Source organism: Streptomyces sp. NPDC001507 (assembly GCF_042894765.1).
Classification (GTDB): Bacteria; Actinomycetota; Actinomycetes; order Streptomycetales; family Streptomycetaceae; genus Streptomyces.
The window spans coordinates 764,585-876,852 of record NZ_JBIAVV010000001.1; the positions used below are offsets into that span (position 1 = coordinate 764,585).

Genomic DNA, 112,268 nt, shown 5'->3' on the forward strand with positions numbered 1-112,268 from the left:
CCGCCGCCGAACGTCGAGACGTAGTCGACCAGCGGTTCCCCGGCCAGCCGCTTCTGCACGGTCTCGAACTGCCGGGCCAGGTCCTGCTGGTAGCAGCAGAACAGCAGCCCCATGTCGAGGTTGCCGTTGCCGTCCATGCCCCGGTCGTAGTTGTACGCACGGCGCAGCGGCCGCTGGTCGGCGGTGGCGGCGGTACGCGGGTTGGCCAGCCGGATGTGCGCGTCCAGCGGGATGACGTCACCCTTGGGGTCGTCGGCGTAACCAGGCGTGTCGTGCTCGGCGTTGCCGTCCAGGGGCGCCCCGGACTCGCGCGACCGGCCGAACATCCGCTCCTGCTCGCCGAGCGAGACCCGGTCCCAGAACTCCACCAGCATCCGGATCAGCCGCACCACCTGGTAGCTGCCGCCCACCGCCCACTCCGGTTCGCCGGAGTCCTTGCCGACCCACACCAGCCGGTCCATCTCCCGGGCGCTGCCGGTCTCCGGGTTGGCGGTGCCGTCCTTGAAGCCCAGCAGGTTGCGCGGGGTGCCGGACGGGCGGGGCGGGCTGGTGAAGCCGTCCAGCCGCCAGCGGACCTGCATCCCGCCGCGGGTGTGCCGGGCCATGTCGCGCAGCGCGTGCAGCACGGTGTCCGGGTCGTCCGCGTGCAACTGCACACTCAGGTCGCCGTGGCACCACTCGGGCCGCAGGTCGTCGTCCGGGAACGCCGGCATCGTGGTCAGCCGACGCGGTCTCAGCTTCCCGAGCCCGTACCGGTCGTCGAAGAGCGAGGCGCCGACGCCGACGGTCACCGCCAGCGCACCGGAGGGGAGTTGCTCACCGAGGACGCCCGAGTCGGCGGGCGGGGCGGTGATCCCGGCCGGGTCCGGGGTGCCGCCCGAGGTGAGGAAGCGGGCGCGGTCGGTGAGCGTGTGCAGCAGCTCGGTGAGCTCGGCGCGGCTCCCGGCGGTGACGTCGAAGGAGGCGAACACGGTCGTCCGGCGGGGCGCGGCGATCGCCGACTGCTGGCGGGCGCCGTGGAAGGGCGCGACCGTGCCCGGGGCGGTGCTGTCCGCGGCGGGGGCGGCCGCGCCGCCGGCGGCCAGCCCGGCCCCCGCGAGGGCCGCGCCGCGCAGGAACCCGCGGCGGCCCACGCCGCCCTTGCCGGCCGTCTCGTTCGCGCTCATACCGTCCTCCGCGGATCGCACAGGGTCGCCACCGACGCGAGCCGCTCCACCAGGTCGCCGAGGACCGCGTCGACGTCCTCGCGCTGCCGGTGACCCAGCTTCGCCAACGGCGTCCAGGCGCCGCCGTGCCCGAAGCGGTCGAGCACCGTCCCGGCCCGCTTCAACTCGCTCTCCAGCGCAGGCAGATCCGGGTACCGGGTGGCGAGCAGCGGGTGCAGCCGGGACATGACCTCCACGGTGCCGTCCAGGTTGGCGCGGGCGGTGGCGAGGCTGCTGCCGCTGCCGTAGTCGGTACGGCCGGTCAGCTCGAACTGCACCGTGTTCTCCAGGATCTCGTGCGCCCGCAGCCCCAGCTGGGCGGGGTCCATCCGGGCCTGCGCCCACTCGTCGCGCAGCGCGGTGACCGCCTTCAGCAGGGCCGCGGCCGGGCCGCGCAGACCGGCCGCGGACTCGCCGTGCCACAGGCCGTACTCGATCCGGTGGAAGCCGGTGAAGTCCTTGTCGTGCACCCCGCCGGGCAGTCCCGCGTCCGTGCCGTTGATCGCGCCGTCGGCGTCGCCGAAGGCGTCGTACGCCGCGCCCAGCCGCTCGTACTCCAGGTGCGCGGGCAGCCAGGCGGTGCGGGCGGCGGCCAGATCGCCGCGGTCGACCGCGGCGCGCAGGGCGGTCGTCAGCCGTACGACGTCGGACAGGCCGCTGCCGACCCACTTCTGGTAGGCGAGCGCCGGCGGGATCAGGTCGTGCTCGGTGACCGGGGCGGCTGCCGGGCCGCTGCTGCCCCTGGCGATCCGGACGGTGGGCCCGGTGACGGCGTCGGCGTCGTCGGGCACGCACTTGAACGCGTACGCGCCCTTGCCGAGCCGGACGGTCAGCTCCCGGGTCGTACCCGGCCCGATGCCCTCGACCTCGCCGTACACGGCCTGGCTCCCGGGGTCCTCCAGGAGGACCTCGGCGGCTCCGTCGGTCGGGTTGTGCAGGTCGAAGACCTGGACGCCGGACACCGGTGCGCTCCACCCACGGCCGCAGCCGCTGGCGGACACCTCGACGGTGGTGTGCGGCAGCGCGGTCGGGTCGGCGTGCGCGGGGCGTGAGTGGCGCGTGAACGTCAGTACTCCGGCGACCAGGCACACGACGGCGACACCGACGACCGTCCAGGGACGCGACGACCTCCAGTCGAGGCCGGACAACACCATCCCGAGCTCCCGGGGTTCGTACCGTTCGTGATCGCCTCATGTTAGGCAGCCCTTGGTACTCGAACGGCCGTCGCAGGGAAACCCGTGACCAAGAGTTCCACGCCGGTTCACCGGGCAGCCGGCGCGGCCGCTCAGTCGGTACCGGGCTGGACCAGCCGGAAGACGGCGCGGGCCGCGGCGCGCCGCACGGACTGCCGCAGCCGGGACGGGAACGGGCGTGCGGCGGGAGCCGGGGCGGGGGTGCCCGCCAGGCGGGGGAAGAGCGCCTCGGCGTTGCCGCGGTTCACGGCCGCGAGCGTGCCGGGGTCGACACCGCTGTCCAGTCCGGTGGCGAAGTACTGGCCCGCCGCGGCCGGTGCGAACGGCCAGTCGCTGCCGAACAGGACGTGGCCGGGCCGGGCGAAGGCGAGCAGCGTGGGCAGCGCCGCCGGGCTGGAGGAGAGCGCGGTGTCGAAGTAGAAGCCGCGGAGGTCCTCCAGGATGTCCAGCGGGCTGCGCCCGGTGTCGGCCGCGAGGGCGACGGCCATGCGGTGCGAGGCGTACGGCACGAAACCGCCCGCGTGGCTGAGGACGAACCGGATGCGCGGGTAGCGGCGCACGACACCGGCCCGCACCAGGAGATAGGCCGCGCGGGTGGTGTCGAGGAGGAAGTCGGCGGCGAACGGCGGGATCCCCGCCACGGCGGGGCCGGGCAGCTCCGCCGGGTGCACGAACGCGACCGCGCGGTGCTCGTCGAGCACCCGCCACAGGGCGTCCTGGCCGTCGGCCCCGAGATAGTCGCCCGCGGTGTTGGCGAGCAGGGTGACGCCGTCGGCGCCGAGCCCGGCCAGCGACCGTTCGGCCTCCCGGGCCGCCGCGGCGGCGTCCGGCAGCGGCACGGTGGCGAACCACCCGAAGCGGGTCGGGTGCCCGGCGGCGAGCGCGGCGGAGAAGTCGTTCAGCCGCCCGGCCATGGCGGCGGCCTCGCCGGAGTCGGCGAGGAATCCGGTGCCCGGCGTGGAGACGGACAGGATCGCCGTCTCGGTGCCGAGCAGATCCATCTGCTCCAGCGCCGCCTCGGGGCTCCAGGCGGGCAGTGCGCGACCGCCCGCCTCCGCGATCCCGTGTCCGGCCAGGGCGTCCCGGTAGAAGGGCGGGATCAGGTGCTGGTGGACGTCGATGCGGCGGGATGCGCTGTTCATGGGAGTGCCTTTCCCCTCGTGACGGCACTTGACCGCCCTTCGACGGCCTGCTTACCGTAGTGGACATTCCAATTGGAACAAACGCTACAGCAAAGAGCCGCGACAGGAACGACATGAGGTGGCCGGGTGAGCAGTGAGGCGAGAGCCGTGAACGGAGCCGACGACGACGCCTACGACGTGGCGGTGATCGGCTTCGGACCCACGGGGGTGACCGCGGCCAACCTGCTGGGCGGGACGGGCCTCAGGGTCGTGGTGGTGGAGCGGGAGGCCGACGTCTACTCCCGGGCACGGGCGATCTCCACGGACGAGGAGGTCATCCGGATCTGGCAGCGCATCGGCCTGGCCGAGCGGCTGAAGCTGGACATGCTCGCCGAGCGGCCGCTGGACTTCGTCGACGCGCGGGGCCGCACCTTCCTCAGCGCCTGCCCGGCCCCGCGCGGCCACGGCCATCCGCCGCAGATGTTCCTCTACCAGCCCGCACTGGAGCAGGTCCTGCGCGAGGGCGTCGACCGCTATCCGAACGTGTCGGTGCTGCTCCGCCACGAGTGCCTGCGGCTGCGTCAGGACGCGGACGGCGTCGAACTGACGGTGGCCGGTGCCGACGACTCGCTACGACGGCTGCGCGCGCGGTACGTCATCGCGGCCGACGGCGGCTCCAGCCTCACCCGGGCCCAGCTGAACGTGGGGTACGAGGGGCGGACGTACGAGGACCGCTGGGTGGTCGTCGACACGGAGATGCTCAGGCCGTGGCCGGACCACGACCGGCTGCGGTTCCGCTGCGACCCGGCGCGCCCGGCGGTGGACTGCCCGACACCGCTGGGCCACCACCGCTGGGAGTTCCCGGTCCTGCCCGGCGACGACGAGAAGCGGATGAGCGGCGACGACGCGATCTACGCGATGGTGTCCCGGTACGGCATCGGCCGGGACCAGATCAAGATCCTCCGGGCCACCGTGTACAGCCATCACGTCCGCTTCGCCGCCCGGTTCCGGGTGGGCCGGGTCTTCCTGGCCGGGGACGCCGCGCACGCGATGCCGCCGTGGATCGGGCAGGGCATGGCGGCGGGGGTACGGGACGCGGCCAACCTGTGCTGGAAGCTGGCCGCCGTGCTGCGGGGCGAGCTGCCGGAGAGCCTGCTCGACTCCTACGAGGCAGAGCGCAAGCCGCACGTGAAGGAGGTGACCCGGCGGGCGGTCTTCGTCGGCCGGCTCATCACCGAACGCCGGCTTCCCGTGGCCCGGGCCCGCAACGGCGTGCTGCGGTCGATCCGCCGGGTGCCGGGTCTTGCTTCCCGGCTGGTGGACTCCAACTGGATACCGGTCGCGTCCTACGCGCAGGGCTTCCAGGCCCGCCCCCGCACCAAGGCCTCCGGGCACCAGATCCCGCAGCCCTGGGTGACCGGCCCCGACGGGGAACGGGTCCGGCTGGACGACGTGCTCGGCGGCCGCTGGCTGCTGCTGCACCTCGGCGTGCCCCGGGCGCAGCCCGAGTGGGAGGGTGTGCCCTCGCTGGCCGTCCTGCCCCCGGGCTCGCGTCCGGCCGAGGGTGCGGTCGTCGACAGCGACGGCGTGCTGCTGCCCTGGCTGGCCGGGCGCGCCGTGGCCACGCTCGCCCTGCGCCCCGACGCCTACGTCTACGCCGCCGCACCTGCCGGCACCCGGCTCCCGCCGCCACCGGCCGGGTTCGCGCCCGCGCCGCCGCCCGCCGCCGTCTCCGCCCAGTGAGGACCGCCCCATGACCCCACAGACCGCGCTGCCGCCGATGCACGAGTCCCTGCTCGACGTCGCAGGCAAGAAGATCTTCGTCGCGGAGACCGGCGACGGCCCGCCCGTGCTGCTGCTGCACGGCGGCGGCCCCGGCGCCTCGGGAGTCTCCAACTACAGCCGCAACATCGCCGAACTGGCCAAGGAGTACCGGGTCGTCGTCCCCGACCTGCCCGGCTACGGCCGCAGCACCAAGGGCGTCGACGGCACGGACCCGTTCGGCCACCTCGCCGACCACATCCGGGGGGTACTGGACCGACTGGGCCTGGAAAAGGCCCACCTGGTCGGCAACTCCTACGGCGGCGCCTGCGCGCTGCGCCTCGCCCTGGACACCCCCGACCGGGTCGACCGCATGGTTCTGATGGGTCCCGGCGGCATCGGCACCACCCGCACCCTGCCCACCCCCGGCCTCACCAGCCTCCTCAACTACTACACGGGGGAGGGCCCTTCGCGGCCGAAGCTGGAGAAGTTCATCCGCAACCACCTCGTCTTCAACGCGGCCGAGGTGCCCGACTCGGTCATCGACTCCCGCTATCAGGACAGCATCGACCCCGAGGTCGTCGCGAACCCGCCGCTGACCCGTCCCAGGTCCCTGCGCACCCTGTGGCAGACGGACTTCACCCGCGACCGGCGCCTGGCGCGGCTGCCCGTGCCGACCCTGGTGCTGTGGGGTGCCGCGGACAAGGTCAACCGGCCCTCCGGGGGCCGGATGCTGGCCGGCCGGCTGCCCAACTGCGACCTGTACCTGGTGGCGAACACCGGGCACTGGGTGCAGTGGGAGCGTGCCGAACTGTTCAACAGGCTGTGCGCGGACTTCCTGGCAGGCCGGCGATGAACCCGCGGCCCGACGTCTTCGGCTCCGTCCGCCTCGGCTACGTCGTCATCGAGACGAACCGGTTCGCCGACTGGCGCCGCTTCGGCACCGACGCCATCGGCATGCACCACGACGACCTCGACACCGGTCTGATGCGGTTCCGCCTCGACGGCCACGAGTGCCGCTTCCTGCTGCGGCGAGGGCCCGCCGAGGACGTGGTCGCGGTCGGCTGGCACCTCGACGACCACACCACCTTCGAACAGATCGAGTCCCGGGTCCGCGCCCACGGCGTCCCCGTGGTCCAGGGCACCGCCGAGGAGGCGAAGCAGCGGGGCGTCGAACGACTCCTCCGCTTCCCCGGACCCAAGGGCATCACCCAGGAGATCCACACCACCCCGGTCACCACTGCGGAGCCCCTGCGCATGCTCGCGTCCGGCTGGGTCACCGGCGCCTTCGGGATGGGCCACGTCGCCATCACCTCGGCCAGACCCGCCGTGATGCGCGGCTACTTCAGCACCGTCTTCGACGCCCGCCTCACCGACTACATCGACGAGACCATCAGCGGCGTCAAACTCAGGATCCGCTTCCTGCGCGTCAACGAACGCCACCACTCCATCGCCGTCGCCGCCGTCCGCGGCCTGCCGATCGACCCCGTCCGCACCCGCGTCCAGCACCTCAACATCCAGTGCGCAAGCCTGGACGACCTCGCCCGCAGCTACCAGCGCGTCCACGAACTCGGCTTCGACATGGCCCTGTCCGTCGGGCAGCACACCAACGACAAGGAACTCTCCTACTACGCCCGCACCCCGTCCGGCTTCGAGTGGGAGGTCGGCTGGAAGCCGATCGTCATCGACGAGTCCACCTGGGAACCCAGCACCCACCAGGGCATCAGCATCTGGGGCCACACCCCGGTCGGCCGGACCGTCCTCGACAGGCTCGACCAGTTCCGCTTCGGAGCCCGCTCCCTGCTCCACCCGGAGAGGACCGTCCCCGCACTCGGCGGAACCGGCATCCCCGACGACTGACACCGGCCGCCGGCACCTGACGGACCTGGGACCGGGTCGGCGTGCTCCGGACGCGGCGGACACGAGAAGATCGTCCATGACCCACGCGTCCACTCGATCCCGGAAGGAACCGACGAGATCATGCGCCTCATCGCGGCCGACGGCCCGGCGGAGGTGTCCGGATGACCGGCGCCGACGAACACGTCCTGCTGCACGTCGACGGACGGGCCGCGCACCTCACGCTCAACCGGCCGAAGGCCATCAACGCACTGTCCCACGCCATGGTGCGCCGCATCGACGAGGCGCTCACGGAGTGCGAACAGGACCCCGCCGTCCAGACCGTCGTCATCACCGGCGCGGGGGAGCGCGGCCTGTGCGCGGGCGGGGACATCCGCGCCGTCCACGACGACGCCCGGGACGGCGACGGCTCGGCCGCGGCCGCGTTCTGGCGGGACGAGTACCGTCTCAACGCCCGCATCGCCAGGTTCCCCAAGCCGTACGTCGCGCTCATGGACGGCATCGTGATGGGCGGCGGGGTCGGCGTCTCGGCGCACGGCAGTGTCCGGATCGCCACCGAGCGGTCGCGGATCGCCATGCCGGAGACCGGGATCGGCTTCGTGCCCGACGTCGGCGGCACGTATCTGCTCGGCCGCGCCCCCGGCGAACTCGGTACCCATCTCGCCCTGACCGGCGCCTCGATCGGCGCCGCCGACGCCGTGCTCTGCGGACTCGCCGACCACTCCATGCCGTCCGGCGCGATCCCCGCGTTCGTCGCCGACCTCGCCACCCTGCCCGTGCCCGAGGCGCTCGCCCGGCGGGTACGGCAGGCACCCGACGGCGAGTTGGCCGGGCACCGCGCGTGGATCGACGCCTGCTACGCGGCCGGCACCGTCGAGGAGATCGTCCAACGGCTGCTCGCGCACGGCGACCCGGCGGCCAAGGAGGCGGCGGACACCCTGCTCACCAGGTCGCCCACCGCCCTGAAGGTCACGCTGGCCGCGCTGCGCCGGGCCCGCGGACTCGGCACCCTGGAACGGGTCCTGGACCAGGAGTACCGCGTCTCCTGCGCGACCCTCGCCACCCATGACCTGGTGGAGGGCATCCGCGCCCAGGTCGTCGACAAGGACCGCACCCCGCACTGGTCCCCGGCCACCCTCACCGAGGTCACCGACGCCGACGTCGACCGCTTCTTCGCCCCGCTCGGCGACCGCGAACTGGGCCTCGCCCCACCCCCCTGACCCGCTCGACCACCCGCCCATCAGGTGCGAGACGAAGATCACGCCTGATGGTGCGGTCTTGGCCGTGCTCCTGACACGCGGTACGGTCTGTCCGATATCGACGACGGCGAGACGGAAGCCGGTGGGAATCCGGAACGGTCGCGCCACTGTATGCGAGAGCCCCGCAGCTGCTCGTGAGTCAGACCCGTGGCCGTCGTCCTGTGCACCACCGAGTTGGGACGCGAACTCCCAGAGGAGGTCCTGCCATGGCGCAGACCGTCGCTCCGCCGACCGCCAACACCCCCGCCGTTCCCGCCAAGCTGCCGCTGTCCGCGATAGCTCCCTGGGCGGTCTTCTTCGGCATCCTGATGCTGGTCCTGCTCTACTTCGTCGGCGCCGAACAGGGCGCCACCTCCGTGTTCAGCGGCACGGACGTCCACGAGTGGGTGCACGACGCCCGCCACCTGCTCGGCTTCCCCTGCCACTGACGCGAGGGGCGCCGTACCACCCATGAACTCCGCAACGGTCCGGAACCTCCTGGTGCGGGGCATGCTCGCCGGCCTGGCCGCCGGCCTGCTCGCCCTCGTCGCCGCCTACCTGCTCGGCGAGCCGAACGTCGACAAGGCGATCGGCTTCGAGGACGCCCACGCGCACGAGCACGAGATGGAGGTCGTCTCCCGCTCCCTGCAGTCCACCGCCGGCCTCGCCACCGGCGTCCTCGTCTACGGCGTCGCCTTCGGCGGCATCGCCGCCCTGGCCTACTGCTTCGCCCTCGGCCGCGTCGGCAGATTCTCGCCGCGGGCGACGGCGATGCTGCTGTCCGGCTGCGCCCTGGCCGCCGTGTACGTCGTGCCGTTCCTGAAGTACCCGGCCAACCCGCCGTCGGTGGGCGACCCGGACACCATCGGCAAGCGGACCACGCTGTACTTCCTGATGATGCTCCTCAGCGTGCTGCTCGCGGTCGCCGCCACCATCCTCGGCAAACGGCTCCAGCCGCGGCTGGGCACCTGGTGGGCGACCGTCCTCGCGGTGGCCGCGTTCGCCGTCGTCATCGGGCTGGCCTACCAGTTCCTGCCGGTCGTGAACGAGGTGCCGGCGGACTTCCCGGCCACCCTGCTGTGGCGGTTCCGGCTCTCGGCACTCGCCATCCAGCTGGTGCTCTGGGGCGGATTCGGCCTGCTCTTCGGCGAGCTGGCCGAGCGCGTCCTCAACCCGAAGCCCGCGAAGGCCCCGGCCGCCGCGCGCACGGTGCCCGCTCCGCACTGACCGCCACCACACCACACCGACACGAGAGGGCCCGCCGGAACCGTCCGGGGGGCCCTTGGCGGTACGTCCGCTGTGAACCGGCCCTGAACCCGCCGTGTCTTCGGTGCGCGGCCGGTGCCGCACTCGCGTTCGTGACCGCTGACAGGGAAAGATGGACGGCGAGCGATCGATCAACGACTGCGGAGGAAGTGGACTCATGCCGCATGAGCGAGCGGGCCGGCCGGCGGCTCCGGAGGACCTCGTCGACGTGGCCCGGCTGGTCACGGCCTACTACGCGCTGCACCCCGACCCGTCCGACCCGGGCCAGCGGGTGGCCTTCGGCACCTCGGGACACCGCGGATCGTCGCTGACGACCGCGTTCAACGAGGACCACATCGCCGCCACCAGCCAGGCCATCTGCGAGTACCGGAGCGGCCAGGGCACCGACGGCCCGCTCTTCCTGGGCGCCGACACCCACGCCCTCTCCGAGCCCGCCAAGGTCACCGCCCTTGAGGTGTTCGCCGCCAACGACGTGACCGTCCTCGTCGACAGCGCCGACGGCTACACCCCCACCCCCGCCGTCTCGCACGCCATCCTCACCCACAACCGCGGCCGCACCACCGGCCTCGCGGACGGCGTCGTGGTCACCCCCTCGCACAACCCGCCCGCCGACGGCGGCTTCAAGTACAACCCGCCCAGCGGCGGCCCCGCCGCCTCCGACGCCACCTCCTGGATCCAGGACCGCGCCAACCAGATCATCGCCGGCGGCATGAAGGACGTACAGCGCATCCCCTACGAGCGTGCGCTCGCCGCGCCGGCCACCGGCCGCTACGACTTCATGGGCGTGTACGTCGACGACCTGCCCAGCGTCCTCGACCTCGACGCCGTCCGGGCCTCCGGGCTGCGCATCGGCGCCGACCCGCTCGGCGGCGCCTCCGTCGCCTACTGGGGCCGGATCGCCGAACGGCACGGCCTCGACCTCACCGTGGTCAACCCGTACACCGACCCCACCTGGCGGTTCATGACGCTGGACTGGGACGGCAAGATCCGCATGGACTGCTCGTCGCCGTACGCCATGGCCTCGCTGATCGAGAAGCGGGACGAGTTCCGCGTCGCCACCGGCAACGACGCCGACGCCGACCGGCACGGCATCGTCACCCGCGACGCCGGCCTGATGAACCCCAACCACTACCTCGCCGTGGCCATCTCCTACCTCTACCGCCACCGCGAGCAGTGGGCGGCGGACGCGGGTGTAGGCAAGACCCTCGTCTCCTCCTCGATGATCGACCGGGTCGCCGCCGACCTCGGCCGTCAACTGGTCGAGGTGCCGGTCGGGTTCAAGTGGTTCGTCGACGGACTGGTCAGCGGTGCCATCGGGTTCGGCGGCGAGGAGTCCGCGGGCGCCTCCTTCCTGCGCCGCGACGGCTCGGTCTGGACCACCGACAAGGACGGCATCCTGCTCGCCCTGCTCGCCTCCGAGATCACGGCCGTGACGGACAAGACGCCGTCCGAGCACTACGCCGGCCTCACCGCCCGCTTCGGCGAACCCGCCTACGCCCGCATCGACGCCCCTGCCACCCGCGAGGAGAAGGCCCTCCTCGCCAAGCTCTCCCCGGCCCAGGTCACCGCCGAGACCCTGGCGGGCGAGCCGGTCACCGCCGTCCTCACCGAGGCCCCGGGCAACGGCGCGGCGATCGGCGGCATCAAGGTGACCACCGAGAACGCCTGGTTCGCCGCCCGGCCGTCCGGCACCGAGGACGTCTACAAGATCTACGCCGAGTCCTTCCAGGGCCCCGATCACCTGGCCCGGGTGCAGGAGGAGGCGAAGGCGGTGGTGAACGCCGCGCTCGGCGGCTGACGACGCGGGCGGCCCGCTGCCGGGCCGTCAGGTCGCGAACGTGCGGCGGCGGGCCCGGGCCTCGGCCAGGTCCGCCGCGGCCCGCCGGGCGTCCGCCGTGAGGTGCGCCGAACCCCAGGCGAGCGCGGTGCGTTCGGCCAGCGCGTAGCCCTCGGCCGCCGCCCGGTCCTCGCCGAGCAGCCGGTGCAGGTCGGCCAGCGCGTGCGCCAGCGGGCGGCTCGCGTACGCCGCGCCCGCCGCCCCGGCCAGCTGCTCCCGCAGCGGCCGCAGGTGCCCGACGAGGGCGGCTGCCGTGTCATGGTCCCGGTGGAGCACCGCGAGCTCGGCGCGGAAGTCGAGTTCCAGGCCGTAGAGATGATCCTTCGGTGGGTCTGCCGAGACGGGTACGGCAAGCGCCTCGTCGAGCCTGCCCAACCGTGTCAGGACCAGCGACCACGCCACCGCGACCTGGCCGGGCGCCGCCTCGTACACGGCCCGGACCAGCGGCTCGACGTCGGCCGCACGGTCCTGGACGAGCCGCATGGCGATCAGCCCGAGGGTGCGCAGACCGGTGGCGTGGTGGGCGCCCACCCGCTGCAGCAGGGCGTCCGCCTCGGTGTAGGCGGCCTCCGCGGCCTCGAAACGCCCGGTCACGCAGGCCAGCATGGCGGTGGTCGCGGCACTGAGCCCCTGTGCCCACACCAGCCGGTAGCGGCGGGCGAGGACCAGACCCTCCGCCGTGTGCCGGTGCACGGCCGCCGGGTCGTTGCGGGCGGCCGCGGTCATCGCGTCCAGGTTCTCGCAGACCCAGCGATACGCCGGCAGGTCGTGGGCCCGGGCGAGGTCGCGCAGCTCGGCCGTGAGCGGCGGCCGGGTCCTGGCCCGGGTCTCGTGCGGCAGCAACCGTGCCGAGGTCATCAACGCGGCAGCCATCAGGCGCGGTGCGCCGTCGGCACGGGCGAGCGCCAGCTGGGCGTCGGCCGCCTCCAGGGCCCGGGGCGGGTCCTCGGCGGCCACCGCGTCGACGAGCACCTGGAGGACCCGGGCACGTGTCGGCCCGTCGAGGCCCGGATCGGCGGCGAGCTGTTCGAGGCGAGCCAGCGCGGTCCGGTCGTAGGGCCCTTCGAGCCGGCTGCGCCAGGGCGCGGGCTCGGTCCAGGCCCCGTACACGGCCGCGACCAGGTCGCCGCGGTCGGCCTGCTCGGCGAGTTCCACCGCGCGCTGCCGGGTGCGCCGGGCCGCGTCGGTGGCGCCGGTGCGCACCTGCGCGCCCAGCAGCCGTACCAGCAGCTCGATCTGCCGGTCGGGCGGGGCGTCGTCGCCCGAGGTCGCGGTGCAGGTGTCGATCGCCTGCTGGATCAGGGTGACGGCCACGTCATGGGCGTAGCGCCGCTCGGCGGCCTCGGCGGCGCGCAGCGCGTAGTCGACGGCGAGCGGGGCGTCGGCCGTACTGCCAGACCGCGCGAAGTGATGGGCCAGGGCGGCGAGTTCGCCGGGCCGGTGGTGGCGCAGCAGGCGCGCGACGCGGGCGTGCAGCCGGGACCGCCGGGCGCCGGAGAGGTCCGCGTAGACGGTGTCGCGGACCAGGGCGTGCACGAACCGGACGCGGCCGGGCCCGGGCTCGCCGAGCAGGTCGGCGGCGAGCGCCGCGTCGAGACCCTCCAGCACCTGCTCCTCGTCCGCCTCGGCGGCATCGACGAGCAGGGCGACCTCGGTCTCCAGCCCCAGCACGGCGGTGAGCTGTACGACGGACCGGGCGGCGGCGGGGAGCAGCGCGAGGCGCCTGCGCAGCACGTCCCGCACCCCCTGGGGGACCTCGGAGACCGCGACCAGGGCACCCTCGTCGGCCAGCAGACGGGCGCTCTCCAGGACGTAGAAGGGATTGCCGCCGGTACGTTCGGCGAGCGCCGCCACGGTCGCCGGGTCCACGGGCGTGCCGCAGACTGCGTCCACCAGGGTGGCGGTGTCCCGGAGCGGCAGCCCGTCCAGCGCGATCCGGTACGGGGCGGCCGGGGCGAGGTGGGCCAGGGTCTTGAGGAGGTGCTCGCCGACCTCCGTGGGCCGGTAACCGGCGACGGTGAGCAGGGGCACGCCGGTGACCGCGGCCGCCGTCTCGACCAGGGCGAGGGTCTCGGCGTCCGCCCGGTGCAGGTCTTCGAGGAGGACGGCGAGGGGCGCCCGGGAGGTTGCGGCACGCAGCCAGGCGGCGAAGGCGCGGTGCATGCGGAAGCGGCCGGCGCTGGCCTCGCCGTCCGGAGCGGGGGCCGCCGTGCTCTCCGGCTCCCGCAGCAGCACCGTCAGCTCCTCCGGCCTGGCAGGCGGCACCTCGCGGGCGAGCGCGCCCAGCGCCTCCACCCAGGCCCAGGCGGGCGGAGCGCCCTCGTACTCGGGGCAGCGCCCGACCACCACTCGCCAGCCGGTCTCGCGCAGCCGCGCCGCGGCCCGGTCGAGGAACGCGGACTTCCCGGCCCCGGCCGCGCCCGTGACCAGCGCCAGTCCGCCGCCGTCGCGTGCGGCGCGGGCCGCCCCGGCCAGGGTCCGCAACTCCTGGCTCCGGCCGACGAACAGACCGGGGCCGGAGCGCGCGGGGAGTTCGGCGGCGGGCTCGGGCACGGCCGCGCGCAGCACCTCGAACCGCCCGTCGAGCACGGCGTGTTCCACCTCCCGCAGGGCCGGCCCGGGATCGCAGCCCAGCTCGGCGCGCAGGACCGCGCCGGCACGGCGTACCGCGGCGAGGGCGTCGGCCTGCCGGTCGCAGGCCCAGTGGGCGAGCGCGAGCAGCCGCCAGCCTTCCTCGCGCAGGGGAGCGTCCCGGACCAGCGACTCGGCGTCGGCCGCGGCCTGTGCCGCCCGGCCGGTGCGCAGGTCCGCGGCCACGGCCAGCTCCCGGGCCTCCGCGTACAGCCCGGTGAGCCGGGCCACCTCGGCGGCGGCCCACTCCTCGTCCGCGTGCTCGGCGAAGGCCGGTCCGTGCCACCAGCCCAGCGCCTCGGCGAGCAGCCGCCGGGCCTCCTCGGCCGGGGCGGTGCGGGCTTGTCCGACCCAGGTCTCGAACCGCCAGGCGTCCACCGCGTCCCCGGCCAACCGCAGCGCGTACCCCGGTGCCACGGTGACCAGGACGGTGGCCGGGGCCCGCGGTGGGCGTCCCGGCTCCAGCGACCGGCGCAGGTTGGACAGATAGGCGTGCAGCGACACACCGGCCTTGGCCGGCGGCTCACCCCGCCACAGCGCGTCCGTCATCCGGTCCACCGGGACGACACTGCCCCGGGCCGCGATCAGCAGCGCCAGCACGGCGCGCTGCCGCGGGGCGCCCAACTCGACCGGCGTCCCCGCGACGTCGGCACCCAGCGGACCCAGGACTCGCAAACGCAGCACGCCGCGGGAATCTACCCGAGCGCTGCGTCGATCCTGTCAACAGACGTTGAACGCGCACTGGACGGGGCCGCCGAGCCGGACGCCAAGCGGACGCCAAGAGGAGTGCGCGACCGTGGCAACTCATCGCACACATCGCATCGTTGGAGCAAGCAAGCGTGTCCCTCAACAGCAGCCACGGCGCCTCCGCCACCACAGAGCGTCCGCACACCCACGAGATGGTCGTGGTCCACCGGGTCTTCCGCCGCGAGTCGGCCCTGCTGCCCCGGCTGGTGCGTGCCGTGCCCGACGGCGACCGGGCCGCTGCGGCGCGGGTCGCCGCCGCCCTGCGCGACTACACCCTCGGCCTGCACCACCATCACCACGCCGAGGACGAACTGATCTGGCCGCTGCTGCGGGACCGGGCCGCGCACGACGAGGCGCTGGTGGGCCGGATGACCGAGCAGCACGAGGCGATCGACCGCACCCTGGCGGCGGTCGACGAGTGGCTGCTCCTGTGGGAGCGGTCCGGAGACCGGATACCCGGCGAGGAACTGGCGCTGGCCCTGGACGCACACCGGATCGCGCTGCTCGAGCACCTCTACGAGGAGGAGCGCTCGCTGCTCCCGCTGGTCGCCGAGCATCTCACCGTCCCGGAATGGGAACTGGTCGGACAGCGCGGCATGGAAGGGCTGCCGAAGAACAAGCGCCTGCTGGCCCTCGGCGCGATCCTGGAGGAGGCCACCCCCGAGGAGACCGCCTTCTTCCTGGGCAAGGCACCGCTGATCGGCCGGCTGCTGTGGCGGGCCGTCGGCCGTCGCCAGTACGCCGCCTACTGCCGGAGCATGCGTGCCCCGCTGGACGGGGAGTAGACCATGGCCCTCCTCGACTCCGCCCCGCTCGACGTCCTCGACGCCTACCGGACCTGCGAGTTCGCCACCCTGGGCCGGGACGGCACCCCGCTCGCCTGGCCGACGGCCGTGCGCCGCCGCCCGGACGGGACGCTGCTGCTCAGCACCTCCCTGGCGTTCGCGCAGAAGGCGCTGAACATCCGGCGGGACGGCCGGGTCGCCCTGCTCTTCTCCGACCCCACCGGCAGCGGTCTGGAGAACCCCCCGCAGATCTTCGTCGGCGGCCACGCCGAGTGCCCCGACGAGATCATGACCGGCCCGCAGGGCGCCGAGGACTACTGGCGGATGCTGTTCGAACGGCAGCCGCACAGCAGGTCGTACGTCACGGCACCGATGCGGCTGGTGATGGACTGGTACTACCTGCGCCTGCTGATCACCGTCACGCCGCAACAGGTCGTCGTGCGCTCCCCGTTGCCGCTGTCCGGCACGCCCGCCGCGCCGCCCGGTGAACTGGTCGGCGCCGCGCAGCTCGCCCGCTTCCCGACCGCGGTGCTCGCCGCGCGCGATGCCGCCGGCGCGCCGGTACTGGCCCGCACCCGGCCGGTGCCCACGGGCGAGGGTTTCGCCGTGGACGTACCGGCCGACTGCCCGGCCGCCGAGGGCCCCGCCGCCCTCCTGGTGCACCGGCACGACGAACGCCTCAACCACATGCATAACGCCCTCGTACGCGGCGAACTGCGGGCGGACGGTGCCCGGTGGGTGCTGGTACCGGCCAAGGTGGTGGAGCCCATGGGCTCGGGCCGCGTGAGCGACGCGGTGAGCGTGCTGCGCAGCACGAGGCAGGCCACCGACCGCTATCTGCGCCGGCGGGGCCTGCCCCGGCCGCGCGTGCGGTGGGCGCAGTTCAGGGCGCTGGCACAGGACGCGCGGCGCAGCGGCGCCCGCGGCGAACCCCTGGGTGCCTGAGCGCTCCGCTGCCGTCTGCCGTCTGCCGTCTGCCGTCCGCGGCGCTATCGTGGCTGGTCGCGCAGTCCCTCCGCCAGCGCCTCTTCGGGTGCCGCCGAAGCGCAGTGGATGTCGCCGAACCTGCTCAGGCCGACCGGCACTCCGCGAGGCGCTTCGTCAGGAACCTGCGCTCCGCCGCGTTCTCCGCCAGCTCCAGCGCCCGCGCGTACGACTCCGCCGCCTCCCGGAGCCGCCCCGTGCGGCGCAGCAGGTCGGCTCTGGTCGCGGGCAGCAGGTGGTAGCCGGTCAGGTCGTCCTCCGCCTCCAGCTCCGCGACCAGGGCGAGCCCCGCCTCCCCGCCCTCGGCCATGCCCACGGCGACCGCGCGGTTCAGCCGGACCACGGCCGAGGGGACGTAGCGCTGGAGTTCGCCGTAGAGGCCGGCGATGTCGGCCCAGTCGGTGTCGGCTGCGGCCCGCGCGGTCGCGTGGCAGGCGGCGATGGCGGCCTGGATCTGGTACGGGCCGGGGCGGCCCCGGCGCAGCGCGCCGTCCAGGAGCGCGGTGCCCTCGTCGATCTCGGCGCGGTCCCAGGCCGCGCGGTCCTGGTCCTCCAGGGTGACCAGGTCGCCGGCCGCGTCCACCCGGGCGTCCCGGCGGGCGTCGTGCAGGAGCAGCAGTGCGAGCAGCCCGACGACCTCCGGCTCGTCGGGCATCAGGCGGGCGAGCAGCCGCGCCAGCCGGATCGCCTCGGCGCACAGGCCGGCCCGTACCAGGTCGTCACCGGCCGTGGCCGCGTACCCCTCGTTGAACAGCAGGTACAGCACACCGAGGACGCCCGTCGTGCGCTCGGGCAGCAGATGCGCCGGCGGCACCCGGTACGGGATGCCGGCGTTGCGGATCTTCCGCTTGGCCCGCACCAGCCGCTGCGCCATCGTCGCCTCGGGGACGAGGAAGGCGCGCGCGATCTCGGGCGTGGTCAGCCCGGCGAGGGTGCGCAGCGTCAGCGCGACCCGGGCCTCGATCGGCAGCGCCGGGTGGCAGCAGGTGAAGACCAGCCGCAGCCGGTCGTCCGCCACCCCGCCGCCGTCACCCTCGCCGCCCTCCCCGCCCTCGCCGAACGGGTCGTACGGAGCGAACGGGTCGTACGGTCCCTCGTCCCGTGCCAGCACCGCAGCCTCCCGCAGCTTCCTGGCCCCCACCGCCTCCCGGCGCAGCACGTCCAGGGCGCGGTTGCGGGCGGTGGTGGTCAGCCAGGCGCCGGGGCGGCCCGGCACCCCGTCGCGCCGCCACCGGTCCAGCGCCTGGGCGAAGGCGTCCTGCGCGCACTCCTCGGCGAGGTCCCAGTCGCCGGTCACCCGGATCAGGGTGGCGACGACCTGGGCCCACTCCTCGCGGAAGGCAGCGGCGACGGCCGCCTCGACCTCGTCCGTGGTGCTCACTCCCAGACCGGCCGGACCTCGACCGAGCCGCCGGCGAGCGCCGCGGGATGCCGGGAGGCCAGCGCGATCGCCTCGTCGAGGTCGGCGACCTCGATGACGTCGAACCCCGCGATGTACTCCTCGGTCGCGGCGAACGGCCCGTCGCTCAGCAGTACCTCGTCGCCACTGACCCGCACGGTGGTCGCGTCGGCACCGGGCCGCAGCAGGGCACCGCCCCTGACGACGTCTCGGCCGCGCACCTCCCGGACGTACGAGGCGAAGCACGGGTCCCCGGCGATCTCGGCGGGGCCGGACTCCTCGCCGCCGACCGGGGTGCAGATGAACAGGACGTACTTCACGACTGCTGCGCCTCCCGCGGCACCGAGACGTGTTCATGGGCGATCAGCCAGCTGAAACCGGTGTCCCGGTAGCCGGTGGTCACCCGCACCACCCGGTCCAGGGGCTCCCCGGTCACCCGGGTGCCGTGGACGCGGACCAGGGCGTGGCTGAAGGTGCTGCCCTCCCCGGGACGCACACGGAGTTCGAGCACCTCGCGGTGGACCGGCCCGGTCAGCGCCGCGAACCACGCCTCGACCGCCTTGCGCAGCGCGCCGGTTCCCGACCGCACCTCCGCACCGGCGGTTCCGAAGACCTCCACGTCGGGCGCGTAGCAGGCCGTCATCCGGTCGACGTCCCGGTCGTGGGCGGCCGCGGTCAGTTCGGCGTCGAGACGGCGGACGGCCGTCTCCGCGTCCTCCATCAGCCCCTCGTCCCAGAACGGCCGCACCTCCATGGCCCCGACGGTGGCCACGGGGTGCGCGGCGGCGACCCGCACGGCCTCCTCCAGGCTGCCGCAGTCGACGACGTCGAACCCGGCCACGTACTCCTTCGTCTCCGCGAACGGCCCGTCGGTCCGCAGCACCTCGCCGTCCCGCACCCGTACGGTGACCGCCCGGTCCGGCAGCTGCAGCCGGTGGCCGTACAACCGGGTCCCGTGCCGGACGCCGTGCTCCTCCACCCAGGGTTCGACGGGTGCCATCCCGGACGCGTCAGCGGTGTCGTCGCCGCAGACCAGCAGCATGTACTTCATGGTTCCTCCCGCTCCTCGAAAGCTTCCTGCACCCCACCGACGAACGGCACCCCGCGCGATCGACACCTCCGGCGCACCGATTTTCCGCGCCGCCGTTCACCAGCCCATGCCGTGTCCCCGGCCCAGGACGCCGTGCGGGTCGTGGCGGCCCTTCGCCTCGGCCAGGGTGCCCCACCCGCTGCCGTAGTGCTCCCGCCAGTCGCCGGGGGACATCGGCAGCGCGTTGGCCGGATAGGCGACCGCGCCCTTCGCCCGCGCGTGCTCGTAGGCCGTGCGGTTGGCGGCCACCATCGGGTCGCCCGTGCCCGGGGCGGCGGTGCGCAGCAGGGCGAGGAGGTGGACGACCTCGCCGCGCGGGCGGCGGAACAGCGGGGCCCGCAGGGTGCGGGTGAGCAGGGGGTAGAGCAGGACCAGGCCGTTCTCGCGCAGGTCCCGGAAGGCGGGGTCGGTGAGGACGCCGGTCACGACGGACGCGGCGGTGTCGTCGGGGAGCAGCAGGTTCAGCCAGGGGTGCGGATGGAACCACTCGCCGGTCGCGCGCAGGACCTCCTCGTCGGCGGCGACCCGGTTCGCGAACTCGGCGTATCCGAGGTCCTCGGTCTCGCACGAGGTGAAGGAGAGGTCACCGAGCAGGGCCCGGTCGTCGGGCGGGGCGGTTGCCCGGTGGGCGGCCACTGCCTCCACCATGTAGGTCCAGCCGCCGGCGGTGTCCTCGGCGGGGCGGGCCTGGCCTTCGAGGTAGGCGAAGCGCCCGTCGGTCGCCAGCAGGCGCTGGTCGGCCAGGTAGGCGTCGAGACCGGGGTAGTACAGGCAGTAGCGGCGGACCAGCGCGGGCGCGGGGGACAGGCGCAGGGTGGCGCGGACGACGACCGCCACCTGGCCCAGGCCGGCCAGGACCGCGTGGAAGAGGGCCCCGTGGCGTTCCGGCGAGCAGACCAGGTGCTCACCGGCGCCGGTCACCACCTCCAGCTCAAGGACCGAGTCCGCGACCAGGCCGTGGCGGTGACTCGCGCCGCCCAGCCCGCCCACGCTCAGCACCCCGCCGACGCCGGCACCGAGGTAGTCGGTGAGGACGGGCGGCGCGAGCCCGTACGGCAGGGTCGCCGCGAGCACGTCCCGCCACAGCGCGCCCGCCTGCACCTCCACCCGGTCCCCGGTCACCGGACCGACCGCGTTCAGCCCGCGCAGGTCGAGGACGATCCCGCCGGGCGCCTGCCCCTGGCCGTACATCGAATGACCGCCGGCCCGCGCCGCCACCGGGATCCCGCGCGGCCCGGCATACGCCAGCGCGTCCCGGACCCCGGCCGCCGACCGGGGCCGCAGCACCCCCAGAGGCGGCGCGCACACCAGCCGGCCGAAGTCCTCCGCGGCCTCCCGCAGGATCTCCGGGCGGGTGTCCAGCAGTTCCTCGAATCGTTCGCAGACACGGTCCGACGACGTCACGCGGCACGCTCCAAAGAGGGATCGCTCGGCACGGGCGCACCCATCTTCGCGCCATGTGCCCGGCGTACGGACCCCGTTTCCCGTCCTGCGCCGCCCGAACAGGGCCGCCCGGCGCAGGACGGCGGACGAAACGCCGCACGGGTCCTTCCCGGGAGCCGCCGAAGCGACGAATATGCCGCACCATGGACATTCTGCTCGTCGCGAGTGCGTTCAACAGCCTGTCCCAACGGGTCTGCGCCGAACTGTCCGACCTCGGCCATCGGGTGGACGTCGTCCTCGCCGGACAGGGCCCCGACGCCGTCCGCCGTGCCGTCCGGGACCGGCACCCGGAGCTGATCATCGCGCCGATGCTGAAGACGGCACTCCCGGAGGACGTCTGGCAGCAGCACACCTGCCTGATCGTCCATCCCGGGCCGCCCGGCGACCGGGGCCCGTCCTCCCTCGACTGGGCCATCGCCGGCCAGGCGGCCGAGTGGGGGGTGACCGTGCTCCAGGCCGAGGCGGCCATGGACGCGGGCGCGGTCTGGGCGAGCGAGACCTTCCCGGTGACGCCGGTCGGCAAGAGCGACCTCTACCGCAACGAGGCCGCTGACGCCGCCCTCACCGCCGTCCACCGGGCCGTACGCCGGTACGCGGACGGTTCGTACAAGCCTCGGCCGCAGAGCGACCCCGCGATCCACGGCAAGGTCGTCTGGCGGGACGCCTTCCGGCAGGAGCGGCGCCGGATCGACTGGGCGGCCGACGACACCGCGACGGTGCTGCGCAAGCTGCGCGGGGCCGACTCGCAGCCGGGGGTGCTGGACGAACTCCTCGGCCGCGAGGTGTTCCTGCACGGCGGCCACCCGGAGGACCGGCTGCGCGGAGAGCCGGGCGAGTTGCTGGCGACCCGGGCGGGCGCGGTCTGCCGGGCCACCCGCGACGGCGCCGTCTGGATCCCCGAGCTGCGCCCCCGCAAGAACTCCGGCGACCCGGCCCCCTTCCGCCGCCCCGCCACCCACGTCCTCGACCCGGACCTCCCCGAGCGTCCCGCCCCGCTCGAACTGCCCCCGGACCGCCGCACCTGGACCGACATCCGCTACCGGCAGCACGGCGACGTCGGCCTCGTCAGCTTCTCCTTCCCCGGCGGCGCGATGAGCACCGGCCACTGCCGGCGCCTGCTCGCCGCCTACCGGTACGCCCTCGCCCGGCCCACCCGGGTCCTGGTGCTCGGCGGCCGCCGCGACTTCTTCTCCAACGGCATCCATCTCAACGTCATCGAGGCAGCCCCGGACCCCGCCGAGGAGTCGTGGACCAACCTCGACGCGATGGACGACCTGGTCGAGGCCGTACTGCGGACCACCGACCGGCTCGTCGTGGCCGCGCTCGGCGGGAACGCGGCGGCCGGCGGCGTCATGCTCGCCCTCGCCGCCGACGAGGTCTGGTGCCGGGCCGGTGCCGTGCTCAACCCGCACTACCGCCGGATGGGCCTGTACGGCTCGGAGTTCTGGACGTACTCCCTGCCGCGCCGCGTCGGCGCGGAGACGGCCCGGCGGCTGACGGAGGAGGCCCAGCCGGTGAGCGCCGCGACCGCCGCCCGGACCGGGCTCGCCGACCGGCTGCTGCCGGTCCCCGCGCACGGCTTCACCGCCGAGGTCGAGCGGCTGGCGGCCGAGCTCGCCGCCACCCCGGATCTCGGCCGCCGGATCGCCGCCAAGGCCGCGGCGCGCCGGGTCCACGAGGAGGCACGGCCGCTCGCCGAGTACCGGAAGGACGAACTCGCCCGCATGCACGCCCTGTTCTTCGACCCGGACGCCGCCTACCACACGCTGCGCTCCGACTTCGTCCGCAAGGTCCCGGGCGGTGCCCGGTGACGCGGCTGCTGGTGGCGGGCGTCGGCAACATCTTCCTCGGCGACGACGCCTTCGGCCCCGAGGTGATCCGCGCCCTGGAACAGCGCCCCCTGCCGCCCGGGGCACGGGTCCGGGACTTCGGCATCCGGGGCATGGACCTCGCCTACACGCTGCTCGACGGATGGTCGGTGGTCCTGCTGGTGGACGCGGCCGTACGCGGTGAACGCCCCGGCACCCTGTCGCTCGTCGAGCCCGAACTCCCCGGCCGCCGCCCGGCCGCCCCGCCCGAGGCGCACGGCATGGACCCGGCGAAGGTCCTCGCCCTCGCCGCCCACCTCGGCGAGGAACCCCTGCCGCGCGTCCTCGTGCTCGCCTGCGAGCCCGGGGAACCGCCGCGCGGCGACGAGGACATCGCCCCCGGGCTCAGCACCCCCGTCCGGGACGCTGTCGCACGGGCCGTCGCCGCCCTGCACACCCTGGTCCCGGCCCTGCTCGCCGATCCCCTGGTCACGCCCGCGTTGGACCGCCCGGAGGAATCCGCGGCCCCCGCCGCGGCCGGTCGCCCGCCGACAGCCGCCGGCGGCGCGGAGGATCGCTGAGCGGACGCGCCCCGGCAGGGGTGCGGGGCTGAGCCGATGGGCGGCTGCCGCCGGGTGGGCGCGATGGGCCCCCACCGGCCCGCGGCAGACGAACGTCATCACCGGAGCGGAGTCCCCATGTGTCAGTCGGAGGAGGTCACCCGGGCCGTCCTGGCCAGGAACGACGGCCTGGCCGCCAGCCTGCGCGGCGAACTGGCCGCGCGCGGCGTCGGCGTGGTGAACCTGCTCTCCAGCCCCGGCAGCGGCAAGACCGAGCTGCTCGGCCGGGTGCTGACCCGGGCCGGGGAGCGGGGCGTGCCCGTCGCCGCCTTCACCGCCGACCTCGCCACCGAGAACGACGCGAAGCGCCTGGCCCGTTCCGGAGCGCCCGTGAAGCAGCTGCTCACCGACGGGCTCTGCCACCTGGAGGCCCGCCAGGTCCGCGGCCACCTGGAGGGCTGGCTGCCGCCGGACACCGCCCTGCTGTTCGTGGAGAACGTCGGCAACCTGGTCTGCCCGGCCTCCTACGACCTCGGCGAGCACCTGCGGATCGTGCTGATGGCGGTGACCGAGGGCGAGGACAAGCCCGCGAAGTACCCCACCGCCTTCGGCTCGGCGCACCTGGTCGTGCTCACCAAGACCGACCTCGCAGGACCGGCCGGCTTCGACGAGACCGCCTTCGCCGAGCAGGTGCGGCGGGTCAACCCCGGGGTGGAGATCGTGCGCTCCTGCGCCCGCACCGGGGAGGGCGTCGACACGATCCTGGAGCGGGTGCTCGCCGTACGGGACGGCGCCCCGGCGCACCGGCCGCCGCTCGCCCCGCACCCGCACGGCCACGTCCACGCCCCGACCGCCTCGTGACGGCGCCCGCCACGACGACGGCGGTCCGCCGGCGCGTCACGGTGCGCGGGACCGTGCAGGGAGTGGGTTTCCGCCCCTACGTCCACCGGCTGGCCGTCGACCTGGCGCTCACCGGCTTCGTCGGCAACACGGCGAGCGGGGTCCTCATCGAGGTCGAGGGCGCGGCGGCCGGCGTCGAACGGTTCTGCGCACGGCTCGCCGGTGAGCCGCCGCCGCTGGCCACCGTGACCGCCGTGGCCGTCGAGGAGCTGCCGGCCACCGGAGCCGACCCGGACTTCACCATCCGCGCCACCGAACAGTCCGCCCCGGGCCGCACCCTCCTCCCGCCCGACACCGCCACCTGCGCCGACTGCCTGCGCGAACTGACCGATCCGGCCGACCGCCGGCACCGCCACCCCTTCATCACCTGCACCCACTGCGGCCCCCGTTTCACCATCGCCACCGGCATGCCCTACGACCGCGCGGCCACCACCATGTCCGGCTTCCCCATGTGCCCCGCCTGCACCCGGGAGTACGAGGCCCCGGCCGACCGCCGCTTCCACGCCCAGCCGGTGGCCTGCCCGGAGTGCGGCCCCCGGCTGCGGCTGGTGCCCGCCGCCGGCAGCGGGGTGAGAGCCGCCCGCGACGGTGACGCCCTCGCACGGGCGCGCGAACTGCTCGCCGCGGGGCGGATCGTCGCCGTGAAGGGCATCGGCGGCTACCACCTGGCCTGCGACGCCTCCGCCGCCCGGGCCGTGGACACCCTGCGCACCCGCAAGGCACGCGGCCACAAGCCGTTCGCGGTGATGTGCGCCGACCTCGCCGAGGCGGAGCGGATCGCCGAGGTCGGGACGGCCGAGCGGGTCGCGCTCACCGGACCCCGGCGCCCCATCGTCCTGCTCCGCCCCCGCCCCGCCGCCCTGCTCGCGCCCGGCGTCTGCCCCGGCAGCCCGCATCTCGGCGTCATGCTGCCCTACACCCCCGTCCACACCCTCCTCTTCGGCCTCCCCGGCGACCCGCCCGGCCCCCGCGTCCTGGTCATGACCAGCGGCAACCGCTCGGGCGAGCCCATCGTCACGGACGACGACGAGGCACTGACCCGGCTGCTCGGCCTCGCCGACGCCTGGCTCGCCCACGACCGGCCCATCGCCTCGCCCTGCGACGACTCCCTGCTGCGGGTCCGCGCCGACGGCACCGAGCAGGTCCTGCGCCGCTCCCGCGGCTACGCGCCGCGCCCGCTGCGCCTTCCGGTCCCGGTCCGGCCCGCGCTCGCGGCCGGCGGCGACCTCAAGAACGCGCAGTGCGTGGGCGAGGGCGACCTGGCCTGGTTGGGGCCGCACATCGGGGACATGGGCGACCTGGCCACCCTGGAGGCGGCCGTCCGGGCGGAACGGCACATGCGCAGGCTGACCGGGGTCCGCCCCGAAGTCGTCGCCGCGGACCGCCACCCCGGCTACCACTCGTCCGCCTGGGCCCGCCGTCGTGCCACCCTGCTGCAGCTCGGCAGACCGGTGTTCGTCCAGCACCACCACGCCCACATCGCCTCCGCCATGGCCGAGGCCGGTCTCGACGGCACCACACCCGTCATCGGCGTCGCCTTCGACGGCACCGGCTACGGCGACGACGGCACCGTCTGGGGCGGCGAGGTGCTCCTCGCCGACTACACCGGCTACCGGCGCCTCGCGCACCTCGCCCCGGCCCCGCTGCCCGGCGGGGACGCGGGCGTCGCCAACCCCTGCCGGACGGCTCTTGCCCGGCTGTGGGCGGCCGGCCTGCCCTGGGACGTCGACCTGCCCGGCGTCGCCGCCTGCTCCCGTGAGGAACTGCGCTTGCTGGAGCGGCAGTTGCCGAGCCAGATCGGCTGCGTGGCCACGTCCAGCATGGGGCGCCTCTTCGACGCCGTGTCGTCCCTCGCGGGCGTGTGCCACCGCGCCGGGTACGAGGCGCAGGCAGCCCTGGAGCTGGAGGCGCAGGCCTGCGCGGCCTGGGGCGCGGAGACGGCCGCGTACCCCTTCGGCGACCCCTTCGACCCGGGCCCCACCTTGTGCGCGATCATCGCCGACCTGCGGCGCGGCACCCCGGTGCCGGTGATCGCGGCCCGCTTCCACCGCGGGGTCGCCCGGGCGGTCCTGGACCTGTGCCGCGGAGCGCGCCGGGCCACCGGAGCGCACACCGTCGCCCTCACCGGAGGAGTCTTCGCCAACACGCTCCTCGAGGACGCGAGCGCGGACCTGCTGCACGACGCCGGATTCACGGTCCTGCGGCACGGCGAAGTACCGCCGAACGACGGCGGACTGGCGCTCGGGCAACTGGTGGTCGCGGCCCACGGGCCACGGCCCGACGACGACCGACGCAAAGCAGTCAGCGACGAGACGGAGTGACCCATGTGCTTGGCAGTTCCCGGCAGAGTCGTGCGCATCGACGACACCGCCGATCCCCTCACCGGCCTGATCGACTTCGGCGGGGTGCAGAAGCAGGCGTGTCTGGAGTACGTGTCGGACGTCAAGGTCGGCGAGTACGTCATCGTCCACGTGGGCTTCGCCCTCCAGCGCCTCGACGAGGAGTCGGCCCTGGCCTCCCTCAAGCTCTTCGAGGAACTGGGGCTCCTGGAGGAGGAGTTCGGCGACGCCTGGCAGCAGGCGGCCCGGCAGGCGGCTCCGGAGACCGAGGGGAGCGAGGCCCGGTGAAGTACCTCGACGAGTTCAACGACCCCAAGCTGGCCCGCCGGCTGCTGGACGAGATCCGGGCCACCGCCACCCGGCCCTGGGCCCTGATGGAGGTGTGCGGCGGCCAGACGCACTCCATCATCCGGCACGGCATCGACCAACTCCTGCCGGACGAAATCGAGTTGATCCACGGGCCGGGCTGCCCGGTCTGCGTGACCCCACTGGAGTGCATCGACAAGGCGCTGGAGATCGCCGCCCGCCCCGACGTGATCTTCTGCTCGTTCGGCGACATGCTGCGGGTCCCCGGCACCGACCGGGACCTGTTCCGGGTCAAGGGCGAGGGCGGCGACGTCCGCGTGGTCTACTCACCGCTCGACGCGCTCCAGCTCGCCCGCCGCCACCCCGACAAGCAGGTGGTGTTCTTCGCCATCGGCTTCGAGACCACCGCCCCCGCCAACGCCATGGCCGTCCACCAGGCCAAACGCCTCGGCCTCGGCAACTTCACCCTGCTGGTCTCCCACGTCCGGGTCCCCCCGGCCATCGAGGCCATCATGACCGCCCCCGCATGCCGGGTGCAGGGCTTCCTGGCCGCCGGGCACGTGTGCAGCGTGATGGGCATGGCCGAGTACCCCGAACTCGCCGAGCGGCACCGGGTGCCCGTCGTCGTCACCGGCTTCGAACCGCTCGACATCCTGGAGGGCATCCGCCGCACGGTGGGCCAGCTGGAGCGCGGCGAGCACCGGGTGGAGAACGCCTACGCCCGTGCCGTGCGCGCCGACGGCAACCCGGCCGCCATCCGGATGATCGAGGAGGTCTTCGAGGTCACCGACCGCAACTGGCGCGGCATCGGCCGCATCCCCGGCAGCGGCTGGCGGCTCAGCGAGGCCTACCGCGGCTTCGACGCCGAGCACCGCTTCGACGTCACCGGCATCCGCACCGAGGAACCCGCCGAGTGCCGCGCCGGCGAAGTCCTGCAGGGGCTCATCAAACCCACCGACTGCGCGGCCTTCGGCACCACCTGCACCCCGCGCACCCCGCTCGGCGCCACCATGGTATCCAGCGAGGGCGCCTGCGCCGCCTACTACCTCTACCGCCGGATGTCCGAACCGGCGCTCCCGCGCGAGGAGATGAACCCCGTTGGCTGAGCAGACCGTCGTCGACCCCGCGAACTGGAGCTGCCCGGCACCGATCCGCGACCAGCCGGTCGTGGTCATGGGCCACGGCGGTGGCGGCGCCCTCTCCGCCGAGCTGATCGAGCAGATCTTCGCCCCCGCCTACGGCAACGCCCTCCTCGCCGGGATGACCGACTCCGCCGTCCTCCAGCTCGGCGGCGCCCGCCTCGCCCTCTCCACCGACTCCTACGTCGTACGGCCGCTGTTCTTCCCCGGCGGCTGCCTCGGCGACCTCGCCGTCAACGGCACCGTCAACGACCTGGCGATGAGCGGCGCCCGGCCCGCCTACCTCTCCGCCGCCTTCGTCCTGGAGGAGGGCGTCGAGCTGTCCGTCGTCGAACGCATCGCGCGGGCCATGGGCGCGGCGGCCGAGACGGCGGGAGTCACGATCGCCACCGGCGACACCAAGGTGGTCGAGAGCGGCCACGGGGACGGGGTGTACGTCACCACGGCCGGCGTCGGTCTGGTCCCCGAACGCGTCGACATCCGCCCGCAGCGGGCCCGGCCCGGCGACGCCGTCATCGTCAGCGGGCCGATCGGCCTGCACGGTGTCGCGGTGCTCAGCGTGCGCGAGGGGCTGGAGTTCGGCGTCGAGATCGCCAGCGACACCGCGCCGCTGGCCGACCTGGTCGCGACCATGCTGGACGTCACCCCCGACGTCCACGTCCTGCGTGACCCGACCCGCGGCGGCCTGGCCGCCTCCCTGAACGAGATCGCCCGCGCCTCGGGCACGGGCGTCCGGCTCGCCGAGCGCGCCCTTCCGGTACCGGACGCGGTCGCGGCGGCCTGCGGTTTCCTCGGCCTCGACCCGCTCTACGTCGCCAACGAGGGCAGGCTCGTCGCCTTCGTCCCGCCGGCGGACGCCGAGGCGGTGCTGGAGGCGATGCGCGCCCACCCGCAGGGGACCGGCGCGACCCTGATCGGGGAGTGCGTCACCGAGCACCCCGGGATGGTGGTGGTGTCGACCGGACTCGGGGGCACCCGGATCGTCGATCTCCCGCTCGGGGAGCAACTGCCCCGCATCTGCTGACGAGATCCCCCGAAGACGGGCGATGACCCCGCCGGTGCCCGGGACGTCCAGGGCACCGGCGGGGTCACTCGACCGCGGTGATCTCCAGCTCCCGGCCACTGCGCAGCTCGGTGGAGGGCCGGTCGCAGCGCGGGCACCAGAAGAACGGCGGCATGCCCACCGCGAACTCCTCGGCGCACGGCCCGCACCAGGCGTGAGCGGTCACCTGTTCGACGACGAGCCGGGCGCCCGCGAGGGCGGTGCCGTCGCGGGCCACCTCGAAGGCGAAGTCCAGGGCGTCGGGGACGACCCCGGACAGTTCGCCGACCCGGACGGTCACCGCGGAGACACGGTCCGCGCCGTCCGCCCGGGCCCACTCGCCGGCCTGCTCCACGATCGCGGTCGCGATCGACAGTTCGTGCACGACCGGCTCACGGATACCGGTGACCGGCGCGCAGCCCGCCGGCGATCCGCCAGATCCTCATCTCGCGCATCATGCTGGGGATCTCGGTGACGAACAGCGCCAGCAGCAGCGCGCCCACCACCGCGACCTCGGCGGTCAGGACACGCTGGGCCGCCGTACCCGTTCTCTTGCGTTGCACCTTCATGTGGTCCATTCGGTTCATGCGGGGGACTCCCTGTCGCTCTGGGTCATCCGGGCGGGATGTTCGGCATCACGTCCAGCAGCACGTCGTGCCGCTTCCAGTGGATGTTGGTCGAGCGCCGCGCGTCGGCGGTGCCGTCCGGGTGGTGTCCGGTCTGCTTCGTGTAGGGGCCCCTGTTGCCCTGGTGCATGCCGGGCACGTGGGACGGCGTGTCGGGCCTCGCCTGCGCGCGGCCGGTTCTGATGCTGCCCATGGGGTTCTCCTTTCTGCGCCTTCCGGTGTTGCCGTTCCCCGAGGCCGCTCGGCTCAGGGCCGCTCGGTGAGCTCCTCGAAGAAACGCTCCACGGCCGGCCACATCCGGCCACCGCCGGACAGGCCGCGCCACTCCCGGCGGACGACGGCGAGCATGCGGAAGCAGTCGTCGACCGGGACGATCCAGTGGTGGTCGAGGCCGTGCACGGTGTTCACCAGCAGCGCCTCGACATCGGGGGTCATGCCGGCCAGCGGGGGGCAGCCGGCGACCGCGCGCTGCCAGGCCGCCGCGTCCACCTCCCAGCGCATGGCCCCGGCCGGGCTCGGCCCCTCGGCGGTGACCGAGCCGTCAGCCCGCGGCACGAAGAAGACCAGGCCGACCGGGACCCCGAGGGCCGCGGTGTCGACCTCGGGCAGGCGGATGCGGCGGGTCGGGATCAGCCGGAACTGGCCGTCGCCCGCGCCGGTGCCGTGGCGTGCGTCGGCGAACAGCACCGAGCACGCCCGGCAGGCACAGCGGACCTCGGCCTGCCCGGTGTCGTACAGATGCGGATGGTCCTCGGACAGCGGCTCGGCGCACAGGTCGCACACCTCCGCCGCCCCGGCCGCCGGCCGCCGGTCGGCCGAGGAGCGGATGAGACGGGCCAGGGCTCCGCCGGTCGCTGTCCGCGTGGTCACCGGGCCTCCTGTGGCCGGCGCAGGGAGTCCAGGGGGACGAAGGCGGGCGCCGGGGCCTCGGGCACCGGCTGCACGTCGGCCAGCTCGGGGGCCGCGGCGAGCACCGCCTCCCGGACGGCGTCGGTCACCTCCGTGGTACCTCCGCCGCACCCCGAGCCGCAACCGCCGCCCGTGGCCAGCCGCACCCGGCCCACCTCGCCCTCCACCCCGGCCCACTCGACGTCACCGCCGCGGTCCCGCACGGCGGGGCGCAGCCGCTCGACCGCGCGGGCGGCGCGGCGCTCGGGCGGGTCCGGGTGGATGCCGTGCAGGACCATGAGGTGGTCGAGCAGCTCGTCGTCGGCGAGCCGCTCGGCCAGGGGCGCGTCCGCGTGGTCGAGGACGCGGGCGAGGGCCTCGCCGTAGACCTCGGTCAGCAGCCGTACCGCCTCGACGGCCGAGCCGCCGGTCGGCCCCGGCGCGGACTCCAGGCTCTCCAGCAGCCCGTCGAGCCGGGCCAGCCGGGACTCGACCGCCGGGCCGTCGAGCCGTCCGTCAGCCATGGTTCGCCCCGTACACCGGCGAGTGGGTGACGCTGAGCGTCTTGCCCTTGCCCGTGTACATGTGGACCCCGCACGGCAGACAGGGGTCGAAGCTGCGGACCGTGCGCATGATGTCGACGCCCTTGAAGTCGTCCGGGCCGTTCTCCTCGAAGATCGGCTGGCCCATCACGGCGTCCTCGTACGGGCCCGGGGTGCCGAACTTGTCACGCGGGCTGGCGTTCCACGGGGTCGGCGGGTACGGGTGGTAGTTGGCGATCTTCTTGTCCTTGATCACCAGGTGGTGCGAGAGGACCCCGCGCACGGCCTCGTGGAAGCCGCAGCCGATCGCCTCGTCCGGCACCTCGAAGTCCTCGAACACCTTGGTGTCGCCGGACCGGACAAGGCCCATCGCCTCGTCCAGGAACTGCAGGGCCATGGCGGCCGCGTACGCGACGAAGTACGGCCGGGCGCGGTCGCGCTCAAGCGTGTTCGACCACTTCGGGATCTTCCACTCCAGCGTGGTCTCCGGCAGCTCCGGGCCCTTGGGCAGCGAGATCCGCACGCTGCTGCCGGTCGCCTTGATGTACGGCGTGTCGACGAGGCCGCTGAGCGCGGTCGACCAGAGCCGGGCCAGCGGGCCGCCGCCGGTGTCCAGGGCGAGGTGGTCGCCGGTGCGCTGGTCGTACCAGCGGGGGCTCATCACCCAGCTGTAGTTGCCCTCGAAGTCCCGCTTCTGCGGCACCGGCAGGGTCGTCTGGTTCCACGGGTGGCGCATGTCGACGGGGTTGCCGAGCGGGTCGTGGGTGACGAACGGGTCCTCGTTGACCCAGTCCTCGTAGAACGAGGAGCCGAGCATGATCCGCAGGCCCAGGTTGATGTCGACCAGGCTGTTGGTGACCAGCTCGCCGTCGACCACGACGCCCGGGGTGACGTACATCGCCCGGCCCCAGCGCTCCATGTTCTCGTAGCGGTAGTCGACGACCTTCGGGTCCTGCCAGGCGCCCCAGCAGCCAAGGAGGATGCGGCGTTTACCCACTTCTTCGTAGCCGGGCAGCGCCTCGTAGAAGAAGTCGAAGACGTCGTCGTTCATGGCGACGGCCTTCTTCACGAAGTCGATGACGTGCATCAGCCGGCTGAGGTAGTCGGTGAACGCGGTCGGCGACGGCATGGTGCCGACACCGCCCGGATACAGCGTGGAGGGGTGCACGTGGCGGCCCTCCATCAGGCAGAACATCTCGCGGGTGGTGCGGGAGACCTTCAGGGCCTCCTTGTAGACCTCGCCCTCGAAGGGGTTGAAGGCCTTCATGATGTCCGCGATGGTCCGGTAGCCGTGGATGTCACCGCGCGGCGCGTTCGTCTTCTGCGCGCGGGCCAGGACGGTCGGGTTGGTGGCCTTGACCATCTGCTCGCAGAAGTCCACGAAGACCAGGTTGTCCTGGAAGATCGTGTGGTCGAACATGTACTCGGCCGCCTCGCCGAGGTTGACGATGTGCTCGGCCAGCGGCGGCGGCTTCACGCCGTACGCCATCTGCTGGGCGTAGTCGGAGCACGTCGTGTGGTTGTCGCCGCAGATGCCGCAGATGCGGGAGGTGATGAACCCGGCGTCGCGCGGGTCCTTCCCCTTCATGAAGACGGAGTAGCCGCGGAAGAGGGAGGAGGTGCTGTGGCACTCCACCACCTCCCGGTTGGCGAAGTCGATCTTCGTGTAGATGCCCAGGTTTCCGATGATCCGGGTGATCGGATCCCAGGACATGTCCACGATCTGCGCGGGCTTGCGCCCCTTTTGCCGGGCCTCGGTTGTCATCGGCGTTCGCTGACCTTTGCTGTGGGGGGACGGGGGTGGGGGACGGGGGTGCGGGGACTGGCCGTGGCGCGTCAGGGGCGCCAGCGCGGGGCGTAGCCGCTGGTGAGCTTGCGCTTGTTGTGGCGCCACTTCGGCTCGTGGTTGACCAGCTCGTTGGTGAAGCCGCGCAGCCGGCGGATGACCGCCCCGTACGGCTTGATGGCGAGCGAGGAGAGGGTGCCGCCGGGCGGCTCGTCCATGAACGGCATGAACGCGTCCGGGAAGCCCGGCATGGTGCAGCCGATGCAGATGCCGCCGACGTTCGGACAGCCGCCGATACCGGCCATCCAGCCCCGCTTGGGCACGTTGCAGTTCACCACCGGACCCCAGCAGCCCGTCTTGACCAGGCACTTGGGCGAGTTGTAGTCCGCCGCGAAGGTCGCCTGCTCGTAGTAGGCGGCCCGGTCGCAGCCCTCGTGGACGGTGCGGCCGAACAGCCACTGCGGCCGCAGCATGTGGTCCAGCGGCGGCGGGGGAGCGGTGCCGGCGGCGTGGTAGAGCACCCAGACCAGGGTCTCCATGAAGTTCTCCGGCTGCACCGGGCAGCCCGGGATGTTCACCACGGGCAGCCCGCCCTGGGACTTGAAGTCCCAGCCGAGATAGTCCGCGAGGCCCATGGCGCCGGTCGGGTTGCCGGCCATCGCGTGGATGCCGCCGAAGGTGGCGCAGGTGCCGACGGCCACCACCGCCCAGGCCCGGGGCGCCAGTTCGTCGATCCACTCGTTGAGGGTCTGCGGCTGACCGGTCTCCGGGTGGTTGCCGAAGGACGTCCAGTAGCCGTCGCCCTCGATGATGTTCTGGTTCGGGATGGAGCCCTCGATGACGAGGATGAACGGCTCGAGTTCGCCCCGCGCGGCCGCCCGGTACGGCGCGAGGAAGTCCTCTCCGCCCAGGCTCGGCGAGAGCACCTTGTTGACCAGGTTGACCTTGGGCATGCCCGGGATCAGGCCCAGGACCAGGTCCTCGATGGAGGGCTGGTCGGCGGCCGTCACGGAGACGGTGTCGCCGTCGCAGCTCATGCCCTCGGAGATCCAGAGGATGGTGATCTCGTCGAACCCCTGGTGCTCGCCGTCGGCCCGGCCGGCTTCGCCGGTGACGGCCGTCGTGCCGTTCTTGCTGGTGCTCATACGCTAGGCCTCCGATGGAGTGGGTCCCGGGGACGGCTCGGCAGCCGCCGCTGGGTCCGGGACGTCGGTGCCCCCGAGCGGCTCGACTTCGTCGGGCCGGAAGTAGTGGAAACGGCCGTACCACCCGTGCAGTTCGGCCGCCGGGTCGTCGTCCACGGTGACGGCGAGGTGGGTGCTGCCGTCCACGTCGTGGAAGACGGCGGCGACGGTCGCGGTCCGGCCGGCCAGGAACATGTCCTGGGCGTCGGCGCCCCTGCCGCGCGGGCGCAGCCGCACCGGGCTGCCGCCCCCGACCCGCATCCCGTCGACGAGGACGGTGTCGGTGGCGGGCGAGAGCCCGTCGTCGCCGCCCTCCTGCCACCAGGCGGGACGCGCGTTGGGGGAGGCCCCGCCGGCCGGCTCGAGGGAGCGGATGGCACCGTGCAGGCGCTCGAAGACCTCCGGCGGCATGGTGTCGACCCGGTCGAGGATCTCGGCGGCCCGCGGGTCGGTGGCCCGGGCCTCCCGCTTCTCCTCGTCCGTCAGCAGCATGGTCCGCAGGGTGAGGATCTCGTCGATCTCACCGGCGTCGTGCAGGTCGCCGGGGCTCTCCGGGGCCACCTGCGGGTGGTCGGGGAGGATGATCGGCGAGGAGAGCAGCAGGGCGGACGCCGAGCCGTCCTCGGGGGCGGTGGCGGGGGGCGGGCCGCCGAGCACCGGGAAGGTGAAGTCGTTGCGGCAGCTCCGGGCGGCCTCCTGGAGGGCCCGGCCCGGGTCGACCAGGGAGACGAACTCCGCGCCCTCGGCGCCGAGGAGGGTGTGGGTGGCGATGAGCGCGTGCCGCAGGGCCAGCTCGCGCGGGGCCTGCGGATCCCCCACGCAGCCGTCGTTCGCGGTGTGTACCCGGAGCCGGAAGAGGTCCTCGCCGAGCCGCTCGGCCACCAGGACGGTACTCGCCCGCACCTCGGCCCGGCGGCGGACGATCCGTCCGGCGCCGCCGGGCAGTTCCTCCGTGTCGGTACCGGCCGGGGAGCCCACCGCGAACCTGTGCTCGCCCTCGTCCAGCGCGGCCGTGAGGTCGGCCGCGCGGGCCACCGCCTCCTCGAAGGTCAGCCGCACGGTCCCGTCGCCGCAGGCCAGCGACTCGACGGGCCGCCCGTCGGCGTCCTCGACCTGCTTGTGCTGCAGTTGCAGATACCGCACCCGCAGCCGCACGACCGCGTCCGGCCGGCGCACCCGCAGCAGGCACTCCGTCCGCTGGTACCAGGAGTCCGCGGAACCCGACACGCCCGGTCTGACCGGCCCGTCCGCCTCCGCCCAGTCGCGGGGGAAGAGGACCCCGAACTGCCAGCGGGCACGGTTCTTCGGTGACGACCGCCGATAGGGGTAGAGGAGGTAACCCTCGTAGAGCACGGCATCGGCGACGGCACTCATCGCTTCGAAGGTCGGCACGGGACGGCCGGAGCCGTCCACCAGGGCAGTGCGGGGCGCTCTGCCGTCGACCAGTCCCTCGGCCATGCAGCCTCCTCGGATCCGTGCGCGCGCCCATACCTTCCACCACGGTCACACCGGTCACGCCCGCGCGCCTCTTCTGGGGGAGCGGGGTTGGGCCGGACGGGGGATGGCTGGGAGCGCGCCGGATCAGCGGGCGGCGGCCGTGCCGCCGTGCTGCCGGACCGGTGAGTCGACGCGAGGCCGGGGCAACGGCAACGGCAGTGGCAGCCGGGCGCTCAGGGCGCGACGAAGAGGGCGGGGAAGCGGGGACCGAGCCAGGGCTTGCGGCCGTAGGCGAACACCTGGCCCCGGGCCATGGCGAGCCACGGGTTGCGGCGGCCGAGGGCGATGAGCAGGAAGGCGACCGGGTCGATGAGGATCGTGCAGTCCGGGTGGTCGGCCGGCTCCGGTGCCACCTGTACGGCGCCGTCGGCCAGGGCGACGCCGAAGGCGCCGCCGCCACCGCGCAGCCGGACCGTGTAGCGGGCGGTCAGACCGGCGGTGGCCGTGCCGTCCGCCACGGCCGGCATCACCGAGAGCAGGAACGGCACGCACCACGCGACCCGTTCGGCGTCGATCATGTGCGGGCGGCGCACCGCGCGGGCGAGGTCGTAGCCGTGGCCCAGCATGTGGGTGAGCAGGTAGGAGGCGAGCACGGACCGGTCCATCGGGCCGAGCGGGGTCACCGGCGCCGGGCCGTCGGCCGTCGCGGCCAGCGCGTCGGCGCACCGCTCCGCCTGCTCGCTGATCATCGCCGCGAGCGGCGCCGCCCGGCGCTCGCCGAACACGGCCAGCGACTCAGCGTTGGCCGCCGCCAGGCTCTGCGGCGTACCGTCCCCGTACGGCCGTTCCCGGCCCAGGGCGAGGTCGGCCATCAGTTCGTTGGCCAGCGCCAGATGGGCCGCCGCCTCGCCGACCGTCCACCGCGATCCCGGTACGGCCCCGCCCGTGTCGGCGACCCCGTCGAGTACGGCCGTGATGTCGGCGGCGGTCCGCCGTATCGCCTGCCCGAGCCCCGCGGGCAGCGCCCCGCGCACGTCCTGCCCTGCCGCCTGATCCACGCCGCCCACCCCTGTTCTGTCGCGCGGTACCCAATCAGACGTACGGGCCGGCCACAACCCCCGTGACGATCACCGCGCCCCGAGCCCCCGCAGGAAGGTGTCGACGACCGTGTCGGCGGCCTGGGCCGCGCCGAGCTCGGGCAGCTCCCGCGAGGCCAGATGCATGAGCTGCGGCAGCAGTGAACTCGCCCAGGCGGGCGGCAGGTCGTCGCGGAGCAGCCCCTCCTCGGTGGCCCGCCGCAGGAAGTCGTCCACCTCCCGGACCAGGGCGTCGCGCCGTTCCCGGATCGCGTCGTCGGCCTTCAGCCGGGTCAACTCCACGGGCCATGTGCGGTTGACGTCGATGATCTCCTCGACGTACCGGTGCAGCGCCACGGCGACCGGGGCCTCCCGCAGCCTGGCGTTCTCGACGGCCCGTTCGACCGCGTCGTACCGCGCCTCGTAGATGGCCGCGAGCAGCTCCTCGCGGGACGCGAACCGCCGGTAGACGGTGCGCCGGTCGACACCGGCCTCGGCGGCGATCGCGGCGATGCTCGCGCCCGGATCGACGGCGAGCATACGGGCCCCGGTGGTCAGAACGGCTTCCAGATTGCGTGCTGCGTCGGCTCTCACGGGCCAGAGCATATCCGGATGTGTGGAACCTGTCTCACCTTATGACGCATGTCTGAGGCGCAAGCTTTCATAAGTGCTACATTGAAGTGGCAGATGACAGATTCGAGCCGTTCGAACCCTTCGGAGAACGCACATGATCACTTACGACCGTCTCTACATCGCGGGCTCGTGGGCGGCGCCGAGCGACCCGGCACTCCTCGAGATCCGGTCGCCGCACGACCAGTCGGTCATCGGCCGTGCCGCCCAGGCCCGGCCCGCCGACGTGGACCGGGCCGTGGCCGCAGCCCGCGCCGCCTTCGACGAGGGCCCCTGGCCGCGGACCGCGCCCGCGGAGCGGATCGCCCTCGTACGGCGGCTGAACGCCCTGCGGGAGGCCGACGCCGAGCGGATCGCCGACCTCGTCTCGGCCGAGAACGGCTCGGCCCGCTGGTTCACCCGGGCCGGCCAGCCGGGACTCACCCGGCAGGCCGAGGCCTACCTCGGGGCGGCGGAGGCGTTCGGCTGGGAGGAGACGCTGGAGTCCGCCCCGGCGGTCCGTACGGTGGTGCGCCGCGAGCCCGTCGGTGTCGTGGCCGCCGTCATCCCCTGGAACTCCCCGTTCTCGGCGGCCATGGCGAAGATCATCCCCGCGCTGCTGGCCGGCAACACCGTCGTCCTGAAGGTGTCCCCGGAGAACTCGCTGAGCATGGGGCTGCTCGCCGAACTGCTGGAGCGGACCGGGCTGCCCGAGGGCGTGATCAGCGTGCTGCCCGCCGACCGGGAGACCAGTGAGTACCTCGTCTCGCACCGCGACGTCGACAAGATCGCGTTCACCGGCTCGACCCGGGCCGGCCGCAGGATCGCCGCCATCGCGGGCGAGCAGCTCAAGCGGGTCAGCCTGGAGCTGGGCGGCAAGTCAGCCGCGATCATCCTGCCGGACGCGGATCTCGAACGGGCGGTGGCGGGACTGAAGTTCGCCTCGCTCCTCAACAACGGCGAGGCCTGCATCGCGCAGACCCGCGTCCTCGCGCCGCGCAGCCGGTACGAGGACGTGGTCACCGCCCTCAAGGACCTGGTGGAGTCGCTCAAGGTCGGCGACCCGGCCGACCCCGGCACCTTCATCGGCCCGATGGTCCGCCGGGACCAGCAGCAGCGCGTGCGCGACTACATCGAACTCGGCATCAGGGAGGGCGCGCGGCTCGTCACCGGCGGCCCGCAGGTCCCGCCGGGCCTGGAGAACGGCAACTACGTCACCCCGACCGTCTTCGCCGACGTCGACAACTCCCTGCGGATCGCCCAGGAGGAGATCTTCGGCCCGGTCCTCGTGGTCATCCCCTACGACGACGAGGACGACGCGGTGCGGATCGCCAACGACTCCGAGTACGGCCTCTCCGGCGGCGTGTGGTCCGCCGACGAGACCCACGCCCTCGAAGTCGCCCGCCGCCTGCGCACCGGCACGGTCACCGTCAACGGCGCGCCCATCTCCTTCGACGGCCCCTTCGGCGGCCACAAGGCCAGCGGCATCGGCCGCGAGTACGGCGCGGTGGGGCTCGCCCAGTACATCGAGTACAAGTCGGTGACGCTGGCGGCGTCCGGGGGCTGACGGGAGCTGCCCTGGGTGGTGGCCCGCAAGGACCGTCGTCCGGTGGGCTCGACCGGCCCCCGGCACATCGCGGCGGGCGCTGACCGCCGCGACGGTGTGAATCCAGGCTGACTACCAGCCGACCGGCCGCGCGAGTCCACCCGTCGTGCGCCCGGCAGGCCTCCGCGAAGGAGGCGTCCGGTCCGGAGCGGTCTCCGCCCTCCGGGGGATCCGGTGATCACGTCGGACGCCCACGCCGCGGCGCCCTGGGGATCTCCCGTGTGCTGCGATACTCCCCGCGGATAGGGTGGGCGGTGATCGACAGGGACGGGCTGGGCGAGGGCGGCGGACGGCGTGGGCGGTGCCGAGGAGAGCAGGAGCACGGGCACCGGGCGCCCGACGTCACGGGACGTGGCCCGGCTCGCCGGTGTGTCGCACACCGCGGTGTCCTTCGTGTTCAACGGCCGGGCCGAGGGCAACCTCTCGCCCGCAACCCAGGAACGCATCCGGCAGGCCGCCGCACAGCTGGGCTACCGCCCCGATCCCGTCGCCCGCGGTCTGCGCCGTCGCCGGACGGCCGTGATCGGGCTGGTCACCGACGAGATCGCGTCCTCGCCGTTCGCCGGCCGGCTGCTGCGCGGGGCCATGGAGACGGCCTGGGACAGCGACCACCTCGTCCTCACCGTCGACTCCGGCGGTGACCCTGCCAAGGAGGACGCGGCCGTCGCGGAGCTGCTCGACCGGCGCGTGGACGGCATCATCTACGCGGCCATGTCACTGCGCCGGGTCCGCGTCCCCGAGGGCCTGCACCGCACCCACTCCGTGCTGGCCAACTGCCTGCCCGAGGACGACTCCCTGCCCGCCGTGGTCCCCGCCGAGCGTGCCGGTGGCCGTACCGCGGCCCGCCTGCTGCTCGACGCGGGCCACCGCCGGCTCGCCGTGATCGGCGGTCTGGACGACATCGCCTCGGCCGAACGCACCCGCGGCTTCCGCGACGCGCTGCGCGCCGAGGGCGTCACCGTGCCCGAGAAGTGGATCGTGCGCGGCGGTGGGGAGATCTCGGCGGGACACGCGGGGGCGCTGCGCCTGTTCGACGGGGTCGGACCGGACCGCCGCCCCACCGGCGTCCTGTGCTACAACGACCGGGTCGCGGCGGGCGTCCTGCACGCCGCGACCCGGCTCGGGATCGACGTCCCCGCCGATCTGTCGGTGGTCGGTTACGACGACCAGGAGCACATGGCCGCGTTCCTCACCCCGCCCCTCACCTCGGTCGCGCTGCCGCACCGGGCGATGGGCGAGGCGGCGGCCCGGCTGCTCCTGGACGCCATCGACACCGGCCGGACGCCGCCCGCGACCGTCCGGCGTCTGGCCTGCCCCGTGGTCAGCCGCGCCTCCGTGGCTCCGGCGCCCAACCCGTGACCCGGGCACCGGGCCCCTCGACCACCAGCTCGGCGATGTCGCCCGGGCGCCGGTAGACGCGCTCGGTGACCATCGCCCGCTCCGCGACGAAGAGTTCGAGGAGCGAGCCGTCGACGAGCAGCCGGAGCGCGAGTTCCGGCGCCTTCGGCACGTGCACGGTGATCGGGGCGGAGCCCTCCCTGCCGGTCCGGGGCCAGGCACTGCGGTCGAGGACGACGGTTCCGCCGGCGGGGTCGGCCCGGAGGGCCAGACCCCGGCCCGACGCGTCCCGGAGCAGGCTCACCGTGGTCGGTTCGCAGGCCGTGATCGTCAGGTCGTACGTCGTCGGCAGCGGAACCCGGCCCGGCGCGGTGACGAACGGCTCGGCCGGGCGGAGCAGGTCGAGTTCCGGGGCCGGACGGACGCGCAGTGAACCGTCGGGGTGTACGTCGACGACCCGTGGCGCGGTGAGTACGCCGGCCCATCCGGCCCGGTGCACCTCGTCCTGCGGGCGGGCCTCCCACGACCAGCCCCACAGCAGTGTGCGGTCCGGTTCCTGCAGCACGGCGGGAGCGTAGAAGTCCCGCCCCTGGTCGAGCCGGCCGCCGGTCCGCGTCACGAACCTCAACGTTCCCTGGGCGTCCGTTTGCAGACGGCCGGTCAGGTATCCGGTCGAGCAGGGATCCCCGTCCCACAGGGACACCAGAAGGACGTGGTCGCCGCCCGCTGTCTCGTACAGGTGCGGGCACTCCCAGCCCACCGCCTTGTCGCCGAACGCGGCGACGGCCACCGGATCCCGGCCGTCCAGCAGCACACCGGCGAACCGCCAGTCGGCCAGGTCGTCGCAGTCGTAGAGCAGGACGGACGGTGTGCCGTCGGCGTGCCCGGCCCCGACGAGGGCCCAGCGCCGGTCCGCGTGGCGGAAGACGAACGGGTCGCGGAACATCACCACGTCCAGTCCCGGCGGCGGCCCGGCCACCACGGGCGTCGGCAGCGGCTTCCACTCGGTCAGCCGCTCGTCGTCCGGGTCCGCCGCCCGCGCCAGGCAGACGGCGCCGAGGCCGGCGTGGGCACGGTCGACTCCCGTGTACACGGCGGTCGGTGTGCCGGCGTCGTCGACCACGCAGCCCGACCAGCAGCCGGCCTCGTCGCGGCCGCCGGGCGTCGGGGTGAGCGCGATCGGGTGGTGCTCCCAGTGCGCGAGGTCGGCGCTGGAGGCATGTCCCCAGTGGACGTTCGCGTGTACCGGTGCGTCGGGGTTGTGCTGGTAGAAGAGGTGGTAGCGGTCCCGCCAACGGAAGGGCCCATTGGGGTCGTTGATCCAGCCGGTGGTCGGACGGACTCTGAGACGCGGGGTGTTGGGGTCATTGCTCAACGGTTGACTCCTGCGGACGTGATGCCCTCGCGCAGCGGGCGCTGGCCGGCGACGAACACGGCGACGGCCGGGAGCATCGAGAGCACGACCCCGGCCAGGACCACCGAGATCGACCCGGTGCCGAGGTTGCCCTGGAGAGAGACCAGGCCCAGCGGAAGCGTGTAGTTCTGGCCGGAGGTCTCCAGGATCAGCGGGCGGAAGAACTCGTTCCAGTGGTAGTTGAAGGCCAGCACGCCGACGATCGCCAGGCCGGGTGCGGCCAGCGGCGCGTACACCGAGCGGAAGATCCGCCAGGGCCCCGCGCCGTCCAGCATGGCCGCCTCGCCCAGGTCCTTCGGCATGCCGAGGAAGTACTGGCGCATCAGGAAGGTGCCGAAGGCGGTCGGGAAGGCCGGGATGATCAGGCCGAGGAGTGTGTCGGTGAGGTGCATCGACTTCAGCACCAGGAACACGGGCACGATGGTGACCTGCAACGGCACCATCATCGTCGCCAGGACCAGGCCGAACAGCGGCTTCTTGCAGCGGAACTCCAGGCGCGCGAAGGCGTATCCGGCGAGACCGGCGGTGATCATCTGGCCGACGGCGATCAGCGCGGTCACCAGCGTGGAGTTGAGGGCGAGCAGCCACACGTCGATCTGCTGGAAGACCCCGCGGTAGGCCGCGGTCGTCGGGTGCGCCGGGATGATCTGCGGAGGCAGGTCGAAGGACTGGGCCGGGGTGCGCAGGGAGGTGGAGACGGTCCAGATGACCGGGCCGAGCGTCAGCAGGGCGCACACGGTCAGTCCGGCGATCCGGGTCCAGGGGGCGAGCGAGTGACGTACGCGGCTCAGGGACAGGGTTGCTTGACTCATGCGGCTCACCGGCTCACTGGTAGTGGACGTAACGCCGGCTGAGCCGGAACTGGAGGGCGGTGACCGCCATGATCAGCGCGAAGAGCAGCACGCCCACCGCGGATGCCTCGCCGAAGTCCAGCTGCTCGAAGGCACGCTCGTAGATCACCATCACCACGGTGCGGGTGGCGTCGCCGGGTCCGCCGTCGGTGAGGACGTAGGGCTGCTCGAAGACCTGGAGGGCGTTGATGATGCCGACCACCGACGCGACGAGCAGCGTCGGCGACAGCAGCGGCAGCGTGATGCCGAGGTGCTTGCGCAGGCCGCTCGCGCCGTCGAGGGCGGCGGCCTCGTGGATCTCCTTGGGGATGTTGTTCAGACCGCCGACGAACAGCAGGAACGAGAAACCGAACTGCTGCCACACGTAGACCAGGATCACCGTGGCCATGGCCGCGTGCTCCGAGGTCAGCCAGGGCACGGGCGCGACGCCGACCAGGCCGATCAGCCAGTTCACCACCCCGAAGTCCTGGTTGAACAGGTACTTCATCACCACCGAGATCGAGGCGGCGGACAGCACCAGAGGGAAGAAGAACGCCGACCGGAACACCGAGCGCAGCCACACCGGCATCCGGCCGTTCAGCGCGAGCGCCAGCACCAGCGCGATCAGCAGTTGCAGCGCGACCGCGAGGACCATGAAGAGGAGCGTGTTGCGGAAGGAGACCAGGACGGTCGAGTCCGTGAACGTCGTACGGTAGTTGGCGCCGCCGGCGAAGCGCGGCGGGTCGATCACGTTCCAGTGGAACAGGCTCAGCACGACGGACCCGATGATCGGCACGACCGTGAAGACGACGATGCCGACGATCGTGGGCGCCAGGAACAGCGCGGCCAGCAGCCGGGCGCCACGGTCGCGGACGGAGGGCCGCACGGCGACGGCGGGTGGCGCGGAGGGCCGTTGACCTACGGCCGGGACCTGGGTGTTCGTCATACCTCACGCTCCATGGCCTGCTCCAGGTCGCCCTGCATCCGGCGCAGCGCGGGGCCCACCGCACGCGGCGAGGCCAGCGCGGTGCCGGTGTACTTGAGCAGGACGTCGGTCACCTCGGCGACCTGCGGTGGCGCGGGGATCGGGCCGGTGTCGGGGAACCGGTCGAGGGTGTCGTAGAAGACCTGCCAGTGCGCCGGGCCGCTCGCGGCGTAGCGGGCGGCGTTCAGCATCGAACGCCGGGCCGGGGTGGTCTGGTTGCTCTGGAACAGCCGGGTCATGGTGTCCTTGCGGGCCGCGTATTTGATGAACTCCCAGGCGGCTTCCTGCTTCTTCGAGGTGCGCAGCAGCGCGTAGCCCGCCGCGCCGAACTGGTGGCGCCGGGTACGCCAGCGCGGGAAGTACTGCACGTCGTAGTCGGCGGCCCGCATGCCGGCCAGATGCAGACCGCCCGCCCAGAATCCGCCCGCCGGCGTGACGCCGACGCGGCCGGTGGAGAACACGCCGACCAGGTTGCTGCCGTTGCCGCCCTCGGGCCGGGTGCACAGGTTTTCCTGGACGAGGGAGGCGAGGTAGTCGTACGCCTCCTCGACCCGGCCGTCGGTGGCCTGCGGGGTCGTCCAGCGGAAGCCCCCGCCGCGCCCCCGCCGGTCGGCGGCCGGGTAGAAGGCGTCCCACAGCCAGGAGCCGCCGGGCGCCTTCGACTCCCGGAGCAGGTTCGTGTCGTTCGCGAAGAGCCAGGGCACCACGCCGCCCCACAGCCGGTTTGTCCAGAAGTACGGAGTGAAGTGCGCGTCGCCGGCCCGCTTCATCTCCCGCAGCAGCGCGGTGAAGTCGTCGCGGCTCCAGTCGGCCGCCGGGAATCCCGCGCCCGCCCGCTTGAGTACCTGCTTGTTGAGGTACATGTCGGCGGCGTTGAACTCCATCGGCAGCTGGTAGAGGTTGCCCTCGTACATCATCGACTCCACCAGCGAGGGGTGGACGTCGGCGAAGTACTCACGCAGCTCTGCCGCGTCCCGCCGTACCCAGCGGTCCAGTGGCACGCCGAGCCGCCGGGCGAACAGCTGCACGCCCTCGGTGGCCACGTACACCAGATCGGGCGCGCTGCCCGCGGCGATCTGGGTGAGGATCTTCGCGAAGAAATCCGACCAGTCGACGGCCTGCACCGCGTTCACCCGCAGCGGGATGTCCGGGTGGAGCCGGTGGAAGCCCTTGGCGAGGGCGTCGACGGTGGCCGGGTCGAAGGCGGAGCCGAGGGTGGCGACGACGAGGGAGCCGTCGTCGCGGCCGGGGATGTCGGCTCCCGTGAGCCGGTCCCAGCTCGCGGCGGTCGCGGCCAGGGCGGCCGCTCCCGCCCCGTACGCGCCGTACCGCAGGAGCGTGCGGCGGGGGAGGTGCGAGTCAGTCATCCAACGGGCCTAACTCGTGTTAGATCAGGGTTGATGCCCCAGATGATGAGAACCGCGCAACAGGCCTGTCAAGGGGTCGGGACCGCTTGACCTTTAACGAGTTAGGTCTACAGTCCTCGTTCACACGAAGCCGCCACGCGCCCTCACGAGTCGTCATGAGAGGAACGATGCGTCATGCCCGGAACATCAGGGATTTCCAGGAGAGCACTGTTCGCGGGATCGGCGGCGGGCACCGCCGCCGCACTGCTGCCCGTCGCGACGGCCACGGCCGCCCCGCAGCCCGAAGCCGCGATCAAGAAGAAGCCCAAGGCCGCCGCGAGCGGGGCGAGTTACCGCGCCGCGTACCACTTCACGGTTCCCGACCAGTGGAAGAACGACCCGCAGCGGCCCGTCTGGATCGACGGCGAGTACCGCTACTACTACCTCTACAACGCCGACTACTTCACCGGCGCCGTCGGTACCGCGTGGCGCCTGGCCACCACCAAGGACCTGGTCTCCTTCACCGACCGCGGGGTCGCCGTGCCCAAGGACACCACGCCCAACGGCGACCTCTGGTCGGGTTCGGCGGTGGTCGACACCGGCAACACGGCCGGACTGGGCGCCGGCGCGGTCGTCGTCATCGTCACCATGTCCCCCGGCGGCGGCACCGACCACCAGGAACAGTTCCTGTACTACTCGACCGACGGCGGTGTCACCTTCGGCAACCACGGGACCGACCCCGTCCTGCCCAACCCGGGCGTCGCCGACTTCCGCGACCCCAAGGTGATCCGCGACGAGGACCGGGGCCGCTGGGTGATGGCCCTCGCCGAGAACGACAAGATCGGCTTCTACCAGTCCGACGACCTCACGTCCTGGACCTACGTGGACGGATTCGCGCACGACGGCATCGGCGTCCTGGAGTGCCCCGACCTGTTCCGCATCACCGCCGGCGACGGCACCGTCAAGTGGGTGCTCGGCGCGAGCGCCAACGGCAAGGGCTCGGGGCTGCCCAACACGTACGCCTACTGGACGGGTTCCTTCGACGGCAGCGCGTTCACCCCTGACGCGAACGACCCCCAGTGGCTCGACCACGGCTGGGACTGGTACGCCGCCGTCACCTTCGAGAAGCGGGACGCCCGCGGCGCGGTGGACCCGGCCGCCCGGTACGCGATCGGCTGGGTGAACGACTGGGACTACGCCCACACCACCCCCACCATCGACTGCGACGGCTTCAACGGCACCGACTCCGTCGTCCGCGAGATCACCCTCAAGAAGGCGTCCGACAGCACCTACTACCTCGCCTCCCGGCCCGTCGCCGGCCTCGACTCGCATGTCTCCCGCACCGTGAACCTGGGCGACGTGACCGTGGACGGCACGAAGGTGCTCGACTACACCGGAATCTCCTACGAGGTGACGACCGAGATCACCTGGTCCCGGCTCACCGGCGCCGGCCTCCAGCTGAGGCGCTCACCCGACGGCGGTCGGCACATCGACGCCGGGATCTACGCCGACTACGCCTTCCTCAACCGGCGCAACACGGTGAACGCCGACACGTCCGGCAAGTGGCAGGAGAGCCACACCCCGTTCGACCAGGCCGCCGGCACGGTGAAGCTGCGCATCCTGGTGGACCGCACGTCGGTGGAGATGTTCGTCGACGACGGCCGCTACGTGCACACCAGCCAGGTGTTCCCGTACCTGCTGGACACCCGGCTGGCACTGTTCACGATCGGCGGCAGCGCGGTGTTCCGCAACACGGTGATACGCGAGTTCTCGGTGTGAGGCCGGCCGGGGAAGCGGGTGCACACGTCGCCGGGACGGCCTCCAGTCCCGGCACGACGGCCAGTCGACGGCACGCAAGCCCATCTGCACTGCCTCTCCTCGGCCGCCGATGACTTTCGGTGTGCCGGACGGTCCAAGCCGGCACACCTCACCAAGGGAGAAGACCGATGGGCAACACCCGCTTGCACCCGATGACTCACGTCGCCCGGCGCATGTTCGAGCTCCTGGAGCCGATCTGCCTGGTCACCTACCTGGCCGACGAGTGCAACGAGGAACTGGCCGCACTCGGCCACCGCGGCTACTGGGACGGCTACTTCGCCGGCCGCGCCGCACCACTGGGACGGGTGCCGGCCCATGTCGTGCACGCGGCCTTCTACAACTTCGCCGACGGGGAGGCCGCACGGCACATCCCCCGTGCCTGGGAGACGATCCCGCCCGAGGCGTCCCTCGCCGCGCGGCAGCGGGGCAGCGCGGCCTCCCTGTGGCGCATCCTCGGCGCGGGGACGGCCGACTCACCGGGCCTGCTGCGCGCCGCGGACCTGACCACCAAGGCCGCGACGAGCGCCCCCACCGAAGGGCGGGTGATGTACGCCGGCATGCGCACCCTCGAGATACCCGGCGATCCCGTCGCCCGGCTGTGGCATTCCGCGACCATGCTGCGCGAGCACCGCGGCGACGGGCACATCGCCGCCCTCGTCGGCGCGCGCATCGGCGGTACGGAGGCCCACGTGCTCTCCGCTCTGGAACAGGGCATCCACCCCCCGGAGTCGTTCGGACGCATTCACCACCTGCCGAAGGAGCGCCTGGCCACGGTCATGGACGGCCTGCGCGAACGCGGACTCATCGACTCCGACGGCCACTTCACCGACGCCGGCCGCGCGACGAAACAAGGCATCGAAACCCTCACCGACGAACTCGCCACCCAGCCCTACGCCGCCCTGTCACCCGCCGAACTCGACGAGCTGATCACCGAGCTCGAACCCATCACCGCGACCCTGGTGGCCGCAGGCTCGCGGTGACCCGGGCCCAGAGAGGGCACAGGCCACCGACGACCCCGTCCGAGAACGCTAGGGTGGCCGACCGGCCCGGGCCGCAACCGCGCCGCCACCGTCGATGCACCGGAGGTCACCCGTGTCGAAGCCCCGTTTCGCCGTCCTCGGCGCCGGCAGCATCGGCTGCCATCTCGGCGGCCACCTCGTCGCGGCCGGCTACCAGGTGGTGTTCATCGGCCGCCTCTCCGGCATGGAGGTACTGCGTGAGCGAGGGCTCACACTCACCGTCGGCGCCCGTCCGCCCGTGCACCTCGCGCCCGAGCGGCTGACCCTCGCCACCGAGCCCGGCGCCGCGGCCGACGCGGACTACGTGCTGGTCACCGTCAAGACCGCCGGAACCGAGGCCGCCGCCAAGGACCTCGCCGCCCACCTCGCCCCCGGCGCCGTCGTGGTCAGCTTCCAGAACGGCCTGCACAACCCCGCCACCCTGCGCCCCGCCCTGCCGGGACACACCGTGCTCGCCGGGATGGTGCCCTACAACGTGGTCCAGCCCCGACCCGGCGCCGTCCACCAGGGCATGCCGGGCACCCTCATGACCGAGCCCGACGACACCCTGCACACGGCCCTGCGCAGCGCGGACCTGGCCGTCGAGGCCCGCACCGACATGACCGCCGTGCAGCACGCCAAACTGCTGATGAACCTCAACAACGCGATCAACGCCCTGTCCGGGCTGCCGCTGCGCGACCAACTCGGCCAACGGGCCTACCGCCGCTGCCTGGCCCTGTGCCAGCGCGAAGCCCTCACCGCCTACCGCGCCGCCGGAATCGCTCCCGCCCGCCTCGGCCCGGCCTCGCCCCGCCTGACCCCCTACATACTCGGACTGCCCGACGCCGTGTTCCGCCGGGTGGCCGCGGCCTCGCTGCGGATCGACGCGCACGCGCGCTCGTCGATGTGGGAGGACCTGCAACGGGGCCGCCCCACGGAGATCGACTCCCTCCAGGGCGAGATCGTCGCCCTCGCCCGCAGCCACGGACAGGACGCCGCCGCCAACGCCCGGCTCGCCGCCCTCGTGCACGAGGCGGAGACCACCCCGCGCACCTGGACCGGGGCGGAGCTGTACGCCGAACTTCGCGCCGCGTCCTGAATCCCCCGCCGCCTGTGGCTCAGAGCACCCAGGTGCCGTCCGGTCGAAGCAGTAAGACGGAGGAGGCGGCGTCTCCGTCGGCTGCCCGGCGGCGCCGATCCGGGACGTACCGCACTGTCACGACCAGGTCGGCGACCGGAACCTCGTAGAACGGCGCGTCCCGTCGATCCCATCACGGAACGGATAGGGTCGAGACGTGGACCGCAGCGACAGGCAGCCGGACGGGGTGCTCGCCGGGGCAGCGGGGGAGGAGCCGTCGCCCCGGTCGGCGCGGGCCCTGTGGTGGGGGTCGGCCGGGCTGGTGCTCGCCGTCCTCGGCGCCTCGGTGCTCGTCGTCGGCGCGGAACACGCAGGGCGGCTGCCCGCGGCCGTGGCGCTGGTCCTCGTCCAGGTCTGCGCGCTGAGGTGGGTGGCGCGCGCCCCGGCCGCCGTACTGGCCGCGACCGCGGCGGCGGGGCTCGCGGTGTGGGCGCTGCTGCCGCCGGTGACCCTGACCGGCGCCCTGCTCGGGGCGCAGGTCGCCCTGTGCGTGCTGTCGGCGATCAGACCGCGGCGGGTGTCCGCGCGGGCGCTCGTGGCGATGTGCCTGCCGGCGCCGCTGTCCTTCGGCGCGGGCGGCCCCGCCGGCCTCGCGGTCTACCTGCTCACGGTGGTCCTGGCGTGGACCGCCGGGCAGTGGCGCAGGGCGCAGCGGGCCCGGACGAGGTCGGAGACGCGCCGGGCCGTGGTCGAGGAGCGGGCGCGGATCGCACGCGAGGTGCACGACGTCGTGGCACACACCCTGTCCGTGATGGTCGTCCAGGCGGGCGCCGCCGACGACGTCTTCACCCGGCAGCCCGAACAGGCCCGCGAGGCGCTGCGGGCCATCGAGTCGGGTGCCCGCTCGGCGCTCGGTGAACTGCGCCTGCTGCTGCGGGCGTTCGGGCCCGACGAGAGCGCGGGGGAAACCGGCGAACTGCGACAACCGGGGCCCTCGCTGGCGCGACTGGACGAATTGGCCGACACCGTGCGGGCGACCGGGATGACCGTGCACGTCGACCGCGACGGCGCCACCGACGCACTGCCGGCCGCGCTGGACCTGACGGCGTACCGGATCGTGCAGGAAGCCCTGACCAACACCCTGCGCCATGCCACGGACGCCGACGAGGTGAGCGTGCGCGTGCTGCTGGAAGGGACATGTGTGGAGGTCACCGTGGTCGACAACGGCCTTACCGCGCAGGGGCGTTCGGGTACGGCGGGAGCGGGGCGCGGGCTCGTGGGAATGCGGGAGCGGGTACGGCTCGTGGGCGGCAGCCTGCGTGCGGGCCCACTGGCCGGCGGCGGGTTCGAGGTGGCGGCGCGGCTGCCGGTGGAGGGTGTGTCATGACGCTGCGTGTGGTCCTGGCCGACGACCAGGCCCTGGTCCGTACCGGCTTCCGCATGATCATCGACGCCCGGGACGACCTGGAGGTGGTCGGTGAGGCGTCCGACGGCGGCGAAGCGGTGCGGCTGACGCGGGAGCTGGCGCCCGACGTGGTGCTGATGGACGTCCGCATGCCCGTCGTGGACGGCATCGAGGCGACCCGCCGGATCGTGGCGGACGGCGGCCGGGCCCGGGTGCTCGTGCTGACCACCTGGGACGTGGACGCGCACGTGGTCGACGCACTGCGGGCCGGAGCGAGCGGATTCCTGCTGAAGGACATCCGCGCCCCCGAACTCGTCGACGCCATCCGGGTCACCGCGCGCGGTGACGCGCTGCTGGCGCCCACCGTACTGAGCCGAGTCCTCGACCGGTTCCTGCGCACCACGCCCGACCCGGCGCCGCCGCCGTCGCTGCGGGACCTCTCCGGCCGCGAGCGGGAGGTGCTGACGCTGATCGGGCAGGCACTGTCGAACGCGGAGATCGCCGAGCGGCTGCGCCTGTCGGAGGCCACCGTGAAGAACCACGTCACGGCGGTGCTGCGCAAACTGGGCCTGCGCGACCGCGTCCAGGCCGTCGTCGCCGCCTACGACCACGGCCTCGTACGACCGCGCCGCGCCTGACGTCACCGCCACCGGCCTCTCCTCCTCAGGGAGGAGACCGGGCCGCCGTCCTCCCGTGCTCCCAGTCACGGTCCGTCCCGGCGGCCGATCCGCGGCCCGGGTGACCGGCCCTAGCGTCGAGATGTGACCGATGACCTGGCCTGCCTCATGTACCTGCTCGCCCACGACGACGCGGCCGAAGGCCCGTACGACCGTTCCCGGACCGAGTTGCTGGTCCGTGCCGCCGCCCTCATCGACCTCGCACTGCGCGGCCGGCTCGGAGAGGATCGCGGCACGGTCACCGTGTCCGGCACGGAACCGACCGGCGACCCCGTCCTGGACGGGGTGCTGCGTGACGCCGTCGGCGGGCGCGGCTGGAAGCAGCTCGTGCGCCGGCACCGCAGGCGAAGCCTGACGGAGGTCGAGGACCGGCTCGCCGCAGCCGGACTCCTCACGCTGCGGGCGCCCCGCTTCCGCGTCGGCGCCCGGCGGTCGACGGTGACGGATCACGCCGTGTCCGCGGCACTGCGCGCCAGGGTGTCCGCGGCGCTGCACGGCGACGTCCCCGTGCGGGAGGTTCCCGACGCCGACGCCGTGCTGGTGGCGCTGGCCGCGGCGGGCCGGGTCCGCGCGGTCGTGTCACGGCAGGACCAGAAGACCCACCGGGGCCGTATCGACGCCTGCACGAGGCGCCTCGGTGCCCTCGCGCCCGGCCTGGAGCACGCCGTACGCGCGCTGCCGACGACCATGGTCGCCGCGCAGGGCGGCATGGGCGGCAGCTGACCGCGGGGCGGGAAGACCGACCGCAAGACAGGGCACCGACCGCAGACCGCAGGGCGGGGCACCGACCGCAGACCGCAGGGCGGGATGACCGACCGCACGGCGGGAAAACTGACCGCACGGCGGGAGAACTGACCGCACGGCGGGAGAACCGACCGCAAGGGGGAGACGACGACCATGCACCGGACCCTGACCACCCTGGCCTGCGCCCTGACCGCCGTGCTCGTGACGGCCTGGTCTCCGGCGCCACCCGCCCGGCCCACCGTCGCGACGACGGTGCACACCCGCGACGGGCTGGTGCGGGGCGCCGCCCACGACGGATACCGCACCTTCGAGGGCATCCCCTACGCGGCCCCGCCGGTCGGCGCGCTGCGCTGGGCGGCCCCGCGCCGACCGGTCGCCTGGCCAGGGGTACGGGACGCGACCCGGCCCGCGACCGCCTGCCCACAGCAGGCCGGCGAGGTGCCCGGTGGTAGCACCGACGAGGACTGCCTCCACCTGAACGTCACGACACCCGACGGCGCGAGCCCGTCGCACCCCAGGCCGGTGATCGTGTGGCTGCACGGCGGCGGTTTCACCACCGGGGCGGGCAGCTCGTACGACGCCCACCGCATGGCGGTCCGGGGCGACGTCGTGGTCGTGACCGTCAACTACCGCCTGGGGGCGCTCGGTTTCCTCGCGCACGCCGGGCTGCCCGGCTCCGGCACCTTCGGGCTGGCCGACCAGCAGGCGGCGCTGCGCTGGGTCCGTGCCGGCATCGGTGTGTTCGGCGGCGACCCGCACGACGTGACGCTGGCCGGCGAGTCCGCGGGCGGCTACAGCGTCTGCGCCCAACTCGCCTCACCCGCGGCGGCCGGACTCTTCGACCGGGCGATCATCGAGAGCGGCCCCTGCACCGGCAGTCCCGACCGCCCCTTCGCACCGTCCGCCGTTCCCCTGTCCACGGCACGCGACGCGGGCGCGGACCTCGCGGCGAAAGTCGGCTGCGGCTCCTCCCGCGACGTCCTCGCCTGCCTGCGGCGCGTGCGTGTCTCCCGGCTGCTGGCGGCCCAGGACACGGACCAACAGCCCGCCTACGTCACCCCGTTGCTGCCCGGCGATCCCGCGGCGGCGATCGCCGACGGCCGCTTCCACCTGGTCCCCGTGCTCATCGGGAACAACCATGACGAGGGCAACGGCTGGGCCGCCGGCATCATCCAGGCCGGCAACCCCGTCACCCCCGCCACCTGGCCCGACGTCGCCGCCGCCTTCTTCCCCTCCCCGGGGCAGCCGAAGGCGGTCGTCCGCGAGTACCCGGTGCACGGCGCCGACGGCGGCCCGGTGTTCGGCGCGGTCATCGGCGACGCGGACTTCGCCTGTCCGACGGCGCGTACCGGCGGCCTGCTCGCGGCCCGGGTCCCGGTCTGGCGGTACGAGTTCGCCGACGAGCACGCTCCGCCCCTCACCCCGGGCACACCGCCGTTCCCGCTCGGCGCACCGCACGCGAGTGAACTGCCCTACCTCTTCGACCTGGGCGGCCGGCCCCGCGAACTGACCGCGGCACAGCACCGGCTGGCCGACATCATGATCGACTACTGGACCCGCTTCGCCCGCACCGCCGACCCGAACGGCCCGTCGGCGCCGGCCTGGTCCCGGCACACGGTGCTCTCCCTGGCACCGGACCACGTCGTGCCCACCCGGACGGCGGAGTCCCGCCACCACTGCGCGTTCTGGGGCGCGCTCGGCGAGGCACCTCAGGGACGGTAGACCATCCCGGGCTGGGGCTTGGCGGGGGCGAGCAGTTGCGACACCGTGACGACGGTGTAGCCACGCTGCTTGAGCGCCTTGAGGATCCCGGGGACGGCGGGCACGGTCCCCTTGTGCAGGTCGTGCAGCAGGATGATGCCGTCGCGGTGGGTCTGTTCGAGAACCCGCTTGGTGATCAGCGCCGAGTCCGTCGTCTCGTAGTCCTTGGCGGTGACGCTCCACAGCACCTGAGCCAGCCCGAGTTCCCGGCAGACCTTGGCCACCTTGCGGTCCGTACGGCCCTCCGGCGGACGCATCAGGACGGGCCTGGTGCCGGTGATCCTCTCGATGGCGTTCTGGGTCCGGGTCAGCTCCGCACGGGCGCCGGCCTCGTCGAGATCCGTCAGCCTCGGGTGAGTCCAGGTGTGGTTGCCGATCTCGTCACCCTCCTGCGCGATGCGGCGCAGGATGCCGGGGTACTTCGAGATGTGCCCCCTGCCCTGCACGAAGAAGGTTGCGTGCAGATGCTGCTGCTTGAGGATGTCCAGCAGCCTGGGAGTCGTCGGGCTGGGGCCGCCGTCGAAGCTGAGGGCCACGCACTTCGCCCTGCGGCAGTCGACGTCTCCGGTGACCGATCCCGATGCCCTGTCCCGGGCGGCGCGCGGCGAGGTGTGCTCGTAGGTCGTCACCGTGAGGGCCAGGGTCACGGCGACGGCCACGACGACGGCGGCCGCCGTCGCGACGGCGATGAGTATGCGGGAGCGTCTGGTACGTGCGTTGACAGGCATACGAGACCTTTCTTCGGTGGCGTCGCGGGGTCAGCGCGTGCGGTGCTCTTGCCGGCGCCGTTGCGTCCGACGAGGGCGGCTATCCGGCCGCCGGGCACGGTGAACTCGCAGTCCCGCAGGGCCCAGCCGCCCCGCCTTCGGTACCGGAATCCGAGTCCCGTGGCGCGCACCGCGGCCGGCGCGTCAGGCCCGGTCATGCGTCCTCCTTCGTACGTTCCCGGTCGCCCGGGGTGTGGCTGTCGTGTTCGTCGTCGTGGGCGTCCAGGGCCGCAGTGACCATGGCGAGGACATCGGCCCGCTCCAGGCCTTCGGCCCGGGCGCGGGTCACCCAGTCGGTGACCTCCCGGCGCAGCGGGGAGTCGTCCTCCGCGCCGGGACGGGCGAGTGATCGCGTCACGAAGGTGCCGAGGCCGCGGCGGAGTTCGACCAGGCCGGCCTGCTCCAGGTCGCGGTAGGCGCGAAGCACGGTGTTGGGGTTGATGGCGGTCGCCGCCACCACCTCCTTGGCCGTGGGCAGCTTGTCCCCGACCTTGAGGAACCCCATCCGGAGCGCTCGTTCGGTCTGCTCGACGATCTGTACATAGGCCGGTACGCCGCTGCCGCGGTCGATCCGGTAGTCGATCACGTCGCCTTCCTCGGCTTCACCATGCTTGTGTTAATGAATTAATGGAAGCATGGTGGATGTCCGTCCGCACTGTCAAATTCCTGTGAGCGCGCGAGCGGGGGAGGGGTGCCGCCGGGGGCCGCGCCGCCCGGGCGGGAACGGCCGGGAATCAGGCGGTGCCGGGTTCCCCGTACGGGATGCGGTTCAAGTGCGGCACCCCGCCCAGGGTGCCCCCACTCGTCGCCGCCGAGTTCGGCGGCCCGCCGTGCACGTCCGCCCGCCGGAGCTGCAGCAGTGACCCCTGTCACAGGTCGAAGCGCCATCCGGTCAATGGCCTGAAAGGGGACAAGCAGGGCGTAATTGCGCTCAAGTCCGCGACCGCCACCTATCCGAGGACGACGATCAGATGATCAGCACAGACAGAGCGGTACACCGCAGGCAGCCGAACGTTCACGAGCCCTCGGAGTCGGCGATCGCGATGCTCGACGAGCAGGGGACGGTGGTCGGATGGACGCGGGCCGCCGAACGGCTCGTCGGGTACTCGGCCGGCGACGTCGTGGGCCGGTCGGCGGCGGCCGTACTGCCGCACTCCGAAGAAGCACCGACGACGGCGGAGTTCGTCGACCGGTGCCGTGACCAGCGCGGCTGGTCGGGCACGACGACGGTACGGCACAGGGACGGGCACGGGCTCGACGTGAGCCTGCGGGTCTCGATGCTGTGCGGGCACGGCGAAACCGTCCGGTGGCTCGTCTCAGTGACCGACATCGGCGAGGCCTCAGGGGAACCGGTGAACGGACTCGTCCGGGAGTCGCTGCTCGCCCGCGTCCCCATGGGCATCGTCGTACGGGACCCGCAACTGCGGTGCACCTGGGTGAACGACACGATGGAGAGCCACGACGGCATCTCCCGCGACCGGCGGCTCGGACGGCGGTTCACCGACGTGCGTCCGGGTGCCGAGGCCGAAACCCTCGAGTCGGCGATGCGAGAGGTGATGCGGGGCGGGCCCGCCAGGGTCCAGGACCACCGGACGTGGCTGCCGTCGAGCCCGCACCGCGAGCACACGTACGCGGCTTCGATCTTCTGCCTCCAGGACGCCGACGGCCAGGTGCTGGGGGTGTGCGTCATCAGTGTCGACCTCACCGAGAGCCGGCGGGCACGCGACCGCCTGGCCATCCTCAGCGAGGTCGGCACCCACCTCGGCAGCACCCTGGACGTGATGCGGACCAGTCAGGAACTGGCCGAGCTGGCCGTCCCGCTGCTCGCCGACTACGTCGCCGTCGACCTCGAGGAGTCGGTCCCGTTCGGCGAAGGACCCCCGGTCCGCATCGGCTCCACGGAACGGCGCCTGCCCGTGTTCCGGCGCGCCGGCCTGGCGTCGATCCACCAGGGGGTCCCGGAGTCCCCGTGGGCGCACGGCGAGGTGGTCCCCTGGCCGGCCGCCTCCCCCTTCACCGACGTCCTGCGCACCGGGATGCCCCATCTGGAGCCGGTCCTGGACACCGCTCCGGGCACCTGGATCGACCAGGACCCGGAGCGGGCGCGGACGATCCAGGAGAACGGCATCCACTCCCTGATGCTCGTACCCATCCGCGCCCGGCGCGTCCTGCTGGGCATGGTGCTGTTCGTCCGCACCTCGGACCCGGGGCCGTTCCAGGAGGTCGACGTCCTCCTTGCCGAGGAACTCGTCAGCCGTGCCGCGCTGGCGCTGGACAACGCGCGCCAGTACGCCCGTGAGCACACCGCTGCCCTCGCCCTCCAGCGGAATCTGCTCCCGCACCGGCTGAAGGGCGGCGCGGCGGTCGAGACGGCATCCCGCTACCTGCCCGCCGACATGGACCACGGCGTCGGCGGCGACTGGTTCGACGTGATACCGCTGTCCGGCGCGCGGGTGGCCCTCGTCGTCGGCGACGTGGTCGGACACGGGATCAACGCCGCCGCGACCATGGGCCGGCTCCGCACCGCCGTACGCACCCTTGCCGACATGGAGCTGCCCCCCGACGAACTGCTGACCCACCTCGACGACACCGTCCAGCGGCTGGCCGAGGACGACGCCGACGCTCCGGAGCAGTACTCGCCGGCGGTGGGCGCCACCTGTCTGTACGCGGTCTACGACCCGGTCACCCGCCGGTGCACCATGGCGCGGGCCGGGCACCCTCCGCCCGCGGTCGTCGACCCGCAGGGGCGGGTCTCCTTCCCCGACCTGCCCACCGGGACCCCGCTGGGCATGGGGCTGGGCGTCCCCTTCGAGGCCGCCGAGCTGGAGCTGCCCGAGGGAAGTCTCCTCGGTCTGTACACCGACGGCCTCGTCGAGACCCGCGACCACGACATCGACGTCGGCATGCACCGCCTCGGCGGCGCCCTGGCGCAACCGGGCCGCCCACTGGAAGAACTCTGCGGCCGCGCGATGGAGACCTTTCCGGGGCAGGCACCCTCCGACGACGCCACGCTGCTCCTCGTCCGGACCCGTACGACCAGCCCCTCCCAGGTGGCCTCCTGGACACTGCCCGGCGACCAGACCGCGGCCCGCAGTGCCCGGCACCTGTCAGCCCGTCAGCTGGCCGAATGGGGCCTGGAAGGCCTCGCGGACGCCACGAAGCTGATCGTCAGCGAACTGGTCACCAACGCCGTCCGCCACGCCGGCGGTCAGGTCACCCTGCGCCTGATCCACCACCAGGTCCTGACCTGCGAGGTGTTCGACTCGAGCGCCTGCGCCCCACGGCAGGTCAGCGCACGCACCCATGACGAGAACGGTCGCGGCCTCTTCCTGGTCGCCCAGCTGTCCCGCAGATGGGGCTCCCGCACCGAGTCGGGCGGCAAAGTGGTCTGGGCCGAAGAGGATCTCGCCCCCGCACCGCCACCCGCGGAGGCCGTCGGGGTACCGCCCGTGCCCGGCAGGCGACCCGTTCTGGTGTCCGCGACGTCCGCGGACCCCCGCGTCGCCGTGGGACGCGAGCCCCTGCTCCGGTGACACGGTCGCCATGCCGCGGGCTGCCGACGGGACGCAGGGTGGTTGCGGCAGCAGCAGTGCCGGACCTTCCGTTCCGGGCAGGCCTACGGAGAGGCCGGGGGCCGTTCCTCGCCCGCAGGAAGGTGATCCTCCGCCCACAGGAACAGAACGGCCAGGGGGATGAGGAAGGCGTTGCCGTGCGGAGAGAGTGCGTAACGGGTTCGCGATGACGGCCCGGGCCGGACGTCTTGGGTGACCAGATCCATCGCGGACAGTTCCCGGAGCCGCCGGGCGAGCGTGCGGCTGCTGATGCCGGTGACGCGCTCGCGGATCTGTGCGGAGTCGGCCGATCCTTTGGCCAAAGCCATGAGGATCAGGCCGTTCCAGCCGTTGCTGAGCAGGGCGAAGGCCCGGGTGATGGCCGGAGAGGTGTCGGCCGACCGCGGATGCTCGGTCCGGTGCGCCGGGTGCGGGTCTTGTCGGGCAGGCATGGTGTGCGTCCGTTCCGGTACGGCGCGAGCCGTCGCGGTGCGACGGCTCGCGCAGATGAAGCGCTCGGTTCAGTCCTCGCCGTCATGGCGACGGGCGTGCGCGTGGTGCCGGACCGCCGGCCCGGAGCCGGCTCCGGGCAGTGCCGGGAGCAACTCACCGGATGCCGGTGTACCGGCCCTCGTGCCACGGGATTCCCTGATGACCCAGTGCCCGCACATGACTGCGGTGAGCCCGCAGACGGTCCACAGGGCGAGCACGGTGAGGTGACCGGTGCCGGCGTGGCCGTCGAAGTACGTGGTGTCGCGCAGCAGACCGGCTCCGGCGCCCGGGGGCAGCCACTGGCCGACGCGGTCCGCGCCCTCGGGGAGCAGCTCCGGAGCGGAGGTGGCGCCGGAGAAGGCGTTTCCGACGAAGACCATGAGCGCGGCGCTGAGTCCGAGGCCTGCCGGCCCCAGGAGCCGGATCACTCCGGCGGCGGTGGCGCTGACGGAGAGCAGGTCGAGCGTCAGGACCGCCCATGTGGCCACGTGGTGGTGGGGCAGCGCCCCGAGGAAACCCTGGGCGACGAGATAGACGCCGAGAGCCGCGACGCCGCATGAGACGAGAAGCGTCAGCACCCGGTGCCGCGGGCGTGCCAGGCCGCGAGCCATCGTGACGAACGCCCCGATCAGGATGCCGCAGATGGTGAGCGGGAACACCGACGAGCTGAACACCGCGCCCCGGGGGTCGTCCGGGGCGACGGGCACCACGTCGACCGACTTCGCGACGATCTGCGCGGGGGAATCGGCACCGGCGGCCCCCTGCCCGTCGCCGGCCTGCTGGTGAACCTTCGCCGGGGAATGCGCACTGCCGGACTTCCGCTCGGCAGCCTTCCGCTCGGCAGCCTTCTGCTGGGCCGCCTTCTGCTCGGCAACCTTCTGCTGGGTGGCCTTGTCCGCCAGCTTCTGTCCGACATCGGTCAGAAGCTGGGCCACGGAGGGGCTCGCGGCAGTGGCCTCGAGTACGGTGACGCCGTTGCCGGAGACGGCGAAGGCGCCGTAGACCTCCCGGCTCCTGATCGCCGAGCGCGCCGCCTGCTGGTCGGGATAGAGACGGAAGTCGAAGGCGCCGGGCTGCTGCCGGGTCAGTGCCTCCACCGCGTGTTGACCGGCCGGCCCCGTGCCCACGATCCCGACCGGGACGTCGCGCGGCGAGATCCGCCCCGCCGGCCAGGCGAACGCCATCACCGCCAGTGCGATCGCTATGGGCAGCGCCACGGCGGCGATGGCTGCTTCCCGCCATGCCCGGTGTCCTGACAAGGGGTTCCTCACGACCTGGCCTCTCGCAAAAAAGAATGATCGTTTTTCTTGAAGGCCAAGTCTGGACTGCCGGGTTGGCGGACGTCAACACGAATGTTCGTTTTCTTTGGTAGCCTGATCCCATGCCCAAGGTCACCCAGCAGCACATGGACGCCCGCCGCAAGCAGATCCTGGACGCGGCGCGCCGTTGCTTCCTGCGTGACGGGTTCCACTCCACGTCCATGCAGGACCTGTTCGCGGAGTCGGGGCTGTCCGCTGGTGCGGTGTACCGGCACTTCACCAGCAAGGACGAGATGATCCTCGCGATCGCCGAGGAGAACATGCGCGACGTCCTCGACATCACGGTCGCCGTCGCCGTGAGCCGGCAGGGGCGGTCCATGGGGGAGGTCATGGCCGAACTGCTGGACGTGATCCGGGCCAAGTCCGCCGAGGAGGACGTGGCCGGCCTCGCGGTTCTGGTCTGGGGAGAGGCCATGCGCAACCGGTCGCTGGCGGACAAGCTCGACCACCTCATGGGCGGGATACGCGCCAATCTCGTCACGCTGGTCCGTGAAAACCAGGAACGGGGCGGTCTGCCGACGGGCGCGACGGCCGAGGGGATCGCTGCGACGATGCTCTCCGTCCTCCCCGGCTACATCCTCCAAGTGGCTCTGCTCGATCCGGCTGTCGTGGTCGAGGTGCCTGACGCGGTGCGGGCGCTGTGGCCGGCGCCGGCCGACGAGCGCTGAGCGGTCTCGTCCCCGGCCGGGCCGCACGCGCGGGCGACGGTGCGTCGAGGCCTGGCGGAAGGAGACCGGCTCCGGAGGAGTGCGGTCCTGTGGCGCGCGTGCGTCAGGGGGCGCTGTGCCGGCGCAGGCGCCAGGCTGGACAGTCGGTTGACCGGCACGTCTTCGCTGTGGTGACGCCCCAGCAGGCCCCAGCGCTCGGGCGCAGGTGCCCGAGTGAATCACATATGGCCTGCATATAGTGGCTTATGTCTCACTTCGGGCGTACTACCGGTGAAAGGGCACGTCATGAGGTTCGCAGTCATCGGCGGTACGGGACTGATCGGGTCGCAGGTCGTCAAGGCCCTGAACGCCGCGGGGCACGAGGCCGTACCGCACTCGCAGTCCACGGGAGTCGACGTCATCACCGGACAGGGGCTGGACGAGGCGCTCACGGGAGCCGACGTCGTCGTCAACCTGACGAACTCCCCGACCTTCGACGACGCCTCCCTCGCCTTCTTCCGGACCTCGATGGACAACCTGCTGGCGGCGGCCGAGGGGGCCGGTGTCGGCCACTTCGTGATCCTGTCGATCGTCGGCACGGACCAGGTGCCCGAGATGGACTACTACCGTGCCAAGACGCTCCAGGAGAAGATCCTGGCGGACGGGCCGATCCCCTACTCGATCGTCCGGGCCACGCAGTTCATGGACTTCATGGATGCGGTGCTGTCCTGGACCGCCGACGCGGACACCGTCCGGCTTCCTGTCACGCCCATCCAGCCCATCGCCTCCGGGGACGTGGCCGATGCGGTGGCGGAGGTCGCCGCAGGCCCCCCGCTGAACGGGATCCGCAACATCGCCGGCCCCGAGATCTTCCCCCTGGACGAACTGGGCCGGATCACGCTGTCCCGCAAGGGCGACCCCCGTACCGTCGTCACCGACCCCACCGCCGGCATGTTCGCCGTGGTCAAGGGCGACGTCCTCACCGACAGGAACGCCCACCTCGCCCCCACCCGCTACGCCGACTGGCTGTCCTGACCGGTTCGGGCGCGCAGGTGGGCCCGGTACTCACCTCGTCGTCAGGCTCCCAGGACGTCTCACCGGCCTCTCATTCCTGAAGCACCCTCGTAGACCGGCCCGGATCGGACGACCTCGCGTCGGCCGAGCCGGTCTCACGACACCTTGCCTTACAGCGCGGGCGCGCGCCCGCAATTATGCAATTCCGGCTGCGACACCGGGGTGTGCGGAGCGGCTCAGCCGAACATGCCGACCTTGTAGCCGCCGGCCGGCTGCCGGGTGATGATGTTGATGCGGTTGTAGGCGTTGATGACGGCGATGAGGGTGGTCAGCGCGGCGAGTTGCTCCTCGTCGAAGTGCTCGGCGGCGTCCGCCCAGGCCTCGTCGGTGACACCACCCGCCGCGTCCGCGACGCGGGTGCCCTGCTCGGCCAGCTCCAGCGCGGCACGCTCGGCCTCGGTGAAGACCGTCGCCTCCCGCCAGGCGGCGATCAGGTTGAGCCGCACATCGGTCTCCCCGGCGTGCGCGGCCTCTTTGGTGTGCATGTCGGTGCAGAAGCCGCAGCCGTTGATCTGGCTGGCGCGGATCTCCACCAGATGCTGAACGGTGGCGGGCAGCGTCGAGTCCGACAGCACCTTGCTGGTCGACATGAGGTGCCTGAGCACCTTGCCCGCGAAGGGATTGCCGTAGTAGTCGAGACGTGCGTCCATGTGTCCTCCTTGAGGAATTGCTGGTACGCACTACTGACCGGACAGCGCGGCAAGGTGTGACACCGAGGCGTTCGGGAGACGAGGGACGGCTTCGCGGCGTCGCCGCCGCCGGACTGAGCGACGCCCGGCGCACCGCGCGTGCAACAGTTCGTTTCAAACGCTACCGTATCGAATGAGTACATATCTGGTAATCTGCCACCGTGCCCGCTGATACTCCGCACCCCTCGGTCGGTTCGCGTGCGACCGACCGTCCCGGAGACGTATCTCCCTTTGCCCTCGGCTTGTTGCTGCGGCGGGCGCACTGGCGGGTGGCGGGGGCGATGACGGAGGCGTTGCGGCCGCTGGGTATCGAGTTGCGGCATTTCGCGGTGCTGCTGGTTCTGGTGGACCGCGGGCCGACCGTGCAGCGGGATCTGGGGCCGGCGACGGGGTCCGACAAGGCGGGGGTCATGAGGGTCGTGGACGACCTGGAGCGGATGGGGCTGGCGGTGCGCAGGCCGGTTCCGGGGGACAGGCGGGTGCGGGCCGTGGAGATCACCCCTCGGGGCCTGGAGCTCTTCGACGCGGCGCACGTGGCGGCAAGACCGCCGGCCGAACGCCTGGTCGCCGGCCTGGCGGCGGGCGAGCGCGAGCAGCTGACGGAGCTGCTGACCCGGTTCGCCCATCCCCCCGAGGACGGCAAGGCGTAGGCACGCAGGTTCGGTCAGGGCCGGACCGTGGGGCGACGGTCGTTCATGCGCGCAGCGAACGCGCCGGACTGCCGACCGGTGCGCCGAGTAGCGCGTCCGCGGCCGCTACGGCCTCGTGCACGTTCCGGGTGCCCATCGTGATGCGCGGCGTGTACCTCACGTCCTCGAGCTCGCGTGCCCTTTCCCGTCCCGCGCTTTCCGCGAGCCCGATCCGCACAGACGCGTACCGGGTCAGTAGTCCTCTGACGACCTTCGGATCCGGAACAACGAGCACAGCACGGCCCTCCCTCTCTGCGAGCCGGGTGCGTCACAAGCCTGCGGTCTGCCCGGTCAAAGGAGTGAACGGATGAACCGGGGAGGTGCGGCACCCTCCGTGTCCGCGGCCGCGTGTCACGCCGAGCCTTGTCAGGGGGAGAGGCCGTATGGACCATGCTGACGCGGTGCCGGTCGCGGAGTTGCTCGACGAGCGTCGGTACCTGCTGGAAGTCACCTGCCGGATGCTGGGCGACGCCCGCGAGGCGGAGACCGTGGTCGCCGAGACCTACCGCCGGTGGTACGGGCTGTCCGACGCGAGGCGTGGACAGATCGCAGCTCCCCGGTACTGGCTCGCGAAGACCGCAGGCGCGATCTGTCTGGGCCTGCTCGCCCGCCCCTCTCGTGGCGCGAGTCGGAAGGACACGGAGCGGCGCCGGACGGATGCGGCTCTGGCGAAGGAGGTCAGCCGGGTTCTGCGGAACGCGCCGGACTCGCCGGCCCCGGCCGAGCGGGCGGCGTTCGTGCTCAACGAGGTCTTCGGGACGGCCTCCGAATCGGTTGCCGACATCGTGGGACGCCCGGAGTCCGCGTGTGCCGAACTCGCCGACCGTGCCCACCGCGGTCTTCGCTGTCGGCGTTCACACCCCGCTCCACCGGACGACCACGATCTGGTCGCCCGCGCCGTCCGCGAGGCGTGCGTGAACGAGGACGCAGAACTCCTCGAGGCGCTGCTGTGTCCGGACGCCACGGCGTTCTTCGACGGTGGTGGCAAGGTCCGCGCACTGAGCAGGCCGGTGCACGGCACCCGTCAGGTCGCCCGCAGCCTGCTGACACTCCTGGCCCGCCACCCCCGCACCGCCCTGGCCACCCAACCCGTCAACGGGGGTACGGGCCTCGTCGTCCGATACGGTCACCGGGTTGCCGCCGTCATCAGCCTCGACATCGCTGAAGAGCGTGTCGTGCAGGTCTGGGTCGTCCTCAATCCCGACAAGCTGCGCTCCTGGAACCAGAACCAGCCACCCGCCCCTGGCGACGCCGGACCTAGCCGTCCACGAACGTGACCGTCTCCCCGATCGGCGCGCGGCCGATGCGGGACCGGCCTGCCGTGACGTCCTCGTGGCCGATCGACATGCCGCAGAAGAGGAGGAGTTCGACCGGGGGTGACAGCACCTCCGCGACGGTCCTGTGATACTTCGCCCAGGCCATCTGCGGGCAACTGTGCAGCCCTTCGGCACGGAGCAGCAGCATGACGGACTGCAGATACATGCCCAGGTCCGACCACTGGGGCGGGCCCATGCGGCGGTCGACGTAGCAGAACAGGGCGGCGGGTGCGCCGAAGCAGTCCCAGTTCGCGGCGGCGGCCCGCTGCCGCGCCTCCAGGTCCTCCCGTGTGATGCCCAGCGCGCCGTAGCGCTGCTCACCGAAGGCGGCCCGGCGCTCCTGGTAGGGGCTTTCGAGTACCGGAGGGTACTGCTCGTACTCCGGCTCGTCCCAGGGGTCGCCCGCGGCTATGCGCTCGCCGGCCCGCTTCTTGAGCTCGGCCAGCGGTCGGCCGGTGAGCACGTAGGCGTGCCACGGCTGAAGGTTCGACGCGGACGGGGCCCAGGCCGCGGCGGACAGCACGCGCTCCAGCACCTCGCGCGGGACCTGCCGGTCGGTGAACTCCCGGACGGCGCGCCGACTCGTGACAGCCTCGTAGACGTTCATGATCGCGTGCGCCCCTCTCTGTCCGGCACATCCGAGATCGTATCAATTGAAATGATATCAGACAATACTAAATCAGACGGATGGGCTGATGCGGACGCCGGCCGGGCGGCCACGCAGGGGCGCGGGGCCCGAGCCGGCCTCGTACGGTGGGCAGGGTTCAGCCCGCGGCCGCCAGGTGGGTCGGCCGGCCGTGCAGCGCCGCCGAGAAGCGGTCCGTGACCTCGGCCAGTGCCTCGGCCGACGCCGGGGCCACGGTCAGCCGGCCGTCGGCGTCCGTCGTGATGTCCTTGTCGAGCGTGAACCAGCCGGGCACGATGTGCGCCGCGCCCATGGAGCTGAGCACCGGCCGCAGGGCGTAGTCGATGGCCAGGACGTGCGCGGTGCTGCCGCCGGTCGCCAGTGGCAGCACGGTCTTGCCGGCCAGTGCGTACTGGGGGAGCAGGTCGAGGAGCGACTTCAGGAGGCCCGAGTAGGCCGCCTTGTAGATCGGCGTGCCGATCACCACACCGTCGGCCCGTTCGAACAGCGCGGCGGCCTCGACGACGGCCGGATGCGCGAAGTCCGCGCCCAGCAGGGCCTGTGCGGGCAGGGTCCGCACGTCGAGGGCGATCACCTCGTGGCCCTGCGCGGCCAGCCGGCGGTCGAGGTGGCGCAGCAGACGCCCGGTGCGTGAGGCGGCGGACGGGCTTCCGGAGACGGACAGGACTGTGGCCATGGTGAGCCTTCCAGAGTCGGAGCGGGAGTCGGTCAGGGTGTGGAGCTGTCGACGGTGCTCACCACGCGCTCGACTCCACCGAGACCAGCGGGACGAGGCCGTTGCGCAGCGTCTCCAGGAACGTGACGACCTCGGCCGCCACCGAGCGGTGCTGGAGGTCGTTGAGGACGTCGTGGTGGCCGCCGCGGACGACGGCGAGCCGGGCGCTGGGCCAGGCCTTGGCCGCGCGGTCCAGCGCGTCCCGGTCCGTGAGCGGATCGCAGTCGCCGGCCAGCAGCAGGGCGGGCACGGCGAGTTCGCTCTCGTAGGCGGCCGTGAGCAGGGCCGGGGCCACCGCGTCCGTGAGCGTTCCCCGGCGGAACCGGGTGTCGTCGGTGAGTCTGGCGCGGTGGGTCGGGCAGGAGGTGCGCACGTCGAGTTCGTCCTCCCAGGTGCCGGCGACGGTGGCGGCGGTCCGTCCCGGGCCGGGCAGGCCCGCGAGGACGACGGCGTCCGGACGCGGCGCCCCTTCGGACTCCGGCCGGGCCGGCAGCGCGGCGATCGCGAGGGCGCCGGTGTCCGCCCCGGCCAGCACCAGCGGTCGCACGACACCGTCGGCGCCGTCGGACACGGTGTCCTCGACAGCCGCGGCGAGGGCGGCGCCGAAGCGGTCCAGGGCGTCGGGGAGGCCGTGGGCGTCGAGGTCCGGGGGATCGATCACGCGGACCCGGTAGGCGTCGGCCGCGAGACGCCTGCCGAACCGCTCGTAGGTCTCCCGGCTCTCTCCCCGGCCCGGTACCACCACGACCGTGCCGCGGACGAGGAGGCCTTCGGGGCCGTGGTGGTCGGTGTACTCGGTCGTGGTCATGTCCTCACTCCTGCGGTCGGCCGTTGACGGTCTCTGGTCGGTGGGTGCTGCCGGTCAGTCGCCCGCCAGCGCGCGCTCACGGGTGTGGCGGTTGACGGGGACCGGCAGGCCGAGGTTGCCGCGGAGGGTGTCGGCGGTGTACTCGGTGCGGAACAGGCCGCGCTTCTGCAGCAGCGGGACCACGCCGTCGACGAAGAGCCCGAGGTCGTCCTCGGTGCGGAAGGCCAGGTTGATGCCGTCGAAGGTGCCCGCGGCGAACCACCGCTCGATCGTGTCCGCGACGGTCTCCGGGGCCCCGACGAACGGTGAGCGGCGGAACTCGTTCGCCGACTCGGCGACCTGGCGGAGCGTCAGCCGCTCGGTCCTGGCCCGCTCGACGATCCGGGCCGCGCTGGTGCGGCCGCCCTTCTCGGCGAGGTGGCCGATGTCCGGGAACGGCGCGTCCAGATCATGGGCGCCGAAGTCGTAGGCACCGAACGACCGGCCCAGCAGCGCCAGATTCCGCACCAGGTCGTTGTCCTCCTCGAAGATCCCCCGCTCCCGGCGCAGGGCGGCCTCGTCGGTGGCGGCGACGACCGGGCCGCCGTGGATGAAGATCTTGATGTGCTCGGGGTCGCGTCCGTAGGCGGCGGTACGGCGCTTGATGTCGGCGTAGTAGTCCTGGGCCTGCTCCAGCGAGCCGCCCGGCGCGTAGATGCCCTCGGCGACGCGGGCCGCGAGGTCGCGGCCCTCCTCGGACACCCCGGCCTGGAAGATCACCGGCTGGCCCTGGGGCGAGCGGGACAGGTTGAGGGGGCCGGCGACCTTGAAGTGCTCGCCCGCGTGGTTGAGTTCGTGCAGCTTGCCCGGGTCGAGGAACAGGTCGCGCGCGACGTCCGCCGGGAAGGCGTCGTCCTCGTAGGAGTCCCACAGGCCGCGCGCCACCTCGACGAACTCCAGGGCCCTGCCGTAGCGGGTGGCGTAGTCGAGGTGCTCGTCGAGGCCGTAGTTCTTCGAGGTGCCGGTGTCGAAGCTGGTGACGACGTTCCAGCCGGCCCGCCCGCCGCTGATGTGGTCCAGCGAGGCGAACCGGCGGGCCAGGTTGAACGGCGAGTTGTACGTCGAACTGGCCGTGCCCACCAGACCGATGTGCCGGGTGTGCGTCGCCACCGCCGACAACAGGGTCAGCGGCTCCAGGCGGTTGAGGTAGTGCGCCGGGTAGGTGGCGTTGATGAACTGGCTGTCCACGATGAACAGGGCGTCGAACAGGGCGTGTTCGGCGGCCTGGGCCAGCCGGATGTAGTAGTTGATGTCGACGCTGGCGTTCTTGGCGATCCGGGGGTCCTTCCACAGACCGTGCTGGCCGGGGCCCCCGACGCCGTAGGGGTGCAGCGCGAGGTGGATCTTGCGGGACATGGCGGGTCCTTTCGGTGGTGCTCGGGAAGCCGGCGGGTCTCGTCAGGCGTGCAACAGAGCGCGCAGGGCCTCGCGTTCGGCGCGGCCGGCGCCGGCCGGACCGCGGAGGGTGGGCGCCGAGCCGACGAGCAGCCGGGTGTAGGGGTGCCGGGGGCGGGCGATGACGTCACGGGCGGTACCGGTCTCCACCAGCTCGCCCCGGTACAGCACCGCGATGCGGTCGGCGACGCCGGCCACGGAGCCGAGGTCGTGGGAGATGAAGATCTGGGCGACGCCCGTGTCCCGGAGCCCCTTGAGGATCTCCAGGACCTGGACGCGGTTGGCGGAGTCCAGGGCGCTGACCGGCTCGTCCAGGATGATCAGCCGCGGTTCGGTGATCAGCGCCCGCGCCACCGCGACGCGCTGCCGCTGGCCGCCGGAGAGCTCCGCGGGCAGCCGGTCAAGGAGGTCCGCCGCCAGCCGCACCCGGTCCAGCAGGGCACGGGCCCGTTCGACGGCCTCCTGGCGCGGGACGCCGCGGATGAGCAGCGGCTCGGTGAGCGAGTCCGCGACCGTCAGGTCCGGGTCGAGACTGCGCAGCGGGTCCTGGAAGACGTACTGCACGACACCGCGGCGCCGCAGTTCGCGCCACCGGCGGCGGCCGTACCCGGTGACCTCCTCGCCCGCGACGGTGATCGAGCCGCCCGCCGGGCGCACCAGGCCGAGCACGGCGCGGGCGAGGGTGGACTTGCCGGATCCGGTCTCCCCGATGAGGCCGACGGTCTCGCCGGGGGCGACGGCCAGCGACACGCCGTGCAGGGCGCGCCGGCGCCGGCGGCGCGGGCCGTAGTCGACGTCCAGCCCGGTGACGGTGAGGACCGGGACCGAGGGTCCGGCGTCCGGGGGCACCGGGCTCGCGGGTCCGGCTTCGTCGATGCGGCTCACGCTTCCTCCTCCGCGGCGAGGAACTTCTCCAGGCCGTACTGTTCGTGCTCGGCGACCAGCAGCCGGGTGTACTCGTGCCGGGGCTCGTGGAGGACCGTGCGGGTGGGGCCCTGCTCGACCACCTCGCCCTGGCGCATGACCAGCACCTCGTCGCACCACTGGGCGACCAGGGCCAGGTCGTGGGAGACCAGCACCAGGGCCAGCCCGGTGCGTTCGCGCAGATCGGCGAGGAGGTCGAGGATCTCCGCCTGGACGGTGACGTCGAGGGCGGTGGTGGCCTCGTCGGCGATGAGGACCAGCGGGTCGGCGGCGACCGCGGTGGCGATCAGGACCCGCTGGAGCATGCCGCCGGAGAGTTCGTGGGTGTACTGGTCGTAGACCAGCTCGGGGTCGCGCAGCCGGACCGCCCGGAGCAGTTCCAGCGCCCGCTGCCGGGCCGCGCGCCGCTTGAGGCCGAGCTTGACCCGGACCACCTCGGCGATCTGCGCGCCGACCCGGAGGGACGGGTTGAGGTAGGACGCCGGGTCCTGGAACACCGCGCTGACGGTGGCGCCCCGCAACTCGGTCCACCGGCGCGCGGTCAGGGCCGCGATGTCGGTGCCGGCGATCTCGATCGTGCCCTCGGTCACCTCGAAGTGCGGGGGCAGGATGCCGAGCGCGGCCCGGCAGGTGAGGGTCTTGCCGCTGCCGGACTCGCCGACGATGCCGACCGTCCGGCCGGGGGCGAGGTCGAAGCTCACCCCGTGCACGAGCTCGCGGTCCCCCGCGCGGTCGGTGATCCGGACGCCGCGCAACGAGAGCACCGGGGCGGCCGGCGTCCCGGCGGTACGGGTCACGGCCGGGACGAGGTCGCCGGACAGGGTGGTCATGACGCACCTCCGGAGGTGACGGGTTCGGCCTTGCCTGCCCGGTTGGCCCGCGCGCGGCGGTCGTTGGCGAGGGCGCGCCCGGCCTCGCCGGAGACGTCCCGGACGGCGTCGGCGAGCAGGTTGCAGGCCCAGACGGTGACCGTGATGAGCAGGGCGGGCGCGAGCGGGGCCCACGGGCGCCGGCTCAGGTAGCCGAGGTCGGAGGCGAGCAGGCCGCCCCAGGTGGGCGCGGGCGGCTGCACGCCGATGCCGAGGAACGTCAGGCTGGAGACGATGACGAAGCCGACGCCGACCGTCTGGGCGAGGGCGACCGCGATCGGCGGCAGCACCTTGGCCCACACGTGCCGGCGCACGATCCAGCCGGTGGACGCCCCGGAGACCACCGCCGCCTCCACGTACGGGGAGCGGGTCACGGAGAGGGCCGCCGCCCGCGCCACCCGGTAGAACAGCGGCGACACCAGCACCCCGGTGACGAGCATCGCCTGGGTGATGCCGTTGCCGAGCAGCGCGACCACGGCGACGGCGAACAGCAGGAACGGCAGCGCCACGAGGGTGTCGGCCAGGCGCAGGGTGATCCACTCGAAGACCCGGCCGAGCTGCACGGACAGGATGCCGGGGACGACGCCCACGACCAGTGCGGTGACGGCGACCTCCAGGGAGCCGAGCACGCTGATCCGGGAGCCGGCGAGCAACCGGCTGAGCACATCCCGGCCGAGGTAGTCGGTGCCCAGCCAGTGCGCCCCGGAGACGGCGGCCAGGGTGTCGTCGCTCGTGCCCAGCGGGTTCTGCGGGGCGAGCAGCGGGCCCAGCAGGGCGAGCAGGGCGACCAGCACGAGGATGCCGACGGCGATCCTGCCGGAGGTGAGGGAGAGCACGCGGCGGACCATGATCACACCCCCCGCCGGGCGGCCGGGGTCACCCGGGCCAGCACCAGGTTGACGATCAGGTTGAAGGCGACGACCAGGACGATCGACACCACGAGGACGCCCTGCACGGCGGGCACGTCACCGGCCTGGGCGGAGTCGTTGGCGAACCGGCCGAAGCCCTGCAGACCGAAGATCCACTCGGTGACCACGGAGGCACCGACCAGCGCGGGGAACTTCAGCCCGAGGGTGGCCAGCGCCGGTCCGAGGCCGTTGCGCAGCACGTGCCCGAAGAAGATCCGACGGGGACTCAGCCCGCGTACCACCGCACCGGTCACGTAGTTCTCGCCGTACGCCGCGACCAGGCTGGTGCGCAGCTGGCGGGCGACGTCGGCGACCACGTCGAAGCTCAACGCGACGGCGGGCAGGGTGATGTGGGCGAGCCACGGGCCGATCCCCTGGGCGGCCGGGACGTAGCCGGCCGACGGGAACAGGTGCAGCCCGACCGCGAAGACCGCGACCAGGACGATGCCGACGACGAACGCCGGCATCACCGAGATCACGGTGACGAAGCCGGTGATCGCCCGGTCCGTCCAGGTGGTACGGCGCAGCGCGGCGACCGTGCCCAGGACGAAGCCCGCCACCACGCCGATGACGAGGGCGAAGACGGCCACGGACAGGCTGACGCCGAGCCCCAGGCCGATCAGGGTGGAGATGTCGGCGCCGTTGACCCAGCTGGTGCCGAGCTGTCCGTGCAGGACGCCGGTGAGCCAGTCCCCGTACTGCACCAGGAACGGCCGGTTCAGTCCCCACTGGGCCTCGATACGGGCGATCGCCTCGGGAGTCGCGTCCTCGCCCAGCTGGATGCGCGCCGGGCTGAGCCCGCTGAGCGACCGCAGCGCGAACGTCACGAAGGTCGCGACCAGGAAGACGGGCACGAAGATCGCGACGGACCGGGCGAGGGTGGCCAGGATCCTGGCCGACGCGCGCCGGACCCTGACCGTGGCACCCCGGCGACGCGGTGGCGGTACGGCGGGTGCGCTCGGCGTGGCCGGTGCGGGCGGCGTGTCGGTCGTCGTCATGGTGTTGCCCCCTCTCTCTTCTCGGGGTCTCCTTGCGGCGGGCGGCGGTCAGTTCGAGCCGGAGACGGTCACACCGGTCCAGTCGACGTGGGCCGGGTTCTTCGGCAGGCCGGAGACCGACTTGCTCTTGGCGAAGAGGTTCGGCGAGGAGTAGGTGAACACCAGCGCCTTGCTCTTCAGCCCGGCACGGGTCGCCGCCTGGAGCACCTGGGTGTAGTCGGAGGCGTCCAGCGGGGTCTGGCGCACCTTGGCGACGGCGGCCTCGAACCCGGCGGGTTCGTACGGCGAGCTGAGGTTCAGCGGGCCGTTCGGGCCGAAGTGCGCGGTCAGCGTCTGCAGCGCGGAGTCCCGGCCGGTGGTGCCGTACACGGAGAACGTCAGGTCCTTGGCGAAGAACGGGGTGGCCCAGTTCTTGTCGATCTTGATGGTGACGGTGATGCCGACCTTCGCCAGCTGCGACTGCACGATCTCGGCCTGCGGGTCCTCCGCGGGGATGACCAGGTTCAGCTTGATGTCACCGGCCTGGTAACCGGCCTCGGCCAGCAGCTTCTTCGCCTTCGCCGGGTCGTAGGGGTAGGCGTCCGCGGACTTCGGGTCGTAGGCGACGTACCCCTTGGGAAAGGGCTCGTCGGTGGCCTCGCCGTAGCCGAAGGTCAGCTTGTCCACGAACTCCTGGCGGTTGACGGCGTAGCGGACCGCGTCGACGACCTTGGCGTTGTCGAACGGCGCCTTGTTGATGTTCAGGCTGATGTTGGAGGCGTTGAACCCGGGCTGCACGAAGACGTCGAGGCCCGCCTTCTTCGCGGCGTCCGCCTGACTCGGCGCGATGTCCGCGAAGTTGTAGACGCCGGTCTGCAGTCCGGAGACGACGGTCGACGCGTCGGGCGCGGAGGTCAGCTCGACATGGTCGATGTGGATGTTCTTCGCGTCCCAGTAGTCCGGGTTCTTCCTCAGGACCACCTTCGTGCCGGGCACCAGCTGGGTCACGATGAACGGGCCCGCGCCGACCGGGTTCTGGTCCAGCTTCGTCGGGGACGCGGCCGCCTTCGGGCTGGCGATCTGCAGCACGCGCTCGCCGAGCAGCTGCGGTATCTGGTAGTCGACCTGGGTGAGGTGGACGACCGCGTCGAGCCCGTCGGCGTCCACCGACTTGATCGAGGTGAGGTCGCCGAACAGCGCGGAGTTCTTCTGCTTCTTGGCGCGCTCGACGGCGTCCTTCACGGCGGTCGCGTCCACCGGAGTGCCGTCGCTGAACTTCAGGCCGGGGCGCAGGTGGAAGGTGATCCGGTCGCCCCTGCTGTTGTAGTCCCAGCTCTTCGCGAGGTCGGGAACGGCGTTGCCCTTCTCGTCGGTGCGGGTCAACGACGCGTACACCAGGGAGAGTTCACGGAACTGGGCGCCGCTGCCCGAGACCACCGGGTCCCAGTGCGCGGGGAAGTAGGAGGAGGCCCACTTCAGGGTGGCGTTGCCGCCCGACGCGGCGGACGACCCGCCCGCGCAGGCGCTGAGGGAGGGGACGAGCACGGCGGCGAGGACGGTACCGAGGGCCGTGGCGCGCAGCCGGCCGGCGGGTCGGAGGGTGCGGCGGGCGCCCGGTCTGGGGCGTGCCGGGGTGCGGCGTGTGGACATGGCTGTCTCTCTGCTACGGCCCCGGTCCGCATCGCGGTGGCAACCGGGGGAGAGGGAAAGGGCGTCGGGCGGCGGCTCGGGGCCGCGCCGCAACGGGCTTGCCACGACAGGGACATACCAGTCCTGGCGGGGCCGAGAGGCGTGCGGCGGCGGGCGGGGCGCGGAGAACGTCACGGCGCTGGGAGGGGGGCGCGCAGAGCGGTCGGGTCCGGCGGAACGGGGACGGGCCGGTACCGGGGGCTGCGGTCAGGCGCCTGCGGGACGAGGGCGGCAGGCGGTCAGCGACAGAGAGCGCTGCAGGTGCGCCGCAGATCCACATAGCGGCACACCACACCGGGGTGGGTCGTGTGCATGCCCCACATCGTGCGGGCCGCAGGGTGCGGCTGTCAATGGACACCAATTGGTGTCTCATTCAGCGGGACGGGGCTCCACCGCCGGTCAGGGCGTCTGCCGGGTGGCGGGATGGGTGCCGGCCTCCTCCGGGGCCAGCCACAGCGGCCCGCCCGCGGTCTCCACCCGCACGGCGCCCGGCGGCGGCCAGGCACCTCGCGTCAGCAGGGCGCGCTCCGGCTCGGTCAGGGTCCCGTACCGAGTCAACGCCGCCGCCCCGGGCAGTGTCTGAGGGGCCGTCGGCAGGCCCGGGCAGAAGGCGCCGGCAGCGGCGGCGTACACGTCGTACGGCCGCCACCCCGGCACCACGCCACGGCCGCCGGGCCCGCACACGACGAGCGTCGGCAGCGCGTACCGGTGACCGCCGTCGGGCGTCTCCTTGGCGCTTCCGGGATGCGGCGAATCCCTTGGCGCGGCCGGCATCTCGGCCAGCACCTCGGGTACCGGCCGCCGTGCCTCCGCGTGATCCGCGCGTACCCCGTCGAGTACGGCCGCGGAGGCGGCGTCGGCCGCCAGCCGCCGTGCGTCGAGTCCGGGTACCCCGGCGGCCGCGTCCAGCGCCGCGCCGAGGGTGTCCGCCGGCTCGCCGAGTACGAAGACGGTCTCCCGCAGCCGTCGCAACACCCGGTCGGCCACCTCGGGCCCCTGCAGCTCGGCCGCCTTCGCGACCAGCGAGGAGGGCCAGGACGTCGCGGCCACCCGGCTCAGCCGCACCGCCCGGGGCGCCCGGGTGTGACCGGCGATGCCCTCGACGTAGCGGGCGTACCAGGCGGTCTCGGCCGCCGGGTCGGGGGCCGGGTCGTCGTCGTGGTCGAAGAGGATGCAGTACACCCGGCGCCAGCGGACCCGGCCGGCCAGCGCCGCGCGCAGCCCGCGGAAGACCGGCTCCGAACCCCAGGCCCAGGGACACAACGGGTCGGTGTACTCGACGACTTCGACCGGCGGCACGGCCCGGCCGCCCGTCACGCGGCGCCCTGGGCGGCCGGCTGCCCTGCGGTCTCCGACAGCAGCAGCCCGGCGATGGTCACCCCGGCCAGTACGGCGGTGGCCTCCGCCTCGATCCGCCGCCACACATCCGGCAGGCCGACGGCGGGCCCGGGGTAGTCGAGGCCGGCCAGCGGCTCCCCGCGCAGGGTGATCACCTCGCCGTCCACGGCCCGGGCGACGTCCAGCAGACTTATCTCGGCGGCCGGCCTGCCCAGCCAGTACCCGCCCTCGCAGCCGCGCTGGCTGCGGACCAGGCCGGCCCGGCGCAACTCGCCCACCACGGACTTGAGGAACCGGAACGGGATGTCCTGCGAGGACGCGACCGTCTCACAGGTCAGCGGGCGGTCCGGCTGTCGGGCGAGCTCCAGCAGAGCACGGGCGGCGTAGTCCGCCTTGGCGGAGATGTACATGCCCCCATCATGCCGGACCCGGCGTGCCCGACGGAGGTTCCCGCCGCGCCCGGTTCGTTCATTGCGGCAACATTGCCGCAGGTGAACCGCAAAGGACACCTCTTGACATCCTTTCTGGCGCGGTCCTAGCGTCCCGCTATGAGCGAGCCGCTGACGACCCCCGGTGAAGGCTTCCACCCCCATCTCCACGACCCCCAGGGCCGCCCGGCGACGCCCCTGCGCACCCGGCTGCACCACGTGCGCGCCGACGCCCTCGACGGCGACACCGCGCAGACCGGCGGCATGCGCCGGTTCGCCGCCGTCAGCGGACGGACCGTGGGCTCCGAGAAGCTCTGGATGGGCCAGACCCATGTGGCCCCCGCGACCGCCAGCTCGGACCACCACCACGGCGAGTCCGAGACCGCGATCTACATCGTGAGCGGGCACCCCGAGTTCGTCTTCCTGGACGACACCGGTGAGCGGCCCGAGGAGGTACGGCTGCGCACCTCGCCGGGCGACTACATCTTCGTCCCCCCGTTCGTGCCGCACCGCGAGGAGAACCCGGATCCCGACGAGGAGGCCGTGGTCGTCATCGCCCGCTCCACGCAGGAGGCGATCGTGGTCAACCTGCCCGGCCTGTACGCACTTCCGGCCGACGAGGCGTGACGTCCGGGGCCCGGCCGCCTCCCGTCCGGGCGGCGCCGGGGAGCCGGCCCAGCTCGGGCGCCACGAGGTGCCGTACGTCGTGCAGGATCTGCTCGTACTCCTCCCGGTGGAACTCGTACGGCAACTCCAGGCGCAGCTCGGACACTTCGGCGAGCACCGGATCGGCCGTCAGCTCCTCCAGGATCTGCTCCGCGGTCCCGACGACGTCCGGGGCGAACAGGACGCGCTTCGGCCCCTGCGGGGCGAGGGTGCGTTCGTGGCGGCTCGCCGCATAGGCCCGGTAGCGGGCGCGGGTGGCCGCGTCGGCGCCGTCGAGGGGCACGATCACCCGGCCCACTGCCACCCGCGGAGTGCGGTCCGGCGGCAGCGCGCGCCGGTACTCGGACAGCAGGTTGAGCTGGGCCGTGGTGAAGTCGTCGGTGCCCTCGCCCGTGACGATGTTCCCGGACAGCAGACCGAGGCCCTGCCCGGCGGCCCAGCGGACCGAGCGCAGACTGCCGCCGCCGTACCAGATACGGCGGGCCAGCCCGGGGTTGTGCGGCTGCAGACGGGGGCGCTGGACGTTGCCCGGCGAGTGGATGACGGTGTCCGGGCCGCCGAGGTAGCCGCCGCGCAGGTTCTCCACCAGCCGCGCGATCCTGCCGTACGACAGGTCGAAGCTCCGCCAGTCGCCGTCGTACACCAGGTCGCCGAGCAGGTCGGCGTGCGGCATCCCGGTGCTGAAACCGATCTGGAGCCGGCCGCGGGACAGCACGTCGGCCAGCGCCAGGTCCTCGGCCAGCCGGAACGGGCTCTCGTAACCGATGGGGATGACCGCGGTACCGAGCTCGATCCGCTCGGTCCGCTGCCCGGCCGCCGCCAGGAACACGGCCGCCGAGCCGACGCCGTGTTCGAGGTGACGCTGCCGGATCCAGGCGCCGTCGTAACCGAGCCGCTCCCCGTACTCGAACAGCCGGAGGGTCTCCTCCAGGCCCGGATAGGGGTCGTCGTCCGCGAAGTTGCCGGGGGTGAGGAAGGCCAGAGAGGTGATGTCAGGAGTGCTCATGCTGATCCTTGACCGGTGGTCGCCGCCGTGGCGGGGGAGGGGACACGGCTGCCTGGGATCGCCGCCAGCAGCTCTCGGGTGTACGCGTGGCGGGGCTCGGCGAACAGCTCCCCGGGCGGGCCCGACTCGACGACACGCCCGGCCCGCATGACGGCGACCTGGTGCGCGATCTGCCGTACGACGGCCAGGTCGTGGGAGATGAACAGGTACGCCACTCCCGTGTCCGCCTGCAACTGGGCGAGCAGGTCCAGGACCTGGGCCTGGACGGACACGTCGAGCGCGGACACCGGCTCGTCGCACACCACGAGGTCCGGGGAGAGCGCGAGGGCACGGGCGATGGCCACCCGCTGGCGCTGACCGCCCGACAACTCGGCCGGGCGGCGCTCCAGCGTCGCGGCGGGCAGGGCGACCCGGTCGAGCAGTTCGCGGGCGCGGTCGAGCCGGGAGGCGCGGTCGCCGACCTTGAACGCCCGCAGCGGCTCGGTGATCACCTCGGCGACCGAGAAGCGCGGGTCGAGCGAGGCGTACGGGTTCTGGTAGACGAGCTGGGCGCGCCGGCGCAGCTGCCTGACCTCGGCGCCCTTGGCGATGGTGACGTCGGTGCCGTCGAAGAGGACGTGCCCGGAGGTCGCCTCGGCCAGGCGGAGCACCAGCCGGGCGGTGGTCGACTTGCCCGAGCCCGACTCCCCGACCAGGGCGAGGGTCTGCCCGCGCCGCAGGGTGAGGCTCACGTCGTCGACCGCGCGCAGGGTGCGGGCCCCGCCTCCGGCCCGCGGCAGCCGGAACTCCTTGACCAGGTTGCGCGCCTCGACCAGGGGCGGCGTGGTGCCGGCCGGGGCGGTGGAGACCGGGGTACGGGGGCGGGCCGTGGTCAGGCTCGGGGCGGCGGCCAGCAGCCGCCGGGTGTACTCGTGCTGCGGGTCCGCCAGGACGGCCCGCGTCTCGCCCGCCTCGACGACCCTGCCCTGCTCCATGACCACCAGGCGCCGGGCGCGGTCCGCGGCCACCCCGAGGTCGTGGGTGACCAGCAGGATCGCGGTGCCCGACTCCTCGGTGAGGTGCTGGAGATGGTCGAGGATGACCCGCTGCACGGTGACGTCGAGCGCGCTGGTCGGCTCGTCGGCGATGATCAGCCGGGGCTTCGCGGCGATCGCGATCGCGATCAGGGCGCGCTGCCGCATGCCGCCGGACAGCTCGTGCGGGTACTGCCGGGCCCGGACGGCCGCGTCGGGCAAGCCGGCCCGGTCGAGGACGGCGACCGCCTCGGCGGCCGCCCCGCGCCGGGTCGCCAGGCCGTGGATGCGCAGCACCTCCGCCACCTGCTCGCCGATCCGCTTCACCGGATTGAGGGAGACGGCCGGGTCCTGCGGGACCAGCCCGATCTGCGCGCCGCGCACGGTACGCAGCTCCGCGTCGGAGAGGGCGGCCAGATCGTGCCGGCCGAAGCGGACCGTGCCCGCGTCGATGGTGCCGTTGGCCGCCAGCAGCCGGAGGACGGCGTGCGCGGTGGTGCTCTTGCCGGAGCCGGACTCACCGACCACGGCGGTCACCTGTCCGGGCCATACGTCCAGGTCCACGCCCCGTACGGCCGACACCGTGCCGCCCCGGGCGCGGTACGACACGGACAGGCCGCGGATCTCCAGCAGTGGTGTGGTCACGTTTTCACCGTCCTCGCGTGCGCCGCGGTCCTCGCGTGCGCCGCGGTTCTCGCGCGGGTCGCTGTTCTCATGCGCTTCGTGGGTCATCGCTGCCGTGCCCATTCGCCGTCCAGCGCCCGCGCGACGCGATTGGCGGCCAGCACGGTCGCGGCGATCGCCAGACCGGGCAGTGCGGTCAGCCACCAGGCGTTGGCAAGGTAGTTGCGGCCGTCCGAGATCAACGTCCCCCACTCCGGGGCGGGCGGCGGCGCGCCGTAGCCGAGGAAGCTCAGCGCCGACACGGCCAGGATCGAGGAACCGAAGTCCAGGGTGGCCAGCACGATCACCGGCCCTGCGGCGTTGGGCAGCACGTGCCGGCCGAGCACCGAGTACCAGCGGGCCCCGCAGGAGCGGGACGCCTCGACGAACACCGCCTGCCGCACCCGCAGCACCTCGGACCGTGCCACCCGGGCGAAGGAGGCCACGCTGGCGATGCCGACCGCGACCGCCACCTTCACCGTCCCGTACCCGAGCGCGGTGACCAGCGCCAGCGACAGGAACAGCGCGGGGATGGACAGCAGGACGTCGACGAAACGCATCAGCGCGTCGTCCACCCAGCGGCCCACGAACCCGGCGACCACCCCGAGCAGACCGCCGACCACGAACGCGACCAGGACCGCGAGCAGCGTGGCCTTGAGGGAGAGCTGGGCGCCGTGGACCACGCGGGAGAAGACGTCGCGCCCGAGTTCGTCGGTGCCGAACCAGTGACTGCCGCTCGGGCCGCGGAAGTTCTGGGACGGCACCCCCTTCAGCGGGTCCTGCGAGGTGAACAGGTCCGGCCAGAAGGCGGCCAGCACCACCAGCACGAGGACGACGGCGGACAACAGCAGGCCGGGGCGGCGCAGCAGGAAGCGAAGCACCCGGCGCAGGCCGGCGGGCCGGCCCGGCTCCGCCGGGGACCCGCTCTCGACCGGCCGGGCGAAGCCGAGGGCGGCCTCCGCCTGGTCGTCGACAAGGCTCTGACTCATGCGAAGCCCGCCCTTCTCTCCGAGGCCACCACGATCCGCGGGTCCAGCAGCGGATAGACCAGGTCGACGAGCAGGTTCGTGGCCACGAAGATCAGCGCGCCGAACACCACCACCCCCTGGACCAGCGGGATGTCCTGGGTGGTGACCGCACCGGCGGTCACCCGCCCCAGACCGTCGCGCGAGAACACCGTCTCCACCACCACCGAACCGGCGATCAGCTGCCCCACCAGCAGGCCGACCACCGTCAGCGCGGGCAGCGAGGCGTTGCGCAGCGCGTGCCGCAGATGCACCCGCCACCGGCCGGCGCCCTTGGCCCGCGCGGTCTCCACGTAGGCCTGGTCCAGCGCGGTCAGCAGGCTCTTGGCCAGCACCTGGGCGACCTGCGCCCCTGTCGGGACCGCCAGCGTCAGGGCCGGCAACACCAGGCCCTTCAGCCCGTCGTTGCCGAACGCCGGGAACCAGTGCAGCTTGAACGAGAACGCCTCGACCAGCAGCAGCCCCACCCAGAACGTCGGGACCGACACCCCCAGCGGGGGCAGCGACAGCAGCAACTGCCGCAGCCACCGCCGCGAGGTGTAGGTCGCCACCACCGCTAGACCGCCGCCGAGGACCACCGCCAGCACCAGCGCCGCACCGGTCAGCTGGAGCGTCTGCGGCAGCGCGTCGGCCAGGGTGGAGGTCACCGGGCGGCCGGTGGAGACCGCGTCGCCGAAGTCCCCGCGCACCGCCCGGCCCAGATACTCCGCGTACTGCAGCAGCACCGGCTTGTCGAAGCCGTACTCGTGCCGCAGTCTGGCGAGTTGGGCCGGGTCGACCTGTCCCGTGTCCATCCCGGCACCCGCCATCGCGGACACCGGGTCACCGGGCAGGAAGTCCAGGACCAGGAAGGACACCGTGTAGGCCGCCCACAGCACCCCGACCGCCTGCGCCAGCCGTTTGATCACATAGCGGCGCATGCGCTACCCGATCCAGGTGTCGTGCAGCTGGATGCGGCTGCCGGAGTCGAATGCCAGGTCGTGCACCTTCTTCGAGACGCCGAGCTGGGTCTGGAGCTCCACCACCGGCACGTTGTACGCGTTCTGCACGATCAGCTTCTGCGCCTGAGCCACCAGCTGCTTGCGCTTCGCGGTGTCCGTGGTCGCGGCCTGCGCGGACAGCGCCGTGTCCAGCGAACCGGACGGCAGGTGGTAGAAGTTGCCGAGCCGGGTGGAGAAGGAGCTGCGCAGGATGTCGGGGTCGGCGCGGGTCGTGTTCCCCCACACCACGTCGAAGTCACCGGACTGGATCGTGGTGGCGAACTGGGTGACCGGCAGCTGCTTGAGCACCACGTCGATCCCCACCGACTTGAGCTGCTGCTGGACCAGCTCCAGCGCGGGCTGGTTGGTGGCCGCGTTGGGGAACCAGCTGATGGTCAGGGTCAGCCTCTTGCCGTCCTTGGTGCGGATGCCGTCGCTGCCCGCCTTCCAACCGGCCGCATCCAGCAGCGACTTCGCCTTGGCCGTGTCGAGCGCGAGGTCCGAGGAGAGGTCCGTGTAGTCGGGCGTGGTGTGCGCCAGGATGCTGGTCGCCGGCTGGGTGCCGGTCGGGTAGACGGTGTCGGCGATCTGTTTCCGGTCGACGGCGGCCGAGATCGCCTGCCGGACTTTCGCGTCCTTCAGCAGGGGCCGGGAGTTGTTCAGCCCGAGGCCGAACACCACACCGGGGTTGGCCCGGCTCTGGAGGGTGACCTGGCCGCCCTTGAGCGCCGCCTCGTTGGCCTTGCCGACGCTGCTGATCGCGTCCACCTGCCCGGACTGGAGACTGCCGGCCCGCACCCCTGCCTCGGGCACGACCTTGAACACCAGCTTGTCCAGGTAGGCCTCGCCCTTCTTCGACCACAGCGAGGAACCCCAGTCGTACCCGGTGCGCCTGCCCAGGGTGACCGACTGGTTCTGCACGTACTGCTTGAGCACGAACGGCCCGGACCCGACCACCCCGTCGCTGCACTTGTGCTGCGGGCTCTTCTTGACGCTCGCCGAGGACTCGATACCCAGTGAGTGGGTCGAAGTCGCCTGGAGGAACTGGGCGTTGGGCTGCTTGAAGGTCACCTTGACGGTGAGCGGGTCGACCACGGTGGTGCTCTTGACGCCGCTCAGGTAGCCCTCGGCGAGGGTGCCCAGGGCGCCGAGGTCCGGCACCGCGTCGAAGTTGTCCTTGACCACCTGCGCGGTCAGCTTCGACCCGTCGCTGAAGGTGACGCCCGGCCGCAGGTGGAACGTGAACGTCGTCGCGTCGGCGCTGATGTCCCAGCTCTTGGCCAGCCACGGCACGATCTTGCCGGTCTTCGGGTCCTGGTCGGTGAGGGAGTCCACGATCTGGCGCACCGAGTAGATGGTGTCGTTGCTGCCGACCTGCTGCGGGTCCACGCAGCCGGCGTCGGATCCCACCGCGAAGGTCAGGGTGCCGCCGGACTTCGCCTGGCCGCCTCCGCCGCCGGAGCCGTCGTCGCCCGAACCGCACGCGGTCAGCAGGACGCTGGTGGTCAGGAGCGCGGCCAGGGGCGCCCATCGGGAAGGTCTGAAAACCGGAAGTGCAGTCACGGAGGGCTTTCTCCTACTCGTGTCACCGGGGCACGACCGCGCACGCATGTGCGCAGGCATGACGGTGTGTGCGGCCCTGGCGGATCGACTCCCGCCGGGGATGCGCTGTGCAGACAGAGGATTGGCATGCGGACGACACCGGGAACCGGTGGCGAGGGCGAAGGGCGGCGCGAAGGGGCCGGGGCCGGTGACGGACGTCAGCCGGTGGCAGCCGGGCCGGTCAGGCCCGACAGAGACAGCTGGTCGAGCGCTTCAGATCGATGTGGCGCCGGCGCGAGAGCCGGGAGTACGCCGTGGCGTCGGCGGGGGAGGCAGCAGAGTCGTCGCTGTGCCGCATGTCGTACCTCCCCGTCTCCGGCCCCGGTCACGGGGCCACGCGCTTGCGGGAATTCGTCGGTGATCCCGCCGGGCTTTCACCTGGAGCACCCCACCGCGCGGGAGGGTTGCCGGTCAGCGAGCCAGGGCATGACGCTGACACTCAATGCCGTTGGCGATGCTACGGATCGATTTTGTCGTACGTCAATGCCGCACCGTGACGCCCTGTTCGAGAGAACGGGGCCGTCTCACGTGCCGGGACGGATCCGGCCGCGGGCGCAGCCACGCCCGCCGCCTCCCGGCCGCCGTGGACCGGCGCGGGCACGGCGGGGCTGCGCTACGGGGCGTCCCGCCCCGAACTCGTCTTCGTGTTCACCGTCTTCGGCCTTCGACGTCGGCTTCCGGGGACTCGGCCTCATGAACACCGCGCTGGCCGTCGGCACCGTCGCCGGGACGGTCGCCGCCACGCGCGGGGTCTCGCCCCGAGGACGGAGGGTCGTCGTCGGCGCGCTGCTGTTCCGGGGGTTTCGAGGCACTGGCCGCGGTCATGCCCACGGGCGCGGCCAGTGCCGTGCCGGCCGCGCCCGGCGTGGCGCTGTGGCTGACGCGGAGGTCGCGAACGGGCGAGAGGGTCCGCCGTCAGCCGCTCTCGGCCGGTGCCGGGGTGGCACGCAGCCGGAAGCCGACGCCTCGCTCCGTCGTCAGCAGAGCCGCGGCACGCGGGCCCAGTTTGCGGCGGATGCGGTGGATGTGCAGATCGACCGAGCGGCTGCGGCTGCCCGCCCATTCCCCCAGCCCCGAGCGCAGGTCCTCCCGGGTGATGACCCGGCCGTTGCCGCGCAACAGGGCGGTCAGCAGCCGGAACTCCAACGGGGTCAGCGCGACGGCTGCGCCGTCCACCAGCATGCGCTGCCCACCCGGATCCAGGCTGATCGGGGACGGGGCGGCGGCCACGTAGGACCCGGGCAGCGTGCCGCCGGGCACCACCGGCAGGCCCGCGGCGCGCCAGGCCTCGTAGCCGCCGACGATGTCGGTGGCCCTCCGCAGTCCGAGATCGTGCAGCCCGGCGGCGGCCATGCTCGACATGTACCCCTGCGAGCACATGATGATCGCGCGCAGGGAGTGGTCGACGGCCTCCTCGATACGCCAGGCGCTGCACGGGTCCAGCCGCCACTCCAGCACGTTCCGGTCCATGACGAGCGAACCCGGGATCTCGCCCTCCGCGCGCCGCACCAGGTCCGCGCGGACGTCCACCAGCAGCGCGCCGTCGGCGAGTTCACGGGCCGCGTCCAGCGGCGCCAGCCGCCGCAGGCGGGCGCGGGCGCGGACCAGCAACTCGTCGATCGACGAGTGAGCGGTGTCAGGTGTGTGGTCCGAAAACCCTCCGGATCGCGTGTGCGCCGGTGACTGCATGGCGAGCAACTCCCCTGTCGTGCCTCGGAGACGGCCGGTGGTCGTCGGAACCGTGGCGGCGACAGCCGGCGGCGCGGCGCGAACTCGCGCCGTGGGAGTCGGTCATGCCGGAAGTCTACGGGCGGAGTTTTGCGGCAGAGTTTCTCGATTCTGAAACAGATCCCGCGTTGTCTGGCGCCGAACTGCGCTGTTATCAATGAGTCGTGACCGCGAACACGCCGCTGACCCGGAGGATCCACGTGGATCTGCTGCGCGTCGGCACGTGCGTCTGTCCGCAGCGCTGAGGCATCCGGCCGAGCGCACCGCGCCGGCCTTCTGACGGCCCTCGGCCCCACGCATCCTCACCCTTCACCTCTCTTCTCTCTTCACCCTGCACCTTTCTGCCTGCACCGCACACGCCCGCGTACAGCTCCCCCAGGCTGTACCGTGCCGCCGGTCGTTCCCTGGAGAACCCATGCCTGAATCCGACGCCGACGCGCTGCCCCAGCACTGGCAGGACGTCCTGCCCGCCGCCCGTACCCGTCGTGGCTTCCTCACCCTGGCCGGCGGCGGTGCCCTGGCCGCCCTGCTCGCGGCCTGCGCGCCGAGCGCCGAGGACGACGCGTCGGCCGGGACGACGGCGTCGGCCACCGGCCCGGCCAGGCGCGGCGGCACCCTGCGGGTGGGCGCCCCGCCACCGCCCACCGCCCTCGACCCGGTGACGGCGTACGACGGCACCGCGATCGCCCTCTACCAGCTGGTGGCCGAGTACCTGGTCTGGCTCGACAAGGACTACAAGCTGGTGCCGCGGCTGGCCACCAAGTGGTCCTCGGACGCGGCCGGCCGCACCTGGACCTTCACCCTGCGCGAGGGTGTCACCTTCTCCGACGGCACGAAGCTCGACGCCGCCACCGTGAAGGCGTCCTTCGACCGGCTGCTCGACCCGAAGAGCAAGTCGGCGGCCCTGTCCGCGTTCGACACCGTCCTCAAGCCTGGCGGCGTGACCACCGAGGGCGACGCGACCGTCGTCTTCACCCTGGAACGGCCCTTCTCCGACTTCCCCTACCTGGTCTCGGCCGGCAACTACAACGCGGTGATCCTGAAGACGGACTACACAGGCGACTTCGCCGAGCACGGCATCGGCACGGGCCCCTTCACCCTCACGTCGTACGACGTCTCCACCGGCGCCGCCTTCGTCCGCAACCCGAAGTACTGGGACAGCCCCAGGCCCTACCTCGACGGCGTGGACGTCAGGTTCTACGCCGACGACCAGGCCGACCTCGTCGCCCTCCAGTCCGGTGACATCGACGCGCAGTTCCTCAGCAGACCCGCGCTCGTCGAACCCCTGGGGAACGGCGGGGGCATCACCGTGGACAAGGTCAGGAGCACCGGGGTCACCGTGCTCACCCTCCGTGTCGACAAGGCGCCCTTCGACCGCAAGGAGGTCCGCCAGGCCGTCGCCTACGGCCTCGACCGGCCCGCCGTGCGCCAGGCCGCGGGCAGCGGACTCGGCGACCTCGGCAACGACCACCTGTTCGCACCGCTGTTCCCGGCCGCCCCCACCGACATCGCGCAGCGCACCAAGGACAAGGCGAAGGTCACCGAACTCCTCAGGGCGGCCGGCCTGAAGAGCCTGCGCTTCACCCTCACCTTCGACCCGCCCAACAAGGACTTCGCGGTCACCGTCCAGAGCCAGTTGAAGGAGGTCGGCATCACCGTCGACCTCGACCAGCGCTCCTCGAAGGAGTTCTACGGCGGCGACCAGGCCAAGGACACACCGTGGCTGTTCACCACCGCCAACCTGGTCGGCTGGGCGGGCCGGCCCGTGCCGAGCCAGTTCATCATCCCCATGGTGAAGAGCGACGGCGTCTGGAACGGCTCCAAGTACGCCAACAAGGCCCTCGACGCGGCCGCCGAGGCCTACGACGCCGCCACCAGCGACGCCGAGCGGCGCAAGCAGGCGGAGATCATCGCCGAGGCCCTGCACGAGGACGTGCCGATCGTCATCGCGTACTGGAGCGGGGCGGCGCGCGCCTACAACAGCGGCAGGTTCCGCGGCGTCCAGGCCCACCCCAGCCAGTACGTCGACTTCACCACCGTCTCCCGGGTCTGAACCATGACCCGGTTTCTGCTCCGCCGTCTCGCCGCCGTCCCCCTCACCCTGCTGGCGGTCTCCCTCCTGGTCTTCCTCGCCACCCAGGTGCTGCCCGGCGACGTCGCCCGCACGGTGCTGGGCCGGGAGGCCACGGACGGCTCGGTGCGTGCCCTCAACCACGAACTCGGCCTCGACCGGCCGCTCGTCGTCCAGTACGGGAGCTGGCTCGGGCACTTCGTCACCGGCGACTGGGGGACGTCGTACACGCTGCACGTGCCGGTGCGCGGGCTGCTCCTGGAGCGGCTCGGGCACTCGCTGTTCCTGGCGGTGTTCGCGTTCGTGCTGCTGGTGCCGATCGCGCTGACGCTCGGCCTGATCGCGGGGCTGTACCACGGCCGGGCGCTGGACCGGACGATCACTTCCACGACTCTCGCCCTGGGCGCCACACCGGAGTTCGTGACCGGGGTCGTCCTGCTCGTGGTGTTCTCCGTCCAGTTGCGCTGGCTGCCCGCGTCCGCGCAGACCCAGCCCGGGGCCGACGGCCTGGGGCAGACCCTGTGGCACCTGCTGTTGCCGGCGATCTCGCTGGTGCTGGTCTGCACCGGGTACGTGGCCCGGCACGTGCGGGCCAGCACCGTCGCCGTCGTGGAGGGCCCCTTCGTGCGCGCGGCGCGGCTGCGAGGTGCGGGCTCGGCCCGGATCGTCGTCCGGCACGTGCTGCGCAACGCCACGGTGCCGGCCACCAGCGCCCTCGGCGTCCAGTTGCAGTACATGCTCGGTGGCATCGTCGTGGTCGAACTGCTCTTCAACTATCCGGGTGCCGGAGCCCTGTTGCTGCAGTCCGCGCAGGACAAGGACCTGCCGACGCTGCAGGCGAGCGCCCTGGTGCTGGGCGCCCTCTACATGCTGGTCGTGCTGCTCGCCGACCTCGTCCACCGGTTGCTGGATCCGCGCATACGGCTCGGGGGTGCGGCATGAGCACCGTGTCGATCGCCCTGCGGCCGCTGGGACGACTGGGGCGGCTGCCCGTCGCCTCCGGCGTCGGAGGCGCCCTGATCCTGCTGTGGACGACGGTCGCCCTGTTCTGGCCGCACCTGGTGCCGTACGCACCCGACGTACAGCGTCCGCAGGACCGGTTCCTCGCGCCGGGCGGCGAACACTGGCTGGGCACCGACCAGTTCGGCCGCGACGTGTTCTCCCGCACCCTCGCCGGGGCCCGGCCCGTGCTGGCGGTGGCGCCGGCCGCGACCGCGCTGGCCGTCCTGGCCGGCACCGTGATCGGGCTGGTCACGGGCGGGGTGGGCGGCTGGCTGGACGACGTGGTGATGCGGATCGTCGACGCCGTCGTGGTCTTCCCGGCCGTCATCGCGGCGGTGCTGTTCGTGGCCTTCCTGGGCCGTTCGACGCCGGTGCTCGTGTTCGTCGTCGCCACTGCTCTCACCACCCTGGTGGCGCGCAGCGTACGGGCGGCCACGCTGGTGGAGCGCGGGAAGCCGTACGTCGAGGCCGCCCGGCTCCGGGGCGAGCCGCTCTGGTCGCTGCTCGGCCGCGAGATCCTGCCCAACGTCCGGTCCACGGTGTACGTCGAGGCGACCTCACGGCTCGGGGACGCCGTGTTCGCCGCCGCGACCCTCTCCTTCCTCGGCCTCGGCCAGCCACCCGGCTCTCCCGAGTGGGGCGCGGCGGTCGCCGACAACCGGGTGTGGCTGAACAACGCCCCGTGGACGGTCCTCGCGCCCGCCCTGGCGATCGTCTCCCTGGTGGTCGGCGTGGCCCTGGTCGCGGACACCTCACGGCGGGCGGCGGGAGGTGCGGCCGCATGAGCACGGACGAGCAGGAGCTTGCCGTCGATGGGGCGGCCCCGGACGGACAGGGGCTCGTCGTGGCGGGACTGAGCGTCGCCTACGACTCGGCCCAGGTCCTGTACGACGTGTCGTTCACCGTCGCCCCTGGCGAGATCTTCGGCCTGGTCGGCGAGTCGGGCTGCGGCAAGTCGACCCTGGCGTACGCGCTGGCCCGCCACTTCGCGCCGGGCGGGCGGGTGCTCGGTGGCGGTGTGCGGCTGGACGGCACCGACGTGCTGGGCCTCAGCGGGAAGCGGCTGCGGGAGTGGCGGGCTTCCCGGCTGGCCTTCGTGCACCAGGACGCGGCGGGAGCCCTCGACCCGACGATGCGGATCGGCAGGCAGCTGGCCGAAGTGCTGCGCGGGCGTGGTCTGTCGCACCGGGAGAGCGCCGAGCGCGCCGTGGAACTCCTGCGCACGGTACGGCTTCCCGACCCGGAAGGGCTCGTGCGCCGCTACCCGCACCAGTTGTCCGGCGGACAGCAACAGCGCGTCGTGATCGCCGCCGCCCTCGCCGTGCAGCCACGGCTGCTGGTCCTCGACGAGCCGACGACGGGGCTGGACGCCTCGGTCGAGCACGAAGTACTGGGTCTGCTCATGGAGTTGCGCGGCCGGCTGAACGCCGCGGTCGTGTTCGTCAGTCACGACCTCGGTCTGATCGGCCGCATGTGCGACCGCGTGGGTGTGCTGTACGCGGGACGCCTGGTCGAGACCGGGCGGGTCGGTGAGGTCCTGGCCGCCCCGGCCCATCTGTACACCGCGGGGTTGCTGGCTGCCGTCCCGGTCCTCGGCGTCACGCGGCAGGAGCGCCCGTTGCGGCCCCTGCCGGGCCGGCTGCCGCTGCCGGGCGAGACCGGGACCGGCTGCTCCTTCGCGCCGCGCTGCGCGCTCGCCGAGGACGCCTGCCGCGCGGCCGAGCCCGCGCTGGACGCGGAGGCCGTGCCGGGCCGGTCGGTTCGCTGCCTGCATCCGGGGGAGGCCAGGCAGGAGGTCGGCACGGCGGAGGTCGGCACGGTGGAGGCCGGCACTTCGGCGGGCCGCGAACGGGCCGGTAGGACGCCTGCCGCCCTCGTCGAAGTGCGGGGACTCGTGCGGAAGTTCGGGCACACCGTCGCGGTCGACCACGTCGACCTGACCATCCGCGAGGGCGAGGTCCTAGGCCTCGTGGGGGAGTCGGGCAGCGGAAAGACCACCCTCGCCCGCGCCGTCGCGGGTCTCGCCCCCGACGGCGAGGGCGCCCTGCGGCTGCGCGGCGCACCACTGCCCGCCCGTCTTGCCCGGCGTGACCCGAGCCTGCGCCCGCGCATCCAGATGGTCTTCCAGAACCCGGACGCGTCCCTCAACCCCAGCCACACCGTCCGCACGGTCCTCAGGAGATCGCTCGCCACCCTCGCGGATCCCTCCGGTCCGCCCCTCGACGCCCTCCTGGACCGCACCCGCATCGACACCGACCTTCTCGACCGCCGCCCTGCCCGGCTCTCCGGCGGGCAGAAGCAGCGCGTCTCGATCGCCCGCAGCTTCGCGGGCCGCCCCGACCTGGTGATCTGCGACGAGCCGGTGTCCGCGCTGGACGTCAGCGTGCAGGCGGCGGTGCTGGAGGTGCTGGCCGACCAACGGGACCGCACGGGGACGTCGTACCTGTTCATCTCGCACGATCTCGCGGTCGTCGGCCATCTCGCCGACCGGATCGCCGTCATGTACCGCGGCGTGATCGTCGAGGAAGGGCCCGCGGCCGACGTACTCCACGGCCCGTCGCACCCGTACACCGCCCTGCTGGTCGAGGCCGCCGCGCGCCCGGTGGTGACCGGGCCGCCGCCCGAAGAGCCCGGCCACCTCCCCGCACGACCGAGCGGCTGCCGTTTCGCCGACCGCTGTACCCGGCGGATCGCCGGGCTGTGCGAGGACGTACCGCCACCGGAACGCGGCCTCGGCGGCGGCCACTTCGTGCGCTGCCACCTAGCCCCCTCCGACCTGCCGGCCGGGATACCCGCCACCGCCGCGCCGCGCGTGGCCGACCCGCTCTGACCCCTCTCCGCCCTGGGAGCCCCCATGACCACCAGCACCAGCACCGCCGCCGCCGAGGAGTTCGCCGGCCTGCCGAACGCCCCTGTCATCCAACGCCGTTGGGTCACGGTGGCCACCGGCGGCCACGTCGGCGGCGTCTTCTGGCACCCGCAGAAGCCCACCGTCGCCCTGCTCCACGACGCCGGTGCCAGCGCCCGCGCCTGGGACGACGTCCTGCTGGCCCTCGACCGGCCCGCCGTCGCCCTGGACCTGCCCGGCCACGGCCGCTCCAGCAGGCGCGGCCGGGGCGACTACCGCCCCCGGCGGCTGGCCGGCACGCTGGAGGAGGCCGTGCGGTCCTTCGCGCCGGGAGGCGTGACCCTCGTGGGTGCCGGGTTCGGCGCGCTGGCCGCGATCGCCCAGAAGGCGAAGTTCCCGCACAGCGTCGGCCGCCTCGTCCTCGTCGACGCGCTGCCCGGCACACTGTCGGCGGGCCTGCGGCTGTGGCCCGCGCCCAGCCCCGAGTTCGCCACCCGCGACGAGGCGGCGGCCTGGCTGGCCGAGCGCCGTGCGACCGACGCCGCCCGCACGGCCGAACTGGAGACCGAGCAGGCCGCGGACGGCACCTGGTCCTGGCGCCACCACCTCGGCAGCCTCCCCGCCGACGCGCCCACCGCACTCGACGACGAGACCCTCTGGGAGCAGCTCGCCGCCGTCCCCTTCCCGTTGCTCGTCCGCACCGAGGGCGGCCCGCTGGACGCGGTGTCCCTCGACCGCTTCCGCACCCAGGTGCCCGACGGCGACATCGTCACCGTCCACGCGGATCCGCAGGCCCTCGCGGACGTCCTGCGCCCCCTCACCCACTGACCCACGCCCAAGGAGCCCCGCCATGTCCGACGACATCCCCGTCATCGACCTCGCCGCCGCCCTCGCCGACGACGCGCCCGAGGACCTGCTCGCCACGGTGCGCCGTGCCGCCGAGACCATCGGCATCATCCAGGTCGTCAACCACGGCGTCCCCGCGGAGGTGATCGCCGGGTTCAACGACGGCTTCCGCAGGGTCCTCGACCTCCCCCGCGAGGAGAAGGAACAGCTGGCCAGTCCCACCGGACACCCCTACCGCGGCTGGCGGCAGTGGCCCGACGACTTCGGCCGCCTCGAACTCGAACGGTTCAACATCGGCCAGTACGACGACGCGGAGGCGGCCGAGGCCGCCGGGCTCACCCCCGAGCAGGCCACCCTCTACGCCCACGCCAACGTCTGGCCGCCGCAGGAGCCCGGCCTGCGAGCCACGACCCGGCGCTACCAGGACGCGTTCGTGGACGTCGCCCGCCGCGTGCTCGGCCTGTACGCGCGCGTGCTGGACGTGCCCGCCGAGACCTTCCCGCTGGGCGACGACGTCTACACGACGACGGTCGTCAACAACTACCCCAAGTGGCCGTACGACGGCGCGTCGGACGACGAGAAGCTCCTCCTCCTGGAACACGCCGACAGCTCCGCGCTCACCGTGCTCCACCAGGAGGGTGACTACGCGGGCCTGCAGGGCCAGCGTCCGGACGGCACCTGGACCTCCGTACCGATCCGGCACGACGCCCTGCAGGTGTTCACCGGCACCCTGCTGACCAATTGGACGGACGGCAGGCTGCGTCCCGGACGGCACCGGGTGGTGGCCGGCGGCACGGTGACGCGCCGCTCCTCGGCGGTGTTCGTCCACCCGGGTCTGGACACGGTCGTCGCACCCCTGCCTGCCTTCGCCGACCCGGACGGCTCCGACTTCGAACCCGTCTCGGTGTGGGAGCGTGCCAGTGGCAACGTCGAGGAGTACCTGAGGGTCTTCGGCCGCCCCGACCAGCTCGCCGCCTGGCGGGAGAACCGCCCCTACGTCGCCGAAGTCACCGCGTGAACCAGCCGAAGGAGACCCGCCCATGACCACGTTCCCCACCGCACAGGCCGTGCGGACCACCCCGGAGGGGCTCCTGTGGGAGCCGAGCGAGCGCTGGGTGCGCGGCCGCAAGGGTGACGTCACGGTCGTCGACAGCCGCCACCCCGTCCTGGTCTGGGAGCCAGGGGTTCCCGTGCCGCTGTACGCGTTCCCGCGCACCGAGGTACGCGAGGAACTCCTCCGGCCCGCGAAGAACCCGCCGACCGGTACCCACACCGGCTCGCGGATCTTCTACGACGTCGAGGTCGACGGCGAACTGCTGGAGAACGCCGCCTGGACCTTCCCGGCCGCCGACCTGGCCGACCACATCGCCTTCGAGTGGTTCCGGCGCGTCGGGCGGGGCCTGGACCACTGGTACGAGGAGGAGGAAGAGATCTTCGTCCACCCCCGCGACCCGCACAAGCGCGTCGACGCCATCCCCAGCAGCCGGCACCTCGTGGTCGAGATCGACGGCACGGTCGTCGCGGACACCCGCCGGCCGGTCCTGCTCTTCGAGACCGGCCTGCCCACCCGCTACTACATCCCGCGCGCGGACGTCCGCCTCGACCTGCTCGAAACCACCGACCACCACACCGGCTGCCCGTACAAGGGCACCGCCGAGTACTGGTCATGGCGCGGCGGCGCCGACGTCCCGCCCAACGTCGTCTGGAGCTACCCGGACCCGCTGCCCGCGGTCGGAGCCGTCCAGGGGCTCCTCGCCTTCTACAACGAGGCCGTCGACATCACCCTCGACGGCGAGCGGTTGGCGCGCCCCGTCACCCACTTCACCAAGGCGCTCGTGGAGCAGCAGCGCACCTGACGGGCGACGACCGCCGGCGTCCCGTCGGAGCACGTCGCTCCAGGGCCGGCCGCACCGCGACGGGGCCTGGCATGTCACCCGACAGCCAGGCCCCGTCGGCCGTCGTACGACGCCCGCTCAGCAGCGGCCGATGTTTCCGCAATGTGAGGGCTGTCCGAAACGTATTGACCGACGGCGTGGACCTCTGCTCAACTCACTTCCCATGACCCCGCGCATGGATCTGACCCGGAGGCGCCACATCGACCTGGCGCACGTCTCCAGCGCGTTCTGTTGTCGTTGATCCGGAAGACGTGTCGCTGATCCGCTGAGCGGATCACGACATAGGCCGGCGTGCGCCCGTCGCGCACGCCCGGAAGGGCCGACGCGCAGCGTCCGCCCCAGCGGTGTCCCTCTCGCGGTATCGCGGCGACCGCCGCGCGCCTCGCCCTTCCGGCTCCCGGATGCCCGGGGCAGTGCGCAGGTCCGCCCCGAGACCGCCGAGGGTCCTGCCGTCGGACCCTCGCGCCGCGACCGGCCCGAGCACCCGCCCCACATCCGTCCCACCGCCGCTCGTCACCCGTTCACCCGACCCTCAGCAACCGGCAGTGCGCCCCATCCTGGAGAGGGACCTCCCCATGCCTCCGACCATCCGCAAGCTCACGGGCCGCATCGGCGCCGTCGTCGACGGCGTCGACCTCGCCGGACCCGCCGATCCCTCGACCGTCGCGGCGCTCCGTCATGCGCTCGACGAGCACAAGGCGATCGTGTTCACCGACGTGACCCTCGACAACGCCGGCCAGGAGCGGGTGGCCGGCTGGTTCGGCGACCTGACGACCGCTCACCCGAACGTGCCGGCCGCCGACGGGACGACGAACGTGCTCGCCGTCGACAGCGAGACGTCCAAGGCCAACGAGTGGCACACGGACGTCACCTTCGTGCTCAACCCGCCGCAGCTCACGACGCTCCGGTCCGTCGTGACCACGCCCTACGGCGGCGAGACGCTCATCGCGAACGCCGCCGCGGCCTACCGCGACCTGCCCGAACCGCTGCGCGCCCTCGCCGACACGCTGCGGGTCGTGCACACCAACCAGTACGACTACGCGCGACCCGCGGCGGCGACGCCCGAACAGCGGGAGTACGACCGGGTCTTCGTCTCGACGCCGCACGAGACGGAGCACCCGCTCGTGCGGGTTCATCCGCTGACGGGCGAACGCGGCCTGTTCATCGGCGGGTTCGCCAAGCGCATCGTCGGTCTGCCGAACGGCGACTCGGCGGATCTGCTGCGCGTCTTCCAGTCGTACGTGACCCGCCCCGAGAACATCCTGCGCTGGTCCTGGGCCCCCCGTCAGCTGCTGATCTTCGACAACAGGATCACCCAGCACTACGGGGTCGACAACTACGACGACCACCCGCGCCGCCTCAACCGCGTGACCGTCGCCGGAGACGTGCCGGTCGGCGTGGACGGCCGGCGCAGCGAACAACTCGTCGGCGACGCCTCGCACTACAGCAGGGTGCTGGAGGTGGCGGCATGACCGAGGTCAGCCTCAAGAGGCCGGCCGTCGTCCCGGCGGTCGCCGAGACGACGAGCGCGCCCGGACGTGAGGTGTTCCTGCCGCTCGACGCCCGCCGCCGGACCCCGCTGCACACGATCCGCGAGCGGCTGCGCTGGCCGCTGGGCATCTACACCACTCCGGCCGTGATCCTCATCGCCTGGGAGCTGCTGGCCAGGGCCGGAGTGCTGCAGAAGACCTATGCCCCGGCGCCGACCTCCATCGTCAAGGCCGCCGTCGACCTGTGGCGACAAGGCGTCCTCGGACCCGACCTGGCCATCTCGCTGCAACGCGCCGGCATCGGCCTGGCCGTCGGACTGACGGTGGGCATCGTCAGCGGGGTGCTGGGCGGGCTGCTGCGCAGCGGTGAGTACCTGTTCAACGGGGTCGTGCAGATCCTGAACACGATCCCGCTGCTGGCGGTGCTGCCGCTGATGATCGTGTGGTTCGGCATCGACGAGCTCACCAAGGTGCTGCTGATCTCCTTCGGCGCCGGCGTCCCCATGTACGTCAACCTCTTCGCCGCGATCCGCGGTGTCGACCAGCGGCTCATCGAGATGGCCCGGACGACGGGGGCGGGCACCTGGCGGCTGGTGACGCGGGTGCTGGTGCCCGGGGCGCTGCCGGGATTCCTGGTGGGCCTGCGGTTCTCGCTCGCCTACAGCGTCCTGGGCCTCGTCGCGGCCGAGACCGTCAACGCCGACAAGGGCCTCGGCTTCCTCATCACGCAAGGGCAGACGTACCTGCAGACCGACCAGGTCTTCGTGGGGCTGGTCATCTACTCGCTCCTCGGTCTGCTCGCCGACCAGTTCGTCCGGGTTCTCGAGCGGGTGCTGCTGCGGTGGCGTCCCAGTTATGAGGCGTCATGAGCACCACCGTCGAGACAGAGCTCCGGCAGCAGACCGGCGCCGTCGTGGAGAAGGTCGTCCGGCGGTTCGGCGACCGGGTCGTCCTGGACCGGCTGGACCTCACCATCGCCGACGAGGAACTGGTGGTCCTGCTGGGCCCCTCCGGCTGCGGCAAGAGCACCCTCCTGCGCCTGCTCGCCGGTCTCGACCGGCCCGACGGCGGACGGGTGGAGGTCCCGGCCAGGCGCGCGATCGTCTTCCAGGCCGACCGGCTGCTGCCGTGGCAGCGGGTGCTGCGCAACGTCACCCTCGGCCTGCACGGACCGGACGCCGACCGACGGGCCCTCGACGTACTCGCCGAGGTCGGGCTCGCGGGCCGTGAGAAGGCCTGGCCCAAGGAGCTGTCCGGCGGCGAGGCCCAACGGGTCTCCCTGGCCCGGGCATTGGTCTCGGAACCCGAACTCGTGCTGCTCGACGAGCCGTTCGCGGCACTCGACGCGATCACCCGGCTGCGCATGCACGACCTGGTGCGAGCGCTGCGCAGCAAACACCACGCGGCCATGCTGCTCGTCACCCACGACGTCGACGAGGCGATCGCGCTGGCCGACCGCGTCGTCGTCATGAGCAACGGACGCATCGGCACCTCGCACCGCGTCGAGCTGTCGGCCGCGGACCGCGAGGCGAGCGTCGCCCGTGAGGAACTCCGCTCCGCGCTCCTCGACGACCTCGGCCTCGCAGGCCAGCACTGAATCCAGCTGGCACTGAATCCAGCTGGCACTGAATCCAGCCGGCACTGAATCCAGCCGGCTCCCCACGAGTCATCTCCCCGCTCCCTCCCGTCCCCTGCACAGAAAGCACGTGAGAACCATGCCCACACGTACCTCCCGCATCGTCGGCGTCCTCGGCCTGCTCGCCCTCGCGGGCCCCCTCGCCGCCTGCGGATCGGAGTCGGAGGCGGCGGCACCGCTGAGCAACGTGAGCGGATCGAGCGCCGACAGCCACCCCGAGTGGAAGAACTACACGTTCACCATCGGTGACAACGGCGGCGACGGCAGCCAGGAGCTGGCGAAGATCACCGGCGTCTTCGACAACGCGCCGTACAAGGTGAAGTTCGCCCGCTTCACCTACGGGCCGCCGCTCGTCCAGGCCGCCGCGTCGGGCGACATCGACCTGGGCAGCGTCGGCGACGTGCCGCCGATCACCGGCGCCGCGAAGGAGTTCGGCTTCAAGGTCGTCGCCGTGAACCGCTCCCTGCGGCCCGACCAGGCCAACGAGAACATCATCGTGCCGAAGGGCTCGACGCTGAAGACGCTCGCGGACCTCAAGGGCAAGAAGCTCGCGGTCCCGCAGGGCAGTTCGGCCCACGGTCTCGCCCTGAACGCGCTCAAGAGCGTCGGTCTGGGTCCCAAGGACGTGAAGCTGGTCTTCCTGGATCCGGCGGCCGGCGCCACGGCGTTCAACACCGGAAAGGTGGACGCCTGGTCGATCTGGAACCCGCAGTCGGCCATCGCGGTGAAGAACGGTGCGCGGATCCTGGCGAAGGGTCTCCCGCCCATCGACCAGACGAGCAGCTACTACGTCGCGAGCGAGAAGTCGCTGAAAGACAAGACGAAGCGGGCGGCCCTCACGGACGTCCTCGAGCGGCTGGCCCACGAGTTCGCCTGGGCCGTCAAGCACGAGGACAAGTACGCGGAGGCGATATCCAAGGAGGAGGGCATCCCCCTGGCCGACGCGAAGGCCTCCCTCGAGACCTTCGAGACCCGCGTGACCCCCGTGGAGAAGTCGGACATCGCGGCCGAGCAGAAGCTCGCCGACGCCTTCCTGGAGGCGGGCCAGATCACCAAGACGGTCGACGTCGCGTCGATCACCGACAACCTCCTCCCGGCCGGTTACGACAGCTCGAAGCTGGAGGCCGGCTCATGAGCCCCGTCAGCCGCGGCGGAGAGAGACCACGCCGGCTCCACCTCAACGCCTTCCTCATGGAGGCCGGCCACCACGAGGCCGCCTGGCGGCTCCCGCACAGCGACCCGCGGGCGGACTTCGACCTGGGGCACTGGATCGAGCTGGCCCGGCTGGCCGAGAGCGCCAAGTTCGACTCGCTCTTCCTCGCCGACGGCCCGGCCCTGAACGGCACCGGCGAGTTCCGGCCGCCGGGCCAGCTCGAACCGCTGACGCTGCTGACCGTGCTGTCCCAGGCGACCAGCAGGATCGGCCTCATCGCGACCGTGTCGTCCACGTACAACGAGCCCTACAACCTCGCCCGCCGCCTGGCCTCCGTCGACCACGTCAGCGGGGGCCGCGCCGGCTGGAACATCGTCACCTCGGCGGGCGCCGACGAGGCGGGCAACTTCGGCCTCGTCGACCGTCCCGGCCACGCCCTGCGCTACGCCAGGGCCGACGAGTTCCTCCAGGTCGCCAAGGCGCTCTGGGACAGCTGGGAGTCCGAGGCCGTCGTGGCGGACAAGGCCACCGGCCGGTACGCGGACCCGGGCCGGCTCCACCGGCTCGACCACCAGGGCACCCACTTCTCGGTGGCCGGCCCGCTCAACGTCGAGCGCCCGCCGCAGGGTCACCCGCTGCTCGTGCAGGCCGGCTCCTCCGAGGACGGCAAGGACTTCGCCGCCCGGCACGCCGAGGCGATCTTCACCGCGCACCGGACGTACGAGCGCGCGGCCGCCTTCTACGCCGACATCAAGGCCAGGACCCGAGCCGCGGGACGCGACCCGGACGGCGTGATCGTACTGCCGGGAATCGTGCCGTACCTCGGGTCGACCGTGGCGGAGGCCCGGGCGCTGGCGAAGGGGTTCGACGACCTGCGGGTTCCGGAGTACGGACTGCGCCAGCTGGCCTCGATCTTCGAGACCGAGCCGTCGGTGTTCGAACTCGACGCCCCGCTTCCGGACTTCGTCCTCGCCCGGCCGAAGCTGGAGGGCTCGCAGAGCCGCTCCGACCTCATCATCGAGCTCGCCGTACGCGAGAAGCTGACGGTCCGCCAGATCATCTCGCGGCTCGGGGGCGGCCGCGGCCACTTCGAGTTCGTCGGCACGCCCGAGCAGGTGGCCGACACGATCATCGCCTGGTTCGAGGGCGGTGCCGCCGACGGCTTCAACATCATGGCACCGGCCCTGCCGTCCGGCCTGGCGGCCTTCGTCGACCACGTGGTGCCCATTCTGCGCGCCAAGGGCCTGTTCCGGGAGGAGTACGAGGGCACCACGCTCCGCGAGCACTACGGACTGCCGGTACCGGCCAACCAGTTCCACCGCCTCGGTGACTGAAATGACACTGCCCGCCCTGCGCGTCCAGGGGCTCAGCAAGACGTACGAGGACGGCTTCACCGCGGTGGCCGGGCTGGACCTGGAGATCCCCGACGGGGCCTTCTTCGGTCTGCTCGGCCCGAACGGCGCCGGCAAGACCACGCTGATCGGCTCGGTGTGCAACATCGTCCGTCCCACCACCGGCACGCTCACCGTCTTCGGCCACGACCACCGGACGCGCGAGGCCCGGCGGCTGCTGGGCCTCGCCGAGCAGGAGATCAACGTCGACCGGTTCCTGTCGATCCGTCAGATGCTGGTCTACCACGCCGGTTACCACGGTATCGGGCGGAAAGCGGCGGTCCGGCGTGCGGACGAACTGCTCGGGGTGTTCCGCCTCGACGGCAAGGCCGACGCCCGCGCCTACGAACTGTCCGGGGGCATGCAGCGCCGGCTGGTCATCGCCCGGGCGCTCATGCACCGCCCCCGGCTCCTCATCCTCGACGAGCCGACGGCCGGTGTCGACGTGGAACTGCGCTCGGAGATCTGGCGGCTGGTCAAGAGCCTCAACGCGGCCGGCACCACCGTCCTGCTCACCACCCACTACCTGGAGGAGGCCGAGACGTTGTGCGACGAGATCGCGCTGCTGCGGGCCGGCCGGATCGTCGACCGCGGCTCCGCGGCCTCCCTGCGCAGCCGGTACGCGGCGCGGGACATCTCGGAGGTCTACGACCGGGTGATCACGGGAGAGGGAGCGGCGTGACGAGCACCCCGGCGGACGCGGCCGCCCTCCCGTCGTACGACGAGTCCTTCAGGCCCGAACGCTCCCCGTTCGTCTGGCTGCTGGAGCGGGAGGTCCTCCGCTTCCTGACCATCTGGCGCTACAGCGTCGTCGGCCCGGTGCTGTCGACCGTGCTGTTCGTCGTCGTCTTCGGCTCCGCCCTCGGCGGGCACGTCGACACGATCGACGGTGTCCCCTACGGCCGTTTCATCGTGCCCGGCCTCTTCGCGCAGGCGATCGTCAACGTCGGCTACTTCAACGGGACGACCAGCCTCTTCGAGGCCCGGCGGGACCGCTACATCCACGACGTGTTCGCCAGCCCGCTGCGCTGGTGGGAGATCAACGCGGCACTGGTGAGCGGCGGCATCGCCCGAGGTGCCGTCGTGGGCGGCGGAGTCCTGGCGGTGGCTCTGCCCCTGACCGGAAGCGGCAGCGTCGCCCGGCCCCTAGTGCTGCTGTCCGGCACCCTCGGCGTGCTCCTGGTGGCCGCGCAGGTGGGCGTGATCGCGGGCAGCCTCGCCAAGTCGCTCGACCACGTCTACTCCATGGAGTCGATCATCCTGCTGCCGCTGGGCTTCCTCGGCGGCGTCTTCTACTCGGTCCGCCGGCTCCCGCCCGTCTGGGACGTCCTGAGCCACCTCGACCCGGTCTTCTGGCTGGTCCAGGTCGAGCGGATCGGCTTCCTCGGCCGGGGCGACGTCGGCGCGGGCTGGGCCCTGCTCGTGGTCTGGGCCCTCGCCGCCGCGCTCTCGGCGTGGTCCGCCGCCATGTTCGCCACGGGTCGCCTCAAGCCCTGATCCCCGCCGTCCCCCGCCCAGGGAAGGAACGCACACCATGACGAGTCCCGCATCCGAACAGACCCTGACCACGGACGTGCTGGTGATCGGCGGCGGTCCCGCCGGCACCTGGGCCGCGATCAAGGCCGCCCAGGCCGGCGCCGACGTCGTCCTGGCCGACAAGGGCTACACCGGCGCGAGCGGTGCGACCGCATCGGTCGGCACCGGCATCTGGTACGTCGACGACGTCCCCGAACTGCGCGAGGCCGCCATGGCGAGCCGGGAAGGCCTGGGCGGGTTTCTCGCGGACCGGGACTGGATGGCCCGGGTCCTCGACGAGACCCACGCCCGCATGGACGAGCTCGCCCGGGTGCAGCGCTACCCCTTCCCCGTCGACGCCCGGGGCCGGCAGCTCCGCGGGGACCTCCAGGGCCCCGAGTACATGCGCAGGCAGCGGCTCCGGGTACAGCGCCTGGGCGTGCGCATCCTTGACCACACCCCGGCGCTGGAGCTGCTGGTCGATGCCGACGCGGTGGTCTCGGGTGCACGGGCGGTGGACCGTACGACCGGGGAGAGCGTCCGTATCGAGGCGGGCGCGGTCGTGCTCGCCGCCGGCGGCTGCGCCTTCCAGTCCAAGACCCTCGGCTGTGACGTCAACACCGGGGACGGCGCCCTGCTGGCCGTGGAGGCGGGCGCACAGCTGTCCGGGATGGAGTTCTCCAACGCCTACGCCATCGCCCCCAAGGGCACGTCACTCACCAAGACGGCCTACTACTCCTGGGCGAGCTTCTACCGCGCCGACGGTTCGGTGCTCGAAGGCGCGGCCAGCCAGGGCGGCCGCTCGGCGATCGCGCGGGCGCTGCTCAGGGAACCCGTCTACGCCCGCTTCGACCGGGCGACGCCCGACGACCAGCGCGCCATGCGCAAGGGGCAGCCGAACACATTCCTGGTCTTCGACCGGCTGGGCATCGACCCGTTCACCGACCTCTTCGAGATCACCCTGCTGGCCGAGGGCACCGTGCGCGGGACCGGCGGGGTACGCATCGCGGGCGAGGACTGCTCGACCGACGTCCCGGGGCTCTACGCCGCCGGTGACACCGCGACACGCGAGCTGATCTGCGGCGGCTTCACCGGGGGCGGCAGCCACAACGCGGCGTGGGCCGCCTCCTCGGGCAGCTGGGCGGGCCGCGGTGCCGCCGCGTTCGCCACCCGGCGCGGCCGTCCCGGCCACGGGCTGCGGGCGGTCGGCACGGCAGGCCTGCGCCCGACCGGCGCCGTGACGGTCGGCCACCGCGAGGTCGTCGCCGACGTACAGCGCCAGGTGCTGCCCTACGACCGCAACTACCTGCGGCACGCGGACCGTCTGGGGCCGGCCCTGCGCTCCCTGCACGGAACATGGGCCGCGGTGCGCGAAGGGCTGGGCGGACGCGGCGAGGACCTGTTCCGGGCCAGGGAGGCGGCCGCGATGGCGGCGCACGGCCGCTGGATGTACCACGCGGCCCTCCAGCGGACCGAGTCGCGCGGCATGCACAAGCGCATCGACCGGCCGGGGCAGGACCCGGCCCAGCACTACCGCCTGCTCACGGGTGGGCTGGACGAGGTCTGGAGCCGCCCGGAGTCGGCGCCACGGGCGACGGTCGTCGAAGGAGGCCGAGCCGCATGATCGAGATCGTCGAACCTGACCGCTGCATCGGATGCGACCTGTGCATCGACGTCTGCCCGACGCGCGTCTTCGACCGCGGCCCGGCCGGCGTCCCCGTGATCGCCAGACAGGACAGCTGCCAGACCTGCTTCCAGTGCGAGGCCTACTGCCCCACCGACGCACTGTTCGTCGCGCCGCTGGTGAGCGCGGCCGCCCCCGGTTCGCGCTTTCGCGACGTGGCCGAACTGGAGGAGTCCGGCCTGCTCGGCGGATACCGCCGCGAACTCGGCTGGGGCAGCGGCAGGGCACTCGGCGCCCGTACGGCGGTCGGGCCCCGGTACCCCGACTGAGGACCGGCACCGAGCTGGCCGCCGATGACGTCTCGTCACGGCTGACCGAAGGTGCGCCGGGCCAGTCCCGCGCGCAGTCGGGTCAGCCGGTCGATCTCGGCGTCGAGGGCCGCGAGCCTGCGGGCGATCACCCCGGAGCCGGGCCGGTCGCTGCCGGGGTGCCCGCACCGCCCCGGAGGCAACTCGCCGAGCAGGGCGAGCCGGTCGGCGAGACTGCGCAGGTCCTCGACGGTGAGTCCGAGCGCCAGCAGCTCACGGATGACCCGCACCCTGGCCACCTCGTCCGGTCCGTACTCGCGCTGCCCGGCGGCCGTGCGCCGTGGTGGTGGCAGCAGTCCCCGTTCCTCGTAGTACCGCAGTGCCCGCGGGGTGGTCCCCGCCGCTGCCGCCGCGTCCCCGATCCGCATCTCCGCCCCCGAGCCTCAGCCTCCGGCGCCGCGACCGCGCGCCGACGTGTCACCGTGGCGGCAACTCCACAACGACGGTTCCGAAGTGCCGCCCCTCGAACAGTTCCTGCAACGCCCGGGGGCCCCATCCATGCCCGGGATCCGCGCATGGGGGAAGGTGATCTCGCCGGAACGCAGCCAGTCCCCGAAGCGCTTGGTCCACTCCTCGCCGACGCCGGGATGGTCCTGTCCGCTGTAGCCGTGCAGCGAGACGCCCCGGCCCACGAGGCGGAAGGTGTCGATCTCCGCGGGCGAACTGCCACCGCGGCGGTGCACCGACAGCTGTCCCGACAGCGCGCCCACCAGGGTGAGGCGTGCGCCCCGGCGCGCGGCGCGCACGGCCGCAGTCAGCTGCTCACCGCCGACGTTGTCCACAAGCACGTCGATGCCGTCAGGCGCCGCCGCGGCCAGTTGCCCGTCGAGGGGCCGGGTCCCGGGCACCACGACCGCGTCGTAGCCCAGTTCGGCCCGCAGCCGCTCGGCCTTGGCCGGCGACCGGGTACTCCCGATGACCCTCCCGGCGCCCAGCAGCCGGGCGATCTGGCCCGCCGGCGTGCCCACGGCTCCGGCTGCTCCGGTGACGACCGGCCCCGCGCCGGTACCTGGACCCGCTGGTCCCTCGACTGGCACCCGGAGGAACCCGGCGCCACCGGTACGGCATCAGGTGAGCGTGGTGTGACGGCTCGCCGCCCCGCCTTCTGACCCGGCGACGCCCTCGGACCGCGAGGCTCAGAGGACTTCGGAGAGCCTGCCCGTGGCCACGTCGAAGACGAAACCGCGGACGCGGTCCTTGTGCACGACGAAGGGGTCCGCCTTGATCCGTGCGATGGACTGCCGCACGTCCGTGTCCAGGTCGGCGAAGGCCTCCGCCGCCCAGGACGGACGGATTCCGGTGTCCTTCTGGATCGCGTCCTTGAACCCGTCGTCGGTGAAGGTCAGCATGCCGCAGTCGGTGTGGTGGATGAGGATGATCTCCTCGGTGCCGAGCAGCCGCTGGCTGATGGCGAGCGAGCGGATCTCGTCCTGGGTGACCACACCGCCCGCGTTGCGGATGACGTGGGCCTCGCCGTCGTTCAGGCCGAGGATCGCGTAGACGTTCAGCCGGGCGTCCATGCAGGCCACGACGGCGAGTTGCCGGGAGGGCGGCAGGGGGAGCGGGCCGGAGAAGGACTCCGCGTAGCGGGCGTTGTTGGCCAGCAGTTCATCGGTCACGGACATGGGGAACCTCGGCTTCCTCTGGTGCGACGGGTGGTGCGGGGTGAGTGGTGGCACGGTGCGGCCCCGGACGTCCCGGGCCGCGGAGCACTGTCACGCGGCCCGGCTACAGAACCCGTCGAAGAGATGGACGCGACGCGAGGGCCAGAAGCCCGTCAGCGTGGCGGCGAAGGTCGCCATTCCTCCAGTGAACCGGCCGGAACCCCCGTCGGCAAGAGAATGGATGTTCGGTCGCTATCTGACCGCCGCGAGCATTGCGGCTCCGTGAAAGGAAGCGGTGCAGGCGGCCCGGCGCAGCCGAGTGGACCTGGCCCCGGCGCACCGTGGCGGACCCGCACGGTCGACGACACCTTCGACGCGACCCTCGCCGAACACCGAGCGATCACCGAGGCGGTCCGGGAGGGCGACTCCGAGACGGCCCGGCTGCGCATGCTGGAGCACCACGAACGCGACCGGGACACGCGTATCCGGCAGAAGGTACGCCGGGACACCGGCGGAGGGCCCCGGACGGACTGAGGGCGGCCCGGGACCTTCCGGGTTGCCCGTTGCGGGGTGCCGAATGCCCAGTCGTCTGGAAAGTGCGCTCTTGTCATGACAGGGCGGGACGGCGGACTCTGGCAGCAGGCACCGCGGTACGCGTACCGGACGTCGGATCCCCGACGACCCTGAGGCGGCTCAGGAGGCTCCCGGATGTCGGTTTCACCGGAGTGTGGCGTGGACGGCCCTGCCGTCACCGAACAACAGGCGCAGGCGCTGGTCGAGGGAGTCTGTTTCAAGACGGGCCCGCCGCGCAGCGTCGGCGTCGAAGTGGAATGGCTCGTCCACCGGGAGCGTGCGCCGCACGAGCCCGTGGGCCGGCAGGAGCTGGCAGCGGCCCACGCCGACCTGCGAAACCTCCCGCTGACGTCCGGGCTGAGCATCGAGCCCGGGGGCCAGGTGGAGCTGAGTTCCCGGCCGGCCCCGTCACTTGCCGCGTGCGTCTCGGAGGTCTCCGCCGATCTGGACGCGGTGCGCACCGCACTTCGCGGGCACGGTCTGACCCTGGCCGGCGTGGGCGTCGATCCCTGGCAGCGGCCTCGCCGCTTCCTGCGGGAGCGGCGGTACGACGCGATGGAGGCCTGCCTCGACCGCACGGGCCCGGCGGGGCGCACCCTGATGTGCACGTCGGCCTCCGTTCAGGTCTGCCTCGACGCCGGACGGGAGGAGCCCGGTGTCATGGGATTCGCGCGCCGTTGGTGGTTGGCGCACCACCTGGGCGCGGTCCTGGTCGCGGTGTTCGCGAACTCGCCCATGGCCGAAGGCCGCGCCACGGGCTGGCTGTCCACCCGGCAGCTGATGTGGGCGGAACTCGATCCTGGGCGGGCCGGCGGGCCCTCCCTCGCCCACGATCCGCGGCACGCCTGGGTCCGGCGGGTCCTGGACGCGCCGGTGATGTGCGTACGCCGGGACGGCCCCTGGGAGGTGCCGGACGGGGTGAGCTTCCGCGAGTGGACCCGCTCCCGCACCATGCGCCCTCCGACCCGCGCGGACCTCGACTATCACATCAGCACCCTGTTTCCGCCGGTCAGACCGCGCGGACACCTGGAACTGCGCATGATCGACGCACAGCCCGGCGACGACGGCTGGATCGTGCCGCTCGCGGTGGTCACCGCCCTGTTCGACGACCCGGGCGCCGCCGCCGTCGCGAACCGGGCCGTGGCGCCCCTGGCCGAGCGGAGCGCCGGGGCCCCGGCGCCGCACAATCCGCTGTGGACCGCCGCGGCCCGCCACGGGCTCGCCGACCCGGACCTCAGGCGGGCCGCCGTGACCTGTTTCGCCGCGGCGCTGGACGCCCTGCCACGACTGGGCGCGAGCACCAGGGTGGTGGCCGCCGTCGCGGACTTTGCCGACCGCTACGTCGCACGCGGTCGCTGCCCGGCCGACGACGTACTCGACCGGGAGGCGTCCGCACGGCTCCGAGCGGAATGGTGAACTGCGCCGCGGTGTTGCCACAGAGGGGTCAGAGGTAGTCAAGACGCCAGTGGGGCCTGAGAGTTCGGGCCGCGTAGTGCTCCACGGCGATTCCGCGAGACGGCTCTGGCCGGTGCATCGACCGAACAGGGGAGGACGCTGCGTGCGTGCATACGGATTCAAGTCGAACGGCGGACCGGAAGTCCTGGAGGAGATCCAGGTGCCGACTCCGCGGCCGGGCCCGGGCCAGGTACTGATCGAGGTCGCGTACGCCGGGGTGAATTTCGCCGAGGTGCAGCACCGAAGGGGCGAGTTCGGCGAGCCCGACGGCCCCGGCGGCTACGACGTGCCGGGGCTGGAGGTCTCCGGCACGGTGGCGGCGCTCGGCACTGGGGTGACGGAACGGGCTGTCGGCGAGCAGGTCGCCGCCTACCTTCCGGCCTTCGGCGGATACGCGGAGTTCGCCGTGGCCGACGCCGACTTCGTCCGGCCGGTGGGCGGGCTCCCGATGGCGGTCGCGGCCGGGGTGCCGTGCGTCTATCCGACGGCCTACGGGGTACTGACGGACGCGGGACGGCTGCGCGAGGGCGAGACGGTCCTGATCCACGCGGCGGTCGGCGGGGTCGGCTCGGCCGCGGCACGGATCGCACGGACGCTCGGCGCTTCCCGGGTTCTCGGCACGGTCGGTTCCGCGACGAAGACACAGCCGGCCGCCGAGCTGGGCTACGACGCTCTCTTCGGCAGGGAGGGCTTCGCGGACGCGGTCCGGGAGGCCACCGCGGGGCGTGGGGTGGACCTGGTGCTGGACCCCGTCGGCGGGCCGGTGCGGCGCGCAAGCCTGGAGGTGCTGGCGCCCTTCGGCCGGGTGGTCGTCTACGGGGATCTCGGACGGGACGCCGACTGGACGGCGGACGTCTGGGATCTGTGGAAGAACAACCGGACGGTCGCCGGGTACAACATCGGTGACGTCGCCCGCCGTTCACCCGCGGCCATCGGCCGGTACCTGTCCACGGCCCTGTCCGCGCTCGCCTCCGGAGAGCCGGCCTCCGTCCCTCCGGCCGTCGTTCCGGCGGCGGACGTCGTCGAGGTCCACCGTCGCCACGAGGCCGGGCGGACCCAGGGGAAGACCGTGCTCGCGTTCGCGGGGCCCCAGGTGGGCTGAGCCGGGCGAAGCGTTCCCCCGCCGCGCCGACGGACCGGCACCGGGTGCCGGTCCGTAGGCGCGGCGGTCCCGTCGCCGAGGTACTCAGCCCGCCTGCTGCCGCTCGGGTGCGGAGCGGTGGGTGAGGGGCGCGCGCAGGCCGAGGTGCTCGCGCAGCGTGGTGCCGGTGTACTCGGTGCGGTAGACCCCGCGTTCCTGCAGTTCCGGAACGAGCAGGTCGACGATGTCGTCGAGGCCGTCGGGGATGAGGTACGGCGTGACGTTGAAGCCGTCGACCGCGCCGTGCCGCACGAAGCGGGCGAACTTGTCGGCCAGACCGGACGGGGTGCCGACGTGCCCGCGCTGCGGCCCGAGCGCGATGACGGTCTCGCGCAGCGACCAGCCGTGCGCCTCGGCCTTCGCCCGCCATTCCGCCACCACCGAGCGCGGGTCGGCGATCCGCCGGGCCCCGAAGGAGCCGTCGTTCTCGGCGACGACCGGGTCCTCCGCGGGCAGCGGTCCGTCGGCGTCGCGATCGGACAGGTCGATGCCCCACAGCAGTCCGGCGATCCCCAACGCCGTCGCGGGCGTGACCTGCTGGAGCCGGATCCAGCGCTTCTTCTCCTCGGCCTCCGCCTCGGTGGCACCGATGATGATCTCGGTGCCCGGCAGGATCCGCAGGTCGTCGTCGGGCCGCCCGGCCGCGCGCAGCCGGCGCCGGATGTCCTCGGCGAAGGCGAGCGCGTCGTCGAAGTCGTTGCCGTGCGCGGAGAAGATGACGTCCGCGTTGCGGGCGGCGAAGTCACGCCCCTCGCCGGAGTCACCCGCCTGGAAGATCACCGGGTGGCCCTGTGCGCTGCGCGGCAGGGTGGGGGCGAGGTCGACGTCGAACTGCGGTCCTCGGTGGCGCACTTGGCGAACGGCCCCGGGTGCCGACCAGGCGGGCGCGTCCGTCGACGTGGCGACGGCCTTGTCGTCCCAGGCGTCCCACAGGGCGCGGGCCACGGTGAGGAACTCCTGGGCGCGCCGGTAGCGGTCGGCGTGGTCAAGGTAGCCGCCGCGGCGGAAGTTGGCACCGGTCCAGGCGTTGTCCGTGGTCACCACGTTCCAGCCGGCCCGGCCCGCGGAGAGGAGGTCGAGACCGGAGAGGCGGCGGGCGAGGTCCGCGGGCTCGTTGAACGTCGAGTTGGAGGTGGAGACCAGACCGATCCGGCGGGTGACCGCGGCCAGCGCCGCGAGCTGGGTGATGGCGTCCGGCCGTCCGGCCACGTCGAGATCGTGGATCCTGCCGTCGACCTCGCGCAGCCGGAGTCCCTCACCGAGGAAGAAGGCGTCGAACAGGCCCCGTTCGGCGGTCTGGGCGACGCGCCGGAAGGAGGCGGGGTCGATCTGCGAGCCGCTGTCGGGGGCGGACCAGATGGTCCAGTGGTTGACGCCCTGGAAGAACACCCCGAAGTGCAGCTGGGCGTGCGGCCGGGGGACGTCGAGGGGGTCGGTGCGGGTCATCGGGTCTCCTCCTGGACGGCCGCGGCCGCGAATCGGTTGGCGGGACGCTCCAGACCCAGGGCCGAGCGCAGGGACGTGCCGGGCAGCGGCCGGGCGGTGAGGCGCCGCTCGGACAGGGCCGGCAGGACGAGGCGGGAGAGGACGGGCAGATCCTCGTCCAGCACCAGCGGATGCAGCCGCACCCCGTCCACCTGACGGCTCAACTCGTCCAGAACGGCGACCAGTCCGGCAGCCGATCCGACGTACCGCAACCGCCCGCGGTCGGCCCACGGCGCATACCGCTCCAGGTGGGCGACGCGCTCGGTGCCGGTCGCGTCCGGGGTGTCCAGCGCCACCTCGACCTCGGCGAAGGCGCGGGGCGTACCGGCCCGGGCGGCGGCCGCGGCGACCGACGCCGGGTCGCGGCCCTCGACCAGAGCGACGTCGAGCTGCGCGGCGGGCACCCGGTCCGGGCGGCCCAGGACCACGAGCTGCCCCTGCGGGGGGCGCGGCACGATCGCCGGGCCCTTGACCGCGTAGGTCTCCCCGGTGAAGTCGACGTAGTGCAGCCGGTCGCGGTCGAGGTAGCGGCTCGTGGCGACGGACCGGATCACCGCGTCGTCCTCCCACGAGTCCCACAGGGCGCGGGCCACCTCGACACCGTCCCCGGACTCCCGGGCCCGCCCGGCCGCGTCGGCGACCGGGGGGCGTCCCCAGACCCGGGCCGCCCCGGGGTGCTCCTCCTCCGTCACCACCCACCCGGCGCGGCCGGCGGAGATGTGGTCCAGCGACGCCAACTGGCTGGATACATGGAAGGGTTCGGCATACGTGACCGGGACGACGGGCGCGATCCCGACGGTGCTCGTGGACGCCGCGACGAAGGCCGCCCGCTCCACCGCGCCGATCCGGCCGACGGGATCCGGTGCCGCACCGGGCGGCAGCACCCCGTCGTCCAGGGTGACCAGGGTGAAGCCGGCGTTCTCGGCCACGGCGGCGAGCCCGGCCGCACGGCGCGGGGCGAGCAACTGGTCGGGTGCGTGGGCTGCGCGGCGCCAGGCCGCGGGGTGGGCGCCGTCACCGTCGATCTCGACGGCGAGGTGCAGGGCAGGGCCGGACAATGGACGTTCCTTCCGGGAAGCACGGGAAGCACGGGAAGCACGGCAAGCACTGGAAGCACGACAAGCACTGGAAGCACGACAACTCGGGGCCGCCGGGCCGCGACGAAGGAGCCGGTCGGGGGGGCCCGCAGGACGGACCGGACGGGCCACAGCAGGGCCAGGGCCGGACGGGCCGGGCGGGGCCGCGGTACGAGGTGACGGCGAGACGCGCCGACAGGGCTCAGAGGCGTGCGGAAGGACAGACGGCGGAGCAGGTGCGGCAGTAGTCGACATGCCGGCGGACGATCAGCCGCACGCCACAGCGCTCACCCCGCGGTGCCGCGCCGGATACGTGCATCAAGGGCCTCCACCGATCAGAAACCGATCGGTTCACCGTACGTCGCCCGCCCCCACGGGTGTCAAGAACAAGCGACGCGGCCCACACCGCTGTCACCGTTCCCCCATCTGGGTCTTTGAGCGGAACCCCGCGTCGAGGGCCGCTCGCACCGCCCGCCCGCTCGTCGTCGTGTCCCGCCCGGACCCGCGGAACCTTTCGGCGAGGCCAGGACACCACAACGGATCCTCAGGAGGAGGAACAGGAACGGAACGGCTCCGGCACGATGAGCACATGCTCATCGTGATCGGCGGCCTGCCCGGCACAGGCAAGACCACCCTGGCGCGACTGCTGGCCGCACGCATCGACGCGGTTCACCTGCGCGTGGACACCATCGAACAGGCCCTCGTCCGTTCCGGCCTGGCACAGCACCCCGTCGGACCAGCCGGCTACGTCATCGGATACGCCCTGGCCGAGGAACATCTCCGGCAAGGGCTCACCGTGATCGCGGAATCGGTGAATCCCCTGGCCGTCACCCGCGACAGCTGGCAGAGCGTGGGATTCCAGGCGGCCGCTCCTGTCATCGAGGTGGAGGTCATCTGCTCGGACCCTGCCGAACACCGGGAGCGCGTGACCACTCGAACGATCGACATCCCTGACCTGCCGCTGCCCGACTGGCAGCAGGTTCTCGACCGTGACTACCAGCCGTGGAACCGGGATCACATCGTCATCGACACAGCCGGCCAAGCCCCGCAGGACTCGCTCGCCCTGCTCCTCGATCGGCTTGACCACCCCGGCGGACGCTGAACGGGGCCCGCGAAGAGTGGCTACCGGTCAGCGGTCGTACGGCTGCGGTCGGCTGCCGGTCGGGGACGGTCGGGTCCGCGGTGGGGCAGTGTCCGGTTGTAGGCGACGCTCGTGATCGTGCTGCCGAAGCCGGCCAGTTCGTCCACGAGGGTCTCCAGGTGCTCCATGGAGGTCGCGGCCACTTGCAGGGTGTAGCAGTCGTCGCCGGTGGTGCGCAGGCACTCCAGGATCTCCCGGCGCTCGGCGAGGAGGTGGTGCAGCGGCTGCTGCCCGACGAGGCACGCGCACCCATCAACGCCTACTACGGGCCAAGCCCGTCGGCCGGTACGTGACCGCGGGTGCCGGGGCTTGTCGTAGCGAAGTGGTGCTCCCTCGCCAGTCCTTGAGTTCGCACGTCCTGACCACGTGGGTGACCGGGCAGCACTCCCGGCATGTCGCGCCCCCGACCCGCGCAGAGCCCCACCACGTGCAGGGGGCCGGGGGGACGGTCCTCCAACGCCGGGCGATGCGCTGCTGCACGTCGACCGGGCGGCGGGGGGAGGGTGAGTCGTGAACGGATGCTCAGCGCAGTGGGACCGTAGGCCACAGCGGCTCGGTGGACCGTTCCTCGGCGGCGCGCAGGACTCGCAGGACGTTCCGGCCGGTCAGGGCCTCCAGTTCGGGCCGGGACCAGCCCCGGTCGGCGAGTTCGCGCAGCAGGACCGGATAGCCGGAGACGTCGGCGAGGCCGGCCGGCTGATGGTCCACCCCGTCGTAGTCGCCGCCGAGACCGATGTGGTCCACCCCGGCCACCTCACGGGCGTGCTCCACGTGATCGGCGACCTGGGCGACCGTCACCTCGGGGCGCGGGTGGGTGTCGAGCCACGTCTTCAGCCGGTCGTCGGGCGCCGCGCCGAAAGCCTCCGCGTGCTCCTCGGCCACCTGCGCCGGATCCTCGCCGGGGCGGGGTGCGCGCGGCCATCCCCAGGGCACGGCGGGCAGGTCGAGGCGTACGCGTTCCTCCTGGAGCGCCCGTCCCCAGTCGGCGACGTCGGCGGAGACGAAGTACGGCACGAAGGTCAGCTGGACCACGCCCCCGTTGCCCGGGAGCAGTTCCAGCACCGCGTCGCTCACGTTGCGGGGGTGGTCGTTGAGCGCTCGGGCCGAGGAATGGCTGAACAGGACCGGAGCGGTCGACACGGCGAGGGCCGCGCGCTGCGTGGACTCGGCGACGTGGGAGAGGTCCACGAGGACGCCGGTGCGGTTCAGCTCCGCGACGATCGCCCGGCCGGTGTCGTTGAGACCGCCGACCGCCGGCACGTCGGTGGCCGAGTCCGCCCAGGAGGTGTTGTCGTTGTGCGTGAGGGTCACGTACCGCACCCCGAGCCGGGCGTACGAGCGCAGTACCCCGGACGACTCGGCGAGGCTGTGGCCGCCCTCGACGCCGAGCAGGGAGGCGATGCGTCCCTCGGCGAACGCCCGCTCGACGTCCGCCGCCGTGTAGGCGATCCGCAGGGTGTCTGGGTAGCGGGCGGCGAGCCGGTAGACGGCGTCGATCTGCTCCAGGGTGGCCACCACGGCCTCGGGTTCGGGCAGCCTGGACGAGACGTACACCGACCAGAACTGCGCGCCGACCCCTCCGGCGCGCAGCCGGGGCAGATCGGTGTGCAGGCCGGGGCGGCCGTCGTCGAGGCCTTCGACGCTGTAGCCGGCCCGCGCGCGCAGCGCCACCGGCAGATCGTTGTGCCCGTCGAAGACGGGTGTGCTGCGCAGTACTTCATCGATCAGTGTGCCGTCGCTCATGAGCCGGCCACTCCTTCCTCCACGGGGCGATGCCGACGCCTCGCCTGCCGGACCGGGTCGGGTACGGGCAGGGCGGCCACGAGCCGGCGGGTGTAGTCGTCCTGCGGACTGCCGAGCACCTGGCCGGTGGGACCCTCCTCGGCGATCCGTCCCCGGTGCAGTACCACCACCCGGTCGGCGACCTGTTCGACCACGGCCAGGTCGTGGCTGACGAACAGCGCCGCGAAGCCCAGCTCCCGCTGGAGCTCCCCGAACAGATCGAGCACCTTCGCCTGCACGGACACGTCCAGCGCCGAGGTCGGCTCGTCCGCGATCAGCAGCCCGGGCCGCAGCGCGAGCGCCCGGGCGAGGCCGGCGCGCTGGCGCTGGCCTCCGCTGAGTTCGTGCGGGTAGCGGTCCGCGTAGGCGCGGGGAAGGTGCACCGCTTCCAGCAGTGCCTCGGCCCGCGCCCGGATCTCCCGCGCGCCCAGCTCCCGCCGGTGCACGACGAGCGGCTCCGCGACGCTCTCGGCGATCGTCAGCAGGGGGTTGAAGCTGGTGGCGGGGTCCTGGAAGACGTACCCGATCCGCCCTGCCGTCCTCGACTTCCGTGGCGTGCGGGTCAACCGGGCCGGCTTCGACTTCCGTGACGTTCGCGGCAACGGCTCGCCGAACAGCTCCAGTTGCCCGCCCGTCACCGCGGTCAGCCCGGCGATCGCCCGCCCGATGGTGGTCTTCCCGCTGCCGCTCTCGCCGACCAGCCCGAGCACCTCACCCTGCCGGATCTCGAAGCTGACCCCGTCCACCGCCCGGAAGCCCCTGCGCCCCAGCCGCCCCGGGTAGTCGACGACCAGCCGGGAGGCACGGACGGCCGGGTGCTCCTCCCGGCTCGCCGCGGCCGACGGCCGGGCCCGCCCGCTGGTACCGAAGTCCGGTACGGCGGTCAGGAGTTCTCGGGTGTACGGGTGGGCCGGTGCGGAGAACAGACCGCGCACCGGCGCCTGTTCGACCACCTGCCCCGCCCGCATGACCGCCACCCGGTCGGCGAGGTCGGCGACGACGCCCATGTTGTGGGTGATGAGCAGGACGGCGGTGCCGAAGTCGGTGCGGCAGCGGTGGAGCAGCTCCAGGATCTCCGCCTGGACGGTGACGTCCAGGGCGGTGGTCGGTTCGTCGGCGACGATGAGCCGGGTGCCCAGGGCGAGGGCCATGGCGATGACCGCGCGCTGCTTCTGGCCGCCGGACAGCTGGTGCGGGTAGTGGTCCACGCGGGTGGCCGGGTCGGGGATGCCGACCTTGTCGAGCCACTCCACGGCGAGCGCCCGCCGTTCGGCCCTGCTGCCGCCGCGCCCGTGGGCACGCAGCCCCTCGGTGAGCTGCCAGCCGATGGTGAAGACGGGGTTCAGCGCGGTGGAGGGCTCCTGGAAGACCATCGCGGCGTGCGTGCCGCGCAGGGCGCGCAGCCGGGCC

General features: G+C 72.9%; 104 protein-coding genes, 2 pseudogenes and 2 riboswitches (2 of these 108 running past the window's edge). Of the genes and pseudogenes, 52 read left to right on the top strand and 54 right to left on the bottom strand.

All coding sequences use genetic code 11. From position 1 onward, the window contains the following. The 3 genes from efeB to ACFY0K_RS03530 form a co-directional block, all read right to left on the bottom strand. On the bottom strand, nt 1-1,166 hold the 5' portion of the coding sequence (gene efeB / locus ACFY0K_RS03520) for an iron uptake transporter deferrochelatase/peroxidase subunit (protein ID WP_390638385.1). The gene continues 67 nt to the left of window position 1, outside the view; only the first 1,166 of its 1,233 coding nucleotides appear in the window; it begins with the start codon at nt 1,164-1,166; its stop codon lies off the left edge, out of view. Next, complete coding sequence (locus tag ACFY0K_RS03525) at nt 1,163-2,359, bottom strand: EfeM/EfeO family lipoprotein (RefSeq protein WP_390638386.1); 1,197 nt, start codon at nt 2,357-2,359, stop codon at nt 1,163-1,165. The genes efeB and ACFY0K_RS03525 overlap by 4 nt, the downstream gene beginning before the upstream one ends. Before the next feature lie 131 nt (nt 2,360-2,490). Further along, nucleotides 2,491-3,540, bottom strand: coding sequence for an amidohydrolase family protein (locus ACFY0K_RS03530; RefSeq protein ID WP_390638387.1), 1,050 nt, complete (start codon nt 3,538-3,540; stop codon nt 2,491-2,493). Nucleotides 3,541-3,687: 147 nt separating this feature from the next. On the opposite strand from ACFY0K_RS03530, the gene ACFY0K_RS03535 reads away from it, so the two are divergent. The 7 genes from ACFY0K_RS03535 (at nt 3,688) to pgm (ending at nt 11,439) form a co-directional block, all read left to right on the top strand. Further along, the gene (locus ACFY0K_RS03535) at nt 3,688-5,262 is read left to right on the top strand and encodes a bifunctional 3-(3-hydroxy-phenyl)propionate/3-hydroxycinnamic acid hydroxylase (RefSeq protein WP_390638388.1); all 1,575 of its coding nucleotides are present in this window, start codon (nt 3,688-3,690) and stop codon (nt 5,260-5,262) included. Between the two features lie 10 nt (nt 5,263-5,272). After that, nucleotides 5,273-6,136, top strand: coding sequence for an alpha/beta fold hydrolase (locus ACFY0K_RS03540; RefSeq protein ID WP_390638389.1), 864 nt, complete (start codon nt 5,273-5,275; stop codon nt 6,134-6,136). Beyond that, nucleotides 6,133-7,140, top strand: a complete 1,008-nt coding sequence (locus ACFY0K_RS03545) for a VOC family protein (RefSeq protein ID WP_390638390.1) — start codon at nt 6,133-6,135, stop codon at nt 7,138-7,140. Before ACFY0K_RS03540 ends, ACFY0K_RS03545 begins: the two co-directional genes overlap by 4 nt. 161 nt (nt 7,141-7,301) lie before the next feature. Continuing rightward, nucleotides 7,302-8,357, top strand: a complete 1,056-nt coding sequence (locus ACFY0K_RS03550) for an enoyl-CoA hydratase/isomerase family protein (protein WP_390638391.1) — start codon at nt 7,302-7,304, stop codon at nt 8,355-8,357. Nucleotides 8,358-8,424: 67 nt separating this feature from the next. Further along, a riboswitch (cobalamin riboswitch) is annotated at nt 8,425-8,566 on the top strand. A gap of 36 nt (nt 8,567-8,602) precedes the next feature. Beyond that, a complete protein-coding gene (locus tag ACFY0K_RS03555; protein ID WP_351960613.1) occupies nt 8,603-8,824 on the top strand; it encodes a CbtB-domain containing protein in 222 nt (73 codons plus the stop codon). Between the two features lie 22 nt (nt 8,825-8,846). Continuing rightward, on the top strand, nt 8,847-9,602 hold the full coding sequence (locus tag ACFY0K_RS03560; protein ID WP_390638392.1) for a CbtA family protein: 756 nt from the start codon (nt 8,847-8,849) through the stop codon (nt 9,600-9,602). Between the two features lie 196 nt (nt 9,603-9,798). Then, nucleotides 9,799-11,439 (top strand): phosphoglucomutase (alpha-D-glucose-1,6-bisphosphate-dependent), encoded by a 1,641-nt coding sequence (gene pgm / locus ACFY0K_RS03565; protein ID WP_390638393.1) that lies wholly within the window; start codon nt 9,799-9,801, stop codon nt 11,437-11,439. Nucleotides 11,440-11,466: 27 nt separating this feature from the next. On the opposite strand, the gene ACFY0K_RS03570 is transcribed toward pgm, so the two are convergent. Next, a complete protein-coding gene (locus tag ACFY0K_RS03570; RefSeq protein WP_390638394.1) occupies nt 11,467-14,793 on the bottom strand; it encodes a BTAD domain-containing putative transcriptional regulator in 3,327 nt (1,108 codons plus the stop codon). 155 nt (nt 14,794-14,948) lie between these two features. Between ACFY0K_RS03570 and ACFY0K_RS03575 the strand changes: the two genes are divergently transcribed. Together ACFY0K_RS03575 and ACFY0K_RS03580 are read left to right on the top strand one after the other, a co-directional pair. Then, on the top strand, nt 14,949-15,641 hold the full coding sequence (locus ACFY0K_RS03575; protein WP_390638395.1) for a hemerythrin domain-containing protein: 693 nt from the start codon (nt 14,949-14,951) through the stop codon (nt 15,639-15,641). A gap of 3 nt (nt 15,642-15,644) precedes the next feature. Further along, on the top strand, nt 15,645-16,586 hold the full coding sequence (locus tag ACFY0K_RS03580) for a pyridoxamine 5'-phosphate oxidase family protein (RefSeq protein WP_390638396.1): 942 nt from the start codon (nt 15,645-15,647) through the stop codon (nt 16,584-16,586). A gap of 124 nt (nt 16,587-16,710) precedes the next feature. Here the strand turns inward: ACFY0K_RS03580 and ACFY0K_RS03585 are convergent, their stop codons facing one another. The 4 genes from ACFY0K_RS03585 to ACFY0K_RS03600 form a co-directional block, all read right to left on the bottom strand. Then, nucleotides 16,711-18,006, bottom strand: coding sequence for an RNA polymerase sigma factor (locus tag ACFY0K_RS03585; RefSeq protein ID WP_390638397.1), 1,296 nt, complete (start codon nt 18,004-18,006; stop codon nt 16,711-16,713). Continuing rightward, nucleotides 18,003-18,344 (bottom strand): YciI family protein, encoded by a 342-nt coding sequence (locus tag ACFY0K_RS03590; protein ID WP_390638398.1) that lies wholly within the window; start codon nt 18,342-18,344, stop codon nt 18,003-18,005. The genes ACFY0K_RS03585 and ACFY0K_RS03590 overlap by 4 nt, the downstream gene beginning before the upstream one ends. Continuing rightward, entirely contained in the window at nt 18,341-19,075 is a 735-nt protein-coding gene (locus tag ACFY0K_RS03595) for a nuclear transport factor 2 family protein (RefSeq protein WP_390638399.1), read from the bottom strand. The genes ACFY0K_RS03590 and ACFY0K_RS03595 overlap by 4 nt, the downstream gene beginning before the upstream one ends. Before the next feature lie 96 nt (nt 19,076-19,171). After that, a complete protein-coding gene (locus ACFY0K_RS03600; protein WP_390638400.1) occupies nt 19,172-20,518 on the bottom strand; it encodes an FAD-binding protein in 1,347 nt (448 codons plus the stop codon). 182 nt (nt 20,519-20,700) lie between these two features. On the opposite strand from ACFY0K_RS03600, the gene ACFY0K_RS03605 reads away from it, so the two are divergent. From ACFY0K_RS03605 to hypE, 7 genes are all read left to right on the top strand, one after another. Continuing rightward, on the top strand, nt 20,701-22,368 hold the full coding sequence (locus tag ACFY0K_RS03605; protein ID WP_390638401.1) for a hydrogenase maturation protein: 1,668 nt from the start codon (nt 20,701-20,703) through the stop codon (nt 22,366-22,368). Further along, on the top strand, nt 22,365-22,946 hold the full coding sequence (locus ACFY0K_RS03610) for a hydrogenase maturation protease (protein ID WP_390638402.1): 582 nt from the start codon (nt 22,365-22,367) through the stop codon (nt 22,944-22,946). Before ACFY0K_RS03605 ends, ACFY0K_RS03610 begins: the two co-directional genes overlap by 4 nt. Before the next feature lie 117 nt (nt 22,947-23,063). Then, nucleotides 23,064-23,786, top strand: coding sequence for a hydrogenase nickel incorporation protein HypB (gene hypB / locus ACFY0K_RS03615; protein WP_390638403.1), 723 nt, complete (start codon nt 23,064-23,066; stop codon nt 23,784-23,786). Next, complete coding sequence (hypF, locus tag ACFY0K_RS03620; protein ID WP_390638404.1) at nt 23,783-26,146, top strand: carbamoyltransferase HypF; 2,364 nt, start codon at nt 23,783-23,785, stop codon at nt 26,144-26,146. Before hypB ends, hypF begins: the two co-directional genes overlap by 4 nt. Nucleotides 26,147-26,149: 3 nt before the next feature. Beyond that, a complete protein-coding gene (locus tag ACFY0K_RS03625) occupies nt 26,150-26,452 on the top strand; it encodes a HypC/HybG/HupF family hydrogenase formation chaperone (RefSeq protein WP_352355140.1) in 303 nt (100 codons plus the stop codon). Further along, nucleotides 26,449-27,576: a hydrogenase formation protein HypD gene (gene hypD / locus ACFY0K_RS03630; RefSeq protein WP_390638405.1), complete on the top strand. Its 1,128-nt coding sequence runs from the start codon at nt 26,449-26,451 to the stop codon at nt 27,574-27,576. The genes ACFY0K_RS03625 and hypD overlap by 4 nt, the downstream gene beginning before the upstream one ends. A gap of 67 nt (nt 27,577-27,643) precedes the next feature. Continuing rightward, complete coding sequence (gene hypE, locus ACFY0K_RS03635; RefSeq protein WP_388599366.1) at nt 27,644-28,633, top strand: hydrogenase expression/formation protein HypE; 990 nt, start codon at nt 27,644-27,646, stop codon at nt 28,631-28,633. Between the two features lie 64 nt (nt 28,634-28,697). On the opposite strand, the gene hypA is transcribed toward hypE, so the two are convergent. The 10 genes from hypA to ACFY0K_RS03685 all read right to left on the bottom strand — a co-directional run bounded on the left by hypA (nt 28,698) and on the right by ACFY0K_RS03685 (nt 36,730). Next, nucleotides 28,698-29,036, bottom strand: a complete 339-nt coding sequence (hypA, locus tag ACFY0K_RS03640) for a hydrogenase maturation nickel metallochaperone HypA (protein WP_388713109.1) — start codon at nt 29,034-29,036, stop codon at nt 28,698-28,700. Nucleotides 29,037-29,043: 7 nt separating this feature from the next. Continuing rightward, nucleotides 29,044-29,238, bottom strand: coding sequence for a hypothetical protein (locus ACFY0K_RS03645; RefSeq protein WP_143063740.1), 195 nt, complete (start codon nt 29,236-29,238; stop codon nt 29,044-29,046). Nucleotides 29,239-29,263: 25 nt separating this feature from the next. After that, nucleotides 29,264-29,470, bottom strand: a complete 207-nt coding sequence (locus ACFY0K_RS03650; RefSeq protein WP_351960630.1) for a hypothetical protein — start codon at nt 29,468-29,470, stop codon at nt 29,264-29,266. Nucleotides 29,471-29,523: 53 nt separating this feature from the next. Continuing rightward, nucleotides 29,524-30,147: a DUF5947 family protein gene (locus ACFY0K_RS03655; protein WP_390638406.1), complete on the bottom strand. Its 624-nt coding sequence runs from the start codon at nt 30,145-30,147 to the stop codon at nt 29,524-29,526. Further along, nucleotides 30,144-30,689, bottom strand: coding sequence for a NifU family protein (locus ACFY0K_RS03660; RefSeq protein ID WP_388599210.1), 546 nt, complete (start codon nt 30,687-30,689; stop codon nt 30,144-30,146). The genes ACFY0K_RS03655 and ACFY0K_RS03660 overlap by 4 nt, the downstream gene beginning before the upstream one ends. Next, nucleotides 30,682-32,472: a nickel-dependent hydrogenase large subunit gene (locus ACFY0K_RS03665; RefSeq protein WP_351960633.1), complete on the bottom strand. Its 1,791-nt coding sequence runs from the start codon at nt 32,470-32,472 to the stop codon at nt 30,682-30,684. Before ACFY0K_RS03665 ends, ACFY0K_RS03660 begins: the two co-directional genes overlap by 8 nt. Nucleotides 32,473-32,543: 71 nt before the next feature. Continuing rightward, on the bottom strand, nt 32,544-33,638 hold the full coding sequence (locus ACFY0K_RS03670; RefSeq protein ID WP_351960634.1) for a hydrogenase expression protein HypE: 1,095 nt from the start codon (nt 33,636-33,638) through the stop codon (nt 32,544-32,546). 3 nt (nt 33,639-33,641) lie between these two features. Then, complete coding sequence (locus tag ACFY0K_RS03675) at nt 33,642-35,135, bottom strand: hypothetical protein (protein WP_390638407.1); 1,494 nt, start codon at nt 35,133-35,135, stop codon at nt 33,642-33,644. A gap of 212 nt (nt 35,136-35,347) precedes the next feature. Continuing rightward, complete coding sequence (locus tag ACFY0K_RS03680) at nt 35,348-36,172, bottom strand: maleylpyruvate isomerase family mycothiol-dependent enzyme (RefSeq protein ID WP_390638408.1); 825 nt, start codon at nt 36,170-36,172, stop codon at nt 35,348-35,350. A gap of 69 nt (nt 36,173-36,241) precedes the next feature. Further along, nucleotides 36,242-36,730: a TetR/AcrR family transcriptional regulator gene (locus ACFY0K_RS03685; protein WP_351960704.1), complete on the bottom strand. Its 489-nt coding sequence runs from the start codon at nt 36,728-36,730 to the stop codon at nt 36,242-36,244. A 187-nt stretch (nt 36,731-36,917) separates the two neighbouring features. Here ACFY0K_RS03685 and ACFY0K_RS03690 point away from each other — a divergent pair, with 187 nt between their 5' ends. Further along, nucleotides 36,918-38,366 (top strand): aldehyde dehydrogenase, encoded by a 1,449-nt coding sequence (locus tag ACFY0K_RS03690; RefSeq protein WP_351960636.1) that lies wholly within the window; start codon nt 36,918-36,920, stop codon nt 38,364-38,366. Nucleotides 38,367-38,699: 333 nt separating this feature from the next. After that, nucleotides 38,700-39,764, top strand: coding sequence for a LacI family DNA-binding transcriptional regulator (locus ACFY0K_RS03695; RefSeq protein WP_390638409.1), 1,065 nt, complete (start codon nt 38,700-38,702; stop codon nt 39,762-39,764). Here the strand turns inward: ACFY0K_RS03695 and ACFY0K_RS03700 are convergent. The 4 genes from ACFY0K_RS03700 to ACFY0K_RS03715 are packed head-to-tail and all read right to left on the bottom strand — an operon-like array spanning nt 39,727 to nt 44,339. Then, nucleotides 39,727-41,118, bottom strand: a complete 1,392-nt coding sequence (locus ACFY0K_RS03700; protein ID WP_390638410.1) for a glycoside hydrolase family 32 protein — start codon at nt 41,116-41,118, stop codon at nt 39,727-39,729. The genes ACFY0K_RS03695 and ACFY0K_RS03700 overlap by 38 nt on opposite strands. After that, nucleotides 41,115-41,969: a carbohydrate ABC transporter permease gene (locus ACFY0K_RS03705; protein ID WP_390638411.1), complete on the bottom strand. Its 855-nt coding sequence runs from the start codon at nt 41,967-41,969 to the stop codon at nt 41,115-41,117. The genes ACFY0K_RS03700 and ACFY0K_RS03705 overlap by 4 nt, the downstream gene beginning before the upstream one ends. A gap of 13 nt (nt 41,970-41,982) precedes the next feature. Next, nucleotides 41,983-42,933, bottom strand: coding sequence for a carbohydrate ABC transporter permease (locus ACFY0K_RS03710; protein ID WP_390638412.1), 951 nt, complete (start codon nt 42,931-42,933; stop codon nt 41,983-41,985). Further along, nucleotides 42,930-44,339, bottom strand: a complete 1,410-nt coding sequence (locus tag ACFY0K_RS03715) for an extracellular solute-binding protein (protein WP_390638413.1) — start codon at nt 44,337-44,339, stop codon at nt 42,930-42,932. The genes ACFY0K_RS03710 and ACFY0K_RS03715 overlap by 4 nt, the downstream gene beginning before the upstream one ends. 174 nt (nt 44,340-44,513) lie before the next feature. Here ACFY0K_RS03715 and ACFY0K_RS03720 point away from each other — a divergent pair, with 174 nt between their 5' ends. The 7 genes from ACFY0K_RS03720 (at nt 44,514) to ACFY0K_RS03750 (ending at nt 52,760) form a co-directional block, all read left to right on the top strand. Next, nucleotides 44,514-46,097, top strand: a complete 1,584-nt coding sequence (locus ACFY0K_RS03720; RefSeq protein ID WP_390638414.1) for a glycoside hydrolase family 32 protein — start codon at nt 44,514-44,516, stop codon at nt 46,095-46,097. Nucleotides 46,098-46,264: 167 nt separating this feature from the next. Continuing rightward, entirely contained in the window at nt 46,265-47,116 is an 852-nt protein-coding gene (locus ACFY0K_RS03725; protein ID WP_390638415.1) for a MarR family transcriptional regulator, read from the top strand. A 112-nt stretch (nt 47,117-47,228) separates the two neighbouring features. Further along, nucleotides 47,229-48,233 (top strand): 2-dehydropantoate 2-reductase, encoded by a 1,005-nt coding sequence (locus ACFY0K_RS03730; protein WP_390638416.1) that lies wholly within the window; start codon nt 47,229-47,231, stop codon nt 48,231-48,233. Nucleotides 48,234-48,429: 196 nt separating this feature from the next. Next, the gene (locus ACFY0K_RS03735; protein ID WP_390638417.1) at nt 48,430-49,599 is read left to right on the top strand and encodes a sensor histidine kinase; all 1,170 of its coding nucleotides are present in this window, start codon (nt 48,430-48,432) and stop codon (nt 49,597-49,599) included. Continuing rightward, complete coding sequence (locus ACFY0K_RS03740) at nt 49,596-50,255, top strand: response regulator transcription factor (protein WP_352355104.1); 660 nt, start codon at nt 49,596-49,598, stop codon at nt 50,253-50,255. Before ACFY0K_RS03735 ends, ACFY0K_RS03740 begins: the two co-directional genes overlap by 4 nt. Nucleotides 50,256-50,378: 123 nt before the next feature. Beyond that, entirely contained in the window at nt 50,379-51,017 is a 639-nt protein-coding gene (locus tag ACFY0K_RS03745) for a GPP34 family phosphoprotein (RefSeq protein ID WP_390638418.1), read from the top strand. Between the two features lie 174 nt (nt 51,018-51,191). Beyond that, on the top strand, nt 51,192-52,760 hold the full coding sequence (locus ACFY0K_RS03750; RefSeq protein WP_390638419.1) for a carboxylesterase/lipase family protein: 1,569 nt from the start codon (nt 51,192-51,194) through the stop codon (nt 52,758-52,760). Here the strand turns inward: ACFY0K_RS03750 and ACFY0K_RS03755 are convergent. Then, a complete protein-coding gene (locus tag ACFY0K_RS03755; RefSeq protein WP_390638420.1) occupies nt 52,748-53,527 on the bottom strand; it encodes a polysaccharide deacetylase family protein in 780 nt (259 codons plus the stop codon). The two genes, ACFY0K_RS03750 and ACFY0K_RS03755, sit on opposite strands and share 13 nt — an antisense overlap. Before the next feature lie 193 nt (nt 53,528-53,720). Next, on the bottom strand, nt 53,721-54,152 hold the full coding sequence (locus tag ACFY0K_RS03760) for a GntR family transcriptional regulator (RefSeq protein ID WP_390638421.1): 432 nt from the start codon (nt 54,150-54,152) through the stop codon (nt 53,721-53,723). Nucleotides 54,153-54,537: 385 nt separating this feature from the next. Between ACFY0K_RS03760 and ACFY0K_RS03765 the strand changes: the two genes are divergently transcribed. Further along, nucleotides 54,538-57,099, top strand: a complete 2,562-nt coding sequence (locus ACFY0K_RS03765; RefSeq protein ID WP_390638422.1) for a SpoIIE family protein phosphatase — start codon at nt 54,538-54,540, stop codon at nt 57,097-57,099. An 83-nt stretch (nt 57,100-57,182) separates the two neighbouring features. Here ACFY0K_RS03765 and ACFY0K_RS03770 read toward each other — a convergent pair whose 3' ends face one another. Next, nucleotides 57,183-57,569, bottom strand: coding sequence for a winged helix-turn-helix transcriptional regulator (locus ACFY0K_RS03770; protein ID WP_390638423.1), 387 nt, complete (start codon nt 57,567-57,569; stop codon nt 57,183-57,185). Nucleotides 57,570-57,638: 69 nt separating this feature from the next. Beyond that, complete coding sequence (locus tag ACFY0K_RS03775; protein ID WP_390638424.1) at nt 57,639-58,868, bottom strand: ABC transporter permease; 1,230 nt, start codon at nt 58,866-58,868, stop codon at nt 57,639-57,641. Between the two features lie 122 nt (nt 58,869-58,990). Here ACFY0K_RS03775 and ACFY0K_RS03780 point away from each other — a divergent pair, with 122 nt between their 5' ends. Next, nucleotides 58,991-59,596, top strand: a complete 606-nt coding sequence (locus tag ACFY0K_RS03780; RefSeq protein WP_390638425.1) for a TetR/AcrR family transcriptional regulator — start codon at nt 58,991-58,993, stop codon at nt 59,594-59,596. A gap of 285 nt (nt 59,597-59,881) precedes the next feature. Then, nucleotides 59,882-60,610, top strand: a complete 729-nt coding sequence (locus ACFY0K_RS03785) for an SDR family oxidoreductase (protein ID WP_390638426.1) — start codon at nt 59,882-59,884, stop codon at nt 60,608-60,610. A 215-nt stretch (nt 60,611-60,825) separates the two neighbouring features. On the opposite strand, the gene ACFY0K_RS03790 is transcribed toward ACFY0K_RS03785, so the two are convergent. Next, nucleotides 60,826-61,299 (bottom strand): carboxymuconolactone decarboxylase family protein, encoded by a 474-nt coding sequence (locus ACFY0K_RS03790; RefSeq protein WP_388599233.1) that lies wholly within the window; start codon nt 61,297-61,299, stop codon nt 60,826-60,828. Between the two features lie 320 nt (nt 61,300-61,619). On the opposite strand from ACFY0K_RS03790, the gene ACFY0K_RS03795 reads away from it, so the two are divergent. Continuing rightward, nucleotides 61,620-61,988 carry a MarR family winged helix-turn-helix transcriptional regulator gene (locus ACFY0K_RS03795; RefSeq protein WP_390638427.1) on the top strand — a complete coding sequence of 123 codons (369 nt, stop codon included), beginning with the start codon at nt 61,620-61,622 and terminating at the stop codon, nt 61,986-61,988. Between the two features lie 43 nt (nt 61,989-62,031). On the opposite strand, the gene ACFY0K_RS03800 is transcribed toward ACFY0K_RS03795, so the two are convergent. Continuing rightward, entirely contained in the window at nt 62,032-62,262 is a 231-nt protein-coding gene (locus ACFY0K_RS03800; RefSeq protein WP_390638428.1) for a DUF5133 domain-containing protein, read from the bottom strand. A 148-nt stretch (nt 62,263-62,410) separates the two neighbouring features. On the opposite strand from ACFY0K_RS03800, the gene ACFY0K_RS03805 reads away from it, so the two are divergent. Continuing rightward, nucleotides 62,411-63,304, top strand: a complete 894-nt coding sequence (locus tag ACFY0K_RS03805) for an RNA polymerase subunit sigma (protein WP_390638429.1) — start codon at nt 62,411-62,413, stop codon at nt 63,302-63,304. Here the strand turns inward: ACFY0K_RS03805 and ACFY0K_RS03810 are convergent. From ACFY0K_RS03810 to ACFY0K_RS03860, 11 genes are all read right to left on the bottom strand, one after another. Next, nucleotides 63,285-63,950, bottom strand: coding sequence for a nitroreductase (locus tag ACFY0K_RS03810; RefSeq protein WP_390638430.1), 666 nt, complete (start codon nt 63,948-63,950; stop codon nt 63,285-63,287). The two genes, ACFY0K_RS03805 and ACFY0K_RS03810, sit on opposite strands and share 20 nt — an antisense overlap. Nucleotides 63,951-64,107: 157 nt before the next feature. Next, a complete protein-coding gene (ssuE, locus tag ACFY0K_RS03815; RefSeq protein ID WP_388599238.1) occupies nt 64,108-64,665 on the bottom strand; it encodes an NADPH-dependent FMN reductase in 558 nt (185 codons plus the stop codon). Between the two features lie 58 nt (nt 64,666-64,723). After that, on the bottom strand, nt 64,724-65,512 hold the full coding sequence (locus tag ACFY0K_RS03820; RefSeq protein ID WP_390638431.1) for an alpha/beta hydrolase: 789 nt from the start codon (nt 65,510-65,512) through the stop codon (nt 64,724-64,726). Between the two features lie 54 nt (nt 65,513-65,566). Then, a complete protein-coding gene (locus tag ACFY0K_RS03825) occupies nt 65,567-66,907 on the bottom strand; it encodes an LLM class flavin-dependent oxidoreductase (protein ID WP_390638432.1) in 1,341 nt (446 codons plus the stop codon). A 42-nt stretch (nt 66,908-66,949) separates the two neighbouring features. Further along, entirely contained in the window at nt 66,950-67,822 is an 873-nt protein-coding gene (locus tag ACFY0K_RS03830) for an ABC transporter ATP-binding protein (RefSeq protein ID WP_390638846.1), read from the bottom strand. Nucleotides 67,823-67,827: 5 nt separating this feature from the next. After that, nucleotides 67,828-68,700: an ABC transporter ATP-binding protein gene (locus ACFY0K_RS03835; RefSeq protein WP_390638433.1), complete on the bottom strand. Its 873-nt coding sequence runs from the start codon at nt 68,698-68,700 to the stop codon at nt 67,828-67,830. Next, nucleotides 68,697-69,587 carry an ABC transporter permease gene (locus tag ACFY0K_RS03840; protein ID WP_390638434.1) on the bottom strand — a complete coding sequence of 297 codons (891 nt, stop codon included), beginning with the start codon at nt 69,585-69,587 and terminating at the stop codon, nt 68,697-68,699. Before ACFY0K_RS03840 ends, ACFY0K_RS03835 begins: the two co-directional genes overlap by 4 nt. A 2-nt stretch (nt 69,588-69,589) precedes the next feature. Next, on the bottom strand, nt 69,590-70,645 hold the full coding sequence (locus ACFY0K_RS03845) for an ABC transporter permease (protein WP_390638435.1): 1,056 nt from the start codon (nt 70,643-70,645) through the stop codon (nt 69,590-69,592). A 48-nt stretch (nt 70,646-70,693) separates the two neighbouring features. After that, a complete protein-coding gene (locus tag ACFY0K_RS03850) occupies nt 70,694-72,274 on the bottom strand; it encodes an ABC transporter substrate-binding protein (RefSeq protein WP_390638436.1) in 1,581 nt (526 codons plus the stop codon). 438 nt (nt 72,275-72,712) lie between these two features. Continuing rightward, nucleotides 72,713-73,630: a DsbA family protein gene (locus ACFY0K_RS03855; RefSeq protein WP_390638437.1), complete on the bottom strand. Its 918-nt coding sequence runs from the start codon at nt 73,628-73,630 to the stop codon at nt 72,713-72,715. Beyond that, complete coding sequence (locus ACFY0K_RS03860) at nt 73,627-74,061, bottom strand: Rrf2 family transcriptional regulator (RefSeq protein WP_351960668.1); 435 nt, start codon at nt 74,059-74,061, stop codon at nt 73,627-73,629. Before ACFY0K_RS03860 ends, ACFY0K_RS03855 begins: the two co-directional genes overlap by 4 nt. A gap of 138 nt (nt 74,062-74,199) precedes the next feature. Here ACFY0K_RS03860 and ACFY0K_RS03865 point away from each other — a divergent pair, with 138 nt between their 5' ends. Then, the gene (locus ACFY0K_RS03865; protein WP_388713156.1) at nt 74,200-74,706 is read left to right on the top strand and encodes a cupin domain-containing protein; all 507 of its coding nucleotides are present in this window, start codon (nt 74,200-74,202) and stop codon (nt 74,704-74,706) included. On the opposite strand, the gene ACFY0K_RS03870 is transcribed toward ACFY0K_RS03865, so the two are convergent. From ACFY0K_RS03870 to ACFY0K_RS03900, 7 genes are all read right to left on the bottom strand, one after another. After that, nucleotides 74,663-75,751, bottom strand: a complete 1,089-nt coding sequence (locus ACFY0K_RS03870; RefSeq protein WP_390638438.1) for an LLM class flavin-dependent oxidoreductase — start codon at nt 75,749-75,751, stop codon at nt 74,663-74,665. The genes ACFY0K_RS03865 and ACFY0K_RS03870 overlap by 44 nt on opposite strands. Beyond that, a complete protein-coding gene (locus tag ACFY0K_RS03875) occupies nt 75,748-77,409 on the bottom strand; it encodes a dipeptide ABC transporter ATP-binding protein (protein WP_390638439.1) in 1,662 nt (553 codons plus the stop codon). The genes ACFY0K_RS03870 and ACFY0K_RS03875 overlap by 4 nt, the downstream gene beginning before the upstream one ends. A gap of 83 nt (nt 77,410-77,492) precedes the next feature. Beyond that, nucleotides 77,493-78,416 carry an ABC transporter permease gene (locus tag ACFY0K_RS03880; RefSeq protein ID WP_390638440.1) on the bottom strand — a complete coding sequence of 308 codons (924 nt, stop codon included), beginning with the start codon at nt 78,414-78,416 and terminating at the stop codon, nt 77,493-77,495. Continuing rightward, on the bottom strand, nt 78,413-79,372 hold the full coding sequence (locus tag ACFY0K_RS03885) for an ABC transporter permease (protein ID WP_390638441.1): 960 nt from the start codon (nt 79,370-79,372) through the stop codon (nt 78,413-78,415). Before ACFY0K_RS03885 ends, ACFY0K_RS03880 begins: the two co-directional genes overlap by 4 nt. A 3-nt stretch (nt 79,373-79,375) precedes the next feature. After that, on the bottom strand, nt 79,376-80,995 hold the full coding sequence (locus ACFY0K_RS03890; protein WP_390638442.1) for an ABC transporter substrate-binding protein: 1,620 nt from the start codon (nt 80,993-80,995) through the stop codon (nt 79,376-79,378). A gap of 220 nt (nt 80,996-81,215) precedes the next feature. Continuing rightward, nucleotides 81,216-81,332 carry a putative leader peptide gene (locus ACFY0K_RS03895; protein ID WP_388908340.1) on the bottom strand — a complete coding sequence of 39 codons (117 nt, stop codon included), beginning with the start codon at nt 81,330-81,332 and terminating at the stop codon, nt 81,216-81,218. 34 nt (nt 81,333-81,366) lie between these two features. Next, a riboswitch (SAM riboswitch) is annotated at nt 81,367-81,481 on the bottom strand. A 468-nt stretch (nt 81,482-81,949) separates the two neighbouring features. Beyond that, nucleotides 81,950-82,723 (bottom strand): winged helix-turn-helix domain-containing protein, encoded by a 774-nt coding sequence (locus ACFY0K_RS03900; RefSeq protein ID WP_390638443.1) that lies wholly within the window; start codon nt 82,721-82,723, stop codon nt 81,950-81,952. Between the two features lie 203 nt (nt 82,724-82,926). Between ACFY0K_RS03900 and ACFY0K_RS03905 the strand changes: the two genes are divergently transcribed. The 17 genes from ACFY0K_RS03905 (at nt 82,927) to ACFY0K_RS03985 (ending at nt 100,562) form a co-directional block, all read left to right on the top strand. Beyond that, entirely contained in the window at nt 82,927-83,007 is an 81-nt protein-coding gene (locus ACFY0K_RS03905; protein WP_351960705.1) for a putative leader peptide, read from the top strand. 170 nt (nt 83,008-83,177) lie between these two features. Beyond that, nucleotides 83,178-84,815, top strand: coding sequence for an ABC transporter substrate-binding protein (locus ACFY0K_RS03910; protein ID WP_390638444.1), 1,638 nt, complete (start codon nt 83,178-83,180; stop codon nt 84,813-84,815). Between the two features lie 3 nt (nt 84,816-84,818). Then, nucleotides 84,819-85,775: an ABC transporter permease gene (locus ACFY0K_RS03915; protein ID WP_390638445.1), complete on the top strand. Its 957-nt coding sequence runs from the start codon at nt 84,819-84,821 to the stop codon at nt 85,773-85,775. Beyond that, entirely contained in the window at nt 85,772-86,620 is an 849-nt protein-coding gene (locus tag ACFY0K_RS03920; protein ID WP_390638446.1) for an ABC transporter permease, read from the top strand. Before ACFY0K_RS03915 ends, ACFY0K_RS03920 begins: the two co-directional genes overlap by 4 nt. Further along, nucleotides 86,617-88,665: a dipeptide ABC transporter ATP-binding protein gene (locus tag ACFY0K_RS03925; RefSeq protein WP_390638447.1), complete on the top strand. Its 2,049-nt coding sequence runs from the start codon at nt 86,617-86,619 to the stop codon at nt 88,663-88,665. Before ACFY0K_RS03920 ends, ACFY0K_RS03925 begins: the two co-directional genes overlap by 4 nt. Before the next feature lie 24 nt (nt 88,666-88,689). Beyond that, nucleotides 88,690-89,511: an alpha/beta fold hydrolase gene (locus tag ACFY0K_RS03930; RefSeq protein ID WP_390638448.1), complete on the top strand. Its 822-nt coding sequence runs from the start codon at nt 88,690-88,692 to the stop codon at nt 89,509-89,511. Nucleotides 89,512-89,533: 22 nt separating this feature from the next. Next, a complete protein-coding gene (locus tag ACFY0K_RS03935; protein ID WP_390638449.1) occupies nt 89,534-90,547 on the top strand; it encodes a 2-oxoglutarate and iron-dependent oxygenase domain-containing protein in 1,014 nt (337 codons plus the stop codon). Between the two features lie 22 nt (nt 90,548-90,569). Then, nucleotides 90,570-91,385, top strand: coding sequence for a DUF427 domain-containing protein (locus tag ACFY0K_RS03940; RefSeq protein ID WP_390638450.1), 816 nt, complete (start codon nt 90,570-90,572; stop codon nt 91,383-91,385). Between the two features lie 614 nt (nt 91,386-91,999). Then, entirely contained in the window at nt 92,000-92,896 is an 897-nt protein-coding gene (locus ACFY0K_RS03945) for a TauD/TfdA dioxygenase family protein (RefSeq protein ID WP_388713181.1), read from the top strand. Next, nucleotides 92,893-93,783 (top strand): ABC transporter permease, encoded by an 891-nt coding sequence (locus tag ACFY0K_RS03950; protein ID WP_388713184.1) that lies wholly within the window; start codon nt 92,893-92,895, stop codon nt 93,781-93,783. Before ACFY0K_RS03945 ends, ACFY0K_RS03950 begins: the two co-directional genes overlap by 4 nt. Further along, a complete protein-coding gene (locus ACFY0K_RS03955; protein ID WP_390638451.1) occupies nt 93,780-94,511 on the top strand; it encodes an ABC transporter ATP-binding protein in 732 nt (243 codons plus the stop codon). The genes ACFY0K_RS03950 and ACFY0K_RS03955 overlap by 4 nt, the downstream gene beginning before the upstream one ends. A 118-nt stretch (nt 94,512-94,629) precedes the next feature. Further along, the gene (locus tag ACFY0K_RS03960; protein WP_390638452.1) at nt 94,630-95,685 is read left to right on the top strand and encodes an aliphatic sulfonate ABC transporter substrate-binding protein; all 1,056 of its coding nucleotides are present in this window, start codon (nt 94,630-94,632) and stop codon (nt 95,683-95,685) included. Then, entirely contained in the window at nt 95,682-97,037 is a 1,356-nt protein-coding gene (locus ACFY0K_RS03965; protein ID WP_390638453.1) for an LLM class flavin-dependent oxidoreductase, read from the top strand. The genes ACFY0K_RS03960 and ACFY0K_RS03965 overlap by 4 nt, the downstream gene beginning before the upstream one ends. A 1-nt stretch (nt 97,038) precedes the next feature. Next, nucleotides 97,039-97,776, top strand: a complete 738-nt coding sequence (locus tag ACFY0K_RS03970) for an ABC transporter ATP-binding protein (protein WP_390638454.1) — start codon at nt 97,039-97,041, stop codon at nt 97,774-97,776. Further along, nucleotides 97,773-98,591 carry an ABC transporter permease gene (locus tag ACFY0K_RS03975; protein WP_390638455.1) on the top strand — a complete coding sequence of 273 codons (819 nt, stop codon included), beginning with the start codon at nt 97,773-97,775 and terminating at the stop codon, nt 98,589-98,591. Before ACFY0K_RS03970 ends, ACFY0K_RS03975 begins: the two co-directional genes overlap by 4 nt. A 37-nt stretch (nt 98,592-98,628) precedes the next feature. Beyond that, complete coding sequence (locus tag ACFY0K_RS03980) at nt 98,629-100,233, top strand: FAD-dependent oxidoreductase (RefSeq protein WP_390638456.1); 1,605 nt, start codon at nt 98,629-98,631, stop codon at nt 100,231-100,233. Beyond that, nucleotides 100,230-100,562 carry a 4Fe-4S binding protein gene (locus tag ACFY0K_RS03985; RefSeq protein ID WP_390638457.1) on the top strand — a complete coding sequence of 111 codons (333 nt, stop codon included), beginning with the start codon at nt 100,230-100,232 and terminating at the stop codon, nt 100,560-100,562. The genes ACFY0K_RS03980 and ACFY0K_RS03985 overlap by 4 nt, the downstream gene beginning before the upstream one ends. 35 nt (nt 100,563-100,597) lie before the next feature. Here the strand turns inward: ACFY0K_RS03985 and ACFY0K_RS03990 are convergent, their stop codons facing one another. The 3 genes and pseudogenes from ACFY0K_RS03990 to ACFY0K_RS04000 all read right to left on the bottom strand — a co-directional run bounded on the left by ACFY0K_RS03990 (nt 100,598) and on the right by ACFY0K_RS04000 (nt 102,226). Further along, nucleotides 100,598-100,969 carry a MerR family transcriptional regulator gene (locus tag ACFY0K_RS03990; RefSeq protein ID WP_390638458.1) on the bottom strand — a complete coding sequence of 124 codons (372 nt, stop codon included), beginning with the start codon at nt 100,967-100,969 and terminating at the stop codon, nt 100,598-100,600. A gap of 49 nt (nt 100,970-101,018) precedes the next feature. Next, nucleotides 101,019-101,593: pseudogene (locus ACFY0K_RS03995) on the bottom strand (zinc-binding dehydrogenase); the annotation flags it as partial. A 144-nt stretch (nt 101,594-101,737) separates the two neighbouring features. Next, nucleotides 101,738-102,226, bottom strand: a complete 489-nt coding sequence (locus tag ACFY0K_RS04000) for a beta-class carbonic anhydrase (RefSeq protein ID WP_390638459.1) — start codon at nt 102,224-102,226, stop codon at nt 101,738-101,740. 261 nt (nt 102,227-102,487) lie between these two features. Here ACFY0K_RS04000 and ACFY0K_RS04005 point away from each other — a divergent pair, with 261 nt between their 5' ends. From ACFY0K_RS04005 to ACFY0K_RS04015, 3 genes are all read left to right on the top strand, one after another. After that, nucleotides 102,488-102,739 carry an FCD domain-containing protein gene (locus tag ACFY0K_RS04005; RefSeq protein ID WP_390638460.1) on the top strand — a complete coding sequence of 84 codons (252 nt, stop codon included), beginning with the start codon at nt 102,488-102,490 and terminating at the stop codon, nt 102,737-102,739. A gap of 174 nt (nt 102,740-102,913) precedes the next feature. Then, entirely contained in the window at nt 102,914-104,194 is a 1,281-nt protein-coding gene (egtA, locus tag ACFY0K_RS04010) for an ergothioneine biosynthesis glutamate--cysteine ligase EgtA (RefSeq protein WP_390638461.1), read from the top strand. A 142-nt stretch (nt 104,195-104,336) separates the two neighbouring features. After that, nucleotides 104,337-105,335 carry a zinc-binding alcohol dehydrogenase family protein gene (locus ACFY0K_RS04015; protein ID WP_390638462.1) on the top strand — a complete coding sequence of 333 codons (999 nt, stop codon included), beginning with the start codon at nt 104,337-104,339 and terminating at the stop codon, nt 105,333-105,335. 84 nt (nt 105,336-105,419) lie between these two features. On the opposite strand, the gene ACFY0K_RS04020 is transcribed toward ACFY0K_RS04015, so the two are convergent. Together ACFY0K_RS04020 and ACFY0K_RS04025 are read right to left on the bottom strand one after the other, a co-directional pair. Then, nucleotides 105,420-106,820, bottom strand: coding sequence for an NtaA/DmoA family FMN-dependent monooxygenase (locus ACFY0K_RS04020; protein WP_390638463.1), 1,401 nt, complete (start codon nt 106,818-106,820; stop codon nt 105,420-105,422). Continuing rightward, nucleotides 106,817-107,917: an LLM class flavin-dependent oxidoreductase gene (locus tag ACFY0K_RS04025; RefSeq protein ID WP_390638464.1), complete on the bottom strand. Its 1,101-nt coding sequence runs from the start codon at nt 107,915-107,917 to the stop codon at nt 106,817-106,819. Before ACFY0K_RS04025 ends, ACFY0K_RS04020 begins: the two co-directional genes overlap by 4 nt. 607 nt (nt 107,918-108,524) lie before the next feature. Between ACFY0K_RS04025 and ACFY0K_RS04030 the strand changes: the two genes are divergently transcribed. Further along, the gene (locus ACFY0K_RS04030; protein ID WP_390638465.1) at nt 108,525-109,037 is read left to right on the top strand and encodes an AAA family ATPase; all 513 of its coding nucleotides are present in this window, start codon (nt 108,525-108,527) and stop codon (nt 109,035-109,037) included. Between the two features lie 20 nt (nt 109,038-109,057). On the opposite strand, the pseudogene ACFY0K_RS04035 reads toward ACFY0K_RS04030, so the two are convergent. The 3 genes and pseudogenes from ACFY0K_RS04035 to ACFY0K_RS04045 form a co-directional block, all read right to left on the bottom strand. Then, a pseudogene (locus ACFY0K_RS04035) lies at nt 109,058-109,303 on the bottom strand (Lrp/AsnC ligand binding domain-containing protein); the annotation flags it as partial. A 295-nt stretch (nt 109,304-109,598) separates the two neighbouring features. Then, the gene (locus ACFY0K_RS04040) at nt 109,599-110,819 is read right to left on the bottom strand and encodes a dipeptidase (protein ID WP_390638466.1); all 1,221 of its coding nucleotides are present in this window, start codon (nt 110,817-110,819) and stop codon (nt 109,599-109,601) included. Then, nucleotides 110,816-112,268, bottom strand: the 3' portion of a protein-coding gene (locus ACFY0K_RS04045; RefSeq protein ID WP_390638467.1) for a dipeptide ABC transporter ATP-binding protein. It continues 257 nt past the right edge of the window; only the last 1,453 of its 1,710 coding nucleotides appear in the window; its start codon lies beyond the right edge, outside the window — the gene reads right to left on this strand; it ends in the stop codon at nt 110,816-110,818. The genes ACFY0K_RS04040 and ACFY0K_RS04045 overlap by 4 nt, the downstream gene beginning before the upstream one ends.

Excerpts from the sequence above, each read along its gene's own strand:
- ACFY0K_RS03525 (WP_390638386.1), bottom strand. The coding sequence starts at position 2,359 with ATGGTGTTGTCCGGCCTCGACTGGAGGTCGTCGCGTCCCTGGACGGTC.
- ACFY0K_RS03530 (WP_390638387.1), bottom strand. The coding sequence starts at position 3,540 with ATGAACAGCGCATCCCGCCGCATCGACGTCCACCAGCACCTGATCCCG.
- ACFY0K_RS03540 (WP_390638389.1), top strand. The coding sequence starts at position 5,273 with ATGACCCCACAGACCGCGCTGCCGCCGATGCACGAGTCCCTGCTCGAC.
- ACFY0K_RS03545 (WP_390638390.1), top strand. The coding sequence starts at position 6,133 with ATGAACCCGCGGCCCGACGTCTTCGGCTCCGTCCGCCTCGGCTACGTC.
- ACFY0K_RS03550 (WP_390638391.1), top strand. The coding sequence starts at position 7,302 with ATGACCGGCGCCGACGAACACGTCCTGCTGCACGTCGACGGACGGGCC.
- ACFY0K_RS03555 (WP_351960613.1), top strand. The coding sequence starts at position 8,603 with ATGGCGCAGACCGTCGCTCCGCCGACCGCCAACACCCCCGCCGTTCCC.
- ACFY0K_RS03560 (WP_390638392.1), top strand. The coding sequence starts at position 8,847 with ATGAACTCCGCAACGGTCCGGAACCTCCTGGTGCGGGGCATGCTCGCC.
- pgm (WP_390638393.1), top strand. The coding sequence starts at position 9,799 with ATGCCGCATGAGCGAGCGGGCCGGCCGGCGGCTCCGGAGGACCTCGTC.
- ACFY0K_RS03580 (WP_390638396.1), top strand. The coding sequence starts at position 15,645 with ATGGCCCTCCTCGACTCCGCCCCGCTCGACGTCCTCGACGCCTACCGG.
- ACFY0K_RS03595 (WP_390638399.1), bottom strand. The coding sequence starts at position 19,075 with ATGAAGTACATGCTGCTGGTCTGCGGCGACGACACCGCTGACGCGTCC.
- ACFY0K_RS03605 (WP_390638401.1), top strand. The coding sequence starts at position 20,701 with ATGGACATTCTGCTCGTCGCGAGTGCGTTCAACAGCCTGTCCCAACGG.
- hypB (WP_390638403.1), top strand. The coding sequence starts at position 23,064 with ATGTGTCAGTCGGAGGAGGTCACCCGGGCCGTCCTGGCCAGGAACGAC.
- ACFY0K_RS03625 (WP_352355140.1), top strand. The coding sequence starts at position 26,150 with ATGTGCTTGGCAGTTCCCGGCAGAGTCGTGCGCATCGACGACACCGCC.
- hypE (WP_388599366.1), top strand. The coding sequence starts at position 27,644 with ATGGGCCACGGCGGTGGCGGCGCCCTCTCCGCCGAGCTGATCGAGCAG.
- ACFY0K_RS03645 (WP_143063740.1), bottom strand. The coding sequence starts at position 29,238 with ATGAACCGAATGGACCACATGAAGGTGCAACGCAAGAGAACGGGTACG.
- ACFY0K_RS03650 (WP_351960630.1), bottom strand. The coding sequence starts at position 29,470 with ATGGGCAGCATCAGAACCGGCCGCGCGCAGGCGAGGCCCGACACGCCG.
- ACFY0K_RS03660 (WP_388599210.1), bottom strand. The coding sequence starts at position 30,689 with ATGGCTGACGGACGGCTCGACGGCCCGGCGGTCGAGTCCCGGCTGGCC.
- ACFY0K_RS03665 (WP_351960633.1), bottom strand. The coding sequence starts at position 32,472 with ATGACAACCGAGGCCCGGCAAAAGGGGCGCAAGCCCGCGCAGATCGTG.
- ACFY0K_RS03670 (WP_351960634.1), bottom strand. The coding sequence starts at position 33,638 with ATGAGCACCAGCAAGAACGGCACGACGGCCGTCACCGGCGAAGCCGGC.
- ACFY0K_RS03675 (WP_390638407.1), bottom strand. The coding sequence starts at position 35,135 with ATGGCCGAGGGACTGGTCGACGGCAGAGCGCCCCGCACTGCCCTGGTG.
- ACFY0K_RS03685 (WP_351960704.1), bottom strand. The coding sequence starts at position 36,730 with ATGCTCGCCGTCGATCCGGGCGCGAGCATCGCCGCGATCGCCGCCGAG.
- ACFY0K_RS03690 (WP_351960636.1), top strand. The coding sequence starts at position 36,918 with ATGATCACTTACGACCGTCTCTACATCGCGGGCTCGTGGGCGGCGCCG.
- ACFY0K_RS03705 (WP_390638411.1), bottom strand. The coding sequence starts at position 41,969 with ATGAGTCAAGCAACCCTGTCCCTGAGCCGCGTACGTCACTCGCTCGCC.
- ACFY0K_RS03710 (WP_390638412.1), bottom strand. The coding sequence starts at position 42,933 with ATGACGAACACCCAGGTCCCGGCCGTAGGTCAACGGCCCTCCGCGCCA.
- ACFY0K_RS03715 (WP_390638413.1), bottom strand. The coding sequence starts at position 44,339 with ATGACTGACTCGCACCTCCCCCGCCGCACGCTCCTGCGGTACGGCGCG.
- ACFY0K_RS03720 (WP_390638414.1), top strand. The coding sequence starts at position 44,514 with ATGCCCGGAACATCAGGGATTTCCAGGAGAGCACTGTTCGCGGGATCG.
- ACFY0K_RS03725 (WP_390638415.1), top strand. The coding sequence starts at position 46,265 with ATGGGCAACACCCGCTTGCACCCGATGACTCACGTCGCCCGGCGCATG.
- ACFY0K_RS03740 (WP_352355104.1), top strand. The coding sequence starts at position 49,596 with ATGACGCTGCGTGTGGTCCTGGCCGACGACCAGGCCCTGGTCCGTACC.
- ACFY0K_RS03750 (WP_390638419.1), top strand. The coding sequence starts at position 51,192 with ATGCACCGGACCCTGACCACCCTGGCCTGCGCCCTGACCGCCGTGCTC.
- ACFY0K_RS03755 (WP_390638420.1), bottom strand. The coding sequence starts at position 53,527 with ATGCCTGTCAACGCACGTACCAGACGCTCCCGCATACTCATCGCCGTC.
- ACFY0K_RS03765 (WP_390638422.1), top strand. The coding sequence starts at position 54,538 with ATGATCAGCACAGACAGAGCGGTACACCGCAGGCAGCCGAACGTTCAC.
- ACFY0K_RS03770 (WP_390638423.1), bottom strand. The coding sequence starts at position 57,569 with ATGCCTGCCCGACAAGACCCGCACCCGGCGCACCGGACCGAGCATCCG.
- ACFY0K_RS03780 (WP_390638425.1), top strand. The coding sequence starts at position 58,991 with ATGCCCAAGGTCACCCAGCAGCACATGGACGCCCGCCGCAAGCAGATC.
- ACFY0K_RS03785 (WP_390638426.1), top strand. The coding sequence starts at position 59,882 with ATGAGGTTCGCAGTCATCGGCGGTACGGGACTGATCGGGTCGCAGGTC.
- ACFY0K_RS03790 (WP_388599233.1), bottom strand. The coding sequence starts at position 61,299 with ATGGACGCACGTCTCGACTACTACGGCAATCCCTTCGCGGGCAAGGTG.
- ACFY0K_RS03795 (WP_390638427.1), top strand. The coding sequence starts at position 61,620 with ATGACGGAGGCGTTGCGGCCGCTGGGTATCGAGTTGCGGCATTTCGCG.
- ACFY0K_RS03805 (WP_390638429.1), top strand. The coding sequence starts at position 62,411 with ATGGACCATGCTGACGCGGTGCCGGTCGCGGAGTTGCTCGACGAGCGT.
- ACFY0K_RS03810 (WP_390638430.1), bottom strand. The coding sequence starts at position 63,950 with ATGAACGTCTACGAGGCTGTCACGAGTCGGCGCGCCGTCCGGGAGTTC.
- ssuE (WP_388599238.1), bottom strand. The coding sequence starts at position 64,665 with ATGGCCACAGTCCTGTCCGTCTCCGGAAGCCCGTCCGCCGCCTCACGC.
- ACFY0K_RS03820 (WP_390638431.1), bottom strand. The coding sequence starts at position 65,512 with ATGACCACGACCGAGTACACCGACCACCACGGCCCCGAAGGCCTCCTC.
- ACFY0K_RS03825 (WP_390638432.1), bottom strand. The coding sequence starts at position 66,907 with ATGTCCCGCAAGATCCACCTCGCGCTGCACCCCTACGGCGTCGGGGGC.
- ACFY0K_RS03835 (WP_390638433.1), bottom strand. The coding sequence starts at position 68,700 with ATGACCACCCTGTCCGGCGACCTCGTCCCGGCCGTGACCCGTACCGCC.
- ACFY0K_RS03840 (WP_390638434.1), bottom strand. The coding sequence starts at position 69,587 with ATGGTCCGCCGCGTGCTCTCCCTCACCTCCGGCAGGATCGCCGTCGGC.
- ACFY0K_RS03845 (WP_390638435.1), bottom strand. The coding sequence starts at position 70,645 with ATGACGACGACCGACACGCCGCCCGCACCGGCCACGCCGAGCGCACCC.
- ACFY0K_RS03850 (WP_390638436.1), bottom strand. The coding sequence starts at position 72,274 with ATGTCCACACGCCGCACCCCGGCACGCCCCAGACCGGGCGCCCGCCGC.
- ACFY0K_RS03860 (WP_351960668.1), bottom strand. The coding sequence starts at position 74,061 with ATGTACATCTCCGCCAAGGCGGACTACGCCGCCCGTGCTCTGCTGGAG.
- ACFY0K_RS03865 (WP_388713156.1), top strand. The coding sequence starts at position 74,200 with ATGAGCGAGCCGCTGACGACCCCCGGTGAAGGCTTCCACCCCCATCTC.
- ACFY0K_RS03870 (WP_390638438.1), bottom strand. The coding sequence starts at position 75,751 with ATGAGCACTCCTGACATCACCTCTCTGGCCTTCCTCACCCCCGGCAAC.
- ACFY0K_RS03880 (WP_390638440.1), bottom strand. The coding sequence starts at position 78,416 with ATGAGTCAGAGCCTTGTCGACGACCAGGCGGAGGCCGCCCTCGGCTTC.
- ACFY0K_RS03885 (WP_390638441.1), bottom strand. The coding sequence starts at position 79,372 with ATGCGCCGCTATGTGATCAAACGGCTGGCGCAGGCGGTCGGGGTGCTG.
- ACFY0K_RS03895 (WP_388908340.1), bottom strand. The coding sequence starts at position 81,332 with ATGCGGCACAGCGACGACTCTGCTGCCTCCCCCGCCGACGCCACGGCG.
- ACFY0K_RS03900 (WP_390638443.1), bottom strand. The coding sequence starts at position 82,723 with ATGCAGTCACCGGCGCACACGCGATCCGGAGGGTTTTCGGACCACACA.
- ACFY0K_RS03910 (WP_390638444.1), top strand. The coding sequence starts at position 83,178 with ATGCCTGAATCCGACGCCGACGCGCTGCCCCAGCACTGGCAGGACGTC.
- ACFY0K_RS03915 (WP_390638445.1), top strand. The coding sequence starts at position 84,819 with ATGACCCGGTTTCTGCTCCGCCGTCTCGCCGCCGTCCCCCTCACCCTG.
- ACFY0K_RS03920 (WP_390638446.1), top strand. The coding sequence starts at position 85,772 with ATGAGCACCGTGTCGATCGCCCTGCGGCCGCTGGGACGACTGGGGCGG.
- ACFY0K_RS03925 (WP_390638447.1), top strand. The coding sequence starts at position 86,617 with ATGAGCACGGACGAGCAGGAGCTTGCCGTCGATGGGGCGGCCCCGGAC.
- ACFY0K_RS03930 (WP_390638448.1), top strand. The coding sequence starts at position 88,690 with ATGACCACCAGCACCAGCACCGCCGCCGCCGAGGAGTTCGCCGGCCTG.
- ACFY0K_RS03935 (WP_390638449.1), top strand. The coding sequence starts at position 89,534 with ATGTCCGACGACATCCCCGTCATCGACCTCGCCGCCGCCCTCGCCGAC.
- ACFY0K_RS03940 (WP_390638450.1), top strand. The coding sequence starts at position 90,570 with ATGACCACGTTCCCCACCGCACAGGCCGTGCGGACCACCCCGGAGGGG.
- ACFY0K_RS03945 (WP_388713181.1), top strand. The coding sequence starts at position 92,000 with ATGCCTCCGACCATCCGCAAGCTCACGGGCCGCATCGGCGCCGTCGTC.
- ACFY0K_RS03950 (WP_388713184.1), top strand. The coding sequence starts at position 92,893 with ATGACCGAGGTCAGCCTCAAGAGGCCGGCCGTCGTCCCGGCGGTCGCC.
- ACFY0K_RS03955 (WP_390638451.1), top strand. The coding sequence starts at position 93,780 with ATGAGCACCACCGTCGAGACAGAGCTCCGGCAGCAGACCGGCGCCGTC.
- ACFY0K_RS03960 (WP_390638452.1), top strand. The coding sequence starts at position 94,630 with ATGCCCACACGTACCTCCCGCATCGTCGGCGTCCTCGGCCTGCTCGCC.
- ACFY0K_RS03965 (WP_390638453.1), top strand. The coding sequence starts at position 95,682 with ATGAGCCCCGTCAGCCGCGGCGGAGAGAGACCACGCCGGCTCCACCTC.
- ACFY0K_RS03970 (WP_390638454.1), top strand. The coding sequence starts at position 97,039 with ATGACACTGCCCGCCCTGCGCGTCCAGGGGCTCAGCAAGACGTACGAG.
- ACFY0K_RS03980 (WP_390638456.1), top strand. The coding sequence starts at position 98,629 with ATGACGAGTCCCGCATCCGAACAGACCCTGACCACGGACGTGCTGGTG.
- ACFY0K_RS03985 (WP_390638457.1), top strand. The coding sequence starts at position 100,230 with ATGATCGAGATCGTCGAACCTGACCGCTGCATCGGATGCGACCTGTGC.
- ACFY0K_RS03990 (WP_390638458.1), bottom strand. The coding sequence starts at position 100,969 with ATGCGGATCGGGGACGCGGCGGCAGCGGCGGGGACCACCCCGCGGGCA.
- ACFY0K_RS04000 (WP_390638459.1), bottom strand. The coding sequence starts at position 102,226 with ATGTCCGTGACCGATGAACTGCTGGCCAACAACGCCCGCTACGCGGAG.
- egtA (WP_390638461.1), top strand. The coding sequence starts at position 102,914 with ATGTCGGTTTCACCGGAGTGTGGCGTGGACGGCCCTGCCGTCACCGAA.
- ACFY0K_RS04020 (WP_390638463.1), bottom strand. The coding sequence starts at position 106,820 with ATGACCCGCACCGACCCCCTCGACGTCCCCCGGCCGCACGCCCAGCTG.
- ACFY0K_RS04030 (WP_390638465.1), top strand. The coding sequence starts at position 108,525 with ATGCTCATCGTGATCGGCGGCCTGCCCGGCACAGGCAAGACCACCCTG.
- ACFY0K_RS04040 (WP_390638466.1), bottom strand. The coding sequence starts at position 110,819 with ATGAGCGACGGCACACTGATCGATGAAGTACTGCGCAGCACACCCGTC.